This window comes from Kribbella sancticallisti (assembly GCF_039530625.1).
Taxonomy (GTDB): domain Bacteria; phylum Actinomycetota; class Actinomycetes; order Propionibacteriales; family Kribbellaceae; genus Kribbella; species Kribbella sancticallisti.
Map to the genome: position 1 here is coordinate 150,420 of NZ_BAAAOS010000049.1, position 88,036 is coordinate 238,455.

Genomic DNA, 88,036 nt, shown 5'->3' on the forward strand with positions numbered 1-88,036 from the left:
GATCGCGCCCTCGGGCGCCTCGGGCGGCGCCTCCAGCGGGATCACGCCGGGATGCTGCTGGTAGAGCTCGGCCGCGTGCTGGTTCGCCGCCGCGAGGATCTTGCTGCCGCAGCGACGGTTCACGCTCAGCACGTACCGCGTGGCCGGCGTCCCGTCGGCGTTCTTGAAGTGTTCGGGGAACTCGTCGAGGTTCGCCACCGAGGCGCCGCGCCAGCCGTAGATCGCCTGGCAGGGGTCGCCGACAGCGGTCACCGGATGTCCGTGCTCGCCGAACAGCGCGGTCAGCATCCGCCGCTGCGACACCGAGGTGTCCTGATACTCGTCGAGCAGCACGACCTTGTACCGCGACCGCTCGATCACCGGCACTTCGGGGCATTCCTCGGCCAGTCGCGCCCCAAGCGCCATCTGGTCGGCGAAGTCGACGACGCCCCGTTCGCCCTTGTAGGCCTGGTACTCCTCCACCAACTGCAGGATCTCGTTCCGCTTGAGCGCGGTCTCGGCGAGCTTCCTCACCTCGACGGTCTGCTTGCGCGCCGCGGCCACCTCAGCTCGTACGGCCTCGTCATGAGCCCGTACGTCGTCCGCCTGCAGCAGGTGGTCCGCCAGCTCACCGTCGAGCGAGAGCAAACTGTTCACGAGCGTCGGCACGTGGTGCGAGGCGAACCGGATCGGCCCGTTCGACCGCCGGACGACGCGGCCCGCGAGCTGGAACCGGGTGGCGTCGGCGAGGACCCGCACGTCGGGCTCGAGCCCGAGCCGCAACCCGTGCTCGGCGATCAACGTGCCGGCGAAGGCGTGGTACGTCGAGACGACCGGTTCGCCGGGCTCCTCGGGCTCCCAGTTCGGGACGTTGCTGCGCAGGTGGGCGGCGAGAATCGGGTGCTGGTCCTTCGGCAACGTGCTGCCGAGCACGCCAGCCTTGGTGAGGTCCTCGCGGATCCGCACGTCGAGCTCGTTGGCCGCCTTCTTCGTGAAGGTCAGCCCGAGCACCTCTTCCGGCTGCACCTGACCGGTGCAGATCAACCACACCACTCGCGCGGCCATCGCCGTCGTCTTACCCGAACCGGCTCCCGCCACGATCACCCCAGGCGCCAACGGAGCCGTGATCGCCTGCAACTGCTGATCGCTGAACGGAATCCCGAGCAGCTCGCACAGCTCAGCCGTCGACGTCAGTTGAGCCCGCATCAGACGATCTCCCGGCCTTCAGGCTGAATAGGGCACATGCCGCGGACGTCGCAGCGGTCGCAGCCGGAGTTGCGTTTCGCGATGAACTCCTCGGACCGAACCATCGCCTCGGCTTCCTCCACTGCTTCGTCCAGCCAGGTGCGGCCTTCCTCGTCCGGCTCCAGCGGCGCCTGCCCCTGCACCTTCGGGAGGCCGACGTCGTCATGGCGGAGCTGGACCAGCTCCGCGCCGCCGACCTGCGGGTCATCGCCGAGCTTCTTCATCTGCCGGGACGCGATCGCGCGCTGGTAGATCGCGAGCTGGACGTGCCGCTCCATCGACGGTTTCGTCGGCATGTTCCGGCCGGTCTTCAGGTCGATCACCCGGATCGCGCCGTCGCCGTCCTGCTCCAACCGGTCCATCCGGCCCTTGACGCGGACGCCGGGCTTGTCCTCGTCCGGCAGCAGCACGTCGAACTCGACCTCGGTGCCGAGCAGTGTCCGATCCGGCCGACCCTTGTGCCAGGCGACGAACCGGCGCAAGGCCTGCTCGGCCTCCACCCGCTCCCGGTCGGAGATCCACGACGACTCGAACTCAAGCTGCGTCCACACCTTGTCGAGCCAGCCGTTCAGTTCATCGGCGTCCGGCGGCAGCGTGCCTGTCGCGACCGCGTCCGCCAGCGTGTGCAGCACCATGCCGAACCCGATGGCCGACGTACTCGGGGCTTCTCCGCCGGCGCGACGCTGCAGGAACCAGCGCAGCGGGCAGTCCACGATCGTCGTCAGCGCGCTGCCCGACAACGGCACCGGCAGCTCCGGATTCGTCACCGGGACCTCGGACTTGGTCCGCTCGCGCACCCCCCACCACCGCTGCGGATCAGCGGTCGGGACCAGCGCGTACTCCCGGTCGTCCACAGCGTCCGCGAGCTGCGCCAACCGGTCGGCCGCGACCCGCTTCAACGCGGGCGACGACGCCGGATCGGCCAGCACACACCGCAGATCGGCGACCAGACCGGGCAGCGACAGCGGGCGGCGCGGCCGACCGGCGACCAGTTTCAAAGGAATGTCCAGCTCGGCCAGCAACCGTGACGGCTGATCCCCGTCAGCCTCCGGCGCCTGGACCGCGGTGACGATCAACCGCTCGCGCGCCCGGGTGATCGCCACATAGAAAAGGCGCCTCTCCTCTGCGAGCAACGCCCCTGCTGACAACGGCTCTATCAGGCCGTCCGGCCCGAGTCTGTCCGGCTCCAGCAGCGAACCTCGGCGCCGCAGGTCCGGCCACTGCCCCTCCTGCACACTCGCGACCACGACGAGCCGCCACTGCAGCCCCTTCGACCGGTGCGCGGTCATCAACTGCACGCCGGCCTCGCGGTACGTCGCGTCGAACCGGTTGTCGGCCGCGATGTCCAACTGCTCCAGCTCGCTGAGGAACGCGGACACGCCCTTGAACCCGACCTGTTCCTCGGCCCGGCTCGCCGCGTCGAACAACGCGCAGAGGGAGTCCAGGTCGCGGTTCGCCGCGCGAGCCACCTCACCGCCACTGTTCGCCTGGCCGCGGAGCCTGCGCAACCACGGCGACTCTGCCCACAGCGACCACATCACCTCGTCCGGCGCGGCTCCGGCCGTCACGATGTTCCTTGCCTTGAGCAACCTCTCGCCGAGCGCGACGAACCTCGCCTCCGCGGGAGACGCCTGCTCGTCGAGCAGCAGCGGGTTCATCAGGGCTTCGCGGAGCAACTCGTCCGACGATCGCGGCAGTCGCTGACCGCCCGCGGCCTCGCGATCGCGCTTCCGCAGTACGCGGGCGAGGCGGCGGAGCTGACCGGCGTCCATCGCACCCAACGGCGACAGCGCGAGCGCGCGCACGACGTCCACGGTCAGCGTCACGGGATCGGCGACTGCCCGCAGCGCCAGCAGCATCGGCCGCACCGCGGGCTCGCGGGACAGCGGCAGTTCGTCACCGGCGATGTCGACCGGAATCCCCGCGGCCGCGAGCGCGCGCCGGAACTGCGGGATCGAGCGGCTGCCGGAGCGGACCAGGACCGCCATCTCGTGCCAGCCGACACCGTCTTGCACGTGAGCCCGGCGGAGCAGGTCGGCGATATGTTCGAGCTCGGCACCGCTGGTGGAGTACAGGTTGGCCTCGACCTTGCCCGCGCCATACACGCAGGAACTGGCATCGGGGTTGCGGAATCGCTCGAACGTGTCGCGGTCGAGAGTTCCGGGCACGCCCAGGCGATTCACCACGTTCCGCGAGACGCGCTGCAGCGTCGTACCGAATCTGCGGGTGGTCGCGAGCGCGATCTGGGCCGCCTCGGCGCCGTCCGCGGTACGGAACTCGTCGGTGAAGCGGAGCAGACCGCGCACGTCGGCGCCGCGAAACGTGTAGATCGACTGGTCCGGGTCGCCGACCACGACGAGGTCGCGGCCGTCGCCGGCGATCGCCTGCAGCAGCTTGGTCTGGCCCGGGTCGGTGTCCTGGTACTCGTCGACGAAGACGACCTTGAACTCCTCGCGGAGCTTGGCCTGCACTTCGGGTTGCTGGGCCAGGATCACCGCGCGGTGGATCAGTTCGGAGTAGTCCAGCACCTGCTCGTGGTCGAGGATCTGCAGGTACTCCTCAAAGAAGTCGCCGACCGCGACCCACTCCGGGCGGCTGGCCGAATGCCCGATCGCGGACAGGTCCTCCGGGTCGAGACCGAGTTGCCGCGCCTTGCCGATCACGGCCTGCACCTCGTCGGTGAACCCACGCGTCTTGAGCGCCGGATGCAGGCTGCTCGGCCACGTGGTCATGCCGACCTCGCGACTCCCCGCCAGCGACTCGCTCAACCGCAGCGACTGCTCCGGCCCGGACGGCAACCGCAACGGTACGTCGAACGCGTCGGCCGGCGTGAACCTTCTGAGCAACGCATAGCAGAACGAGTGGAACGTCATCGACGGCATCACTCGGGTGGTCCGACCGAGCCGCGCGGTGATCCGGTCCCGAAGCTCGGTCGCCGCCTTCCGCCCGAACGTCAGCACCAGCACTTCGTCCGGGCTCAACCCGCGGTTGGCAACCCGATCGACAACGGCCTCGACCAATGTCGTCGTCTTCCCGGTCCCCGGCCCGGCCAGCACCAGCAACGGCCCGCCCGGATGATCCACCACCGCTTGCTGATCAGCATCCAGCACCGGCGCCTCGGCGACCCGGGCTTCCCGCCCATCACCGCGCACCAGCCGATACCGGGACCCTGCTCTGCTGACCACCGTCACATCCCATCAGACCCCACCGACATTCCCTCCCACCGGCCTAGTCCGCGTCGGGCTCCCAGCGGACTTCGCGGAGGTCTACCTTGCCGTTGGTCACGCGGACGCCGTCGCCGCGGAGGAGTTGGAGTTGGTCGTCGACGACCTCGTCCGCGGGCACGCCGCTGGCTCGGATGACGCGCCACCAGGGGACGCCGCCGCCGTACTCGCGCATGATGGCGCCCACCTGCCGCGGCCCGCCCTGGCCGACGTACGCGGCGATGTCTCCGTACGTCGCGACGCTGCCGGGCGGGATCGACTCGACGGCGAGCAGCACTGCCTCGACGTACTCCTCGCGATCCATGCGCCATACCGTAACCGGCCGCGCGGACAACCAATCGGAGAAGGGATCAGGCGAGTGGAGCGAGCGCCTTGGCCAGCGGCTCGACAGCTGACGGCGGGGAGGCCAGGGGCAGGTTCATGACGACCAGGTCCACGCCGGCTTCCCCGTACGCCGCGGCGGCGGCGACGGCCTGGTCCAGGGGTTGGTCCGGCTCGATGCGGACGTTCACCGAGCAGGTGATCTCGGCGGGGTCGCGGCCGACGTCCTCGCAGTGGTTGAGCAGAACTTGCTTGAGGGGCTTCCACTCCGCCGGGCTCGGCACGATCACGTTCCAGTGCTGGGCCCAGCGGGCGACGGCTCGCAGGGTGCGCTTGGGGCCTTTGCCGCCGATGGTGATCGGTGGGTGCGGGGTCTGGACCGCCTTCGGTTCGCAGTACGCGTCGGTGAGTTTCACGTACTGCCCGTCGAAGGTCGCGGACTTCTCGGTGAGCAGCGCGATCATCGCCTGGACGCCTTCGTCGAAGCGGTCGAAGCGCTCCTTCAGCGGCGGCAGGTCGATGCCGTACGCGTCGCACTCCATCTGGTTCCAGCCGGCGCCGATGCCGAGTTCGAGGCGGCCGCCGGAGATGACGTCGGTGGTCGCGGCCATGTTGGCCAGGACGGCGGGGTGGCGGTAGATCATGCCGGTGACCTGGCAGCCGACGCGGATCCGCTTCGTCGCCTGGGCCAGGGCCGCGAGCGACGTCCAGGCCTCGAGGTTCGGGCCGGCCATGTCGCCGCTGAGGGGGTAGAAGTGGTCCCAGTGCCAGGCGGACTCGAAGATCTCGAAGTCGTCGGCGGCGATCCAGACGTCGCGCAACTGCTGCCAGGTGGTGTGTTCGGGCCTGGTCTTGATCGCGAACCGCATTTTCCGCCGCCTCTCGGTAAAGGGTTTCCCCTGAGAAACTACCGCGCCAGTGTCGGTCAGCCCGGTAGGCGGGAACCACAGACGGGGGTGACCGAGGTGTCCGCCTGAATCGCCGTGATGAGCACGAAGATCTGGAAGATCACTCCGGCCACGGCTGTCGCGAACAGGATGAACGCGATCAACTGGCGGCTGTGGCCAAACCATCGCAACAGCAGGACCAGCGCGAGCAGGCCGACGAACAGCCCGATGCCGCCGAGCACGTAGGCCGTGGTCGGCAGTGGCATCGAGCCGTCACACGCGGCTCTGCGCCGGCGCACCAGTTCCGCCTGGGCGTTCAGGCAGGTCAGCGCGAGCACCACGCCGACCACCATCAGCCCGAAGACCAGCGCCTGCCGGCGTCGGCCGTCGAGCACGACGCGCCCCACCCCCGTACGCCGTCAGTCCAGACCGAGACGCGCCCGTACTTCGGGCCGGCGCAGCGGTGGCACGGTTTGCGGCGGGACGCGGCGCTCCGGCATCTCCTCCAGCAGCGCCTCGGTGATCTTGGCGACCTCGGCGGCGGCGCGCTCGATCGGGCCGCGGGTGGTCGCACTGAGCGAGCCCACGCCCGTCACCTTGCGCACGTACTGCAACGCCGCCGCGTAGATCTCCTCCGAGGTGGCCGCAGGCTCAAGTCCACGAAGAACGGTGATGTTTCTGCACATGCCAAGACAGTACGTCGCGCCGGGGACAGAAGACCCGGACTCTACGAGCTATTGACTTACCTAAGACCCTTAGGTTTTCCTCAGATCATGAGCACAACAGGCCTGGATCGCCGCTCGCGGCGCCGGCAGCAGACCATCGACGAGATCCTCGACGCCTCCATCGCGCTGATGGAGATCGAGGGGGTGGCCGCGCTGAGCCTGTCCGCGGTGGCCCGGAAGCTGGGGATGCAACCGCCGTCGCTCTACCAGTACTTCCCGTCGAAGATGGCGATCTACGACGCCCTCTTCCAGCGCGGCGCCGAGCAGATCCGCGACGCCCAGCGGGAGGCACGCAGTACGGCGACGACCGGGGACCAGCTCGAGCTGAGCGTCATCGGGGTCACCGCGTTCTGCCGGTGGTCGATGGAGAACCAGGTGCTCAGCCAGTTGCTCTTCTGGCGCACGGTCCCCGGCTTCGAGCCTTCGCCCGAGGCCTTCGCGCCGGCCCAGGAATCCATGGCGGACCTCCGGCAGCATCTCCAGTCAGCCGCCGACGCCGGCCAACTCCACCCCGACGCCGCGAGCGAGGAGGGCCTCGCCCTGTTCACCTCGATGACGGCGGGCCTGCTGTCCCAGCAGTTCGCGAACGAACCGAACGCAACCTTCGAGCAGGGCCGTTTCACGAGGCTGATGCCGGTCGTGCTCGAGATGTTCCACCAGCGCTACCGACCGACCAGGGGGAAGACATGACCATGACCGCCGTACCTGCCCGGGAGATCGCCCGGGCCGACCGTCCGACGACCCGGCTGCACCGCCAGGCGGAGCTGCGGGCCTGGCACGACCTGCTGGAGTCCCTGGACGGGACCGAGTGGAAGCGTCGTACGGTCTGCACCGAGTGGGACGTCGCCGACATCGTCGGGCACCTGTGCGGACAGGCCGAGGACGTGATCAGGCCGTGGTCCTTCCCGCTGCGGGACCGCCGCGCGAAGCGGGCGTACCCCGGTGTGGTGCTGCTCGACGCGCACATGCGCATCCAGGCCGACGACCACCGCGGTACGCCGCCCGCCGTACTGCGCGAGCGGTTCGACAAGCTGTGGGCCAGGGCGGACCGGACGATCGCGCGCAACCCGCGGTTCATCCGCAACTTCACGGTGAAGATCGAGGGCGTTCCCGGCTTCGAGGAGATTGACCTCGGTTACGTCCAGGACATCCTGCTGGCCCGCGACCTGTGGATGCATCGCGACGACGTCTGCCAGGCGCTGGGGCGCGACTTCGACCCGGGACCGTACGCCGAGGAGGTGATCGCGCAGGTGATGCTCGATGTGGTGGACGGGCCGTTCTGGCAGGGCACTCCGGTCGTGCTGGTCCTTACCGGGCGGGGAGGCGGCACCTACCGGCTCGGCGAGGGTGATCCGATCGCCACCGTGCGGATCGACGCGATGGCGTTCATGCGGACGCTGTCGGGTCGAGACGATCACCCGGTCGTCGAGCTGGTCGACGGGGACCCCGCGGGCCTCGAAGCGGTGACAACCTGCCGGATGGATTTCTGAGGCATCAACCCCGGCGCGGCGGTGGGGTCTTGCCGGGTGCCGTTGAATACAACAGCCCCGCGGCGTACCGGAGTACGGCGCGGGGCTGTTGCGGAACTCAGTAAGCGGGCTGCGACGGGTCGATCTGGTCGACCCACGCGACCACACCGCCGCCGACGTGCACGGCGTCGGAGAAGCCGGCGCCCTTGGCGATCGCGAGCACCTCGGCCGAGCGGACGCCGGACTTGCAGTGGAAGACCAGCTGCTTGTCCTGCGGGAGCTGCTCCAGCGCGACGCCGGTCTGGAAGTCGGCCTTCGGGATCAGCACCGAGCCCGGGATCCGGTTGATCTCGTACTCGTTGGGCTCGCGGACGTCGATCAGGACGAAGTCCTTCTCGCCGTTGTCCTTGAGCTTGATCCACTCGTTCAGCTGCTTCACCGAGATGGTGGAACCGGCCGCCGCGTCGGCGGCCTCCTCGGTGATCGCGCCGCAGAAGCTCTCGTAGTCGATCAGCTCGGTGACGGTCGGGTTCTCGCCGCAGATCGCGCAGTTCGGGTCCTTGCGGACCTTCAGCGCACGCCAGTTCAGGTCGAGCGCCTCGTAGATGTTCAGCCGGCCCAGCGACGGGTCGCCGATGCCGGTGAGCAGCTTGATCGACTCGGTCACCTGGGCGGCGCCGACCGAGGCGCAGAGCACGCCCAGCACGCCACCCTCGGCGCAGGACGGGACCATGCCGGGCGGCGGCGGCTCCGGGTAGAGGCAGCGGTAGCACGGGCCGTGCTCGGCCCAGAAGACGCTGACCTGGCCGTCGAAGCGGAAGATCGAGCCCCAGACGTACGGCTTGCCGAGCAGCACCGCGGCGTCGTTCACCAGGTACCGGGTGGCGAAGTTGTCGGTGCCGTCGACGATCAGGTCGTACTGCTCGAAGATCTCGAACACGTTGTCGTTGTCCAGCCGGGTCTCGTGCAGGACGACGTTCGTGTACGGGTTGGCCTCGAGGATGGACTCCTTGGCCGACTGGGCCTTGGACTTCCCGATGTCGGACTGGCCGTGGATGATCTGGCGCTGCAGGTTCGACTCGTCGACGGTGTCGAACTCGACGATGCCGAGGGTGCCGACGCCGGCCGCGGCCAGGTACAGCAGCGCGGGGCTGCCGAGGCCGCCGGCGCCGATGACCAGCACCTTGGCGTTCTTCAGCCGCTTCTGACCGGCCATCCCGACCTCGGGGATGATCAGGTGCCGCGAATACCGGCGGACCTCGTCGATCGTCAGCTCGTCGGCCGGTTCGACCAGCGGTGGCAGTGACACGTGGCGCTCCTCGTCAGCGGGAAAACTTGCGGGATCTCCGGGTTTCAACCATCTTTCCCTCCTCCATGTTCCCGCACCGCTCCAAGGTGAGGCGGGAAGGTCCGCATCCCGGGACGTTTGTCTCACCGCTGACCGCCGCCGGATGGCCGGCGCTGCTCCGGAGGGCAGCGCCGGGAGTGGTCAGTCGTTGTCGAGGATGGTGGCTCTGAGGGTGGTGGGGAGGGTGAAGAGGGCGCCCTCGGCCTCCTGGACTTCGGCGGTGAAGGTCTCGGTCGGCTCTTTCAGCTTGTCGTCCAGGACTTGGACTATTAGTTCGCCGGTGGTCTGGCCTGCGTCCACGTAGGCGTAGAAGTCGGTGATGGGCGGGGTGGAGGTGCCGTCGTCGTCGGCTGAGCGGTAGTCCTGGCCGAGGGTCGCGGTGCCGTCCTTGAGGTTGCCGGTGATCGAGACATACCGGTCACTGGCAGCGGACAGCTTGATGGGGAACTTGAGGAGCTTCGCGTTCTCCGACGCCTGGGCGGCGCCGATCGTCATCGTGGGGGTCGGGTCGTCGTCGACGACCACGCCGCGGCCGAAGGAATTCCCGAGCAGCGCTTGTTGCGGTACCGACAGCACCAGGCTGAAGTTGAGGTCGTAGCTGTCCCGAGTGTTCGCCTTGATCGGGACGGTGACCTTCTGCCGGGTCTGGCCGGGGCGGAAGACGAGCTTGCGGGCGATCTCCCCGACGACGCTGCCGAGGTCGCCGTTCGTCTCGGCGTACACGGTGACCGGCCGCGGGTTGGGCCGCGACATCGTCACCCAGAAGTCGACGTTCCGGGTGCCCGTGTCGCCTTCCCGCAGCTTCACGCTGGAGGCCGACAGGGACGGCAGCTTCGACGGCGCGGACTTGCCCAGGTCGGGCTTGGAGAACGCCAGATCGCTGACGAACACCGATCCTGTGGCGACCTTGTCGGTCCGCAGCTCTACCGCGCGGACATCCCGCAGATCGATCCCCTTCAGCGAACTGGTCGGGATCCGCACCGTGCGGAGCAAGCTCTTCGGCAGACCGCCCTCGTCGCTCCCGGGCAACCGGACGAGCGCGTCACCAACACTAGACGCCGGTACTGCGACCGCCCGCCCGCGCCCGTCGACCACCCGAACCGTCAGATCCGTCCTGGGCGCACCCGCCGGATCAGGCGCCGCGCGGAACGACAGAGCGGAGTACCGGCGGACGTCACGCTGGAGCGGGCTCAGGTTGACCCGCACGACTCCGTCCTTGCCGGTCCAGGTGAGCTTGGTGACGGCGGTGGTCGGCGTCTTGGCGGCGTACCAGGCCTCGACCCAGTGCGGCGACTTCGGGCGGTCCTCGCTCGTCACACACGTCGCGGAGCAAACGGTCGCCTTGACCTTGCCCGTGACAGCTCCCGCCGGCAGCGCCTGGTCGAAGCGGTTCAGGTCACGCCTCGCACCGGCCGGAGCCTGCGCAACCACCCGTACTACGGCTCGCCCGGCCGAGGTGGCCCGGCTGTTCGATCCGTCGAGCAGGGGAAGCAACGTCGTCTCGTGGCCGAGCTGGAGCCGGAAGAACCCCGCGATATAGGCGGTTCCGAACGCCTGCTGCTCCTCAGCGGTCAGCCGGCCCGCGTACTTCGCGCCGCACGGCGACTCCTTCTCCTCACCCCACCAGTCGTCGTTCGAGGGCGCCTCGGACTGGCCGGGGGTCCACTCGGTGTTGAAGAAGTTGTGGTTCGCGCCGAGCACGAGCACGGTGGATCGCGGCGCGGTGTCGCCGGCAACGGAGTACCTGGTGTCGTCGTAGAACTTCTGGCCCTGCAGGTCGGACACGTCGCCGTCGCAGTACGGGAGGATGACGCTCATCGCGACGCCGGGGACGGTCGCCCGGGCGAAGTCGGTCGGCGCCAGCGGCAGAACTGCCCGGATCCCGTACTTGCCACCGCGATCCGCGTTCAGCACGGCCGCGCGGGCGACGCCTTCGCCGCCGCGCGAGTGGCCCATCAGGCCGATGTTCTTCAGGTCCACCTTGCCGACGAACTTGGCACCGAACGGGCCGGTGCCGATGGTCGACCACTTCTTCCACAGGTCGAGGTGGTCGAGGATCAGCTCGGCGCGGGCCTGCGCACCGGAGTCGTTCACGTCGCTGTCCCAGCCGTTCACGGCGTTCGCGCTGATGGAGACGACTTGGTAGCCGTTGCCGGCGAGCGCCTTCGCCGGCCCGTCGTACCCGCGGAAGCTCGGCACCGGCTTCTCACTCTTGCCACAGGGCCACGGCAGATACGACGGGTTGTTCCCGTCGTCGCCGCCGTAGCAGACCTGGTGCCGGCCGTGGAGGAAGATCACCAGCGGTCGCGCGCCGACCGCCCCGCGAGGCGAGTAGACCTTGCCACGAATCTCGGACTTGTACCCGAGCCCGGGCAGGAAGACAGCTTCGTCGCCGAGGTTGTACTCCGTGGTCTCGACAGCGTATTTCCCGGCAGCGCCGGGATCGACTGCCAGCGGCGGTCCCTGCGGTGCCTTCAACCAGTCGGCATCGGTGACACCGCCGGCCAGGCTCTTGCCCTTCTTCGCGTTCTCCTTGCCCAGATCACCGGACCAGACCAACTTGACGTCCTTGGCCTTCAGCAGCGCCGGGTCAGGGCTGGTCAGCGTGACGCTCCGGCGGTCGGCCGACTGCTTCGCCGGCCCGACCGGTACGCCGTTCACCGCGATCAGCGGCAACGCGTCGCGCAGCGGCGCCGGCGTGGTCAAATCGAGAGTGACCCGATAGCCGTCGGCTACCGGTTCCACTCGCCAGTCCTTGCCTTTGACAACTGGCTGGTCAGGCGGTGCGGCCTGAGCCGCCGCCACCGGGCCGGCCGACGCTCCACCGAGCAGCGCGATCACCAGCCCCACACGTCCGAGTACCCGCACAGCGGTCCTTTCGTCAGCAGACAGATCATCCGTCTGACTCCGGTCGCGCGCGGATGGTTGTCGGGGGCCACGAAATCGCGCCAGGATCATCCCCAGGGATGACCTCGCCGCCGAGAGGGCCGACCCAGGTCGGTGTCGGAACCGGTGGATCCGGTGCTAGTGCTACCGCCCCGGGTGTCAGGAGATCAGTTGCCGGAAGGCCCGCTCGACCTCTTGCGGGTGTTCCATCTGCGCGACGTGGCCCGAGTTCGGCAGGTACAGCAACCGGGCGTCCGGGAAGGCGTCGTGTGCCTTGGTCCGGATCCGCGAGTCGACCAGCCGGTCCCTGCCGCCGTAGATCAGCAGGACGGGACAGGTGATCCTGGCGGCGTCGGCCCACAACGATCGGCGCGCCGGCGCCAGGTAGGAACGGATCAGGCTGCGCGCTCCCTCGACCGTCGCGTACGGCTGCCACTCGTCGTCGTCCCGCCGGCGCAACTCTGCCTCGTGGGCCTCGAGGACCTCCGGCGGAAGCGCCGTCGGATCGCCGTAGACCATCGAGATGGAGGTCTTCAGCCGGCGGTCGAACGGCAGCCGCCGCGACCGGTCCAGCACCACCTCACCCAGCCGGGGAGTCGCCAGCGTGAGGAACCACAGCGAGATGGCCGAAGCCCGTGGATGGGGCAGGGCCGGAGAGACCAGGGTGAGCGACCGCACCCGCTCCGGATGACGTGCCGCCAGGGTCACCGCGGCCGCGCCGCCCATCGAGTTGCCGAACAGGTGCACCGGCTCGTCGAACTCGCGATCCATCAGGTCTGAGAGCACGTCCGCCTGCTGAGTGATGCCACCCAGGCCACGCAGCGGCGGCGTACGGCCGAATCCGGGCAGGTCGGGCGCGAGGCCGCGGACCGTGTCGTTCAGCAGCAGTCCGAGAGTCGTCCAGTTCAGCGAGGACCCGCCGAGGCCGTGCACGAACAAGGCAGGCGGCAGGTGCTCGGCCGCACCCGGCACGTCCCTGACCAGCAGATCCACGCCCGCGACCGGCACCGTGCGCGCCGGCCATTCCTGCGCGCCCGACGCCGCCGAAGCACCGGTTGCCGGCCCGTAAGTGTCCACTGTGCGCTGTCCCGGAGGTTGTTCGAGTGATTTGCGGTTTCGAGGTGCGTGCCTGGGTGCCGGAAGCGCCGAAGAACCTCCGGAGCAGGGCACATAGTGCATGGTAGGACGCATGGCTGCTGCACCGAAGCAACTGACGACAGAGGTCGATGGGCAGACGATGAAGCTCACCAACCTCGGCAAGGTGCTGTATCCGCAGACCGGGTTCACCAAAGCAGAGGTGATCGACTACTACCTGCAAGTGGCGCCGCTGCTGCTGCCGCACCTGCAGGACCGGCCACTGACACGCAAACGCTGGCCGGACGGCACCGGAGCGGCCTACTTCTTCGAGAAGAACGCACCCCGCGGTACTCCGGACTGGGTTCGCACCGTGACTCTGCCTACTCCGGGCAGTTCCACTGGACGGGACGAAGCGGACTTCGTGATCGCCGACGACATCCCCACCGTCGTCTGGCTCGCCAACCTGGCCGCGCTGGAACTCCACATTCCGCAGTGGCGGATCGGGCTGTCCGACGAGGGCAAGAACCCGCAGGCCGATCTGATCGTCTTCGACCTGGACCCGGGCCCCGGAGCCACCATCGTGGAGTGCTGCGACGTGGCCCTGGCGCTGCGGGAACTGCTGAACCACTTCAACCTCGAAGGCTGGCCCAAGACCTCCGGCAACAAGGGCATGCACCTGTACGTCCCGATCGAGCCGGCTTCCTCGCGATCCACCAGCGCGTTCGCCAAGCAACTCGCCGAGCAACTCGCCGAGGCACTGCCGGAGAACGTGACCGCGAACATGACGAAGGCGCTCCGCCCGGGCAAGGTGTTCATCGACTGGAGCCAGAACGCCAGCGCCAAGACCACGCTGGCGCCGTACTCGCTGCGCGGTGCGGAGGAACCCCGCGTCTCGACCCCGATCGACTGGGACGAGGTGGCCGCCGCGACGGACGTGGCCGACCTGACGTTCCTGCCGGCCGACGTACTGGCGCGGATCGAGGAGTACGGGGACGTGTTGGAGGGCCTGTACGACGATCCGCAGCCGCTACCGTCATAACTGCCCCGACTATGGGTACCAGGCTCGGACGCCGCCTCCGCGAAAGGAGAGCTCCATGACCAGCAACTCCGACTACGAGTCCCCCGCCGTCGAGGTGCCCGACGAGGCACCCGAGGCCGACGTGCTGGAGCAATACCAGATGCCCTCTGGTCTGGAGCAGCAGCAGGACGAGGTGACCGAACCACCGGTCGAGGCGGACCCCGCCGACGTGGACGAGCAGCGCCGATCGATCGGCGAAGCGGACGACGACGACTACCGCTAGGTAGGATTCGGTTCAACTACCCGGGGGTCGTACGCCGCCGGGACCGCACCACCGAAGGAGCCGACGTGTCGACGACACCGGAGACTGCGCCCAAGCGCGGCAGCCGCCTGCCGCGTCTGGCCCGCCGCGCGCAACTGCTCGAGGCGGCTCAGGAAGTCTTCGTCGCGAACGGCTACCACGCCGCCGCGATGGACGATATCGCCGATCGCGCCGGCGTCTCCAAGCCCGTGCTCTACCAGCACTTCCCGGGCAAGCTGGAGCTCTACCTGGCCCTGCTGGACACCTCCTGCGACGCGATCGTGGCCTCGGTCCGGGACGCGCTGCGCTCCACCGAGGACAACAAGGAGCGCGTCGGCGCGACAATCCACGCCTTCTACGAGTACGTCGCGAACGCCCAGGGCGCGTTCCGGCTGGTCTTCGAGTCCGACCTGACCAACGAGCCCGCCGTCCGCGAGCGGGTCGACCGGGTCACGCACGCCTGCGCCGAGGCCTGTTCCGAGGTGATCAGCGCGGACGCGGGGCTGAACAAGGAACAGTCGATGGTGCTGGCCGTCAGCCTGGTCGGGATGGCGCAGGTGAGCGCCCGCTACTGGCTGGCCTCCGACAACCCCACCCTGGCGCAGGAGCAGGCCGCCGACCTGGTCGCCAGCCTGGCCTGGCGCGGCATCCGCGGCTTCCCCCGCACCGAGAGCTGACCCCTCCCCCGTACTACGTCCCACCGTGGCCGGAGCGCGCGCGTTCGCAGTACCGGAGGTTCTGCTCTGGGCGGACGGGTGAGAACCCGGGGGCCGCAGCGGATAGGCTCGAATCGGGTACCGGCGAGAGCCGCCGGTCGGAACGTGCCCGGGAGGGTTTCGTGGAGGTCAAGATCGGCGTACAGCACGCCAATCGCGAGTTGGTGCTCGAGAGCGAGCAGAGCCCCGAAGAGGTCGAGAAGGCCGTCGCGGACGCGCTCGGAGGCAAGTCCAATCTCTTGCAGCTGACGGACGAGAAGGGCCGCAAGGTGCTCGTCCCGGCCGACCGGCTGGCCTACGTGGAGATCGGCGAGGTCTCGATCCGCAAGGTCGGTTTCGGCGCCATCTAGCTGCCGGCTCAGCCAACTCCGGGCAGCTGTTCGGCAACAGTTGATTCCAGACACGTTTGGGTGTGACGGACGCCGGTAACCGGTCCCGTGCGGCGAGACAAAACGTCACACCGCGTGGGCGCGGTCGTCACAAGGAGGAACCAGCGTCATGGAAATTATCGGAGTGATCATTGCCGGCATCATCATCGGACTGCTCGGCAAGTTCGTGGCACCAGGCGACAGGGACAACATCCCTCTCTGGCTCACGGTGATCTGCGGTATCGGCGGCGTGCTGATCGGGTACTACCTGGCCGCCGCGCTGGGCGTCGAGGCCACCAGTGGCATCGACTGGGTGCGCTGGATCATCAGCATCATCGTCGCGGCCGTATTGGTGGTCATCGCCGCCATGGTCACCGGACGGTCGTCGAGGACCCGGTCCGTCTGACCTTCAGTTCACTGCCGAACCGGCCGTCACCCTCCGGGGGTGGCGGCCGGCTCGGTTTCTGCCTGGTGAACATCCGGCGGTCACGGCGAGTCGCGGCGCGGGCACGCGGCGGTGAGAGGACGATGAGGACCAGACCTGCCCGGCCGGTGGTCTGTTCGACGCTGGACACCAGAAGGTCAGGTCAGTCACCTTCTAGGAGGAACTGTGTACTGGGTCTGGATGATCATCGTCAGTCTCATCGCCGGAGTCATCTTCGGGCCGCTGGCCCGGCTGGTGCTTCCGGGCAAGCAGAACATCAGCCTCGGCTGGACCATCCTGGGCGGCGGCATCGGCGCCTTCATCGGTGGTCTGATCGCCTACTTCCTCGACGTGAAGGACACCGACGGGCCCGACTGGATCCAGTACCTGATCCAGATCGTCTGCGCCGCGGTCGTCGTCGCCGTCATCTCGGCGCGCAACAGCGGTAAAGCAAGAGTCTGAGCAGGACCACCGCCACAGCGGCCGCCACCCCAGCGGGGCAGGCGGCCGCTCTGCTTCTCAGGCTTGGGGCCTTTCAGGCCTGCAGACCGAGGGCGGTCATCCGGGCGGTGTGGGCCTCGGTCAACCGGGTGAACATCCGGCCGATCGCGGCCAGATCGAGGCCGGGGCGGTCGACGCTGCCGGCCAGCAGGGCGGCGAGCGGGTCGCGGTCGGCGGCGATCCGCTGGGCCTGGCTGAGGGCCTCGCCGACCAGGCGGCGTCCCCACAGCGCGAGCCGGCCACCCAGCTTCGGGTCCTCCTCGATCGCGGCCCGGACCCGGTCCACCACGAACTCGGCCTGGCCGGAGTCCGCGAACACCTCGAGCACCAGGGCCCGGGTGTCGGCGTCCACGTACGCGGCGACCTCGCGATAGAAGTCGTTCGCCAGTCCGTCGCCGACGTAGGCCTTGACCAGGCCCTCGAGCCAGTCGGCCGGCGCGGTGTGGTCGTGGAACGCGTCCAGCGGCGTGACGAACGGCTCCATCGCGTCCATCGGGTCCACCCCGAGCGACACCAGCCGGTCCCGCAACCGGACGAAATGGCCGAACTCGGTGGTCGCCAGCTGGGCCAGCTGAGCCTTGTCGTCGAGGGTCGGGGCGAGCTTGGCGTCCTCGGCGATCCGCTCGAACGCGGTCAGTTCGCCGTACGCCAGGACTCCCAGCAGATCCACCGCCGCGGCCCGGTAGGCGGGGTCGTCGAAGGCCGTCGTCTCACTCACGAACATCCTCGCTTCGCTGCGGTGTTCGCGAGGCTCCAAGTCGGACTGTTTTGTCTGATTCCCTCGCGATGCTCGGTCATGGAGCGCACACTATCGGGCCGGAGCGTGCGGGGGCGCCAAGCGCACGAAGCGGTCGTGGCGGGTATTCCCGCTACACTGGACGGTGTTTCGCCGGTGACGCGCCCAGATGGGCAGCTGGTGCGAGCCGCTTGCACAGTGTCCCGCGCCGTGAAAAGTAGGGCAGACAACGCCCACCCGGCCACTGTCGCAACTGTCCGTACAAGCATGTGAGAGGCGATCAGCCTGACCACCTTCCGAGAGCTCGGGGTCATGCCCGAGATCTGTGACGCGCTCGATCGCGTCAACATCGTCGAGCCCTTCCCGATCCAGGAGATGACGCTCCCCGTCGCGTTGATGGGGACCGACCTGATCGGCCAGGCCCGCACCGGTACCGGCAAGACCCTCGGGTTCGGTATCCCGCTGCTGCAGCGCACCATCTCCCCCGGCGAAGCCGACTACGAGGAGCTGGCCGCGCCCGGCAAGCCCCAAGCTCTGGTCGTCACCCCGACCCGCGAGCTGACCATCCAGGTCGCCAAGGACCTCACCACCGCCTCCACCGTGCGGTCCGTGCGGATCCTGACCATCTACGGCGGCGTCGCCTACGACCCGCAGCTCGACCAGCTCAAGGCCGGCGTCGACGTCGTCGTCGGTACTCCGGGCCGGCTGCTCGACCTGGCCAACCGCGGCGTGCTCGACCTGAGCCACATCAAGGTGCTGGTGCTCGACGAGGCCGACGAGATGCTCGACCTGGGCTTCCTGCCCGACGTCGAGCGGATCCTGCGCAAGACCCCCGAGCTGCGCCAGACGATGTTGTTCTCGGCAACGATGCCGTCGGCCGTGATCGGCCTGGCGCGCACCCACATGCGGCACCCGCTGAACATCCGGGCGGAGTCGCACGAGGACACCCAGATGGTGCCGACCACGGCCCAGTTCGTCTACCGGGCGCACGATCTGGACAAGCCCGAGGTGGTGGCCCGGATCCTGCAGGCCGACGACCGTGGCCGGGTGATGATCTTCTGCCGCACCAAGCGGGAGGCGTCCCGGCTCACCGACGACCTGATCGACCGCGGCTTCCAGGCCGCCGCGATCCACGGCGACCTGAACCAGCAGGCCCGGGAGCGGGCGCTGACAAGGTTCCGCGGCGACAAGATCGATGTGCTGATCTGCACCGACGTGGCCGCCCGCGGTATCGACGTCGAGGGCGTCACGCACGTCATCAACAACACCTGCCCCGAGGACGAGAAGGCCTACATCCACCGGATCGGCCGTACCGGTCGGGCCGGGGCGAGCGGGATCGCGGTCACCTTCGTCGACTGGCCGGACCTGGTCCGCTGGAAGACGATCAACAAGGCGCTCGACCTGCCCTACGACGAGCCGCAGGAGATCTACTCGACCTCCCCCGAGCTCTACCACGATCTCGGCATCCCGACCGAGGCCAAGGGCCGGATCAAGCCGGTCCGCGAGGTCGAGCGGCCGGCCCGGGACAGCAAGCCGCGGCGCGGCGACCGCGATCACGGGCGCGACGGCGGCCGTGATCATGGCCGTGAACACGCCCGTGATCGCGATCGCGAGCGGACGCACGACGAGGCGAAGGCCGAGGGTTCGGGCGACCGTCCGGCGCGGAAGCGGCCGAACCGCAACCGGCGGCGGTTGCGTTCCGGTCAGCCGGTCGAGGGCGAGCAGAAGTCCGAGGCGGACGTGACGGCGAAGACGGCGGTGCCGCCGACGGCGGAGTCGTCGACCCAGGCCGCGGAAGCTCCGGCCGCCGAGGTGACGACGGAGCGCAAGCCCCGCCAGCGCAACCGCCGCCGTCGTACGGCGGAGGCGGGCGCGGAGTCCGTCACCGCAGAGGCGAACGAGGAGTCGGTCAGCGCTCAGAGTGCCGCTCCGGCCGCGCCAGAGGCAGCAGCCGAGGTGACGACGGAGCGCAAGACGCGGACCCGTCGCCGCAGTACGGCGCAGGCTGTCGACGTGGAGGCCAGCGCTCCGGCAGTCGCCGAGCAGGCTCCTGCGGAGGAGGCGGCGCCGGCCAAGAAGGCGCCGGCTCGTAAGCGGGCCGCGAAGGAGGTTGCCGAGCAGCCGGTCGAGGCCGAGAAGGCGGAGACGCCGGCCAAGGCTGAGAAGCCGGCGAAGAAGACCGCTGCGAAGAAGGCGGCCAAGACTGCGCAGGCGGCGGAGAAGACCGCTGAGAAGCCGGCGAAGAAAGCGGCCGCCAAGAAGACCGCTGCCAAGAAGGCTGTCAAGACCGAGGAGGCGGCCGAATCCAAGCCTGCCAAGGTCAAGAAGGTTGCCGAGAAGCCGGTGAAGGCGGTCAAGAAGGCTGTCAGCGCGGTACTGCCGACCTTCACCTCACCGGAGTAGAGCAGTAGGTAGCCGTCGGGTTACCGTTCGGAGTTTCACGGAGGAGCGAGACCAGTTCGTCGCCCGTCCGTGCCTGAACGGTGACCGTCGGCCGCAACGCCCACCGCACCCCAGCCCGTCCTAACCACGACGACAACCATCGTGTGGGAGGAAGGGTGTGGCGATGACGAGGACGCGTATCTCGGCCGCGGCAGCAGGAGTATTCCTGGCCGCGGCCGTTCTGCTGTCCGGCTGCAGTGCCGGCGACGACAGCAGCGGTGCCAGCTCAAGCGACGCGGCGGCTCCGGAACAGGCCAACGGCGCGGGCACCGCCGGCTCGGGGAACAAGTCCGGTACGGACGGCAAGGCGGCGGCACCGGGGGCACCGCAACCGACCGTGACCCGGGCGATCATCAAGACCGGCTCCCTCACGATCGAGACCACCGACGACGTCAGTGCCCAACGGCAGAAGGCGATCGGGATCGTCGCCGGGCTCCGCGGCCAGGTGGCGTCCGAGGACACCGGCAGCAACGGTGAGGGCAAGATCACCCAGGCGAACCTGGTGCTGAAGGTCCCGACGGCGGCATACGAGACCGCGATCGAGCGGCTGTCCGGTCTTGGTACGCGAACCGCCATCCACCAGGAGTCGAGCGACGTGACCGAGCAGGTGGTCGACGTCGACAGCCGGATCGCCTCGCAGCGCGCCAGTCTCGAGCGGATGCGGACGTTGCTGACCAAGGCGACCACGATCGGCGAGATCGTCTCGGTGGAGACCGAACTGACCCGGCGCGAGGCGGATCTCGAATCCCTGCTGGCCAAGCAGAAGAACCTCTCGCTGCAGACCGAACTCGCGACGCTGAGCCTGACGATCGCCGAGAAGGGCAAGGCGCCGGACGCGCCGAAGGAGGACGACCGCGGCTTCCTGGCCGGCCTGCGCGGCGGCTGGGACGCCTTCACCGCGACGTTCTCCGCGCTCGCGACGGCGATCGGCGCGATGCTGCCGTTCCTGATCGTGATCGCGCTGATCGGCATCCCGCTGTGGAGGTTCCGGTCCCGCCTGCGTCGCCCGGCCACGCCTGCCGTGGCGACCGCCACACCAGCCGGTACTCCGCCGCTCCCGCAGCACCCGGACCAGCACTGAGCCGACGCCGGCTCGCCACCGATCTGGCGCGGGTCAGCCCCGCGCGAGGTTGGTGGCGAGTTGCCGGTAGGCGTTCGCGCCGGCGGAGCGGGGAGACGTGGTGAGGACGGTGTGGCCGATCGCGGGGGCCTCGGCGAACCGGATCGACTTCGGGATCGCCGGGGAGAGCACCGTCAGCGAGTAGGTGTCCGCGATCGTCTCGAGCACGGCCCGCGCGTGCGTAGTACGGCCGTCGTAGAGGGTCGGGAGGACACCGAGCACCTCCAGGCCGGGGTTGGTCAGGCGCTGGACGTCGTGGATGGTGTCCAGCAACTGGCCGACGCCGCGGTGCGCCAACGTCTCGCACTGCAAGGGAATCAGCACCTCCGACGCCGCCGACAGGCCGTTCACGGTCAACAGCCCGAGGGTCGGTGGGCAGTCGACAATGATCCAGTCGTACTCCGCCGCGACCGGCCGCAACGCAGTCCGTACGACGTGCTCCGGGTCGCTCTCGGCGGCCAGGCTGAGCTCCGCGGTGGCCAACTCGATCGTGGCCGGCAGCAGGTCGGCGCCTTCCTCGGAAGGCACGATGACGTCCCGCGCCTTCACCCCGCCGAGCAGGACCTGCTGGATCGACTTGTCCAGATCCTCGGGATCGATGCCAACCGAGAAGGTCAGGCAGGCCTGCGGATCCAGGTCGACCAGCAGCACCCGGTGGCCGAGCTCAACCAGGGCAGCGCCCAGTGAGGCCACCGTGGTCGTCTTGGCCACGCCGCCCTTCTGGTTCGCTACCGCAAGTGTGCGAGGCACCCCGTCATTGTGCCGTATCGCGGAATGGCGAGCCCGCCGGGGCGATCCGCTAGTTCAAGTATCGTTGAGCTTTCAGGCACCGGGCGATCTCCGTCAGTGGTTGACTTCAAGGATGCTTTAAGTCTCAGCATGGTCGCCATGTCATCTGAGAAGGCGGTTGACCAGTTGCCGGGCAGGGCCGGACGTCGGGAGTGGGTGGGACTCGCGGTCCTGGCTCTTCCGACGATTCTGCTGGGGCTCGACATGACAGTGCTGCACCTGGCCGCACCGATCCTCAGTGCCGATCTGGCCCCGAGCAGCTCGCAACTGCTCTGGATCGTCGACGTGTACGGATTCGCCGTGGCGGGCCTCCTGATCACCATGGGCACGGTCGGCGACCGGATCGGGCGTCGCCGGCTGCTGATGATCGGCGCGGCCGGGTTCGCGGTCGCCTCGGTGCTGGCCGCCTTCGCCACCAGCCCGGAACTGCTGATCGCCGCCCGCGCGCTGCTCGGGCTGGCCGGCGCCACCTTGATGCCGTCGACGTTGTCGCTGATCAGCAACATGTTCCGCGACCCGAAGCAGCGGCAGTTCGCGATCGCCGTCTGGATGACGAACTTCATGATCGGCGGGATGGCCGGGCCCTTGATCGGCGGCGTGCTGCTCGAGCACTTCTGGTGGGGCTCGGTGTTCCTGATCGGGGTGCCGCCACTGCTGATCCTGCTGGCGGCCGCCCCCGTACTGCTGCCCGAGTTCGGCAACCCGGGAGCCGGCCGGATCGACCTGACCAGCGTCGTACTGTCGACCGGTGCGATCGTGGCGGTCGTCTACGGCCTGAAGGAGACCGCGAAGGACGGCCCGCACCTCACCCCGATCGCCGTGATGGTCATCGGCCTGGTCGCGGGGTACACCTTCGTCCGCAGGCAACTGGGCCTCGCCGAACCCCTGCTCGACCTCCGGCTGTTCCGCCTGGCGGGATTCAGCGTCTCGCTCGGTGCACAGACCTTCGGCCTGTTCGTGCTGGCCGCGATGCAGTTCCTCACCGTGCAGTACTTCCAGCTGGTGCTGGGCATGACCCCGCTCGAAGCCGGGCTTTGGATGCTTCCGACGATGGTCACCGGCATCATCGGGACATTGGGCGCGCCGCTGGTCCTGCGCTGGCTCAGAGCCGGTACTGCGATGACCGCCGGCTTCCTGGTCGCCATCCCGGGCCTGGCGCTGATGGCCTTGTCCGGCCGCCTGCAGGTGGTGATCGGGCTGGCGATCGTCGGTATCGGCATACAGGTGGTCCTGGCTCTTACCTACGACCTGGTGGTCGGCAGTGCTCCGCCGGAGCGGGCCGGAGTGGCGTCTGGCATGGGTGAGACCGGCACAGAGCTGGGAATGGCTTTAGGGGTCGCGGTAGCAGGCAGTCTGGTGACAGCGATCTACCGGAGCCAGGTGACGGAGGAGACCCTGCCCCAGGGCATCCCCAGCGCTGCCAGGGACACGCTGGGAAGCGCAGTCGCCGTCGCTGAGCAGCTACCGGCTCCACTGGCCCGGGAGGTTCTCGAACTGACTCGCGGCGCGTACACGGACGGAGTACAGGCTGCGGTTCTGGTCAGTGCGGGGATCCTGGCTGTGCTGGCTGTGGCGACCGCCACCCTGTTGCGGAGGCCGAGGCGGGCCGGAGTACCCGATACCTTGGACTCGTGAGTACGCCGCGCACGCTGACGCTGCCCGACGGGGTCTCCCCCGCCACCCTCGAGACCGACCGTGGCACCTTCGCCACCTTGCGGGCCCAGCCCGACATCGGTACGCCGCTGGGGACCGTGCTCCTGGTCCCGGGCTGGACCGGCAGCAAGGAGGACTTCACGCCGCTGGTGGATCACCTGGCTCGCTACGGGTGGATCGCCGTGGCGGTGGACCAGCGCGGCCAGTACGAGACCCCCGGCCCGGCCGAGCCCTCGGCGTACACGCTGGCCGAGCTCGGCGCCGACGTGGTGGCCATGAGCAAGGCGCTCGGCGGCTACAGCCAGTTGGTCGGGCACTCGTTCGGCGGGCTGGTCGCGCGGGAGGCCGTGCTGATCGACCCGAGTGTGTTCTCCACCATCACTCTGATGTGCTCCGGCCCGGGCGCCTTCAGCGACGAGGCGAAGCGGCAAGGGCTGCAGATGCTCGCCTTCGGCCTGGACAACCTGCCGATCGAGCAGGTGTACGACCTGAAGCTGGAGCACGACAGCAAGGGACCGCAGTACGTCGCTCCGGCCGAGGACATCGCCGCGTTCCTGCGCAAGCGCTTCACCGGGAACGTGCCGGCCGGCCTGGCCGCGATCACCCGGCGGCTGATGGACTCCGACGACCGGACCGAGCAGTTGGCCAAGTCCGGGGTCCGGGCCCAGGTCATGTACGGCGAGACCGACGACGGCTGGCCGCTCCCGATCCAGGACGCGATGGCCGACACCCTCGGCGTGCGCCCGCAGATGATCGCCGACGCCGGCCACTCCCCCGCGATCGACCAGCCCGCTGCCACCGCCCGCATGCTGGTCGACTTCTTCCACGACCGCTGAGGCCCTGAAGATCCCGAGCTGAGCCGAAGGTGACGCGCCGGGCAGCCCATGAGCTGCCCGGCGCGTCTCGGAAGGCCGGCCTGGTGCAACAGGCCCGGCGATGGTTCAGGGACGCAGTGCCGAGAGGGCCGGCCACTCCGCCGCGACGGCGAAGCGGTCGTGCCACTTCGGTGCCGCGGCGAAGCCCGTACCGGTGGACTTCCCCACGAACACATCGACCGCGTCGCCGCGGGTGAAGGTGACGACGACGGTCCCGCCGGTGCAGGTGACCACGTCGTCGCGGCCGTCACCGTCGACGTCGCCGGTCATCGGAACTCGTTGCCGATCGCAAAGAAATCGTGCCACGTGAGGCTGTCTCCCACGAACGAGGTGCCGTTGGACTTCGCAACATACACATCGGCGAGGTCACCCGGGTGAAGGTCACCACGTCGTCCTTGCCGTCGCCATCGACGTCGGACTTCGTGCCCCGCTTGACGATCGCGCCCACCGCACCGCTGGTGGTCCCGGCGTTGCCGGCGGCATCGAGGGGCACCACCCGGTAGAAAGTTGCCGACCACCTCGGACAGCCTGGTGCAGGAACGCCGGTACCGAGGTGGTCCCGACCAGCGTCGCCGCGGCCGAGCCGTCCACGTGAACCCGTTCGTCACCTCCCGCTGCCGCTGAGCTCAACGCGCAGGGTGACTGGGGAGGGTTGCACCCCTGGATGGGGGTGAGATCCTCCCCGAATCTGGTCGTCTTGCCGGCCTTGGACAGCGCGGTGAAGTACGCCAATTGGCCGAACGTGCCGGCCGATCGGAGCAGTGACGGGTGTCAGCGGAGCGGCTTGACCTTTGGGCGCAGGGTGAGCTTGTCGAGGCCGATCGGGACGAGGGCGGCGCGGACCTTCTCGTCGAGGACGAGCAAGCTCACGGTGAAACCGTCGTCGCTCAGGCCCGGACCGCCAGAGCCCGACAGGCCCAACTGCTGGTCGAACACCGGAGTCAGCGCGGCCTGGAGTTGGTCCACGTCGGTGCGGCTGAAGCGCGCCCGGACCACGCACAGGTTGCCCTCGTAGACCTTCGCGATCTCCCGGCGGAACTCGTCGAGGTCACCGTGCGCGACACCGATCCTCACCACCACGGGCGCGTTACGGCTTCGCCCCTTCGGGTAGAGCACCGCAGGCCCGGTCACCTGGTTCGCCCGGGCGTCGAGCCACTTGATCATCGTCTGACTGCCGATGTTGCTCGGCTTGGACTGCCAGCCACCGGCCGGCGCGGCGCAGGGCACCGGCTCCTCGACGTACGGGTCCGGCTTCGAAGTCGGCATCGGGCCCTGCTCCTGGACCGTGATGGTGCGGTTGGACCAGACGCCCACCAGGTGGGCGGTTCCGCTCCGTACGCCCTTGGTGGTTGTCGGATTGCTGAGCTTGTCCAGGTCCAGCCCGACCAGCTTCACCGCGAAGGAGGCGGGGCACGACGGGGCCGGTTCCTTGCCGGGCGGATAGCCGATCGCGGTCTGGGCCAGGTCGGCGCAGAGGACCGGGTCCTTGCCCGGCACCGCGATCACCACGCCGTCGGCCGTCACCTTGTCGCCGTTGCGGACCAAGAGGTCTTCGGCCTTGCCGCTGTCGGTCCCCGGCGTGGCGTCCGTGGTCGCGGCGCTGGCGGGGCTCACCGGCGGGGCGACCGCCGGCTCCTTCGCGTCGGGGAGCAGGACGAGACCCGCCGCGATGGCGGCGACGCTCGCGGCCGCAAGTACCGGGACCCAGCGGCGCGGCCTTTTCGACTGGACGATGCGGTCGAGATCCGGTTCGGGCGCCGACGGCTGGCCCGCGCGCCACTGGGCGCCGGCCTTCGCCAGCAGGTCGTCGACCTTGTCGGTCGGGTTCATTCGCGGACCTCCAGCAGGGAGCGCAGGCGGGCCCGCGCGTCGGAAAGAGTCGATTTGACGGTGCCTTCGGAGCAACCCATCACGGCGGCGGTGTCGGCCACCGACAGATCGGCGAAGTAGTAGCAGTCCACGGCGAGCCGCTGCCGCGCCGAGAGTTCGCCGAGCGCCTGGTCCACGTCCACCAGCGCGTCGACGTCCGGCCGCGCCTCGACCGCGTCGTGATCCCCCAGCTCCGCGACCGGCCGCAGCTTCCGCACCGCCTTGCGCGCCTGGTCCGCGGTGATCGCGAGCAACCACGCCGACGGCGTACCACGCGACCCGTCGTACTGGCCGCGCTTCAGCCAGGCCCGCGCGAGTGCCTCCTGGACCACGTCATCCCGATCGGCCCCGACCGCCAGCCGAGCAGCCAACCGCGCCATCGCCGGCAGATGCGGCCGCACCCACTCGACGAACCCCACCCCATCCCCAGGCGGAGCCTTCACGGGCGTCGGCTCATCGGTCATCGTCGCCATACCTTGTCTACCCCGAAACCCCCGCTCCGGTTGGCCCTCTCCCGCAACTCAACGAACCCCACGCCGCCAAGTCACACCCCAACACCCTCCCAGACTTATCCACAGATCTCCTTCACCCACCCCACAGCCCACCTCCACCTCCCTACGGTTGAACCACCAACCCCCAGGGAGCCCCCATGCCACCGCCCGGCTTAGCCCACCTACCTGAGCCCAAGGACCTCCACGCCCAGCTCAACTCCGGGCGGCCCCTGGACTGGGGCGACCCGGTCCCCACGAAGGACGAGATCGCCGCCGAGTTCGGCCCCGATGCCACCAGACGCAGTCTGACCCTGCTTGCTCGCGCTTCCGAGATCGAACAACAGGTCACGGACGACGTGGTGTCAACGGTCGGGCCTGGCGCCGTGGCCTACCAGCTGGAGAACCGGCTCAAGTCTCCCCATTCGCTCGCCCGGAAGCTGCAGAACCGCGAGGGCAGCAACTTCGACGCCCAGCCGCTCGAGGACTTGATCCGGTACACCATCGTGGCACCGGACCCGGATGACATCGTCAAGACGGCTTCGGCAGCCTGCGACTCCCTGATGGCGAAGGGTTGGACGATGGAGTCTGCGCATCACTCCTACGTCGACGACAGCCGGTACAAGGGACTGCATCTGTTCCTGGAAATCCATGGGGAGAGGGTGGAGTTGCAGCTCCACTCCCGAGAGTCCATCGACGTCAAGACACGGACGACCCCGCTCTACCTCATCGAGCGCGATCGCCAACAACCCAAGAGCAGCCGCGACACCGCACGCCAGGAATGCATCGCGCTGTCAGACCAGATGAGGCAGCCCGCGGGCATCGACGACCTCGCCGTACTGGGCGGGGTTGCCGTGAGCACCAGACGTTACGGTAAGGGGCGCCAGCAGCCGAAGCCGCGCGGGGAGGTTGCCCAGGCAGCGCAACCTCAGGCGGCTCCGCGGCAACGATTGAATGCCATCTACAAGGACGGGATCTCCCAATGACGCGGCTCTTTCTGGTGACACAAGGCGAGCGGAAGATCTGGGTGGCGGCCTTGATCGATGAGGATATCTGGACCTATGTCGGCAACACCGGCAAGTTCCACCGCAACGACGGGGTGCGGCACGACTACTTCATGCTCAACGAAGCGGAGTACTCCGAGATCGGCATCACCGAAGCCCGCCGACTGATCGGCAGCGGCGTCGGGCTGGTCGACGAGCACCAGATCCCCGCCTCCCTCCAGAAGTGGCGAGAGGACCCCGGGGCCATGGACCCCGACATCGTCTTCGCCTCCCTCGCCGCCGACCTCGACTGATCGAATTGCCTCAACTGTTGCCGATTCCTGAGGGTGGGGTGGCGTAGAGCTTGGCGATGATGGATTCGATGGTGGGTTCGGTGACGGAGAGGTCTACGAGGGGGTAGTCGGCGGCTATTTGGGCTACGAGTGGGGCGGCGCTGGTGGTGGTGGGGAAGGTCAGGTGTTGGCGGGGGCCGTCGATCTTGGTGACGGTGGTGCCGGGGATGGTGATGGGTGGGTGGGAGGTGGCCAGGTCGACGATGAGGGTGCGCGGCGCTGACTGGCTGGCGCGGAGTCCTTCCAGGGTGCCGTCGTAGACCTGGTGGCCGTGGTCTATGACCATGACTCGGGAACACAGAGCCTCGATGTCGTCCAGGTCGTGAGTCGTCAGGATGACGGTGATCTGGCGTTCCTTGTTCACCTGGGCGAGGAATGCGCGGAGGCGGGCCTTGCTGATGATGTCGAGGCCGATGGTGGGTTCGTCCAGGTAGACGATCTCGGGGTCGTGGAGCAGGGCGGCCGCGATGTCGCCGCGCATGCGCTGGCCCAGGGACAAAGCCCGGACCGGTACGTCGAGCAGATCACCCAGGTCCAGCAGTTCCACGAAGGTGGCCAGGTTCTCGCGGTGGCGCGCACGCGGTACGCCGTACAGCTTCTGCAGTACTGCGAACGAGTCCTTCAGCGGCAGGTCCCACCACAACGTGGTGCGCTGCCCGAAGACCACCCCGATCCGCTTGGCGAGCTTGAGGCGGTTCCGCGACGGGTCCACCCCGGCCACCCGGATCGCGCCGGACGTCGGCACCAGGATCCCGGTCAGCATCTTGATCGTGGTGGACTTGCCCGCGCCGTTCGGGCCGATGTAGCCCATCACCTCGCCGGGCTCGACGCTGAAGGTGAGGTCGTCCACCGCGCGCACCTCCCGCCGGGTACGCCGCCAGCCGGTGCGGCGGGACACGGTGAAGGCGCGGGACACGTTCTGCAGTTCGATCACGCTCATCGGTTCAACTCCCTGTACTGCGGTAGCGACGGAGACCGCCTCGCCAGGCCAGCGACGCCAGCGCGACCATGACGGCGGCGACGGCGGGGGCCAGCAGGCCGATCCAGGACGGCAGTCCGAGTGGGGCGGGTTTGCCCAGCACGTAGAGCACCGGGTAGTAGTTCACGAAGGCCAGCGGAACGACGAAGGTGACAGCGCGGACGATGTCCTTGCCGAAGATGGTCAGCGGGTACTGCGTCAACTGCTGCCCGCCGTAGGTGAACGAGTTGGCCAGTTCGGCCGAGTCGACCGAGATGAACTGGAACGCGGCGCCGAGCACGAAGATCGTCGCGAAGATGATCGAGCCGGTGATCATCGACAGCACCAGGATCGTGCCCTTGGCCACCGTCCAGTCCAGCTCGAGCTTGCCCAGGGCAAGGATCAGGACGAACCCGGCCTGCAGCGGACGGCCGAGCCGGCGCAGCGCGAAGTTGTCCGCCACCGCCTGGATGAAGGCCGGCGCCGGCCGGATCAGCCAGACGTCGAGCTCGCCGGTCCGGATCCGCTGCCCGACCCGCTCGACGGAGCCGGTGGCCAGGTCTGCCAGTCCGAGCGTCATCGACGCCGTGCCGTAGAGCAGCGCCATCTCGGCCAGGCTGAAGCCGCCGAAGGACTCGATGTGGCTGAACATCAGCAGCACCGCGATGAAGTCGAAGCCGGTGACCAGCGCGGTGCCCAGCAGCGTCAGCGCGAACGACAGCGGGTAGGCCAGCGAGGACCGCACCCACATCGTCACCAGCAATCGGTACTGTCCCGGCCAGGCCATTGCGCTCCGCGCCCATGGGGGAAACGAAGGCGAGGAATCAGCCACCGGCGATCACCACCTTCCGGGTCGCGAAGTACGTTGTCAGTTGCCCGATCAACACCAGCACGGCGATCCAGAAGAGCTGGAACGCCAGGGCCGAGCCGACCCCACCAGGGTTCCGTCCCAGCCACACGTCGATCGGCACCTGCAGGGTCGCCGCCCATGGAGTCGCCCGAGCGACCTCGCCGATCCAGCCGGGGAACACCACCAGCGGCAGGATCGCGCCGGAGAAGAACAGCGACAGCACCAGCCCGAGGCTCTCCACCCCGCGGGAGTCGGTGATCCAGAACCCGGACAGCGCGATCAGATACCGGATCCCGAAGCTCACCATGATCCCGAACGACACCGCGACGGCGACCGCGAGCCACTGCGCCGCCGACGACGGGAAGTTCAGGTCGAACACCAAGGCCCCGACCAGCAGCGGAGCGCCACCGCGGGCTAGCAACTGGAAGGCCGCCCGCCCGGCGTCGACCGAGAGCCACCAGAGCATCAAGTGGGTCGGCCGGTACAGGTCGACGGCGATCTCGCCGCTCCGGACCCGCTCGCCCAGCTCGATCGTGGTGGTCGCGCCGAAGATCCCGACCGGCATCAGCAGCCCTTGCTGCAGCCAGACGAACGTGAGCGCATCGGACACGTCGTACCCGCCGAGCCCGGGCCGGGAGCCCCACAGCGTCAGATAGACGCCGCAGAAGATGAAGCCGAACACCGTGTTGGTGAAGGCCCCGGACAAGGTGGCGATCCGGTACGTCGAGAACCGGCGGAACGAACGCACCGCGATCGCCCAGTACACGCCCACCGCAACCTCCTTCGCGCACTCGGGAAGCGGTGTCCGAAAGCCCTCCGCCGAGTCGTGGCGCACGCAGAACTACCCCCGATCCGTCAGGACCGGGGGGTTCGGACACCACTGTGGCGGCACGCCGAAGGTGCCGTTGTCAAGGGAAGGAGACGGACAGTACGCCGGTCAGCGGCCGGGCGTCAACCCAGATCAGACCTCAGCTGATCTCGGCCTCCAGCACCCGAGCGAGCAACGTCGCGAACTGCCCCGGGTGACTCGCATACCCGTTGTGGCCGCCCGGGAAGCTGACCACCGGCCAGCCGATGTGCTCCGACAGCACCGCCACCGGCCGGGCCGGCAGGTGATTCGCCGCCTCCCGCCCAGCCGCCGGAACCACCTTGTCCGCCAACTGACGCAGCGCCTCGAGATCCGGCTGATACCGGGTGAACGGCAACAACTTGTGCGCGAAGTACGTGCCCAGGTTGGCCTCGGTCCGGTCCAGCAATTCCCGGTACTCCGGGCGCAGGTCCTCAGGCGCGGGCAGATCGTCCTCATCCAGTCCGGTGCCACCGAGGTAGAGCAGCTGGGCCATCTGCGCACCCTCCCGGTGGAACGTGTCGTGCACGTCCTGGAAGAACGCCCGGGACGTCTCGGCGTCCGGCAGCACCTCGACACACGGCGGCTCGTGCGCGACGAGCATCCGGACCCGCTCCGGGTACCTCCTGATCAGCTCGAGCCCGGTGATCGCGCCGGTCCCGGTGCCGAACACGAAGGCCGGCTCGTCCGCCGACAGCAGATCAATCAAAGCCAGCGCATCCCCCACCGAAGCATCCACCTGCCCACCAGCCGGCTCCCCACCGGCCGGCACCCCGGAGTACGGACTCCTCGAATTCCCCCGCGGGTCATAGGCCACGACCCTGTACTCCGCCCCGAGCTCCCCGACGATCCCGTCGAAGGCACCGGAGTCACTCTCGCCATCGGCGATCAGCAACACCATCGGCCCACCACCGGTGACCTCGTAGTGCAACATGCCCCCGGGCACAGCCAGTTGATCGATCGTCCTGACAGTCATAGGTCACCCTCCAGATCTCGGTGACCCAAGACTCACCTCCCCCACTGGCACCCCACGCACATCCCGCTGAGACGGCGGTGTCAGCCCGCTTCGGCCTCGGCTTCGGCGATGGGGGCGGGGAGGCCGTCGGTTTCATCAAGGCCGGACCACGGCGAGCGGGGTGGGGCTGCTCGGCGGCCTTCGGGGCAGATGCGGACGAATTCGCACCAGCCGCAGCGTGCGCCGGGTTCGGGTGGGAAGGCCGCGTCGGCTTCGGCCGGGGTGAGGCCGTCGTACCAGCGGGATTCGGCGGCCGAGGCGTCGTCGGCGATGGATTCGGCGCGGTGCTGGTGTTCCGCGAGCGAGGCGTCGTCGTGGTCGGCGGCCGCGATGGTGTTCGTGGGGAGGTGGTGCAGCTCGACCCGGGTGCACGGGCGGTGCAGGACGCGCCGCGCGCCGAGCACGTACAGGGCCATGGCGAGCGAGGACGAGGCGTCCGCGCTGGTCAGTGGGCGCCGGCCGGTCTTGTAGTCGACGATCACGAGCTCGGTGCCGCCGCTGCCATCCCGCGCCGGGCGCTCGTCGATCCGGTCGACACGCCCGCGCAGGCTGGCCCGGGCGGTGGTGAAGACGACGGTGCGCTCGACGCCGCGCGGTTCGAAGTACGGGTCGATGTCGTGCAGGTAGTTGGTCAGCATCTCGACCGAGCGCTCGCGCCACTTCACCGACTGCTGCTCGTCACGGAAGCCCTCGTGCCGCCAGCTCGCCCGCAGCTTGCCGACCGCCGCAGCCGTCGTACGCCGCGACGCGGGCCAGCGCCAGAACTCCGCCAGGGACTCGTGCACGACAGCACCGACCGTGTTGTGCGCCCAAGGCGGTCCCTTCTGCGGCCGGGGCGTCTCCAGGTAGGTGTAGCGGTACCGGCGCTTGCAGTCCGCGAAGTTGAGGAGCTTCGTCGGCGTCGCCACGAACAGCTTCTCCGGCATCCCGGGCAGCATGTCGTCCAACTCAGCCCGCCTTGATCAGTTCTCTCGAATGAAGGCCGTCACCGCGTCGGCCACCAACTGCACCGCGATCGCGCTCAGCAGCAGACCGGCGATCCGGGTGACCAAGAGGACGCCGTTCTCCCCCAGCACCCGCATGATCAGGCCGGAGAAGCGCAGCGTCAGCCACATCACCAGGTGGATCAGTACGATGCCGACCGAGATGGCGACCACGTCCGGCAGGGATCCGTCCGCCCGCTGCACGAACACCATCGTGGCGACGATCGCGCCCGGCCCGGCGAGCAGCGGAGTACCGAGCGGGACGAAGGCGATGTTCACGTTCTTCGTCTGGACCGGGTCCTCGGCCGTGTCGGTCAGCAACTGCAACGCGATCAGCAGGAGCAGCAGGCCGCCCGCGCCCTGCAGCGCGGGCAGGGTGATCCCGAGGTGGCTCAGGATCTGCTGGCCGAAGGCGGCGAACACGACGATCACGCCGAACGCGACCAGCACCGCCTGCCAGGCGGCCTTCTTCCGTACTGCGCGGGACTGGCCGGCCGTCAGCGAGATGAACACCGGCACGGTGCCCGGCGGGTCCATGATCACGAACAGCGTGACGAAGACCGAGCTGAGCAGCGACAGGTTGATGACGTCGTTCACGGCAGGTAGGCCTCTGGCACGGTCGCGGAACTGGCGGCCGCGTTCACCTTGGCGACCTCGAGGAGTCGCTGGAACTGCTCCGGCTCGGTGCTGTTCACCCCGAGCTCGTGATCGATCTTGCCGATCCCGTGGTGGTCGCTGGAGCCGGTGTAGATGATGTCGAGATCCCGCGCGATCCGGCGCAGCGCAGTACGGGACTCGGGTGAGTGGTCCTGGTGGTCGACCTCGATGCCGGCCAGGCCGTGCTCGGTGACCAGTTGGCCGATCCGCTCCGCGGTCATCACCTTGTGGCTGGAGCGGCCCCACGGGTGCGCGATCACCGGTACGCCGCCGGCCGCGCGGACGATGTCGATCGCCCGGCCCGGCTCGATCGCGTAGTGCGAGACATGCCCGGGGCGGCCGTCGGCCAGGAACCGGTCGAACGCCTCGCCGCGGGTGGCGACCGTGCCGTTGGCGACCAGCGCGTCCGCGACGTGCGGGCGGCCTACGGACGGCGTACCGGTCGCCTGGGCGAGGACCTCGTCGACGGTCAGGGCGACGCCCATGCCGTTCAGCCGGGCCACGATCGACGGGATCCGGTCGGTGCGGCCGTCACGCACGGTCGCCAGCTCGGTGGCCAGCGGCTGGTACGACGGATCCGGAAGGTAGCCGAGCAGGTGCACGCTGATGCCGTTCAGCTTGCAGGAGATCTCGATCCCCGGCACGAAGCCGATCCCGAGCTCCTCGGCGGCCCGCCGACCTTCGCCCCAGCCGTCGGCCGTGTCGTGATCGGTGAGCGCGATCACGTCCAGGCCGTCCCGCTTCGCGTGTGCGATCAGGACGTCGACCGGGTCGGTGCCGTCCGAGCGGTTCGAATGGGTGTGCAGGTCGATGCGCACGGGTGATCGGGGTCCCTTCTCTGGACAACTGTCAGCGCTGATGCTATCGGTGTCCGCCCCCGGGACCCTTATGGTTCTCCCCATGGATGCGGACCGCGTCGACTGCGTAGGCGCCCTCGTGTACGACGGGGAGCACCGGCTGCTGGTGGTTCAACGGGCCAACGAGCCGGGCCGCGGGCTGTGGTCGCTGCCGGGTGGAAGGGTCGAACCGGGCGAGGACGATCCGACCGCGGTCGCGCGGGAGGTCGCCGAGGAGACCGGGCTGCGGGTCGAGGTCGGGGAGTTCGTCGGCGAGGTCGAGCGGGACGCGCCGAACGGCAAGCTGTACGTGATCCGCGACTACCGCGCGGAGCCGGTCGGCGGGGCGCTCGTGGCCGGCGACGACGCCTCGGATGCGCGGTTCGTCAACCGTGAGGAGTTCGACAACCTCCCCACCGCCACTTTGCTGGCCTCCACTCTCGCCCAGTGGAACGCGTTGCCGGGATAATGGGTCGAGCGTTGGCGGGTGGGTGGCGGAGACTGCGGGGATGGACGACGCTGAGTTGGTCCGAGCGATCGAGGGCAACGCCGCTGAGCTGCTGATGCGGATGGGCGCGGCCGGCGGCGGTGGGCAGCGAGACGACGGCGGGGTGCGGTGGACGATCGGTGGGTCACCGATCGACTATCACAACGCGGTGGTCGGGGCCTCGCTGGACGACGACTCCGTTGACCGGGTGATCGCGGAATCCCTGCGGGAGCTGAGAGATCGCGGGGTGCCGGGTTGTTGGCATGTCGGCCCGTCGATGCGACCGCTGGATCTCGGCAAGCGGCTGGTGGCCGCCGGTTTCACGCAGGCCGGCGCCGAGCCGGGCATGGCGGTCGAACTGAGCCTGTTGACCGGAACTGCCGTCGAAGGGCTGCGGGTCGTCAGGGTCGGCAGTGACGAAGATCTTGCTGTGTGGGTGCAAACCCTGGGCCGAGGATTCGGCGAAGGGGTCAAGGAAGCCGAGTGGGTAGGCGAGGTCTACCAACGCCTCGGACTGGCAGATCCGTGGCGGCACTACCTCGGTTGGCTGGGCGACGAGCCGGTCGCGACGGCATCGATCTACCTCGGCGCCGGAGTTGCCGGGGTGTACTTCGTGATGACTGTTCCCGAGGCCAGGCGCCGTGGGATCGGGGGTGCGATCACGCTCGCCGCACTGCGGGAGGCGCAGGACTCCGGCGTTCGGTACGGCGTACTGGGGTCGTCGCCGGCGGGGCGGTCGGTCTATGCCGGGCTCGGGTTCCGGGAGTGCTGCGCGATCGAACTCTACGAGTGGTCAGGCGTTCCACTGGTGGACGGCGGGTGAGCCTCGATCCCAGCCGAGGATCGAGACGGTGGCCGTGTTCAGGACGAAGTGGCGACCCTCGGTGACGTCCAGTTCCAGCCAGCGGGCGGTCAGGCCGCGCAACGCGTGGGAGTGACCGAAGACCAGGACGTCGCCGTCGACCGCGGCGATCCGGGCGGTGACCCGGTCCAGCCGGGTCGAGACCTGGGCGGCGGTTTCGCCGTTGGGTACGGGGTTGTCCCAGACCGTCCAGCCGGGCACGGTCTCGCGGATCTCCGCGGTGGTGATGCCCTCGTAGTCGCCATAGTTCCACTCGACCAGATCGTCGTCGACCACGGCGTCCGGGAAGTCGGCCAGGTCGGCCGTACGCCGGGCCCGCTGCCGCGGACTCGTCAGCACGAGGTCGAACTGGTGCCCCGCGAGTCGCTCCTTCAACGACGCCGCGATCCGCTCCCCCTCCTCCGTCAGCGGCAGGTCCGTCGTGGACGTGTGCCGTCCCGACTTGCTCCACTCGGTCTCGCCGTGCCGGACCAGCCAGAGCCGGTCCGTTCGTTCACCTGGCTGCGCGTGTGTGGTCACGGGACTCATCGTCGCAGATCGGCCGTTCGGAACACGTGAGGTCTTGACCGATCGGTCCGGACAGGGCAGGGTCGAAACTGTAAGCGCTTCCACTTTCGCCGGAGAGGACCGCACGATGCCATCCGGACCGACCAGCAGGCCGGCGACGATCTACGACGTCGCGGCGCTGGCGAAGCTGTCGATCGCGACGGTTTCGCGTGTCCTGCAAGGGACCGGGCCGGTGTCGGCGAAGGCGCGGGCGCGAGTGGACCAGGCGGCGCACGAGTTGAACTACGTGCCGCTGCGAGCAGCCCGGAGCCTCGCGGTGCAACGGCACGAGGCGCACGGGCTGGTGCTGCCCGACCTGGCCGGACCGTTCTACGGCGATCTGTTGATGGGGTACGAGCGCTGGGCGGGCGAGCACGGGCAGAGCGTGATCCTGACCGTCACGCACGGCAATCCGGATCCGCAGCGGAGTCTGCGTGACCTGGCCGGACGGGTCGACGGAATCGTTGTGCATGGCAACGCACTCGGCCTGCCGGCGGTCCAGGACCTGCGCCGGGCGAACGTGCCGATCGTGCTGGTCGCCCATCCGCCGGTGACCGGTTGTGACTCGGTCCGGAGCGAGAGCGCCGCGAGCGCGGAGCAGTTGACCTCGCGACTGCTCGACCACGGGCGGGAGAACCTGCTCTTCGTCGGCGACCCCGCCAGTTCGTACGACGTGTCCGAGCGGTACGCCGGTTTCTCGGCGGCGTTGCGGGCGCACGGCAGGTCCGTGCCGGAGCCGGAACGGGTGCCGCTCACCGAGGACGCCGGCGCGACCTTCGCCAAGAAGTTGCTAGCAGCAACCGCTGTGGAAAGGCCGGACGGGTTGGTCTGTGCCAACGACGAGTTGGCGCTGGCTCTGCTCAGGAGCCTGGCGGCGGGTGGCATCGCGGTGCCTGAGGACATCGTCGTGACCGGGTGGGACGACGTGATGGCGGCGCGGTACGTGTCGCCGGGGCTGACCACCGTGCGGCAGCCGATGGCGGAGCTCGGCCGGCTGGCCGCCCAAAGACTGCACGAGCGCATCACCGGGGAACGGACCCGGGCGCGGAACGACGTACTGGCGACACAGCTTGTGCTGCGGGACAGCTGCGGCACGGGACCGGGGGAAGCACGGACAGCACCACCAACCGGTTGAGGAGAAAGCGATGTATACCCAGAACATGCGGCGCCGACTGGTGATCGGCGGCGCGGCCCTGACCGCGACGGCGCTCGCGCTGACCGGTTGCGGCCGCTCCGAGGACACCCCCGAATCGGCGCCCCAGGCAACCACCAGCATCGGCGACGGCCCCGCCACCGGCGAACTCACCGTGTGGGCGATGGGCACCGAGGGCGAGAACCTGCCCAAGCTGACCAAGTCGTTCGAGCAGGCCAACCCGGGCGTCAAGGTGAAGGTCACGCCGATCCCGTGGGACGCGGCGCACAACAAGTTCACCACCGCGATCACCGCCCAGTCGCTGCCCGACGCCGCGATGGTCGGCACCACCTGGATGGGTGAGTTCGCCGACCTCGGCGCGCTCGACCCGACCCCGGCCGGGATCGACACGTCCGGCTTCTTCGAGGGCGCGAACGAGACCACCAAGGTGGGCGAGACGAGCTACGGCGTCCCCTGGTACGTCGAGACGCGGCTGGTCTTCTACCGCAAGGACCTGGCCGCGAAGGCCGGGATCACCACGCCGCCGACCGACTGGGACGGCCTGAAGGCGATGGCGAAGGCGATGCAGGAGAAGGCCGGAGCGAAGTACGGGATCAACCTGCAGCCGGGTGGCTCGGGCTCCTGGCAGACGGTGATGCCGTTCGCGTGGTCCGCCGGCGCGGAGATCACCGGTGAGGACCAGAAGGAGTTCACCTTCGACACCCCGGAGATGCAGGAGGGGCTGAAATACTACCAGAGCTTCTTCACCGAGAAGCTGGCCGGCATCGACCTGCCGCCGAACCAGACCGAGGCGCAGTTCGTCAGCGGCCAGGTGCCGATGTTCATCTCCGGGCCGTGGATGGCCGGGTCGATCGCGAAGCTCGGCGGCGACAAGATCAAGCCGAACATCGGCGTCTTCCAGTTGCCCAAGAACAAGACCGCGACCTCGTTCGTCGGCGGCAGCAACTTCGTCGTGTTCAAGAACGGCAAGAACAAGGACTCCGCCTGGAAGCTGGTCAAGTGGCTGTCCGACGCCAAGACGCAGGCCGAGTGGTTCAAGCTGTCCACCGACCTGCCCGCGGTGAAGAGCGCGTGGGAGGACCCGAGCATCTCCTCCGACCCGCTGCTGCCGGTGTTCGGCAAGCAGTTGGAGGACGCCAAGGCGCCGCCGGCGATCGTGAACTGGGAGCAGGTCGCGACCGCGTTCGACGCCGAGGTGGAGAAGATGGCCAAGGCCGGCCAGTCCCCCGCCGACACGGCGAAGGCGATCCAGACCAAGGCCGCCTCGATCGGGACCGGTAGCTGATCGACGATGTCCTCCGCCACTTTGCAGGAGCCCCCTGCCCGCACTCGGCCGGCCGGCCGGCCGCCACGCCGCGGCCGCGGCGCGCTCAACCACCAGACCGCGGCCGCGTGGATCCTCGTCCTTCCGTTCGTCGTACTGTTCCTGGCCTTCACCGCCGGGCCGGTGCTCGGCTCGCTCGGGATGAGCTTCACCGACATGAGGCAGCGTGACCTGCGCACACCGTTCTCGGTGGAGGGCGTCGGGTTCGAGAACTACGCGAAGGCGCTGTCGGACGAGACGTTCCGCAAGGCCGCGCTCAACACGGCGTACTTCGTCATCGTCGGCGTGCCGCTGACTCTGGTCGTCGCGCTGGGAGCCGCGGTGCTGCTGGACCGGGGCGTGAAGAAGGTCGCCGGGCTCTTCAAGGTCGGCTACTACCTGCCGGTGGTGACCTCGATCGTCGCGATCGCGGTGATCTGGCGGTTCGTGCTGGCCCCGGAGGCCGGGCTGCTGAACACGGTGCTGGGCTGGTTCGGCGTCGACGGGCCGAACTGGCTGGCGTCGAAGACCTGGGCGATGCCGTCGCTGATCGCGATGGCGGTGTGGCGCAACTTCGGCTCCGCGATGATCATCTTCCTGGCCGGACTGCAGGGCATCCCGCAGTCCGTCGAGGAGGCCGGTCAACTCGACGGCGCCGGTGCCTGGCAGCGGTTCCGGTACCTGATCCTGCCGTTGCTGCGGCCGACGATCCTGTTCACCAGCGTGACCACCGGAATCGGTTACCTGCAGTTCTTCGAGGAACCGTTCGTGATGACCCAGGGCGGTCCGCTGAACAGCACGATCTCGGTGTCGATGTACACCTACCAGCAGTTCGGCTTCGGCAACTACGGCCTGGCCACCTCGATGAGCTACCTGCTGTTCGTCGTCATCGCCGTGATCACCTTCATCCAGTTCCGACTGCTGCGGGAGAAGTGATGCGCCGCACCTGGTGGGTCTATCTGATCGCCGTCCTCGGCCTGGTCGCGGTGGCAGCGCCGTTCGTCTGGATGCTGCTGGGCAGCTTCAAGACGCAGGGCGAACTGCTCCGGGTGCCGCCGACCTGGTTGCCCGAGGCACCGACGACGGAGAACTACGACGCCCTGTTCAACAAGGCGAACTTCCCGCGCTACTTCCTCAACTCGACGGTGGTGGCGCTGGTCGTGACGGCCGGCAACCTGCTGTTCTGCTCGATGATCGGCTACGCGCTGGCCAAGCTCCGCTTCCGCGGCCGGAACGCGTTGTTCGTGCTGGTGATGGCGACGCTGATGGTGCCGGGCATGGTCACCTTCGTGCCGCTGTTCGTCCTGGTCACCAACGCGGGCCTCGCGAACAGCTATCCCGGCCTGATCCTGCCGTTCCTGGTCTCGCCGTTCGGCGTCTTCCTGATGCGGCAGTTCTTCTCGGGGCTGCCGGACGACCTGATGGACGCCGGCCGGGTGGACGGGACCAGCGAGCTCGGCCTCTTCGCCCGGATCATGCTGCCGCTGACCAGGCCCGCCCTGGCCACGCTCGGCATCCTCACCTTCCTCGGGTCGTGGAACAACTTCCTCTGGCCGCTGGTGATCGCCCAGACCGAGGAGAAGTACACCCTTCCCGTCGCCCTGGCGCTGTACTCGACCGGACAGAACGCGCAGAACTTCGGCCTGCTGATGGCCGGCGCGGTCGTGGTCGTCCTACCGGTGCTGGTGATGTTCCTGGCCTTCCAGCGCCACGTCACCAAGGGCATCGCGATCACCGGACTCAAATAATCCCTACTTGGAGGCTCAGATGACCGCCAACATCAGCCGACGCACGTTATTAGCGGCAACAGGCACTGCCGCCCTCGCCGGTTCCGCCGGCCTCACCACCAGCTCGTACGCCGGTACGCACGGTGCGAGTGGCCCCGCCGCCGACCCGGGCGCCCTCCTCCGCGGCGGGTGGCATCCCAGCCGCGCCGAACGCGCCCTGGTCGGCCGCTGGGCCCGGGACACCTGGCGCAGCCTGGTCGCGATGACGGACGAGCGGACCGGCCTGCCCGCCGACAACATCGGCGAATCCGTCACGAACCCGGTGCGCAGCGGGTACACGTCGCCGACCAACATCGGCGGCTACCTGTGGAGCACCGTCGTCGCCCGCCGGCTCGGCATCATCTCCCCGCAGGAGTCGCTGCGGCGGATCACCCAGACGCTGACCACCATGACGAAGGTCGATCACCACGACCCGAGCGGCATGTACTTCAACTGGTACGACGAGGCCACCGGCGAGGTCCTCCGGGTCGACCCTGACGGCACCAAGGCGATCACGCCGTTCGTGTCCAGCGTGGACAACGGCTGGTTCGCGGCCGCGCTGATGGTGGTCCGCAACGCCGAGCCGCGAGCTCGCCGGCTGGCGGACTCGCTGCTGAGCAAGATGAACTTCGCCTACTACTACAACCCCGACGCGCGACCCGGCCTCGGGGCGGGGCTGATGCGGGGTGGCTTCTTCGAGACGCCGCCGCCGGACGAGGAGACCGACAAGGGCAACCACGTCGGTACCGGCCCGGACGTGTACTACCGCAAGTTCCACTACGACACCTGCAACACCGAGGCCCGGATCGCGCCGTACATCGGCATCGCCCGCGGACAGGTCCCGCCGGAGCAGTACTTCGCCACCTACCGGACCTTCCCGGACTCGTGCGACTGGTCCTGGGTGGAGCAGCGGCCGGTCGGCGTACACCGGACGTACCTGGGAATCGACGTGTTCGAGGGCACCTACTCCTACCGCGGGATGCGATTGGTGCCGTCCTGGGGCGGTGACATGTTCGAGTCGCTGATGCCGGACCTGTTCGTGCCGGAGTCGAGCTGGGCGCCGCGCAGCTGGGGGATCAACCACCCGCTCACCGTGCGGGCGCACATCGAGCACGGGCTCGACGACGCGAAGTACGGGTACTGGGGCTTCTCCCCCGCGTCGAACCCGCGCGGTGGGTACTCCGTGTACGGCGTGGACGCGATCGGCATGGACCCGGGTGGCTACCCCTCCGATCTGGAGGCGACCAACTACGACAAGGGCTTCGACGGATGCCGCGAGGGGACGAACCCCAACCCGACGTACGGGGACGGGGTGGTCACGCCGCACGCCGCGTTCCTCGCCATGCAGTACGCGCCGGGTCAGGCGATCGAGAACCTGGCGCGGATCGAGTCGACCCTGCACGCGTACGGCGGCGGCGGGTTCTTCGACTCCGTCGCGGTGAAGTCCGGGCTGATCGCCCGGCGCTACCTGTCACTGGACCAGGCGATGGTGATGGGTGCCATCGGCAACGTCTTCGGCGGCGACGTGATCCGGCGCAACTTCAGCGTCGGCGACGTCGCCCGGCGGGTCCGCCCGTTGATCGCGATGGAGCAGTTCTCTTCCGGCCTCGAGTGATTCTGGAGTTCCGATCCATGCAGCAGAGCGACGCGAAAACCGACTGGGACGAGCGGATCTCGGTCCGCAGCGACGAGTCCCGGGAGCTGGAGTTCCCAGACCTGGATCCGCCGGAGGAGGTGACGGCCGTCGGCGGGGTCGGCCAGGTCACCATCGACTGGTCGCCGGTGCCGGGCGCGGTCGGTTACGTGATCCTGCGGGGTGAGGACGACGCGTCGCTCGCGCCGGTGGACCACCACAGCGGAGACATCCTGTCGGTTCCGTCGCCGCCGTACGTCGACACCACCTGTACTCCGGGGACGGGGTACAGGTACGCGGTGGCGAGCGTGCCCGAGGTGACTGTTCACGGTCGGCCGGGTGCGTCGGTGGGTGCTGTTCCGCTGGTCGGGGACGGCGACCCGCCGGTCGTGCGGCTGTCGGTGGATTCCGTTGCCGAGGGCACGGAGTTGGCGAAGCCGTGGGTGTCGATGATCGGGAGTGAACGGCTCAGCCAGCTGCTCTGCAAGGACCGCAGTGGTGGTCGGGAGATCGGTGTTGAGCTCGAGCAGGCGTTGCGGCGGATGCACGACGAGATCGGTGTGCGGACCGTGCGGGCACATGCGATCTTCCATGACGACACCCGGGTCTACACCGAGGCCGATGGCGAGCCCGCCTACGACTTCGCGGTGGTGGACGCGATGTACGACAAGTTGCTCGGGATCGGGCTGCGGCCGGTGGTCGAGCTCGGGTTCATGCCGCGGGATCTGGCGTCGGATCCGAGCAAGACCGTGTTCGAGTACGGCGCGATCATCTCGCCGCCGAAGTCGTGGGAGCGGTGGGGTGCGCTGGTCGAACGGCTGGTGTCGCACCTGGTCGAGCGGTACGGGCTGGACGAGGTGCTGGGCTGGGACTTCGAGGTGTGGAACGAGGCCAACCTCGAGGTCTTCTGGTCCGGCACGAAGGCCGAATGGATGCAGTTGTACGACGTGACCGCCGCCGCGGTGAAGTCCGTGGATGCCCGGCTCGCCGTCGGCGGTCCTTCCTCGGCGGCGGCGGGGTGGGTCGACGATTTGCTCGCGCATGCGGCGTCGGTGGGGTCGCCGGTCGACTTCGTGACCACGCATACCTATGGCAGCCCGCCGCTCGACGTACAGGCTTCGCTGGATCGGCATGGGTTCGGTGACGCGCGGATCATGTGGACCGAGTGGGGCGTGACGCCGACCCACTTCAACCCGATCAACGACTCGGTGTTCTCCGCGGTGTTCCTGCTGCGGGGGATGAAGTCGGCGGCGGGGCGGGTGGACGCGCTGGCGTACTGGGTTGCTTCTGATCACTTCGAGGAGCTTGGCCGGCCGCCTCGGTTCTTGCATGGTGGCTTCGGTTTGCAGACCGTCGGCGGGCTTCCGAAGCCGCGCTTCCACGCGATGTCGCTGCTGAGCCGGCTCGGGCCGGTCGAGTTGCCGGTCTCGTGGGATGGAGACGGCGGTGGGAGTTTGATCGAGGCGTGGGCTTCCCGTGACCGCGATCGCGTTTCTGTGCTGCTCTGGAATCTGACTCTCGATCAGTCCAAGGCCGCTGGGTCGGCAGACCTGACCCGTACCATCAAGCTCTCGCTGCCCGGCGTCGACCCGACCTGGAAGGCGACCGCCACCTGGCTGGCTCCGGGCCTCGGCTCCGGCGACGTGGTGGCGGAGGCAGCCGAACTAGGCGTCGGCGACTGGCCGACCGACGACCAATGGGTAGATCTCGCCGAACGCAGCAAGCTGAAGACCACCGCCGTGCCGTCGGAAGCCGGCGAGGTCACCATCACCCTGCAGATGCCGTCCGCAGTCCTCCTCGAATGGCGCCCACCAACCACCTGATCATCCGCCAACCTCCGGGGGCAGCGCCTCTGGAGGTTGTCTGTTGGATTGAACGGTGCTGCCTGGCTGGGCACGCGAGCTCGCAGAAGTTGTTGGCGTGTTAGTCGACTGGTGGGCGGCTGGTGTGGGGTCGGCCTGCTGGTGTGGGGTCAGTCGACGGGTGTCGGGCGGCCGGGGTGGTCGCCGCCTCGGGCGTCGAGGTAGGACTGTTTCGGGACCATCACCTTGCGTTTGAAGAGGCAGACGACGGTGCCGTCCTGTTTGTAGCCCTTGGTTTCGACGTGGACGACGCCTCGGTCGTCCTTCGACTTCGACTCCCACTTGTCCAGCACCGTGGTCTCGCCGTAGATCGTGTCGCCGTGGAACGTCGGCGCGATGTGGCGCAGGGACTCGATCTCCAGGTTCGCGATCGCCTTGCCGCTCACGTCGGGGACCGACATGCCGAGCAGGATCGAGTAGATGTAGTTGCCAACTACAACATTTTTGCCGAACTGGGTGGTCTGCTCTGCGTAGTTCGCGTCCAGGTGCAGCGGATGGTGGTTCATGGTGAGCAGGCAGAACAGGTGATCGTCGGACTCGGTCACCGTCTTGCCAGGCCAGTGCTTGTAGACCGCGCCGACCTCGAACTCCTCATAGCTACGCCCGAACTGCATCCCTGCTCCTTCCGTCACCGCCCATGGTTACCCGAAAGTAGTCCCCGGGGCAGCCCCGACGCACGTGGCCTTCCTCTCACCGCGACCGCCGACCGAACGGCCCGATCTGGAAGCAGTGACCACCGGGCACTGCCGCGGCCGGTCCACCCCGGCAGGGCCCGCGTCACCTTCAGGTGAGCGATCCGTAAGCCGATGCTGCTTTCCTGGTCATCTGGGGCCGATGTGCCCGGAGTTCGGACTCCGGGCCGGGGGAAGGACAGCATGCTGCGGATTCATTTCAGTGCCGAGGACCTTGCGCGAACCACGCTGTCAGCGGAGCCGGATCCGCTCTGGGAGGTACTGCTCAGCCTGCACATGCTGCAGGTCGAGGACGGTCCGTTGCAGTATGGCGCCTGGCGGCAGCGGATGCGTCGCAGACTGCCCCGGGAGACGGTGGGTCCGCTGGCAGCGCTGGCTCCGCCGGTGGGCTACTCCCCCGACTTCCTCACTCCGCTCACCCGGTCCGGCGAGTTCGGCGACGCCGTGGACGAGATGCTGTCGGCGCCACGTCAGCGGGTCCGGCGAGACCTCTCCAGGCTCTCCACCCGGCGGACCGCGGCGAACTGGGTGCGGCAACTCGCGGAGGCACGGCCCGAGACCCTGCACCGGCTCGGCCACTCCGTCCGCGTCTACCACCGATCCGCGCTGGCGCCGTACTGGCCGTCGCTGCGGTCGGCGGTGCAGGCGGATCACCGGACCCGCATGCGAGACCTCACCAACGGCGGGGTGGCTGCGATGCTGGCCGGCATCCACCCGCAAGCGCGCTGGGGGCGGGACCAGGTGCTGGAGATCTCCTCGTTCCCGGACGATGACATGCACCTGGACGGCCGCGGCCTGCGCTTGCAGCCGTCGTACTTCTGCTGGGAGAACCCGACCAAGCTGATGGACGACGCACTGCCGCCGGTGCTGGTCTTCCCGATCAAGCGGGCAGCCGGACTACTGCATGCGGATCGGACCGCCGGCAGCACCCAGGAACACCTGGCCGCACTACTCGGACGGACCCGGGCAACCGTACTTGCGTTGACCGTCAACGGCTGTACTACGACCCAGTTGGCCGGCGCCTGCAAGGTCACCCTGGCGACGGCGAGCCACCAGACCGCAGTACTGCGGGACGCTCGGCTGATCGTGTCGCGGCGACAGGGGAAGTCCGTGATCCACCGCGCGACTCAACTGGGCCACGCTCTGTTGGAAGGTGGCGACCCTTGGTCAGGGGACACTAACCTGCATGAGTCCCGCGTTCCGTCTCCTAGGGCCGATAGCGGTCCTTGAAGAGGGACTGGAGATCCCGATCGGGGCTCCTCGCCTGCGGACCCTGCTGGCCGCCCTGCTGGTCAACGCGAACCAGACCGTCACGTTCTCGGAGTTGGTCCTCTGGCTGTGGGGTGGTGAGCCACCGGCTCAGCCGCAGCGTGCTCTGCACACGGCCATGTCACGGCTGCGAGCCGTGCTCGGCCCGAACGCCGGTCTGCACACCGTCACCGGCGGCTACCGGCTGGACGTGGAGGACGAGCAGTTGGACCTCCGTCAGTTCCGGGTGCTTGCGGCCGCAGGCACCATCGAGGACCTGACGGCGGCTCTGAAGCTCTGGGAGGGCGAGGCGCTGACGGGTGCGCTGGACTACCCCGTCGTACGGGATCAGCGGGAGGTCCTGCAGGAGGAGTGGATCCGGGTCACGGAGCAGTTGATCGACGCCCGGCTGGCCCTGCGGGAGCACGCCGAACTGGTCCCGGAGCTGACCGCCCTCACCAAGCAGTACCCGTTGCGGGAGCGGTTCTGGGCCCAGCTGATGCTCGCTCTGAACAACTCGGCCCGGCAGGCTGACGCACTGGCGGCGTACCACGAGTTGACCGCCCTGCTGCGGGAGGAGCTGGGGATCGACCCCGGCGAGGAGATCCGTCGCGTCCACCTGGCCGTCCTGGCCGGAACGAACGATGGTCCTCCGGCTGCGTCTGCACCGCGTCAGTGGCAGGTGCACCGCCAGCTCCCGATGGACATCGGGGACTTCGTCGGCCGGCAGGACGAGGTCGACGCCATCGTGGTCCGGCTGACCAGTCCAGCGGCTGTGCCAGTGGTCACCATCAGCGGTCCACCCGGTGCCGGGAAGACTGCCCTGGCTGTGCGCGTGGCCCACCGGCTTCGGAACAGATACCCCGATGGCCAGTGGTACGTCCGGCTGGACGGCGCTGGTGACTCCGAGCGGGACCCCCTGGAAGTCCTGCGCTTGCTGCTCGAACTGGCTGGAGCAGAAGCACTCGCGGGTGATGCTGACACGCTCTCTGCCCGACTGCGCTCGCTTCTGGCTGACAAGCAGGTCTTGATCCTGCTGGACGATGCCAAGGACTCGCAGCAGGTACGGCCGTTGTTGCCGGGCTCGCGGAACAGCGCAGTACTGGTGACAAGCCGGAACGAGCTAGCCGGCTTGAGCGTGCTGGACAGCGCGTTGGGCACCACGGTCGCAGTACTGGAGTTGGGTGAGGCCGTCGAGCTCCTGCGAGCGGTAGTCGGTGCAAAGCGGGTCGATCGGGAGCCGCAGGCGGCAGAGGAACTTGCGAGGTTGTGCGGCTGTCTACCGCTCGCCCTGCGGATCGCCGCCAGCCACCTGGCCCTCCGCACGGACGACTCGATCGCCGTGTACTCCGAACAACTCCGCGGCAGCAACAGGTTGCTCGCACTCTCAGTGGTCGGGGAACCCGATGCGGCTGTCGAGGGAGCCTTCGCCCGTTCGTACGACGCGCTGCTCCCCGCGTCGAGGCGGTTGTTCGCCTTGCTGGGTCTCGTGCCCGGGCCGGACGTGACAGTGCCGCTGGTAGCCGCGCTGCTCGGCACAGTCGACCGTGAAGCCGCGCAGTTGCTCGAGAGCCTGGTCAACGCCAACCTGGTCGTTCGCCAAGCCGACCGGTACCGCATGCACGACCTCATCCGCCTGTACGCCGAACAGCGGGCTGAGGTGGAGCCAGACACCGAGGCGGCCTGGCAGCGCCTCTGCGACTGGTACCTGTCGACGGCTGACGCGGCAGCGCGGTTCGATTACCTCCTCCCGGTGCGACTGACTCCGCAACAGGGAGCGGGGGTCTTCAGCACAGCGGCTGAGGGCCACGCCTGGCTGGAACAGGAGGAGGCCGGACTGGTCGCCCTGATCAAGCGGGCCTCCGAACGAGGGCCGGCCAAGATCGCCTGGCAACTGGCAGACGTTCTGAAGCACTACCTGACGGTCAACCACCGAGTCGATCCCTGGCGGGCGATCGTCCTGGCCGGACTGGCGGCAGCGAGGTCGACAAACGACCTCGGCGGCCAGGGAGCGATGCTGCACAGCCTCGGCGCCCTGCAGTTCATCAGCGGCGACAACTCGGCCGCCATCAGCTCGGCAAGCCAGGCCGCGGACCTCTATGCCCGGGCAGGCTTCGGCCTCGGCTATGCGGCTCTGCTCTGCAATATCGGGATGGCTCTGGACGACCAGGGAGAGTCCCCGAAGGCCGCCGAACTGCTGGAGCGCGGCATCGCCGGTCTGCGCGAGTTCGACCGGCCCGGAGCCCTGGTCAACGCGTTGAACAGCCTGAGCAACGTCGAGTGCAACCTCGGCAACTTGGACGCGGCCCTTGCCGCCGCGGACGAAGCTGCCGCGACCGCACCCGACACCCGTACCAGGACGGTGGCTCTCTTCAATCGCGGCGTGGCCAACCGCCTCCTCGGCAACCTGACGCAAGCGGAGACAGACCTCAGTGAGGCCGCTCATGCCGAGGACGAGTCACTGCCGCTGCAGTACGAGGCGGCCATGCTCTATGCGGACCTGGGCTATCTGGAAGAAGCCGAGAGCTGGGCAAGGCGGGCGTTGACCCGCAGCCACGGCAACGGCCAGCCGTGGCACGAGGCCGCCGCCCTGAACGCTCTGGGCACCATCTGCAGCCTGCGGGGCCACTGGAACGACGCCGCGCGCTACCACCAGGCAGCCGGCGGCATCGCCCGGAGCAACGGCCACCGGGCCACTGTCGCCGATTCGGTGCTGGGCCTGGCGGAGGCGGACCTGGGCAGAGGGCAGCCGGAACGCGCCGCGGAGTTGGCCAAGCAGGCGGTGCTGTCCGCTCGCCGGCTCGGCCACCGCGTTCTCGTCTGCCGTGCTCTCCTGCTGCTCGCCGCGGTCGAACCGGCCGCCGGACATGCCACCGAGGCGGCGGCGATCCAGGCCGAGACCGGCTACCACCCCGGCAGCCGGGGCACTAGTTCGACTGCTCCGGCAGGCGAGGGGCCACCTCACCCTTGAGGGCCAGCTTGGCCAGGTGGTTGCGCGCCTCTTCGGCCAGCTTGAAGTCGCACAGCACGTCGTACGTCGTCGCCACCACCGCGGTGCGCGAGGTGAAGTCGCGGCGGCCGCCGAGCTGGGCGTAGCCGATCGCGCCGAACGCCATCCCGAACAGCGCACCCAGCACCACACCGGTGATCAGGGCGGCCAGCCAACCGCCGTCAGTGGTGAACAGGCCGAGCAGCACGCCCACGAACAGGCCGAACCAGGCACCGCTGGCCAGGCCGGCGGTGAGAGCCCGCCCCCAGGTCAGCCGGCCGGTGATCTTCTCCACCTGGCGAAGGTTGTTGCCGACGATGGTGGTGTGCTCGACCGGGAACTTCTCGTCCGAGAGGTAGTCGACCGCTCGCTGCGCCTCCCGGTAGGTGTCGTAGGTCCCGATCGTCAGGCCGGTCGGCCGGGGGTCTATCGAACCCATGCCCTGCGTGGTCATCGTCGTTCCTCTCCGCTTGCTTCCAACTCCATCATTGCCGACGGCTGGTGACGGCACCTTGATAGCCTCGCGGTGATGACCGGCTGGAAGTGGGACATGAGCGCGACACGCCGGGTCGGACGTGTCTTCGCCAGGCGTTCCGCGGGCGGCCCGGAGCCGCTCGACCTGGTCGGCAGCGGCAAGCTCGAGGGCGCCCTGGTCGACTGGGCGTTCTACCGCGACGGCCGCCGGCAGTCGAAGGTCGGCTCGTACGTCGACGCCCTGATCCGGGCCCGGCGCGGCGACGGATTCGTCTGGATCGGCCTGTTCGAGCCCAACGAGCACCAGCTGACCGTGATCGGCGCGGAGTTCGGCCTGCACGCCCTGGCACTGGAGGACGCCACCGAGGCGCACCAGCGGCCGAAGCTGGAGCGCTACGAGGACACCCTGTTCGCAGTACTGAAGACTGTGCGGTACGTCCCGCACGGCGACCTGACCGCCACCAGCGAGGTGGTGGAGTCCGGCGAGGTGATGGTCTTCTGCGGGCCCGGGTTCGTCATCACCGTGCGGCATGGGGAGCACGGCGAGCTGGCCGGGCTGCGCCAGCGGCTCGAGGGCGAGCCCATGAGGCTCGCGGCCGGGCCGGGCGGAGTACTGCATGCCATCGCGGACCAGGTGGTGGACAGCTACCTGGCCGTGGCCGACGCGGTTCAGTCCGACATCGACCAGATCGAGATCGAGATGTTCAGCCCGCGCGGCTGGCGCAACATCGAGCGGGTCTACCAGCTCAAGCGCGAGGTGCTGGAACTGAAGCGGGCGGTCGCGCCGCTGGCCGGGCCGATGCGGGCGCTGTCGACGCTGCGGCACCCGCTGATCGGCGACGAGACCAGGAACTACTTCCGCGACGTCGACGACCACCTGCTCCGGGTGAAGGAACAAGTGGTCTCCTTCGACGAGTTGCTCAGCTCGATCCTGCAGGCCGGGCTGGCCCAGGTGCAGGTGTCGGAGAACGAGGACATGCGCCGGATCTCCTCCTGGGTCGCCATCCTCGCGGTGCCGACGATGATCGCCGGGGTCTACGGGATGAACTTCGACAACATGCCCGAGCTGCACTGGAAGTACGGCTACTTCATGGTGCTCGGGCTGATCGCGACGGTGTGCTTCGGGCTCTACCGGTTGTTCAAGCGCAATCACTGGCTCTGAAAACCCGTGGTCATTTTCTGACCCCGCTACCGCTTCAGCCGTGAGTTGGCAACCTTTTGCCATGGCCGCCACTGCCCTGCCGCGGCGTGACTCCAACGGTTGTGTGGCCCCGGAAGCACCTGATTCAATGCGACCATCGCGTTCGGTCAGCACTCCGCCACGATCTGCGACCGACGGCATACGGGGGATGCCGAGACGATCGGTTCCTGGGAGGGCTCTGTGCTACGCATTCATTTCACCCCACGTGACCTGGCGCGCATCACCGTCTCGACCCAGCCCGCACCGCTGTGGGAGATCCTGCTCAGCCTGCACATGCTGCAGCACCAGGACGGCCGGCTCGTCTTCGAGGACTGGCGCCGCCAGGTCCGCACCCGCGTCGCGCCCGACCAGATGCGGCTGCTGCTCGAGCTCAGCCCGGCGAGGGGCTACTCCCCCGACTTCCTCACCCCGGCCGAGTCCCCTCCGGACTTCGAGAGTGCGCTGGAGCTGATGTTGTCGACGCCGCGGCAGCAGATCCGCGATCAGCTCGCCCTGCTGAGCAAGTACCGGCCGGCCTCGCCGTGGACCCGCGAACTCGCCCGGGGCGAAGGCGACTCGCTGCGCAAGCTCGGCCGAGCCGTCCGGACGTACCACGACGCCGCGATCGCGCCGTACTGGAAATCCATCGGGACGCACGTGTCGGCCGACCACGCCCATCGCGGCGAGGCGCTGGCCTGCCACGGGGTCGACCGGCTGCTGTCGACGCTGCACCCGCGGGTCCGGTGGGCGGCTCCGGTCCTGCAGGTGCTCGACATGAACGACCGCGACCTCTACCTGGACGGCCGCGGCATCGAACTGCAGCCGTCCGCGTTCTGCTGGCAGGTGCCGACCAAGCTCCGCGACCCCGAACTGAAGCCCATCCTGGTCTACCCGATCCACCACGCTCCGGGCATCCTGCGCCAGTCGTCGGCGGAGACAGCTGACTCGACCGGCGCACTCGGCTCGCTGCTCGGCGCGACCCGTGCCGCCGCGCTGGAAGCCGCGGCAACCGGCTGTACGACGACCGAACTCGCCAAGCACTGCAAGATCTCCCCCGCGGCGGCCAGCCATCAGGCGACGGTTCTCCGCGAGGCCGGGCTGATCACCACTCGGAGAGCCGGCGCCTCGGTCCGCCACGAGATCACCCAGCTCGGTATCTGGCTCCTGTCCGGCCATGGCTCCGGCGGCCACCGCCAGTCACCCCGGCAGAAGTCCGTGGGTCAGAGCTTGTAGTCCTCCAGCAGCCGGCGGCCGATGATCATCCGCTGGATGTCAGCCGTACCCTCGCCGATCAGCAGCATCGGCGCCTCGCGGTAGAGCCGCTCGATCTCGTACTCCTTCGAGAACCCGTAGCCGCCGTGGATCCGGAACGAGTCCTCGACCACCTGCGAGCAGTATTCGCTGGCCAGGTACTTCGCGACGCCGGCCTCGAAGTCGTTGCGGGAGCCGGCGTCCTTCTTGCGCGCCGCCTTCACCATCAGCTCGTGCGCGGCCTCGACCTTGACCGCCATGTCGGCCAGCCGGAACAGCACCGCCTGGTGCTCGGCGATCTTCTTGCCGAACGTCTCCCGCTGCTGGGCGTAGGAGATGCCGAGCTCGAACGCGCGCCGGGCGACGCCGCAGCCGCGCGCGGCCACGTTCACCCGGCCGACCTCGACGCCGTCCATCATCTGGTAGAAACCCTTGCCCGGTACGCCGCCGAGGATCTGGTCCGCGCCGATCCGGTAGCCGTCGAAGATCAACTCGGTGGTGTCGACGCCCTTGTAGCCCATCTTCTCGATCTTGCCCGGCACGGTCAGGCCCTTGTCGACCTCACCGAAACCCGGCTCCTTCTCGACCAGGAAGGTGGTCATGTTCTTGTAGACCGAGTCGCTGCCCTCGTCGGTCTTCACCAGCACCGCGACCAGGTTCGACGAGCCGCCGTTGGTCAGCCACATCTTCTGGCCGTTGATCGCGTAGGTGTCCACCCCATCGGCCGACTCGGTCTTGACGGCCTTGGTCTTGATCGCGGCGACGTCGGAACCGCAGCCGGGCTCGGACATCGAGAAGGCACCGCGGACGTCGCCGGTCGCCATCCGCGGCAGGTACTTCCGCTTCTGCTCGTCGGTGCCGTGCTGCAGCAGCATGTACGCGACGATGAAGTGCGTGTTGATGATGCCGGACACGCTCATCCAGCCGCGGGCGATCTCCTCGACACAGAGCGCATAGGTCAGCAGCGACTCACCGAGACCGCCGTACTCCTCGGGGATCATCAGGCCGAACAGACCGAGCTCCTTGAGCCCCTCGACGATCTGCCTGGGGTACTCGTCCTTGTGCTCCAGTTCGGTGGCGACCGGGAGGATCTCCGACTCGACGAAGGCGCGCACCGTCTTCAGGATCTCCTCCTGGATATCGGTGAGTCCCTCGGTCTGCTGCAACCTGCTCATCTGCGGCTCTCCTTCTCGTCACGCGACGTCTACCGGCGAGTATCGCGGCTCCCAGCATCGCGGGACCATCCCGGCACCCGCTGTGACACCGGCCACCCCTACGCCGTCGCGTGCCTCACGCCCGTACTGCGCCGCGCCGGGTCCGGGCGGCGCGGCAGGCGCTGCGGGTCACTCGCCGGAGTTCCTGTCGCCGTCGCCATCACCGTCGCCGTTCCCGTCGCCAGTCCCGTCGCTCGGCATGGTGCGGCCGATGCTGGCGAAGAGAGCGGCGATCTGCGGAGTCGCCTGCCACCGCCCCTCCCGCTGCGCCTCGACCAGTCGCCGCCGGGCATCCCGGAACTTGTCGACCGCCTGCTCGGTGTTGCCTTCGGCCAGCGCCTTCGCGGCCTGGTCGAGTTCCTTCGCCGCCTCCCGCGCGGTCCGGGCGCCGCGCCCCTCCTGGTTCTCCCGCAGCAACTTGGCCAGCGCCCGAAGGGCCTCGGGACTCGCCGTCTTGGGCGCCTTCGACGGGGTGGCCTTGGGTGTCGGCTTCTTGGACGGCGTCTTGGAGGGCGTCGGAGTCGCCTTCGGCTTGGTCACGGGCTTCACGCTCGCCGACGGCGTGGTCGAGGGCACGCCACCCGCATCGGCTGTCGGCTCGGACACGCCTTCCCTGAGCAGAGCCGCAATCACCACCCCAGCCAACGCAACCCCCACGGCGACAATCGCCTTCGCAAACGGGAAGCCCCGCTTCGGCTCGGCTTCCCCACGCTCAGGCTCCCGCTCGTCGAACGCTCCGGCGGGCAGGATCGATTCGGCCTGCCCAAAGCCCGCGCCGCGGCCATCGGCCGCCCCGCCGTCTACCGGGTGGCCGGACGCGGAGGCCGCGCCTGCGCCGGCCGCGAGGGCGGCCGCGTCGCTCGGGCCGTCCACCTCACCCCACCCGCCAGCCGAACCGGGGGCGCCGGGAAGGAACGGGAGTACGCGGGTGCCTTCGTCTGCTGCAGGCGCGGTTTGGTTGAGGAAGTGGACGACTGCGGCTGCCGAGGACGGGCGGGCCGCGGGGTTCTTGGCTAGTAGGCCCATGACGAGGTCGGCGAGGCCGGGGCTCACGTCCGGGCGGCGTACGACGACTGGTGCGGGCTCCACCTCTAGGTGCTGGCGTAGTACGCCTTCCACGTCGTCGGCTACGAAGGGCGGCCTGCCGGTGAGTAGTTCGTAGAGCACGCAGCCCAGGGAGTACCAGTCGCTGGCGGGGGTCGCTGTCTCGCCGCGGACCTGCTCAGGGGCGACGTACGACGCAGTACCGAGTAGCACCGCGCTGCCGGGTCCTTCGAGACCGGCGGCCTGGGCGATGCCGAAGTCGGTGATCTTGAGCGTGCCGTCGGGTGCCAGGAGCAGGTTGCCCGGCTTCACATCCCGGTGCACGATCCCGGCCGCGTGTGCCGCGTCCAGCGCGCGTGCACCCTGCAGGGCGAGATCCCCGACGAACTTGTCACCCGGGAGCCCCTTGCTACGGAGCAGTTGGGCCAGGTCGGGCCCGTTCACCAGTTCCATCACCAGGAAGACCTGGCCGCCCGCCGTACCGACGTCGTACGTCGCGACCACGTTCGGGTGGGTCAGCCGGGCCGCCGCCCGGGCCTCGGTGCGGAACCGCTCGGCGGCGTCCATCGGGTCGCCCTCCAGCCGGCGCAGCAACTTCACCGCGACCAGCCGGGCGAGGACCTGATCCTCCGCCTGCCACACCTCGCCCGCGCCGCCGTGCCCCAACGGGGACAGCAACCGGTAGCGCCCTGCGAGTACCTCGCCGTTCACTCCAACACCCCACAACGCCTCATCAGCAGCCCGATCGCCGCCCTACCTTAGGCGGACCCGCCGCACAGAGCGAGTGGACGGCATCATCTTCAGCAAAGCTTTGAGCCTAGCGCGGTGCCCGGAACCACTCGGAGTACTAGGTTGAACGCATGAAGCGATCATTCAGGTCAACCGCCGCCCTGGTCACGGCCACCCTGTTCGCCGCGACACTCACCAGCACCACCGTGGCCGCCACGCCCGCGGGAACGACAGGTCACCGACCCCCGACCGTGCGCTGCGAGTTCACCCCGACCCCGGAGAACCCCGCGGCCAAGCCGGTCACGATCCCGTCCGCGATCGCGCTCGCCAAGGGCAAGGTCGACGTGTACTTCGTGACGAACTTCGGCCCGTTCGTGGTCCGGATGGACCGCGCCAACGCCCCGTGCGGCGTGTCCAACTTCGTCCACCTGACCAAGTCCCGGTTCTACGACCACACCCAGTGCTTCCGGCTGACGAACACCACCCGCCTGGGCGTCCTGCGATGCGGGGACATCTACCGCCAGGAGGAGGGTGGCCCGGGCTACAAGTTCCCCGACGAGGTCACCGGCAAGGAGACCTACCCCCGCGGAACTGTTGCCATGGGCAACCAGGGACCGGGGACGAACGGCAGTGAGTTCTTCGTCGTGCACTCGTTCGCCAACATCCCGCCGAACTACACGATCCTCGGCCAGGTGATCTACGGGATGAGCACCTTCGACCGGATGGTCAAGGCCGGCATCGCCGACCCGGACCAGGACGGCCCGCCGGTCCGCCCCATCCGCCTGCTGAAGGTCTTCACCCTCGGCTGACCTGAAGACAACCTCCGGGAGGCACTGCCCCGGAGGTTGTCTTTTGTGCTGTCAGTCCTCGGGCTTCCAGACATTGGTGCGCGGCATCCCGGCCGCGCGGCCCTTGGCGGAGATGACGAGGGCCATCTTGCGGCTGGCCTCGTCGATCATCTCGTCGCCGAGCATCACCGCGCCCCGGGCGCCGCCGGCGGCCGAGGTGTAGTGGTCGTAGGCGTCGAGGATGTTCTCAGCGTGGTCGTAGTCCTCCTGGCGCGGGGAGTAGACCTCGTTGGCGGCGGCGATCTGGTCCGGGTGGAGGACCCACTTGCCGTCGAAGCCGAGGGCGGCGGAGCGACCGGCCACCCGGCGGAAGCCGTCGACCTCCTTGATCTGCAGGTACGGGCCGTCGATGGCCTGCTTCCCGTGGGCGCGGGCCGCCATCAGGATCTGCATCAGGATGTAGTGGTAGGCGTCGCCGACGTCGTAGCCCGGCGGCTGCTCCCCCACCACCAGCGACTTCATGTTGATCGACGCCATGAAGTCGGCCGGGCCGAAGATGATCGTCTCGACCCGCGGCGACGCCTGGGCGATCGCGTTCACGTTGGTCAGACCGAGGGCGTTCTCGATCTGTGCCTCGATCCCGAGCCGGCCGAGTTCCAGTCCGTGCACCTTCTCCAACTGGGTCAGCAGCAGGTCGAGGGCGATCACCTGCTCGGCGGTCTCGACCTTCGGCAGCATGATGCAGTCGAGGTTGGCGCCGGCGCCGGAGACGACCTCGATCACGTCTGCGTAGGTCCACTCGGTGGTCCAGTCGTTCACCCGGACCACCCGGGTCTTCGACCCCCAGCCGCCTTCGTTGAGGGCGGCGACGATGTTCTTGCGCGCGTCCACCTTGGCGATCGGCGCGACCGAGTCCTCCAGGTCGAGGAACACCTGGTCGGCGTCCAGGCCCTTGGCCTTCTCCAGGAAACGTGGGTTGGATCCCGGGGTGGCCAGGCAGGAACGCCTGCTCCGGAACGCCTTGCCGGTGGTCGTCTCGTCAGCCATCGCCGCATCCTCTTGGCTCGGTTACCCGTCGGTCACTCGCAGCGTACGGCGAAATCCCCGCCCGGGGCCCGGTGACATCGCTCACCTCCACCGTCGTTGTGGCCCTCCTCACCGTCCGGCACGGCTGTGGGACGCTGGGAGAGTGACGACTGACGAGGCTGTTGCGGAGATCGCCGGGGTGATGAAGAAGGCCGGGCTGGTCTGGCTCTCCTGGGATAACCGGCGCCCTGCTCCCGCGTGGTTCGCCGCTGTCGACGGCGCGTACGTCGTACTGGCTGATCGTGCGGGTAGTGCCGAGCAGCCGTTGCCCGGGCTGGTCGACGCAGGCGCGGTCGAGGTCGTAGTACCGGCTAAGCCGGCCACCAACCGCTTGGCCAGTTGGTCAGCCGCAGTACGGCGGCTGGAGCCCGGCAGCGACGAGTGGACGACAGCAGCCCAAGTACTGCGTACCGAGCGGCTGAACGCGGCCGGACTCGACAGCCAACTGGACCGCTGGCAATCAGAGGCCGACCTGCTCGTGCTGGAGCCCACTGGCGAGATCACCGAAGCCCTCGGCCGGTACGACGGCAGCTCCCGGCTGGAGACTCCTTCGGGAAGCCCGGCCACCACCCGGGGCAAGCGGCCGATCACCCTGCACCGGCGCTCCAAGCGCAGGCCCAAGCTGACCTGAGCCATGTCCTAGACCGTCGGAATCCCCCCGGGGCACTAGCCTTCGAGTTATGAGCGGACCTCCTTCGCGCGTCTACGTGGCTCGGCTGGCTGGTCTCCCCGTGTACGACCCGAACGGGGACCAGGTCGGCAAGGTCCGTGACGTCGTGGTCATGCTCAGGCAGGGGACCCAGCCACCCCGGGTGCTCGGCCTGGTGGTCGAGGTGTTCACCAGGCGGCGGATCTTCCTGCCGATGACCCGGGTCACCTCGGTCGACGCCGGTCATGTGATCACCACCGGTCTGGTGAACATGCGGCGGTTCGAGCAGCGGCCGACCGAAGTACTGGTGATCGGTGAACTGCTGGACCGGACCGTCACGATCCTCGAGACCGAGACCCAGGCCGTGGTGTTCGACCTGGCGATGGAGCAGTGGCGGACCCGGGACTGGGTGCTGTCGAAGGTGGCCGTCACCGAGGGCGCCAAGCGGTTCCGGCGCCGGGGGCAGTCGCACGTCCTGGACTGGACGGACGTCAGCGGCTTCGCGCAGAGCGAGGAAGGCCAGGGGGCGACCCACATCCTGGCCGCGTTCGAGTCGATGAAGCCCGCCGACCTGGCCGGGGTGATGCACGAACTGTCGCCGAAGCGGCGCAAGGAGATCGCGGCGGCGCTGGACGACGAGCGGCTCGCGGACGTCCTGGAGGAACTGCCCGAGGACGACCAGGTCGAGATCCTGGCCGGGCTGGACACCGAGCGGGCCGCGGACGTGCTCGAGGAGATGTCGCCCGACGACGCCGCCGACCTGATCGCCGAACTGCCGACCGAGACCGCCGAGCGGCTGCTGACGTTGATGGCGCCCGACGAGGCCGAGGACGTCCGCCGGCTGCTGACCTACGAGGAGCGGACGGCGGGCGGCCTGATGACGTCGGAGCCGGTGATCCTGCCGGCCGACGCCACCGTCGCCGACGCGCTGGCCCATGTCCGCAACGCCGAACTGAGCCCGGCGCTGGCCGCGATGATCTACGTCTGCCGGCCGCCGCTGGAGACTCCGACCGGACGGTTCATCGGGATCGGCCACATCCAGCGGCTGCTGCGCGAACCACCGTCGGCGCTCGTCTCCGGCGTACTCGACACCGATCTGGACGGGCTCCGGCCGGACGACAGCCTGCATGCCGTGAGCAAGTACCTCGCGACCTACAACCTGGTGGCGGCTCCCGTCCTGGACGACGAGGGCCGACTGCTCGGAGCGGTCACCGTCGACGACGTGCTCGACCATCTGCTCCCCCACGACTGGCGCCAACCCGATCAGCAGGAGGTGGACGGCCATGCCCCGTGACGACCGCGGTACCGACGAGCGCCGGTTGACCCGGCAGGCCGCCGCCCGGCTGGACATCCCGCGGGAACTGCGCCGCACGATCGTCCGCCGCCGCGCGTACGACGCCGACGCGTTCGGGCGGCTCTCGGAGCGGATCGCGCGGTTCCTCGGCACCGGGCAGTTCCTGGTCTACATGACCGGCACGATCATCTTCTGGGTCAGCTGGAACATCTTCGCGCCGGAGCACCTGCGCTGGGACACCTACCCGTTCATCTTCTTGACCCTGGCACTGAGCCTGCAGGCGTCGTACGCCGCGCCGCTGATCCTGCTCGCGCAGAACCGGCAGGAGGCGCGCGACCGGGTCCAGTACGAACGCGACCGCGACGTCGACGCCCGCGCCCGCGCCGACATGGAGTTCCTGGCCCGCGAGATGGCCGCGCTCCGGATGTCCGTCGGCGAGGTCGCCACCCGCGACTTCCTCCGCTCCGAACTCCGCTCCCTGCTCGCCGACCTCGAACTGAAGGACCGCGAGGACGACCGGGTCTGAAGTAAGGGTTACCTTCCCGGGCGCATGTCACAGTGGACTGCGGTCGGGGGGTTCTGGATGAGCACGTAGCCTGGTGGCATGGCCCCCACTGCTGACCAGGTGACTGCCGCGCTCGGCGGCGTGATCGACCCTGAGATCAAGAAGCCGATCACCGAACTCGGGATGGTCGAATCCGTCGTCGTGCGGACCGACGGGGTGGTCGCGGTCAAGATCCTGCTGACCGTCGCCGGCTGTCCGATGAAGGACACGCTGCGGCGTGACACCACCGCGGCCGTGAGCGCACTCGACGGCGTCACCGGCGTCGAGATCGAACTGGGCGTGATGTCGACCGAGCAGCGGGCGGCGTTGCAGACCCAGTTGCGCGGTGGCGTGGCCGAGAAGGAGATCCCGTTCTCCCGGGCCGACTCGCTGACCAAGGTGTTCGCGATCGCCTCCGGCAAGGGCGGCGTGGGCAAGTCCTCGGTGACGGTGAACCTGGCCGTCGCGATGGCCGCGAAGGGCCTGTCGGTCGGCGTCCTGGACGCCGACATCTACGGCCACTCGATCCCGGCCATGTTCGGCGTCGCCGACGAGCGGCCGACCGCCGTGGACGACATGATCATGCCGGTGCCCGCGCACGGCGTGAAGGTGATCTCGATCGGCATGCTGAAGCCCAAGCGCGACCAGGTGGTCGCCTGGCGCGGCCCGATCCTGGACCGGGCGCTGGTGCAGATGCTGGCCGACGTCTACTGGGGCGACCTCGACGTGCTGCTGCTCGACCTGCCGCCCGGCACCGGCGACATCGCGATCTCGGTCGGCCAGCGGCTGACCAGCGCCGAGGTGATCGTCGTGACCACGCCGCAGGAGGCCGCGGCGGAGGTGGCCGAGCGGGCCGGCACGATGGCGCAGATGGTCCACCAGCGGGTGGCCGGCGTGATCGAGAACATGTCCTTCCTGCCCTGCCCGCACTGCGGCCCGGAGCACCGGATCGAGATCTTCGGCTCGGGCGGCGGCAAGCGGGTGGCCGACACCCTGTCCCAGCGGCTGGGCTACGACATCCCCCTGCTCGGCGAGGTTCCGCTGGACGAGCGGCTGCGCAGCGGTGGCGACACCGGTCAGCCGCTGTCGCTGGCCGACCCGGACACTCCGGCGGCGCAGGTGCTCGGCCAGATCGCCGAGCGCCTCGGCGGCAAGCCGCGCGGTCTGCTCGGCCGGCAGCTCGGGTTGTCCCCGGTCGGCCGCTGATCCTGTTGACTGGGGCGGGTGCCCTTCCCTGCTGAGACACCCGTCCTGACCGACGGCGTGGTGACGCTCCGCGCGCCCCGCCCTGAGGACGTCCCTGGCGCGATCGAGCGCTACACGTCCGAGGCCACCTCGTACGACGCCGACGACGCGCGCAGGTGGATCACGTACGGCATCAGCGAAGCGTGGTCGACCGGCGCCCAACTGGTCTTCGTCATCGACTACCAAGGCCGGTACGCCGGAACCGTCGGGCTGCGGCCGGATCCATTGGGCAACGCGAGTGTGCACTTCGGGCTCTCGCCCTGGGCTCGGGGCCACGGGGTGGCAGCACGGGCGGTGCGGCTGGCGCTCGAGTTCGGTTTCTCCACCTGTGGGTTCTTCGTGATCCATTGGTGGGCCGGCGTGGGCAACTGGGGGTCTCGCCGGGTCGCCTGGGCCACCGGCTTTCACCTCGGGCCGACGATTCCCGCGCTGGCGGAGACCGGCGGGCGGCGTACGGACGCGTGGACCGGGTGGATCGGGCCGGGTGATCCGCGAAGAGCGCGCGAGCCATGGTTCGTGAACCCGGTGCTCGAAACCACACGGCTGCGGCTGCGGACCTGGCGCGACGACGAGGTGGACCGCATCACCACGGCCCGGACGAACCAGGCGACGGCGCACTTCCTGCCGTTCATCCCGCAACCCTTCAGCGCGGAGGACGCCCGCTTCTGGCTGAAGGACATGGCCGAGCAGGCGGCCGCCGGGCGCCGGTTCAACTGGTGCCTCGCGGACCTCGAGACAGACCTTGCCCTGGGCAACATCACGTTGTTCAACCTGCAGAACGGCGAGGGCGAACTCGGCTACTGGGCCCACCCCGACGCCCAGGGTCGCGGCTTGATGGCGGAGGCGATCCGCCTGCTCTCGCACTGGTTCTTCACCGACTTCGGCGGCCGCCGCCTGATCATCCGCACGGCCGCCTCCAACGCCGCAGCACGCCGGGTCGCCGAGTCGGCCGGCTTCACCCACGTCGGTTCCGAACGCCAAGCCTTCCCCTTGGGCACCGGCCAACCCGATGACCGGGTCACCTACGACCTGTTGGCCGCGGACGCCGGTCAGTTGTAGGCGTCCGCCTGGATCCGGTACAGCGCGGCGTACTGGCCGTCGCGGGCCATCAGGTCCTCGTGGCTGCCGCACTCGACCATCCGGGAGCCGTCGAGCACGACGATCAGGTCGGCCATCCGAACGGTGGAGAACCGGTGCGAGACCAGCACCGTGATGCGGCCGTCGGCGTTGTCGCGGGCTGATTCGGCATACCGCTCGAACAGTTCGTGCTCTGTCTCCGCATCGAGGGCGGCGGTCGGTTCGTCCAGAACCAGCAGTAGTGGGCGGTCCCGCATGAAACCGCGGGCCAGCGCCAGCTTCTGCCACTGGCCGAAACTGACTTCGGCGCCGTCTGGCCAGGTCGGCCCGAGTTGGGTGTCCAATCCGGACGGGAGCCGGTCGACGACGTCCTCCGCGCCGGCCCGTCGCACGGCTGTCGAGACCGCCGGCTCGTCGTCGTAGCGCGGGAGGTCGCCGACCCCGATGCTGTGCTGGGCCTGGAACTCGAATCTGAAGAAGTCCTGGAACGCCCCCGCGAGCCGGGCCCGCCACTTGTCGGTCCGGATCCGGTCCAAGGGACGGCCGTCGACCAGAACGCGCCCGGAGGTCGGCTCGTACATCTTGGCCAGCAGCTTCACCAGCGTGGATTTCCCGGCACCGTTCTCGCCGACGATCGCGATCACCCGGCCTGCGGGAAGGTGCAGCGAGACGTCCTCGAGCACCAACCGGTCGGTCCCCGGGTAGGCGAAGGACAAGTGATCCAGCCGGATGCCGTCGTCCAGCCGATCCGGCACCTCGGCATCCGCTTTCGCGGTGAATGCGGCGGCGTACTCCTCCAGCCAGACCAGCCGCCTGGACCCGTCGAGCCAGATGCCGCGCAGGAAGCCGATCTCACCCACGGTCGCCCCGACGTACGCCGACAGCCGGGCGCCTGCCGCCAGCATCAGCAACACGTCCCCCACCGAGCCGTCGAGGCCGGCCGCGACCAGGACCACCGCACCGACGTACGCGCCGCCGAATACGGCCCAGGCGGCAGCGTGCCAGGCGGCGCTGCCCCAGCGCACAGCGGCGATCGGGCGATACCAGCCCTCCCACTCGGTCCGGCGTCGGCTGACCAGGTCCGGGCCGATCCCGGTCACCCGCACCTCCTTGCCAGCCGAGGCGGTCGTCGCGGTGCGGAAGAGATGCTCCGCCAACCTGCTGTACGCCGCGTGGCGCTCCTCCGTGACCCGCTCGATCCCCGGGCGCCAGGCCGAGGTCACCACGGTCGGCAGGGCGAACAGGACCAGCAGCGCGAGTAGCGGGTGGATGGAGACCAGCAGGGCGATCGTCACGCCAAGCCGGAGGATCCACCCGCAGGTCGAGAACAGCGACATGTACATGTGGTCGAGCACGAACACCTGCTTGCGCAGTACCGACAGGCGGTCGAGGTAGTCGCGGCGCTCGTGATGCTCGATGGTCGCAACGGACGCCTGCAGGGTGGCGACGTGGGCCTCGAGGGCGATGGTCACGCGGTCCCGGAACCGGCGCGAGACCCGGGCGCTCACCGTACGAAGCAACCAGGTGGCGGTCACCGAGGCCGCCATCCCGGCGGTGGCCAGGATGACCTTCGCGCGATCCTCGTCCAGCAGGCCGTCCGCGAGGATCTTGAGCCACAACGCGAGCAGGGCGTCGGGAATGGCGGCCAGCAGCGTCATTGCGAAGGCGAACACCAGCAACCCGGGCTCGTGCTGATACCCGAGCTTGCAGAGTCGCCACATGGCCGGCAGCGCGGGCGGCATGATGTCGGGCTCGCGCGGCGGCGCCTCGTCCGGCTCGCGGCGCTTAGAGGACGTCATAGCTCACCCCTTCCTCGTCGGTTTCCGCGGTGAACCGTCTGGCCTGCAGCTCGAACATGGTCCGGTAGCGACCGCCGAGCGCCATCAACTCGTCGTGGCTGCCGAGCTCGATCACCCGCCCCTGCTCGAGGACACAGATCCGGTCGGCATGCCGAACCGTCGAGAACCGGTGCGAGATCAGGATCGTGGTCACTCCGCGCGTCGCGGCGAGGATCCGGTCGAACACCTTCGCCTCGCCCCGGACGTCGAGTTGGGCCGTCGGCTCGTCGAGTAGGACCAGGCGCGCGCCCCGCCGTACTGAACACAGTGCCCGCGCCAGCGCGACCCGCTGCCACTGCCCGCCGGAAAGATCGGTACCCCGGTCGTAGCCCCGGGCCAGCGGGGTATCCAGCTCGGCGAGCTCGTCCGCACCCGCGTCCCGCAACGCGGCGAGAATGTCCTCATCCGGCGCACCGGCCGGCGCGACGTTGTCCCGCAGCGGTAGCTCGAAGCGGATGAAGTCCTGAAAGACGGCCGTCACCTGCTCGCGCCAGGCCGGTACGGACAGGTCGCGCAGGTCCTTGCCGTCGATCTCGATCGAGCCGCTGCCGGGGTCGTACAGGCGGCACAGCAGCTTGGCCAGCGTCGTCTTGCCGGCGCCGTTGCGGCCGACCACCGCCAGCGAAGTACCGGCTGGGATCGTCAGGTCGAGGCCGTCGAACACCTTCTCGGCTGCGCCGGGGTAGGCGAAGGAAAGGTTGCGGATGCGGATGTCACCGGGCGCCGCGGCGACGGGTGACGGGTTGATGCTGAGCGCTCCGGCTGGTGCCATCGCCGCGCGCAAGCGCAGCACTGCCGCGACTGGCGCGGAGGCGCCGTCCAGCGACCAGTTCAGTCCGCCGAACGCGATCATGGCGACGCCGATGGCCAGTTGCGCGTTGGTGATCAGGGCGTCCAGACCGATTCGCTGGTCCAGGGCTGCGGCGGCCAGCGCCCAGAAGACGATCCCGTTCGCAACGGCGACGATCAGCAGGCTCCCGGCCAGCGGCCGCTCCCGCAACCGGGTCGCCTCGTACTGCAGGCTGAACAGCCGGCGCCGCCGCTCGGTGAACTGCTGCACCGCCCAGTCGGCCAGCCCGAACATCCGCAACTCCTTCGCCGGCTCGGGATCGACCGCCAACTGGTAGGAGTAGGCCGCGTTCCGCTGGGCCGATCGCACCTCGTCGGTATTGCGATCGCGCCAGACGCCGCTCTCCCGCAGCAGCCAGTGCGTGGATCCCCAGGCCACGAGCAGCAGGATCGGAGCCCACCAAGTGAAGCCGAAAAGCACCACAGCGCAGGTGATCCCACCGAAGAGCTCCACCAGACTGCCGGCGATGAAGTCGACGTTCATGTACATCGGGGGTCCCGTCTGGCCGCGGTCGAACTCGCGCGCGACCTCCAGGTCCTCACCCAGCGCGGCGTCCTCGAGGTGGCCGATGCCGGGTGGCTCGACACAGGCCTCGGCGAGTTCGTCGTTGAGCCAGGCGGCGACCAGGCTGCCGAGGTTCGAACTGACGGCCTGGTGGATCGGCATCAGGACCTGCAGCAGCACGAACGTGACGCCGACGCCGGTCAGGGGTCCGGCCAGGTCATCACCGCGCTGGACGGTCCCGACCAGATTGCCCATCGCGAGCGCGAAGAGGGCGGGCAGGACGCCGCGGACGATCAGCAGCGACCACCAGAGCGCTGCCAGCGGCGCGCTCGCGCGCGGCAGCACGGTGAAGAACTGCCACTCTGGACGGCTGCGCAGGCGGGCGATCATGCCGACAGCGTGACAGAACCTTCCGACGGTTTTCTTGACGATTTGCCGGAACGCGGCGGGTCAGCAGCGCCTGGAGGTCAGGTGGCCTCGGGGTCGAAGGGGGCGCGGACGCCGGCCGGAAGGCGTTGCGGCGTGGCGTCCATCGAGGAGACCGGCTTGTCGTCGAAGTCGTCGTCGAGGTCGTCCAGCAGGTGCTTGCGGACGAAGCTGCGGGGGTTGAGGTCGCGGACGTCGAGGTCGGCGAACTCCGGGCCCAGTTCGTTGCGCAGGTCGTTCTGTGCGTTGCTCACCATCGTCCGGACCTGCCGCAGCAGCCGGCCGGCGGTGCGGACGAACTCGGGCAACCGGTCGGGGCCGAAGAGGAGCACGGCGATGACGATGATCACCCCCAGCTCGAGCGGCCCGATGCCGAACATGACCCCACCCCTCCCAGCTGATGCTGCCGAACCCGTATCCGATCGCCGCGGACAGCGTAGCCCGCGCCTGGTCAACCCGGTTGCCGGGTCGACCTCCTCAGCAGGCCGGCGTCAGCCGGCCTGTCCAGCCCGCCTGCGTCGGCCGGCCTGTGTCGGCCGCCCTGCGTCGGCCGGCCTGTGTCGGCCCGCCGTCTTGTCAGCCCGTCTGGGCGCCCAGCGTCACGTTCGCCTGGCGTGGCTTGCCCGAGCGCTCGAAGTCGAGCTTCACGCTCTCGCCCGGCCGGTGCGTCCGGATCGCCACGATCAGCGCCTCGGCGCTGCCCACCGGCTGGCTGTTGATCTTGGTGATCACGTCACCGGTCCGCAGCCCGGCCCGCTGGGCGGGCGAACCAGGCGTCACCTCGCTGACCCGCGCGGCGCCCTCGAACTGCATGTCGACCTGAGCGCCGATCACCGGGTACGACGCCTTGCCGGACGCGATCAACTGCTGCGCGGTCCGCCGGGCCTGGTCGATCGGGATCGCGAACCCCAGCCCGATGTTGCCGCTGCTGCCCTCCGGCGCGCCACGGACGGTGGCGATCGCGGAGTTGACCCCGATCACCCGGGCGTTCATGTCGACCAGCGGGCCACCGGAGTTGCCCGGGTTGATCGCCGCGTCGGTCTGCAGCGCGTTGATGTACGAGATCTCGGTGGGGCTGTCCTGGTCGCCCGCGATCACCGGGCGGTCCTTGGCCGAGATGATCCCCGAGGTGACGGTCCCGGCCAGGCCGAGCGGCGAGCCGATCGCCACCACGTCCTGCCCCACCACCGCGGCCGCGGCCGCGAACTGCACCGACGGCGCCTCCAGCCCGGCCACCTGCACGACGGCCAGGTCGTACGCCGGTGAGCGGCCGACCAGGCGGGCCGTGGAGGTCTTGCCCTGCTGGGTCACCACCTGGATCGAGCCACCGGCGGCGGCGCCCGCGACGACGTGGTTGTTGGTCAGGATGTGGCCGGCGCTGTCGATCACGAAGCCGGAGCCGGTCGCGGCGGAGTTGTTCGAGCCCTCCACCTTCAACTGGACGACGCTCGGCAGCAGCGTGTTCGCGACGGCCGAGACCGAGCCGCTGCGGATCTTCGGGTCGGTGCCGACGCCGATCGCCGGTCCGTTCGACTCGTCGACCGATCCGTTGTTGCGGTCGAGCGCGACGATCAGGCCCGCGGTACCGCCGCCGGCGACCAGGGCGACGACCAGCGCGACGATGGCGGTGATCGCGTACACCCGGCCGTTCTTCGGCGGCGGGGACCCCGTGTAGGCCCGGGCCTGCTGGTTGTGCCAGTCCAGCGGCGGCGGAGGCGTGTAGGTCGGCTGGTACGTCGGCCAGGCCTGCCCCTGGTACACCGGGCGGAACGGCTCCTGAGCCTCCGGCCGGCCGAAGCTGCGCTGGGTGGTGGAACGCCCCGGTGTGGACTGCCGGTACGGCTGGTTGCTGCCGGGTTGAGGAATCGGCGAGGCCCCCGCGCCGGCCGAAGGCGGTGTCAGAGCAGAAACAGCAGGCGAGTCACCGGCCTGCGGCCCGGGCGCCGCCCAGGGTGCGGCGGGCGTGGTGGGCGTATCGGGCTCCGGGGGAACGACCGGGCCCGCGATCGGCCGCTCGGTGGGCAGCTCGGTGGTGGGCTCGATCAGTTCGCGGGTGGGTTCCGGATCCGCTGGATCTCGCGGTGTCCGGACTGTCGGCTCGGCGTCATCCCAGCTCACGGTGTCCGCCTCACGTCGTCGTCGTCTCGTGGTCGGGAGGTCCCTGGCCCGGGTTCTGGCAGGTACTCCCGCAATCGATTATCCCAGCTTGTGGGAGAGCGCACTCACCGGAGTGAGCCACGAGGCTATTTTGGCCAGTCCGGTGCCCATCCGCTGGACGGCCGTCACCTTCGGCGGCGGCACGTGCGGGAACGCCGCGACCACCTTCGCCAGTACGTCGTACGGCAGATCGCCGACGAGGGTGTAGACGATCCCGCCGGACGACCAGACGACGTACGACGGCATCCCGTAGCGCTGGTAGATCTTGGCGCCCTCGGGCGTGCTGGTGGCCGTGTACCCGGCGACGGCCGCCGGGTCGAGCTCGCCGCGCTGCTCGAAGAGGGAGACGTTAAACAGCCCGTCGGAGTACGAGAACTGCAGGGACTTCGTGGCGCTGTCCTGGTGCACGTCGTAGAGCTGCAGCGAGCCCGGCAGTGCCGCGGAGCAGGTCCAGCCCTGGTCGCGCAGGCGGTCGACGTTGCTCATCCCGACCGCCTCCACCCCACCCGGAGCCATCGGCGGCAGGTGTCCGAGGAACTCCGTGTCCTCGATGTCCAGCTCGGTGAACACAGTCGCCCGGACCATCGTCTTGCCGTCCTCGCTGAACAACTGCCGCTGCAGCAGCAACCCCGTCGCCTGGTCGATCCAGAACCGGCCCGCCAGCGTCCGGTCGCCGCGAAGCGCCTCGACCACGACCGCGGCCCGCCCGATCGTGTCGGTGCAGCATTTGTAGACGAGCTCGTACGTCGCCGCCAGCAGCGCGAGCGGTCCGCCGTCGACGGTCGGGCCGATCGCGTGGTTCCCCCGCTGCACGAACGCCTTGGCGCCGGGCGACGAGGCCGGGCCGACCACGCTGATCTCGGACCCCTGGGACGCGGCGTGGACGATGTCGAGCATCGCCGAACTGGCGCCCTGCGGTCCCCAAGAGGTGATGATCTGGGTGCCGTGGAACGAGACGCGGTCGGGTGCGGCCGCGGCGCGCTCCAGCCAGCTCACCGCGGTCGGGGAATCCTCACGCTGACCACTGGGTGGTGGCGCGGCTACTGCGGGCAGGGGCAGGCCGAAGCCGATCAGCGCGGTGCCGACCAGTACGGCGAGCCGAGACAGGCTCACTGGTCAGCGCCCCGTCAGAGCCACCGGCTGCAGCGTCGGGCTCAGCCCGGCGTAGCCAGCCCCGTTGAAGGAGTTCATCAGCGCCACCGGGTCCGCGAACGGAGCCCCGTTGGTCGTGGCCGCGTGGTCGGCCGAGAAGCTCGCCACCGGCGGCTGCAGCGCGGGCGGCTGCTCCGTCCGCGCCGGGTCGCCCAGGACGAACGCAGTACCGAGCAGGGAGGCCACGGCCGCGGCAGAGCCGGCCGCACCCAGTACTCCGGTACGCCGGCGCGAGCGGGTGGTCCGTGAGCCGGGCCGGGTCGCGTCCGTCCGGGAAGCGGGGAACGCGGACCGCTGCGGGAACAGCGAGACGGCCGGCGTGACCACCGGACGCACCTCCTCGCGCGGCTCGGTCGAGAACGACGGCACGCCCATCAGGCGCTGCATCAGGTCCAGCGACGGCTCCGGGTCCGGCGTGGCGGCCAGGCGGGTCTTCAGGCGCCGCTGAGCGTCCACCTCGGAGCGACAGCTGTCGCAGATGACCAGGTGACCCAGGACCTTGTCCCGGGAGTCGTGGTCCAGCTCACCGTCGACAACAGCGCTGAGCTTGTCCAAGGGATGTTGCACCGTCACCGGTTGTCACCTCCGGCAAGGAAGGGCCCGTCCGCGGGCGGGCCACTGACACGGGTCTGGCCGGAGCGCGGCGCGCGGTGCTCGAGGTGCTTGCGCAGCATCGAGCGGCCGCGGTGGATCCGGCTGCGCACTGTGCCGAGCTTCACGTCCAGCACGTCGGCGATCTCGTCGTACGTCATGCCCTCGATGTCGCAGAGCACCACGGCCGCCCGGAAGTCCTCCGGCAGCGCGTCCAGCGCGTACTGCACATCGTGGTCGAACAGATCGTGGTCCAGCTTCTCCGCCGGGCCGGAGCCCTTCGCGGGCAACCGGTCGTGCGCGTCCTCGGGCAGCCCGTCGAAACGGATCCGCTGCCGGCGGCGGGCGCCGTCCAGGAAGAGGTTGGTGGTGATCCGGTAGAGCCAGCCCTCGAAGGTGCCCGGGGTATAGGACGACAGCGACCGGAAGACCCGGACGAAGACCTCCTGGGTCAGGTCCTCGGCGTCGTGCTTGTTCCCGGTCAGGCGGTAGGCCAGCCGGTACACGCGGGCCGAGTGGGCCCGGACGATCTCGTCCCAGGACGGCAGCGCCTCGAGCTCCGGCTGCACCTGCGGGGTACTGGGAGCGGGCACCACGGAGGTGTCGACCGGCTTCACGACAACGCCTCCCTGGGTCCTCTCGGCAACGAGTGAGAACACCATGGTGCCGCGTTCACCGTCCTCTGCGCACGTCGGGGACACCCGGGTTCGACCCTGAGATGCCAGTACGACGAGACAACGGCCTCCGCTTCCGGGAAGTTCCCCGGCTCGATCGGTGCTCTCGTAGTACAAGACGCGCCGGCGGCCATTTCGGTTGAACGCTACTTCTCTTCGATCACGGCAATGGGATCTCCGTCACGGACGACCTCGCCCTCCGAGACCTTCATCTCGGTGATCGTGCCGGCCACCTCGGCCAGCACCGGGATCTCCATCTTCATCGACTCCAGGATGACGAGGGTGTCCTCCGGCCCCACCGTGTCCCCGGCCTTGGCGGTGACCTTCTGGACGTTCGCCACCAGCTCTGCCACGACGGTGTGACTCACGTGCGCTCCTCTGCTCCCGGGTCCTCGCCGTCGATCCTAGGCCCCGCCCGCAGCGGAGCGGCGGGCCCGGTGGGAGGCGACCCGGGTGCGGCCGGCGCAGGTCGGCGTACAGAACCGGCGTGGACGGCGTTCGGCCGGGTTCACGAAGACCCGCTCGCAGTCCGACGCGGCGCAGGTGCCGATCGCCTCGAACCCGTGCGCGGCGGCGAACCCGGCCAGGCCCAGCGCAGTACCGGCAGCCAGCCAGTCCGCCCAGGTCGCTTCCGGCCTCGCCACATGCAGATGCCACGGTGACCCGTCGTGATCCGACAAATAGGGCCGTACTGCGTACTCCGCGAGCAGGTCGTTCAAGATCCCCGCGGCCTCGGCCGGCGCCGTGTGGAAGACCGGGCGGATCCGCTCCCGGACGGCCTTCACCTGGGCCAGGTCAGCCTCGTCCACGGTCGCGGTCGGCTCGCCGTGCTCGAGCAGGAACTCCCGGAGCGCTTCCTGAGAGGTCAGCTTCTCCGGGTCGAGGGACTTGGTGTTCACCAGGTCCACTGCCAGCCGGATCATCCGGTCGGGCGTCTTCAGGGTCTCCACGGGACCTCCTCCCACTCTCCGGCTTTCCAGTGGCGGCATCGTAACGGCTTTGTTAGCGTAACGCGTAACTAGCTAATATGCGTTACAGGAGGTTGCATGCTCGCCCGCTACCTCGTCGCCGCGACACTTGCGCGGGTCGGGGACGAGATGGTCGCCTTCACGCTCGTCCTGCTGGTTTTGGAGCGCACGGACAGCCCAGCCCTGGCAGGCCTCACCGGAGCTTCCTACGCCCTCCCAGCGGTCGTCACAGGCCCTCTGCTGGGCGCCTGGCTCGATCGCACCCGCTACCGCCGGACAGCGCTGGCGATCAACCAGGCGGTGCTCGGCGGAGTGATGCTCACGATGCTGGCTGTGGTCGGCCACACGGCCCACTGGGTCACGCCAGCCCTCGCAGCCATCGCTGGTACGACGCTGCCATTGGTCAGCGGCGGGTTCACCAGCATGTTGCCGAGCCTGGTCCCTCAGTCGTTGCTGCCGCGGGCCAACTCGCTAGAGGCCGCTAGCTTCGGTGCTGCCACCATCACCGGGCCTGCCGCGGCCGCGACGATCACTGCGGCTGTCTCCGTCGAGGCCGCTGTCGTAGTCATCACTGTCGCCGCATGCCTGAGCATCCTGGCCATCGGTCGACTGCCTGCCCTGTCGCCAGCCATTCGGGACCACGAACCTTTCCTGAGCTCGGTAGTCGCCGGCCTGGCCCATCTGGTCCGGACGCCTCGCCTGCGGGCCTCCACGGTCAGCACAACGGCCCTCATGGGGATGAGCGGCGTCCTGCTGATCACCCTGCCGCTCCACATGGCCTCGCTCGGTGCACCCAAGGCTGCGGCCGGATATCTGTGGACAGCTCTGGAGATCGGCAGCGTCACCACAGCGCTGCTGCTGGGCCGTCTACAGACCCGCTGGCGGCCGGAGTACGTGGTGATGGTGGCCGTCGCCGCGTACGGCCTGGCGATCAGCACGTGGCCGCTCGCCAGCAGCCTGGCTGTGCTGCTGGTACTTGCGGCCGCTACCGGCCTGCTCGAAGGCCCCATGCTCCCCGCGATGTTCGCGGCGCGGCAGCAGTACTCCCCAGACGCTCTACAGGGTCGCGTCAGCACCACAGCAGCGAGTCTCCGAGTCGGCGCAGCCGCCCTCGGCCAAGCAACCGGAGGCCTCCTGGTACCGATAGTCGGTACACACGCCGCTCTGCTGATAGTGGCCGGTGGCCTGGTCGTGGCGTCTGGGCTTGGTTTTGTCTCCAGCTACTCACCAAAGGCGGTTTCACATGCGAAAGCTGGCTAAGGCTTGGGCCGAGGGATGGGCGATCTCTCGGGGAACGCCTTCCCCTGTAGAGGTTCCAGAGGGCTACCGCATCGACGTTGGGCTGCCGAACCACGTCACCCGCTACGTCCTCCCTGCACACGCTCCAGCACTAGCAGCCCGACTCACGGAGCCTGGGACCTGGCTGAAGGTCTGCGCGGAGGGGCTCGACTTGGATGAGCGGTGGCAGGTGGAGCCGGCTGAGTACCTGATGAGCACGCGCCTGACTGCGGAGGCACTCGTAAGCCCACCCGACCATGAGGTATCGGTCACGACCAGAGGTGCGCTTATCGAGGTTGCAGTTACCAACCAGGGCCAGATGGCAGCGCGAGGGCAGGCCGCACTCGCCGGAAAGTATGCAGTGATTGACCAGGTGATCACTGAGCCGGCTTATCGCCGTCGCGGGCTAGGTACGACCGTCATGCAGGCGCTGGCTCAGGCAGCAACCAGCCGCGGCGCTGCGACCGGAGTACTGGTCGCTACTGCGGATGGTCGAGCGCTCTACAGCCGGCTGGGGTGGAGGCTGGCGTCGCCTGTCACGGCTGCCTGGCTAGGAGTTGTAGATCATCAGCAGTAGCGCCTGATTGTCGCCGTCCAGGCCTTCGTAGAGGTGTGGTTGCGCGGCCTGGTGGTGGATCGAGTCGCCGGCGCCGAGGTCGACCGGGGCATCCGCCGGGCCTGCCTTCACTCGGCCGCGGGTGACCACAAGGCACTCCTGGACGCCGGGCAGGTGGGCCTCCGACAACTGCCGCGCCTGGTCGACTTCGAGTTCGTAGACCTCCACGCTGCCGCGCACGTTCAGCCTGTGCAGAAGGCGGGCATGCACTGAGTCCCCGTCGACCCAAGGGCCTTCCTCCGCGCGGACCACCGTCACCGGCTCCGGCTCGTCCTCCAGCAACGCGCCTAGCGGCACCTCTAGGGCGGCGGCCAGCGCCCAGAGGGTGCTGAGGGTCGGATTGCCCTCCCCCAGCTCGAGCGCGTGCAGCGTGGTCTTGCCGATCCCCGCGGCGGCGGCGAGATCCGCCAGCGACATCTGCCGCTCCTGACGGCGGTGGCGCAGATTGCTCCCGACTGTCCCCGAGATCGTCACGCCGGCCACTATAGCGGTACGATCGTTCCGTTTACTGATACGAACCGTTCGCTGAACCGGAGGACCACCGATGTCCGTCTCGCGTCTCGCACACATCCCCGGCATCGGCGTGGACAAGGTCGGCGACGCCGCGGACGCCGCCCACGATCCCCGGTTCCTGCGGCTGGAGAACCTGGACACCGATCTGGCGCCGCCGGAGATCGCCCGCCGGGTCACCCTGGCGGAAGTGGAGCGCGACGACGCGAACAGCTATCTGCCGTTCCAGGGACACCTGTCACTGCGGCAGGCGGCCGCGGAGCACGTCGGCGCCCTGTCCGGCCGGCAGTACGATCCGCGCAGCCAGTGCGTCAGTGTCGCCGGCGGGCTGAACGGGATCCTCAACGTGCTGCTGGCGACCGTGGAGCCGGGGCAAGAGGTCGTCATCTGCGATCCGATCTACGCCGGCCTGGTCAATCGGATCCGGCTGGCCGGTGGCGTCCCGCGGCACGTGCGGTGCACTCCCACCGACCGAGGGTGGCGCACCGATCCCGACGAACTGGCCGCGGCGATCGGGCCGAACACCGCCGCCGTGCTGCTGATGGGGCCCGCGATGCCGACTGGCGCAGTACTGGGGGTGGAGCACTTCGACGCGATCGCGGACGCAGTACAGCGGTACGGCGTGTGGGTGATCTACGACGCGGCGATGGAGCGGATCCGGTTCGACGGGAAGCCGGTGGCTCATCCGGCCGCCCATCCTGGGCTCGAGGCGCGGACGATCACGGTCGGGTCGGCGTCCAAGGAGTTGCGGATGATCGGCTGGCGGGTCGGATGGGTGGTCGGGCCCGAGGCGATCATGAGCGATGTCGGGTTGGTCGGGATGACCAACGTCGTCTGCCAGGTGGGCATCGCGCAGCGAGCCGTCGCTGCTGCCTTGAGCGACCCGGGCGCCGCTGAGGATGTCGCTGCCGCCACCAGGATCTGGCAGCAGCGTTGCGACACCATCTTGGCGGCGTTGGACGGCTATCCCTGCATCCGGCCGGACGGCGGATGGTCATTGCTGATCGACACGGTCAGCATGGGTCTCACGCCTGCTGAAGCCTCTCAGCGCTTGTTCGACCGCGCTCAGGTGGCCGCGACGCCGATGAACGGCTGGGGACCGACAGGCGAGCGCTATCTCCGGCTTGTGTTCGCCAACGAGCCCGTAGAGCGCCTCGGCGATTTGAAGAGCCGGTTCGACGCCGCCTTCGCCTGACGACGGCTCAGCCCGACGGCGCCGGACCGGGCGCGTCAGTCGAGGATGACCGAGCGGCTGAGGCTCCGAGGCTGGTCCGGGTCGAGGCCGAGGGAGAGGGCCTTCGCGACCGCTACCCGCTGGGCCACCACCATTGAGGCCATCGGGTCGAGGTCGGAGTGGTGGACGATCGTCGCGCCGGTGGCGGCCACGTCGTCGAGCAGACCCGCCGGCGGCTCGCCGAAAATCCAGACCCCGCGGCCGGGCTGCGCGATCGCGATCGGGCCGTGCCTGTAGTCCATCGCCGGGTACGCCTCGGTCCACGCCGACGCCGCCTCGCGCTGCTTCAGTCCGGCCTCGTGCGCCAGGCCCACGGTCCACCGCGTCCCGACATACGTGACCTGCTCCAGCTTCGCCAACTCGTCCACGTCGACCGTGAGCGCCCGCTCGGCGTCGGCCGCGGCCTGCGCGAGGTCCTCCCCCAGCGACGCCCGCAACAACGCCAGCGTCGTGGTCGCGAACCTGGTCTGTACTACGGACTGCTCGTCGGCGAAGTCGAGCATGATCGTGTGGTCGGCCAGGTCCACGATCGGGGAACCAGGTGTCGCCGTGATCGCGATCGTCGGCAACTCGGTGTCGCGGATCAGGTCGAGCACCTCGGTCGTCGTACCGGAGCGGCTGATCACCACCACCGCGTCGTACTGCCGGCCGGCCGGGAACTCCGAGCCCGCGAACGCGTCGGTCTCGCCCTGGCCGAGGTCCTCGCGCAGGGCGGCGTACGCCATCGCCATGAACCAGGAGGTGCCGCAGCCGACGGCGGCAACCCGTTGACCGGATTGGGGCAATGCGCCACCGTACTGCGCGAAACCGGCTGAGACCTGCCGCCAAAGATCTGGCTGAGTGGCGATCTCAGTGCTCACGAATGGCGTGTCGGTCATGTCGTCTCCGGAGATGTAATGGTCGAAACTGCTCGAACGTGATCGAATAGCGCCAACCGGCAGCCGGACGGCTGACCGATTGTGTGAAGGAGGAGCCCCGGGTGAAGCGTTATGAACGGCTGAACACGTTGCTCGAGTCGCTCGCCGAGAAGGGTGCGATCGATGTCGACGAGCTCGCCGAGCAGTTGCACGTGTCCGCGGCGACGATCCGCCGCGACCTCGACCACCTGGGAAAACAGCAACTTCTGACCCGTACCCGCGGTGGCGCCGTCGCCAACGCGGTGTCGTACGACCTGCCGCTGCGCTACAAGACTGCGCGTTTCGCATCGGAGAAGCAGCGGATCGCGCAAGCCGCCGCCACCCTGGTCCGTCGCGGCATGGTGATCGGGATGAACGGCGGCACCACGATCTCGGAGGTGGCGCGCACGCTGGCGACCCGGCCGGAACTGTCGGCCGAGCACGGTGAGCCCGCCTTCACCCTCGTCACCAACGCGCTGAACATCGCCAACGAACTGATCGTCCGGCCGCACGTCAAGATGGTGCTCACCGGCGGCGTCGCCCGGCCGCAGTCCTACGAGATGATCGGCCCGCTGTCGCACCGGATCCTGGCCGACCTGTCCCTGGACATCGCCTTCATCGGCGTCGACGGGATCGACGAGACCGGCGCCACCGCCCACCACGAGGGCGAGGCCAACATCAACCAGTTGATCGTCAGCCGGGCCGCCAAGGTGGTCGTGGTGGCCGACTCCAGCAAGCTCGGCCAGCGCGCCTTCGCCCGGATCTGCGAGCTGAGCGAGATCGACACCCTCGTCACCGACGCCCAGGCCGACGAGTCCCAACTGGCCGTCTTCAAGGAAGCCGGCATCGACGTCATCCGGTCCTGACATCGCGCGCACCTCCTTCAAAGGGTGTTTCCTGTCGGGTCAGGTCGATCATATCTGCTCAACGGCCGAAGTTACGAGCAAGAGTGCGCAATCTCAGCGCGGGAGACGCTGTCAGAGGCACGGGTGGCGCTAGGCTTCGCTGAGATGAGTAGCGCAGCGGCATCGATCAGGGAGGGCATCATCGCCACGGGCATCGACCCCACGTCCTGGGCTTACGCCGAGGACTACACCGGTGAGGACGAGGTCGTCACCGGGGCCCGGGCGAGCGCGGAGGACAGTGGGATCTCCGCGATCGGGCCCGGCGCGGCCTCCGCGCTGAGCATGCTGGCCGCGGCGGTGGGCGCGAAGGCGGTCGTCGAGATCGGCACCGGCACCGGCGTGTCCGGCCTGGCCCTGCTCCGCGGCATGCGCGCCGACGGCACCCTCACCACGGTCGACATCGACGCTGAGAACCAGCGCCTGGCCCGCAAGACCTTCCTCGACGCCGGCGTCCCCTCGAACCGGTTCCGCCTGATCGCCGGCTCGGCTCTGGACGTGGTCACCCGGCTCACCGACGGCCACTACGACCTGGTCTTCTGCGACGCCGACAAGCGCGAGTACACGGCGTACCTTCACGAGGCGCTCCGCCTCCTCCGCCCGGGCGGCGTCGTCGCCTTCGACAACGCCCTCCACGGCGGCCGCGTCGCCGAGCCGTCCCAGCGCGACCCCGACACCACCGCCGTCCGCGATCTGATCCGCGCCATCCGCGAAGACGACAACCTCGTCTCCGCCCTCCTCCCGGTCGGCGACGGCCTCCTGGCCGCCGTCAAACGCCCGAAGGTCTGAACCCCTGCCTCCGTCACTCAATGCGAGCGCGGCTTGCAGAAAGTAAGACGGTTGGTGACCGACCTTCGCCCGCAAGGCGGCAGCGGAAGTTGGTGATGCCCGAGGGACCGGCCGAGCGGTCCGCTGGCGGCGGAGCCCGCCGCTCAGCCCTCGAGAACCGCAGCAAGCCGGGTGATGGCCGTGGTCACCGCGGCGGGGTGGGTGGCGTAGCAGAGGCGGAACCAGCCGGGTTCTGCGGTGTGAAAAGAGGTGCCTGGGGTGAGGTTGAGCTTTGCCTCGGTGAAGATGCGAGCGGGCTCGGGCTCGAAGGTGCGGAGGTCGAGGTAGAGGAACAGGCCTGCCTGGGCTGGGAGGTAGGGGATGCCTGCCGCGGTCAGGGCTGTGGTGGTGAGGTCGTACGCCGCCAGCAGGCGGGTGCGGGCGGTCTTGAGGGAAGAGTCGACCCAGGGCTCGTCTGAGATGAGGTCCCGGAGCAGGACCTGGGTGTCGCTGGAGGGGGTTGCCAGGCGGGCCTGGGACTGGGCTGCGGCTCGGATGTCGGGGTTGCGGGTGTGGAGGACGCCCACCTTGTAGCCGCTCAGGGCGAAATCCTTGGCGAAGCCCCAGATGAGGTGGATCCGGTCTGACGGGGCGAGTTGGCCGCAACTGAAGAACTCGCCGTGGTGGACGGAGAGTGCGTAGATCTCGTCCACGATGAGGTGCAGCCCATGCTTCAGGGTGACCTCGGCGATCGCCCGCAGAGTCTGTTCGTCGTACAGGTGGCCGAGGGGGTTGCTCGGGGACAGGAGGGCTACCGCTCGCACCGGTACGTCGGCCTGGAGGATCGCTTGCTCGACAGCCTCGGCGGTCAGGGCGAACCCGTTGGCCGGATCGAGTGGCGCGGGGATGATCACCGCTCGCGTTCGTCCGGTGAGCGCGCCGTCCACGCCAGAGAAGTACGGAGCCGGTACGACGATGCCGTCGCCTGGTTCGCACAGGGCGAAGGCCAGCACCTCGAGGGCGACTCCCGCGCCGGCCAGCACGACCAGGTCGTCCGGGTCGACCTCCGTCTGGAAGACACGGCGAGCCAGGAACGCGGCGAGCGCAGTACGGAGAGATGGGGAGCCGGCGAGTTCCTGGTAGTGCGTGTCCGCGGCCGTGATCGAACGTGGTGCGGTCAGTCGTGGTTCGAGCAGGTCGAAGAGCAGGTGGTTCTCCGCAGTACCGAGGTTGATGTAGCCCGACGGGTTGTCCAGCGACCAGGGATCCTCGGCCATCGCCTCGAAGACATTCACCCAGAGAACCTGGTCAGCTCGGCGGTCACCAGATGCCACGTATCGGTCTGCGGATCGATCACCTCGTAGTGCCCCACACCCTCCGCCCGCACGAACCGGGCGGTCGGATGCGCGGACACATAGGACTCGGAGATCGTGATCGGCACTCGCTTGTCGGCCGTCCCGTGCACGATCACCACCGGCCTGATCGGCGCCGGCAGATGAACCGGGTCGAGATCGTTGCGCACCCCACTGCCGATGAAGTCCTGGACCGCGCCCTTGTCCAGCCCGAGCCGATCCGCCGTCAGCAGGTCGGCAACGGGGGCCAGGGCAACGGTCCCCCGCAGCCGGACCGGGTTGATCGTTGCCGCCGCCCACAAAGCCAACTGGCCGCCGGCGGAGTGGCCGGCCAGCACGAACCCGGCGTGCAGGTCCATCAACTCCGGCAACGCGTCCAGCGCGGTCCGGATGTCACTCGTGGTCAGATCGGGCTCACCGGGCGCCCGCCGGTACTCGATCGATGCCACCGGCCACCCTTCGTCGGCCAGCGCCTCACCGAGCGGCCGGGCGTGGATCCGGTCGTACTCCGGGCGCCAGAATCCGCCGTGGATGAAGACGATCGCCGGCCGGTACTCCTTCGCGTGCCAGACGTCGATCACCTGGTCCTCGTGGTCGCCGTACCGGAGCAGCTCGTCCGGCTCACGGGCCTCGCGGGACAGGACAGCGCGGTTCTCACTCATCTGACCTCCCTAGAAAACGCAGGGCGTTGTCAGACAGCAGCTTCGCGCGTTGAGCGGCTGAGAGCCAGTCCGCCCGCCGGACCACCTCCCCCACGGGACGCTCACCAAGCGGGTACGGATAGTCACTCCCGACCATCACCCGGTCCTCGCCGAGCGTGTCCACCAGCAATCGCAAGGCGGGTTGCTCGAAGACCACGGTGTCGACGGAGAACCTGTTCAGGTAGTGGCTCGGCGGATGCTCCGACTTCCCCCGTACCACGTCGCCGCGGCGCTGCCAGGCGTTCTCCACCCGGCCCAGCCAGAAGGCGAAACTCCCACCCCCATGGGCGAAACAGATCCGCAACGACTCGGGCAGTTCGTCGAAGGCGCCGCCGAGAATCATCGCCAGCAGCGAGAGGTGCGTCTCCGCGGGCATCCCGGTCAGCCAGCGGGCCATCCAGCGATCCAGCCGCGGCCCACCCGGCATGTCCCACGGATGCACCAGGACCGGCGCTCCGGCCTCGGCGCAGTGTTTGAGGAAGGCAACGATCCCGGCGTCGTCGAGATCCTTGTCGCCGACGTGGTTGCCGATCTCCACGCCGACGTGGCCGGCGGCGAGGCAGCGATCCAGCTCCGCGCAGGCGGCGTCGGGGTCCTGCAGCGGGACCTGGCAGAACGGGACCAGCCTGTTGTCCCCGGCCAGTGTTTCCAGGGTCAGGTCGTTGAAGATGCGCGCTACCTTGACAGCCTGGCCGGCCGGCCGGTCGTAGGCGAAGAACACCGGCGTGGGTGAGACCACCTGCAGGTCGATGCCGTCAGCATCCATGTCCTGGCGGCGAACGGCGGGATCCCAGGCCTGCGCGCCGACCGGGCGGAACTCGGTCTCGCCGACCATGATCATCGCGGCCCGCTCGGAGTCGATCCGCAACCACGGCCAGCCGTCCCCACCGCAGGCCTGGCCCAGGTCGGGCCAGCCCTTCGGCACCAGATGCGTGTGAACGTCGACGCTCCGCGCCGTCACGCGGCCCCCGGCTCTGCGCTGTCCAAGGTCATCAGGCCTTGCCGGGATGGACCGTGCCGCAGTTCGGGCAGGTGCGGGCATCCTCGCTGTCGTAGAAGGCCTTGAAGACCGGTGGGAGGTCCGCCACGATGTCGTTCACCTGCAGTTCCACCTCGTGCACGATGCCGTTGCAGTTGGCGCAGTACCAGCGGAACTTCTCCAGCGTGCCCTGCTCCCGGACTCGCTCGATCACCAGGCCGATCGAGTCCGCGTCGCGCTGCGGCGAGTGCGGCATGTTCCGCGGCAGCACCCACATCTCACCCTCGTTGATGTCCACCCGGGCCGGGCCGTCGTCGGTCATCACGTCGACGTGCATGGTGCCCTTGATCTGGTAGAAGAACTCCTCGTACGGATCGACGTGGAAGTCGTTGCGCTGGTTCGGCCCGCCGACCACCATGGTGATGAAGTCGTCCCCGGTCGGGAACATCTGCTTGTTGCCCACCGGTGGCTTCAGCAGGTGCTTGTTCTGCTCGATCCACTCGGGGAAGTTCGTCGACTCCAGGTTTGTCATCACGTCACCTCTCCAGTCTCGTGCGGGCTGGGTTGTCTTGCTGGAACGGCCGCAACGCCCTGAATCTCGATCAACAGTTGAGGATGCGGAAGTTGGTGTACTGCGACCGTCGTGCGCGCCGGGCCGGTTTCGTCGAAGAACTCGCCGTAGACCTCGTTGTAGCCGCCGAAGTCGTTCATCGACACCAGGTACGTCGTCACACTGACCAGGTCCTCGAGCCCCGCGCCGACCGCTTCCAAAATGTCCCGGATGTTCTCCAGCACCGCCCGGGTCTGCTCGCGGATGTCGAGCGTCGTCGTGCCGAGGTCATCGACGGAAGCGCCCGCGATCGTGTTGTCCGGCAGCCGGCTCGACGTCCCCGACACGTACGCGAACCCATTGGCCACCTTCACATGCGGGAACCGGCCGCGCGGTTTCGCCTTGCCCTCGACGACCCTCGCATCGGTCATGACAGCTCCACGCAGACGTTGGTGAGCTCGGAGTAGAAGTGCAGCGAGTGGGTGCCGCCTTCGCGACCGATGCCGGACAGCTTGGTGCCGCCGAACGGGGTGCGCAGGTCGCGGAGGAACCAGGTGTTGACCCAGACGATGCCGACCTCCAGCGCCGCGCCGGCTCGATGGGCCCGGCCGACGTCACGGGTCCAGACGGTGGCCGCGAGCCCGTACTGGCTGTCGTTCGCCAGCGCGAAGGCCTCCTCCTCGGAGTCGAAGGGGGCGATGTGGCAGATCGGGCCGAAGATCTCCTCGGTGTTCGTCCGGGCGTCCGCGGCCAGGCCGGTGATCACCGTCGGTTGCACGTAGCAACCACCGTCGCGGGCGTCGCCGAACGACGGTACGCCGCCGCCGGCGAGGAAGGTGGCGCCCTCGGAACGCGCCAGTTCGTAGTACGAGAGGACCTTGTCGCGGTGCTGCGGTGAGATCAGCGGCATGTTCATGGTGGCTTCGTCGGAGGGCCAGCCGAAGGTGAGTTCGTTCGCGCGGGCGGCGAGGCGGGAGCTGAACTCGTCGAAGATCGAGCGGTGGACGTAGAGGCGTTCGGTGCACAGGCAGACCTGGCCGCCGTTGGTGAAGACCGAGCGGACCGATCCCTCGACCGCGGCGTCCAGGTCCGCGTCGGCGAAGACCAGGCCGGCGTTCTTGCCGCCGAGCTCGAACGACACCGACTTCACCCCGTCGGCAGCCACCTTGCCGATCGCGCTGCCGGTCGCCGACTCGCCGGTGAAGGTGATCGCGTCGACGCCCGGGTGCTTGGTGAGGAACTCCCCCGCCGACGACGGGCCGAAGCCGTGCACGAGGTTGAAGACCCCGTCCGGTACGCCGGCCGCGGCCATCACCTCGGCGAGAACCGTCGCCGAGGAAGGGGTTTCCTCCGAGGGCTTCACCACCACAGTGTTGCCGCAGGCAAGCGCCGGCGCCACCTTCCAGGTCAGCAGCAGCAACGGCAGGTTCCAGGGCACGATGATGGCGACGACGCCGACGGGCTTGCGGACCGCGTAGTTCAGCGCGCGGCGGCCGTCGGCGAGGGTGGTCGCGTAGGACTCGGTCGAGGCGGTGGTCGCGAAGTCCGCGAAGGATCGGAAGTTGGCCGCGCCGCGGGGGATGTCGAGCGTCCGGGCCTGGCTGATCGACTTCCCGGTGTCGCCGACCTCGGCCGCCACCAGGTCGTCGAACCGCCGCTCCAGTTCGTCAGCCACTCGCCGGAGCACCACTGCGCGCTCCTGCTCGCTCATCCTTCCCCAAGGGCCTTTCAGCGCCGCTTGGGCTGCCCGGACGGCCGCATCCACGGTGTCGGCATCCGCTTCACAGACGTCGAAGATCTTCTCCCCTGTTACGGGGCTGAGCTTGGCGAAGGTCGAACCACCTTCGACGAACTTCCCGTCGACGAAGTTGCGCAGTAGGCCGGCGTCGCTGGGCTCACCAGTCAGAAGCTCGGGCCGCCAAAGACTCGTCATCGCCGCCGCCTCGTCTCGCGGCGGCAGGCCGCCGCATCGGTGCGGAGGAAGGCGGAGGCGGGGCAGGGCCGCCCCGACCCAGTCATCGCCGCCGCCTTGCGGCGCGGGTGATGGAGCCGATTGCGGCGGCTGCGGCGAGGGTTGCGGCGGCCAGGTACTGGTGCTGGCGGTGGACGCGGTCGCGGACTTCGGCGTACGGGGTGGTGGTGAAGGAGACGAGTTCGTAGCGGGAGACGTAGCGGCCGGGCAGCCAGCGTTCGAGGGTGTGTTCGACGCGCTTGCCGAGGCGGAAGACCGGGGAGGCGACCTTGTCGCGCATCTCGACGAAGTTGGCCAGCGCCATCTCCGCGATCGCCTCCGTGTTCTCCCGACGGCGGTGCTCGAAGAGAGGCAGGGCGCGAGCCCAGGAACCACCCGTGTCGGCGAGGCAGCGGTCCAGTTCGACCACGTCCTCGAAGGCGCAGTTCGCCCCCTGGCCGTAGAACGGGACGATCGCGTGCGCGGCGTCGCCGATCAGCGCGGTCCGCCCGTGCGCCTGCCACGGCTGCGTGTGCACGGTCCCGAGCACGCCTACCGGGTTGTAGAGATAGTCGTCCACCAAGGACGGTGCCAGCGGCAACAAGTCGGGATAGTGCTCGCGGAAGTGCGCCTCGATCGAGTCCTTGTTGCTCAACGCGTCGAAACTCCCGGCCGGCCAGAACAGCGTGCAGGTGAACGACCGGTCCGGATTCGGCAGCGCGATCATCATCGACGTCCCGCGCGGCCAGATGTGCAACGCCCCGGGATCCAGCGCGAACTCCCCGTCGACCGCCGGGATGCTCAGCTCCTTGTAGCCGTAGTCGAGGAAGTCGACCTGCTCGCCGACAGCGCCCTCAACCAGCAACTGCCCCCGTACTGCGGACCCGGCGCCGTCAGCACCCAGTACGACGTCGGCGTGCGCCTCCACCTTCCCCGCAGGCGTCTCGAAGATCATCTTCCCCGCCTGGGAATCCAGCTCCAGCAGCCGATGCTCGAACAACACCTCCACCCCGTCCAGCGCCGAGGCGGCATCGAGCAGCGCGTTGTTGAGCGCGCCGCGGCTGATCGAGTTGATCGCCCGGTCCCCGCTCGCGCTGTACTGCTGGAAGTCCAGCGGTCCCTCGACCGGGTGAATCATCCGGCCCTTCATCGGCAGGGCGTCCGCCATCACCTGGTCGACCAGCCCGATCCGCCGCAACGCGTCCAGCCCGCGCTCGGAGATCGCCAGGTTGATCGACCGCCCGCGCTCGGGCTGCCCCAGCCGGGGATCCGGCCGGCGCTCGTACAGGGTGACCGACAGCCCGCGCCGCGCCAGATAGCACCCCAGCAGACTGCCCGCGAGGCCCGCACCGACGATGGCTACACGTTCACTCATTCATTCTCCGGAACTACCTCGGCCAGCGCCTGAACAGCACGCCAGCAGTCGTGGTACTGCGAATAGAGCGGGACCGGCGCGAGCCGGAGTACGTCGGGTTCGCGTGCGTCGGCGATCACCCCGAACTCGTAGCGGAGGACCTTCGCCAGCTCCCCCGCAGTACGGGCGCCGCCGATTCGCAGCGAGAGCTGGGCTCCCCGCCTGGCGGGGTCGGAGGGAGTGATCAGCTGCAACGGCCGCGCCGGCGTGATCTCGGCCAGCAGGCGCTCCAGGTACGCCGTCAGCTGGACGCTGCGCTCGCGGAGCACCCCGATGCCGACCTTGTCGAACAGCTCCAGCGACGTCCGCACCGGGCTCATCGAGAAGATCGGCGGGTTCGACACCTGCCAGGCGTCCGCTGTGGCGGGTGGACGGGATTCCGGCGCCATCTCGAACCGGCTGGTGGCGTCCGTGCTCCACCAGCCCTCGAAGCGCTGCAGATCCTCGCCCAGGTGCCGCTCATGCACGAACGCCCCCGCGAGTGCGCCCGGCCCGGAGTTGAGGTACTTGTACGAGCACCAGGCGGCGAAGTCCACGTCCCAGTCGTGCAGCGACAACGGCACGTTCCCGGCGGCGTGCGCGAGATCCCAGCCGACGACCGCACCGGCCGCGTGACCGGCCGCGGTGATCGCCGGGATGTCCATCAGCTCGCCGGTGAGGTAGTTCACCCCGCCGAGCAGGACCAGCGCCACGTCTGGAGCGAGTTGCTCGACCACGTCGGCAGTACGCAGTACGTCTTCGCCGGGCCGGGGTTTCAACCTGACCACGGCCTCCGCCGGCGAGAACCCGTGGAACCGCGCCTGGGACCGGACCGCATAGCTGTCCGACGGGAAGGCGGAATCCTCGATGACGATCCGGAACCGCTCGGCCGTCGGCCGGTAGAACGACACCATCAGCAGGTGCAGGTTGACCGTCAGGGAGTTCATCACCACGGTCTCGCTCGGCAACGCCCCGATCAGGCGGGACGCGGGGCCGGTGAGCAGTTCGTGGTACGGCAACCACGGCCGGGTGGCGTCCAGATGCCCTTCGACGCCGAGCGCGGCCCACGAGTCGAGGTCTTCCAGCAGTTCGACGCGGGTCGCCTTCGGCCTCAGCCCGAGCGAGTTGCCGGCGAAGTACGCGACCTCCGGGTAGGAGCCGCCGTCCGCCGGCGGGATGTCGAACAGGTCCCGGTGACCCGGGTCGCCCGCATCCAGCTTCAGCGCCTCGGCCTCGGTCACGGTCACGGGCCCGGTCACGGCTCGATGACCGTACCCTTCCCGATCGCCGTCACGCCGCCCTTGCTGACGGTGAAGCCCCGCTCGCGGTCCAGATCCGGGTCGACGCCGATCTTCACCCCGTCGGGCACCACGATGTTCTTGTCCAGGATCACGTTCTTCAGCACCGCGTTGGCGCCGATCTTGCAGTTGTCCATGATCACCGAGCGCTCGATCGTCGCCCCGGAACTGACGATCACGTTGGCGCCGAGCACCGAGTGGTCCACGCAGGCCCCGGTGATGATGGAGCCGGAGCAGACGATCGTCTCGCCGACGGTCGCGTCGTCGGTGAACTTCGCTCCCGGCAACTGCGGGTGCGAGGTGAAGATCGGCCAGTCGGAGTTGTAGAGGTTGAACACCGGCTGGATCGAGACCAGGTCCATGTGCGCCTCGTGGTAGGAGTCCAGCGAGCCGACGTCGCGCCAGTACGAGCGATCCCGGTCGAGCGCACCGGGTACGTCGTTGTCCTTGAAGTCGTAGACCCCGGCCTTGCCCTCGGCAACCAGCATCGGGACGATGTCGCCGCCCATGTCGTGCCGGGACGCCGGGTTGGCCGCGTCCTTGCGCAGCGCCTCCACCAGCACGTCCGCGCTGAAGACGTAGTTGCCCATCGAGGCGAAGGTCTCGTCCGGCGAGTCCGGCAGCCCGGGCGGATCGGCCGGCTTCTCCAGGAAGTCGGCGATCGTGTGCCCGTCGTCGGCGGTCTTGATCACGCCGAACTCCGACGCCTCGGCCCGCGGTACCCGGATGCCGGCCACGGTGACGCCGTTGCCGCGCTCGATGTGGTCGGCGACCATCTGCGAGGCGTCCATCCGGTACACGTGGTCGGCGCCGAACACCACGATGATGTCGGGTTCGTAGTCGTCGAGCAGGTTCATCGACTGGTAGATCGCGTCGGCGCTGCCCTGGTACCACTGGGGCCCGAGCCGCTGCTGGGCCGGGACGCAGGTGACGAAGTTGCCCAGCAGGGTCGACATCCGCCACGTGATCGTGACGTGCCGGTCCAGCGAGTGCGACTTGTACTGCGTCAGCACGCACAGGTTGCGGTAGCCCGCGTTGACCAGGTTGGACAGCACGAAGTCGATCAGACGATAACTGCCGCCGAACGGCACGGCCGGTTTGGCCCGGTCCGCCGTCAGCGGCATCAGCCGCTTTCCCTCGCCGCCGGCCAGCACGATTCCGAGAACTCTGGGTGCCTTCGCCATGTCCGCACCTTAGCTTCGTCCGGCCCTTCGCAATAGACGGTTGCGAGTGTCGCCACACTGGAGCCATGCCAATCCTCCTCGAGCCGACGGTCGCCGTTCATCGCTCCTTCCTTGAAGCCTGGGATGAGTTGGGGGCCGACGAGGAGCGCTGGATGGGCGGGCGGGGGCTGATCGAGGAGTGGACCCGGGAGGAACTGGAGGATCCCGGGGAGTTCGCCCGGCTGATCGAGTCGATCGCGGCCGAGGCTCGGCCCGAGACCGAGTTGCCGCCGGATCTCGTCCACCAGACCGTGCTCTGGTTCGTCGAGGGCGACCAGTGGCTCGGCCGGCTGGCCATCCGGCACCACCTCACCCCGCCGCTGCTGGAACTCGGCGGCCACATCGGGTACGTCGTACGGCCGTCCGCCCGGGGCAGGGGGTACGCCACCCAGATGCTGACCCAGTCGCTCCCCGTCGCCGCCCGGCTCGGCATCGACCCGGCCCTGCTGACCTGCGACACCGACAACGAGCCGTCCCGCAAAGTGATCGAGGCGGCCGGCGGCGAACTCGAGGACGAACGGCACGGAAAGCTGCGTTTCTGGGTGCCCACCCACGTGCACTGATGACCTATGGTCGGGGGATGAAGATCGCGATCCTGACGCGTGAGTTCCCACCGGACGTGTACGGCGGGGCGGGGGTGCACGTGGACTTCCTGGTCCGCGAACTGCGCCGGAAGCTCGACGTCGACGTGCACTGCATGGGCGAACCCAGGCTCGGCGCGACCGCGCACTCCGAGGACGACCCGCGGCTGCCGTCCGCGAACGCGGCCCTGCGGATCCTGTCCACCGATCTGACCATGACCGCGGCCGTGGGCGACTCCGAGCTCGTCCACTCGCACACCTGGTACGCGAACATGGCGGGCCACTGGGCGAAGCTCCTGTACGGCGTACCGCACGTGGTGACGGCACACTCGCTGGAGCCCCGGCGGCCGTGGAAGGCGGAGCAACTGGGCGGCGGCTACCGGCTGTCCAGCTGGGCCGAGCAGACGGCGTACGAGGCGGCGGACGCGGTGGTCGCGGTCAGCCGCGGCATGCGCGACGACGTACTCGACTGCTACCCCACGATCGACCCCGCCAAGGTGCACGTGATCTCGAACGGCATCGACGCCGAGTTCTACCACCCGGACCCCGGGACCCACGTGCTGGAGCGGCTCGGTGTGGACCTGAGCCGGCCGTACGTGACGTTCGTCGGCCGGATCACCCGGCAGAAGGGCGTCCCCCACCTGCTCCGCGCCGGCCTGCGACTGGACCCGTCGGTGCAGCTGGTCCTGCTCGCGGGTGCCGCCGACACGGTCGACCTGAAGGCGGAGACCGACGCACTGATCGACGAGCTGAAGGCTGCCCGTGACGGTGTCTTCGTCGTTTCGGAGATGCTCCCGCGTGAGGAGGTCCGGCAGGTCCTCACTCACGCACTCGCCTTCTGCTGCCCGTCGGTCTACGAACCTCTCGGCATCGTGAACCTGGAAGCGATGGCGTGCGAGACGGCCGTCGTTGCCAGCGCGGTCGGCGGCATCCCCGAGGTCGTCGACGACGGCGTCACCGGCACGCTCGTCTCCTACGACGAGACCGACATCCCAACCTTCGAACGCCAACTGGCCGAAGGCATCAACGACCTCGTCGCCAACCCCTCCAAAGCCGAAGCCATGGGCAAGGCCGGCCGCGCCCGAGCCGTCTCCGAATTCGGCTGGGACGCGGTCGCGGACCGTACGGTCGCCCTCTACCGATCTCTGGTGGAATCGAAGCCCCAGGGGTAATTCACAGCCGCCGCCGTCCGGTCCGAGGTCCCAGCCCAGGCTTCGCTGAACCTCCATGGATGCTTCATATACACGGTGAACAGGTCACGCAGCCGACTATTGAAGCTCTGTCGAATTGTTCTCAGATTGCGAAATTCTGACAACAATTCCCGCCCTCCGAGCATCAAGGACTACGTAAGCGGTTGAGCCCTGATCTCGTTCGTCCGGGGCCAGACCGGATCTGTTCGCCGATCGGTCGGCACCCGTCTCTCCTGGCCGAGCGATCTTGTGAGGGGCGTGAAGACAACACGTGGATCGGAACACAGGCAAGCGCCGAGACGACCAGCCGGCGCGCCCGGGCAGCGCACCGGCCACCCGGGACGGGATGCCGCCGCGGCTCGACGCACCCGTCCGGCTGCTGGTGGGTCCGGCCA

The 88,036-nt window shown here is 68.9% G+C and carries 86 protein-coding genes (1 of these 86 running past the window's edge); 39 read left to right on the forward strand and 47 right to left on the reverse strand.

The genetic code is table 11. The features are described from left to right. The 6 genes in view from ABD255_RS32070 to ABD255_RS32095 are tightly spaced (at most 56 nt apart) and all read right to left on the reverse strand, a layout consistent with a single transcriptional unit that may run on beyond the window. Positions 1–1,185: the start of an ATP-dependent helicase gene (locus tag ABD255_RS32070; protein ID WP_344220541.1), read on the reverse strand. Its footprint begins 2,034 nt before the window's first position; the window shows 1,185 of its 3,219 coding nt (coding positions 1–1,185); the start codon lies at positions 1,183–1,185; its stop codon lies beyond the left edge, outside the window. After that, positions 1,185–4,409 (reverse strand): ATP-dependent helicase, encoded by a 3,225-nt coding sequence (locus ABD255_RS32075; protein WP_344220543.1) that lies wholly within the window; start codon positions 4,407–4,409, stop codon positions 1,185–1,187. Before ABD255_RS32075 ends, ABD255_RS32070 begins: the two co-directional genes overlap by 1 nt. A 43-nt stretch (positions 4,410–4,452) precedes the next feature. Beyond that, a complete protein-coding gene (locus tag ABD255_RS32080; protein ID WP_344220544.1) occupies positions 4,453–4,752 on the reverse strand; it encodes an MGMT family protein in 300 nt (99 codons plus the stop codon). 46 nt (positions 4,753–4,798) lie between these two features. Then, complete coding sequence (locus tag ABD255_RS32085) at positions 4,799–5,638, reverse strand: LLM class F420-dependent oxidoreductase (protein ID WP_344220545.1); 840 nt, start codon at positions 5,636–5,638, stop codon at positions 4,799–4,801. A 56-nt stretch (positions 5,639–5,694) separates the two neighbouring features. Continuing rightward, positions 5,695–6,063 carry a hypothetical protein gene (locus ABD255_RS32090; RefSeq protein ID WP_344220546.1) on the reverse strand — a complete coding sequence of 123 codons (369 nt, stop codon included), beginning with the start codon at positions 6,061–6,063 and terminating at the stop codon, positions 5,695–5,697. 12 nt (positions 6,064–6,075) lie between these two features. Continuing rightward, positions 6,076–6,342 (reverse strand): DUF2277 domain-containing protein, encoded by a 267-nt coding sequence (locus tag ABD255_RS32095; protein ID WP_020385754.1) that lies wholly within the window; start codon positions 6,340–6,342, stop codon positions 6,076–6,078. Between the two features lie 87 nt (positions 6,343–6,429). Between ABD255_RS32095 and ABD255_RS32100 the strand changes: the two genes are divergently transcribed. After that, a complete protein-coding gene (locus tag ABD255_RS32100) occupies positions 6,430–7,071 on the forward strand; it encodes a TetR/AcrR family transcriptional regulator (RefSeq protein WP_344220547.1) in 642 nt (213 codons plus the stop codon). A gap of 2 nt (positions 7,072–7,073) precedes the next feature. Next, positions 7,074–7,871: a maleylpyruvate isomerase family mycothiol-dependent enzyme gene (locus ABD255_RS32105; protein WP_344220548.1), complete on the forward strand. Its 798-nt coding sequence runs from the start codon at positions 7,074–7,076 to the stop codon at positions 7,869–7,871. A 97-nt stretch (positions 7,872–7,968) separates the two neighbouring features. Here the strand turns inward: ABD255_RS32105 and moeZ are convergent, their stop codons facing one another. The 3 genes from moeZ to ABD255_RS32120 all read right to left on the reverse strand — a co-directional run bounded on the left by moeZ (position 7,969) and on the right by ABD255_RS32120 (position 13,161). After that, positions 7,969–9,159 (reverse strand): adenylyltransferase/sulfurtransferase MoeZ, encoded by a 1,191-nt coding sequence (gene moeZ / locus ABD255_RS32110; protein WP_344220549.1) that lies wholly within the window; start codon positions 9,157–9,159, stop codon positions 7,969–7,971. 180 nt (positions 9,160–9,339) lie between these two features. Continuing rightward, positions 9,340–12,066 (reverse strand): Calx-beta domain-containing protein, encoded by a 2,727-nt coding sequence (locus tag ABD255_RS32115; protein WP_344220550.1) that lies wholly within the window; start codon positions 12,064–12,066, stop codon positions 9,340–9,342. Between the two features lie 177 nt (positions 12,067–12,243). Further along, complete coding sequence (locus tag ABD255_RS32120) at positions 12,244–13,161, reverse strand: alpha/beta fold hydrolase (protein ID WP_344220551.1); 918 nt, start codon at positions 13,159–13,161, stop codon at positions 12,244–12,246. Between the two features lie 112 nt (positions 13,162–13,273). On the opposite strand from ABD255_RS32120, the gene ligD reads away from it, so the two are divergent. The 6 genes from ligD (at position 13,274) to ABD255_RS32150 (ending at position 16,450) form a co-directional block, all read left to right on the forward strand. Further along, complete coding sequence (gene ligD / locus ABD255_RS32125) at positions 13,274–14,200, forward strand: non-homologous end-joining DNA ligase (protein WP_344220552.1); 927 nt, start codon at positions 13,274–13,276, stop codon at positions 14,198–14,200. 55 nt (positions 14,201–14,255) lie between these two features. After that, positions 14,256–14,462: a hypothetical protein gene (locus tag ABD255_RS32130; RefSeq protein ID WP_344220553.1), complete on the forward strand. Its 207-nt coding sequence runs from the start codon at positions 14,256–14,258 to the stop codon at positions 14,460–14,462. 65 nt (positions 14,463–14,527) lie between these two features. Continuing rightward, the gene (locus ABD255_RS32135) at positions 14,528–15,157 is read left to right on the forward strand and encodes a TetR/AcrR family transcriptional regulator (protein ID WP_344220554.1); all 630 of its coding nucleotides are present in this window, start codon (positions 14,528–14,530) and stop codon (positions 15,155–15,157) included. 161 nt (positions 15,158–15,318) lie between these two features. Then, a complete protein-coding gene (locus ABD255_RS32140) occupies positions 15,319–15,546 on the forward strand; it encodes a DUF3107 domain-containing protein (RefSeq protein WP_270136913.1) in 228 nt (75 codons plus the stop codon). 148 nt (positions 15,547–15,694) lie between these two features. After that, entirely contained in the window at positions 15,695–15,970 is a 276-nt protein-coding gene (locus tag ABD255_RS32145; protein WP_344220555.1) for a GlsB/YeaQ/YmgE family stress response membrane protein, read from the forward strand. A gap of 219 nt (positions 15,971–16,189) precedes the next feature. Further along, positions 16,190–16,450 (forward strand): GlsB/YeaQ/YmgE family stress response membrane protein, encoded by a 261-nt coding sequence (locus ABD255_RS32150; RefSeq protein ID WP_344220556.1) that lies wholly within the window; start codon positions 16,190–16,192, stop codon positions 16,448–16,450. 73 nt (positions 16,451–16,523) lie between these two features. Here the strand turns inward: ABD255_RS32150 and ABD255_RS32155 are convergent, their stop codons facing one another. Beyond that, complete coding sequence (locus ABD255_RS32155) at positions 16,524–17,213, reverse strand: ferritin-like fold-containing protein (RefSeq protein WP_344220557.1); 690 nt, start codon at positions 17,211–17,213, stop codon at positions 16,524–16,526. 324 nt (positions 17,214–17,537) lie between these two features. On the opposite strand from ABD255_RS32155, the gene ABD255_RS32160 reads away from it, so the two are divergent. Further along, positions 17,538–19,628: a DEAD/DEAH box helicase gene (locus tag ABD255_RS32160; RefSeq protein WP_344220558.1), complete on the forward strand. Its 2,091-nt coding sequence runs from the start codon at positions 17,538–17,540 to the stop codon at positions 19,626–19,628. A gap of 163 nt (positions 19,629–19,791) precedes the next feature. Continuing rightward, positions 19,792–20,748 (forward strand): DUF4349 domain-containing protein, encoded by a 957-nt coding sequence (locus ABD255_RS32165; RefSeq protein ID WP_344220559.1) that lies wholly within the window; start codon positions 19,792–19,794, stop codon positions 20,746–20,748. 33 nt (positions 20,749–20,781) lie between these two features. On the opposite strand, the gene ABD255_RS32170 is transcribed toward ABD255_RS32165, so the two are convergent. Beyond that, positions 20,782–21,537, reverse strand: coding sequence for a ParA family protein (locus ABD255_RS32170; protein WP_344220560.1), 756 nt, complete (start codon positions 21,535–21,537; stop codon positions 20,782–20,784). Between the two features lie 138 nt (positions 21,538–21,675). Between ABD255_RS32170 and ABD255_RS32175 the strand changes: the two genes are divergently transcribed. Both ABD255_RS32175 and ABD255_RS32180 read left to right on the forward strand, forming a co-directional pair. Beyond that, the gene (locus tag ABD255_RS32175; protein ID WP_344220562.1) at positions 21,676–23,211 is read left to right on the forward strand and encodes an MFS transporter; all 1,536 of its coding nucleotides are present in this window, start codon (positions 21,676–21,678) and stop codon (positions 23,209–23,211) included. Beyond that, entirely contained in the window at positions 23,208–24,065 is an 858-nt protein-coding gene (locus tag ABD255_RS32180) for an alpha/beta fold hydrolase (protein ID WP_344220563.1), read from the forward strand. Before ABD255_RS32175 ends, ABD255_RS32180 begins: the two co-directional genes overlap by 4 nt. A gap of 105 nt (positions 24,066–24,170) precedes the next feature. Here the strand turns inward: ABD255_RS32180 and ABD255_RS32185 are convergent, their stop codons facing one another. The 3 genes from ABD255_RS32185 to ABD255_RS32195 form a co-directional block, all read right to left on the reverse strand. Next, positions 24,171–24,374: a hypothetical protein gene (locus tag ABD255_RS32185; RefSeq protein WP_344220564.1), complete on the reverse strand. Its 204-nt coding sequence runs from the start codon at positions 24,372–24,374 to the stop codon at positions 24,171–24,173. A 501-nt stretch (positions 24,375–24,875) separates the two neighbouring features. Next, the gene (locus tag ABD255_RS32190) at positions 24,876–25,934 is read right to left on the reverse strand and encodes a hypothetical protein (RefSeq protein ID WP_344220565.1); all 1,059 of its coding nucleotides are present in this window, start codon (positions 25,932–25,934) and stop codon (positions 24,876–24,878) included. Beyond that, positions 25,931–26,437: an RNA polymerase sigma factor gene (locus ABD255_RS32195; RefSeq protein WP_344220566.1), complete on the reverse strand. Its 507-nt coding sequence runs from the start codon at positions 26,435–26,437 to the stop codon at positions 25,931–25,933. Before ABD255_RS32195 ends, ABD255_RS32190 begins: the two co-directional genes overlap by 4 nt. A 185-nt stretch (positions 26,438–26,622) precedes the next feature. Here ABD255_RS32195 and ABD255_RS32200 point away from each other — a divergent pair, with 185 nt between their 5' ends. Continuing rightward, positions 26,623–27,447: a hypothetical protein gene (locus tag ABD255_RS32200; RefSeq protein WP_344220568.1), complete on the forward strand. Its 825-nt coding sequence runs from the start codon at positions 26,623–26,625 to the stop codon at positions 27,445–27,447. After that, positions 27,444–27,758, forward strand: a complete 315-nt coding sequence (locus ABD255_RS32205; RefSeq protein ID WP_344220569.1) for a hypothetical protein — start codon at positions 27,444–27,446, stop codon at positions 27,756–27,758. Before ABD255_RS32200 ends, ABD255_RS32205 begins: the two co-directional genes overlap by 4 nt. 10 nt (positions 27,759–27,768) lie before the next feature. Here ABD255_RS32205 and ABD255_RS32210 read toward each other — a convergent pair whose 3' ends face one another. The 7 genes from ABD255_RS32210 to ABD255_RS32240 form a co-directional block, all read right to left on the reverse strand. Then, the gene (locus ABD255_RS32210; protein WP_344220570.1) at positions 27,769–28,737 is read right to left on the reverse strand and encodes an ABC transporter ATP-binding protein; all 969 of its coding nucleotides are present in this window, start codon (positions 28,735–28,737) and stop codon (positions 27,769–27,771) included. A gap of 4 nt (positions 28,738–28,741) precedes the next feature. Next, complete coding sequence (locus ABD255_RS32215; RefSeq protein WP_344220571.1) at positions 28,742–29,542, reverse strand: ABC transporter permease; 801 nt, start codon at positions 29,540–29,542, stop codon at positions 28,742–28,744. A gap of 37 nt (positions 29,543–29,579) precedes the next feature. Next, entirely contained in the window at positions 29,580–30,377 is a 798-nt protein-coding gene (locus ABD255_RS32220) for an ABC transporter permease (protein WP_344220572.1), read from the reverse strand. A gap of 196 nt (positions 30,378–30,573) precedes the next feature. Beyond that, positions 30,574–31,428, reverse strand: a complete 855-nt coding sequence (locus ABD255_RS32225) for an alpha/beta fold hydrolase (protein ID WP_344220573.1) — start codon at positions 31,426–31,428, stop codon at positions 30,574–30,576. 80 nt (positions 31,429–31,508) lie between these two features. Then, positions 31,509–32,405: a RecB family exonuclease gene (locus ABD255_RS32230; RefSeq protein ID WP_344220625.1), complete on the reverse strand. Its 897-nt coding sequence runs from the start codon at positions 32,403–32,405 to the stop codon at positions 31,509–31,511. 24 nt (positions 32,406–32,429) lie between these two features. Further along, complete coding sequence (locus tag ABD255_RS32235; protein WP_344220574.1) at positions 32,430–33,047, reverse strand: MarC family protein; 618 nt, start codon at positions 33,045–33,047, stop codon at positions 32,430–32,432. Further along, complete coding sequence (locus ABD255_RS32240; RefSeq protein WP_344220575.1) at positions 33,044–33,925, reverse strand: PHP domain-containing protein; 882 nt, start codon at positions 33,923–33,925, stop codon at positions 33,044–33,046. Before ABD255_RS32240 ends, ABD255_RS32235 begins: the two co-directional genes overlap by 4 nt. Before the next feature lie 82 nt (positions 33,926–34,007). Between ABD255_RS32240 and ABD255_RS32245 the strand changes: the two genes are divergently transcribed. Together ABD255_RS32245 and ABD255_RS32250 are read left to right on the forward strand one after the other, a co-directional pair. Further along, on the forward strand, positions 34,008–34,412 hold the full coding sequence (locus tag ABD255_RS32245) for an NUDIX hydrolase (RefSeq protein ID WP_344220576.1): 405 nt from the start codon (positions 34,008–34,010) through the stop codon (positions 34,410–34,412). Positions 34,413–34,452: 40 nt separating this feature from the next. After that, entirely contained in the window at positions 34,453–35,253 is an 801-nt protein-coding gene (locus ABD255_RS32250; protein ID WP_344220577.1) for a GNAT family N-acetyltransferase, read from the forward strand. On the opposite strand, the gene ABD255_RS32255 is transcribed toward ABD255_RS32250, so the two are convergent. After that, a complete protein-coding gene (locus tag ABD255_RS32255; protein WP_344220578.1) occupies positions 35,224–35,811 on the reverse strand; it encodes a histidine phosphatase family protein in 588 nt (195 codons plus the stop codon). The two genes, ABD255_RS32250 and ABD255_RS32255, sit on opposite strands and share 30 nt — an antisense overlap. Positions 35,812–35,926: 115 nt before the next feature. Between ABD255_RS32255 and ABD255_RS32260 the strand changes: the two genes are divergently transcribed. The 6 genes from ABD255_RS32260 to ABD255_RS32285 are packed head-to-tail and all read left to right on the forward strand — an operon-like array spanning position 35,927 to position 43,516. Beyond that, the gene (locus tag ABD255_RS32260; protein WP_344220579.1) at positions 35,927–36,973 is read left to right on the forward strand and encodes a LacI family DNA-binding transcriptional regulator; all 1,047 of its coding nucleotides are present in this window, start codon (positions 35,927–35,929) and stop codon (positions 36,971–36,973) included. 10 nt (positions 36,974–36,983) lie between these two features. Continuing rightward, the gene (locus ABD255_RS32265) at positions 36,984–38,276 is read left to right on the forward strand and encodes a sugar ABC transporter substrate-binding protein (protein WP_344220580.1); all 1,293 of its coding nucleotides are present in this window, start codon (positions 36,984–36,986) and stop codon (positions 38,274–38,276) included. Positions 38,277–38,282: 6 nt separating this feature from the next. Beyond that, positions 38,283–39,230, forward strand: a complete 948-nt coding sequence (locus ABD255_RS32270; protein ID WP_344220581.1) for a carbohydrate ABC transporter permease — start codon at positions 38,283–38,285, stop codon at positions 39,228–39,230. Then, entirely contained in the window at positions 39,230–40,042 is an 813-nt protein-coding gene (locus tag ABD255_RS32275; RefSeq protein ID WP_344220582.1) for a carbohydrate ABC transporter permease, read from the forward strand. Before ABD255_RS32270 ends, ABD255_RS32275 begins: the two co-directional genes overlap by 1 nt. 19 nt (positions 40,043–40,061) lie before the next feature. Next, entirely contained in the window at positions 40,062–41,675 is a 1,614-nt protein-coding gene (locus ABD255_RS32280; RefSeq protein ID WP_344220583.1) for a glucoamylase family protein, read from the forward strand. A 17-nt stretch (positions 41,676–41,692) separates the two neighbouring features. Further along, positions 41,693–43,516: a GH39 family glycosyl hydrolase gene (locus tag ABD255_RS32285; protein ID WP_344220584.1), complete on the forward strand. Its 1,824-nt coding sequence runs from the start codon at positions 41,693–41,695 to the stop codon at positions 43,514–43,516. 149 nt (positions 43,517–43,665) lie between these two features. Here the strand turns inward: ABD255_RS32285 and ABD255_RS32290 are convergent, their stop codons facing one another. Beyond that, complete coding sequence (locus tag ABD255_RS32290) at positions 43,666–44,169, reverse strand: MaoC family dehydratase (protein ID WP_344220585.1); 504 nt, start codon at positions 44,167–44,169, stop codon at positions 43,666–43,668. A 261-nt stretch (positions 44,170–44,430) separates the two neighbouring features. On the opposite strand from ABD255_RS32290, the gene ABD255_RS32295 reads away from it, so the two are divergent. Both ABD255_RS32295 and ABD255_RS32300 read left to right on the forward strand, forming a co-directional pair. After that, complete coding sequence (locus ABD255_RS32295) at positions 44,431–45,477, forward strand: ArsR/SmtB family transcription factor (protein WP_344220586.1); 1,047 nt, start codon at positions 44,431–44,433, stop codon at positions 45,475–45,477. Further along, positions 45,434–48,466, forward strand: coding sequence for an AfsR/SARP family transcriptional regulator (locus ABD255_RS32300; RefSeq protein WP_344220587.1), 3,033 nt, complete (start codon positions 45,434–45,436; stop codon positions 48,464–48,466). Before ABD255_RS32295 ends, ABD255_RS32300 begins: the two co-directional genes overlap by 44 nt. On the opposite strand, the gene ABD255_RS32305 is transcribed toward ABD255_RS32300, so the two are convergent. Continuing rightward, positions 48,423–48,938, reverse strand: coding sequence for a YflT domain-containing protein (locus ABD255_RS32305; protein ID WP_344220588.1), 516 nt, complete (start codon positions 48,936–48,938; stop codon positions 48,423–48,425). The genes ABD255_RS32300 and ABD255_RS32305 overlap by 44 nt on opposite strands. Positions 48,939–49,013: 75 nt before the next feature. Between ABD255_RS32305 and ABD255_RS32310 the strand changes: the two genes are divergently transcribed. Both ABD255_RS32310 and ABD255_RS32315 read left to right on the forward strand, forming a co-directional pair. Then, positions 49,014–50,120 (forward strand): magnesium and cobalt transport protein CorA, encoded by a 1,107-nt coding sequence (locus tag ABD255_RS32310; protein ID WP_344220589.1) that lies wholly within the window; start codon positions 49,014–49,016, stop codon positions 50,118–50,120. Positions 50,121–50,339: 219 nt separating this feature from the next. Continuing rightward, positions 50,340–51,371: a helix-turn-helix domain-containing protein gene (locus ABD255_RS32315; protein ID WP_344220590.1), complete on the forward strand. Its 1,032-nt coding sequence runs from the start codon at positions 50,340–50,342 to the stop codon at positions 51,369–51,371. On the opposite strand, the gene ABD255_RS32320 is transcribed toward ABD255_RS32315, so the two are convergent. Continuing rightward, the gene (locus ABD255_RS32320) at positions 51,359–52,564 is read right to left on the reverse strand and encodes an acyl-CoA dehydrogenase family protein (RefSeq protein WP_344220591.1); all 1,206 of its coding nucleotides are present in this window, start codon (positions 52,562–52,564) and stop codon (positions 51,359–51,361) included. The two genes, ABD255_RS32315 and ABD255_RS32320, sit on opposite strands and share 13 nt — an antisense overlap. Positions 52,565–52,732: 168 nt before the next feature. Beyond that, positions 52,733–54,358 carry a serine/threonine-protein kinase gene (locus ABD255_RS32325; protein WP_344220592.1) on the reverse strand — a complete coding sequence of 542 codons (1,626 nt, stop codon included), beginning with the start codon at positions 54,356–54,358 and terminating at the stop codon, positions 52,733–52,735. Between the two features lie 149 nt (positions 54,359–54,507). On the opposite strand from ABD255_RS32325, the gene ABD255_RS32330 reads away from it, so the two are divergent. Then, positions 54,508–55,185, forward strand: coding sequence for a peptidylprolyl isomerase (locus ABD255_RS32330; protein ID WP_344220593.1), 678 nt, complete (start codon positions 54,508–54,510; stop codon positions 55,183–55,185). A 51-nt stretch (positions 55,186–55,236) separates the two neighbouring features. On the opposite strand, the gene ABD255_RS32335 is transcribed toward ABD255_RS32330, so the two are convergent. After that, positions 55,237–56,211: an HpcH/HpaI aldolase/citrate lyase family protein gene (locus ABD255_RS32335; RefSeq protein WP_344220594.1), complete on the reverse strand. Its 975-nt coding sequence runs from the start codon at positions 56,209–56,211 to the stop codon at positions 55,237–55,239. Between the two features lie 142 nt (positions 56,212–56,353). Here ABD255_RS32335 and ABD255_RS32340 point away from each other — a divergent pair, with 142 nt between their 5' ends. From ABD255_RS32340 to ABD255_RS32360, 5 genes are all read left to right on the forward strand, one after another. After that, positions 56,354–56,881: a hypothetical protein gene (locus ABD255_RS32340; protein ID WP_344220595.1), complete on the forward strand. Its 528-nt coding sequence runs from the start codon at positions 56,354–56,356 to the stop codon at positions 56,879–56,881. A 49-nt stretch (positions 56,882–56,930) separates the two neighbouring features. Further along, positions 56,931–58,193: a magnesium transporter MgtE N-terminal domain-containing protein gene (locus ABD255_RS32345; RefSeq protein WP_344220596.1), complete on the forward strand. Its 1,263-nt coding sequence runs from the start codon at positions 56,931–56,933 to the stop codon at positions 58,191–58,193. Further along, on the forward strand, positions 58,183–58,719 hold the full coding sequence (locus ABD255_RS32350) for a DUF1003 domain-containing protein (RefSeq protein ID WP_344220597.1): 537 nt from the start codon (positions 58,183–58,185) through the stop codon (positions 58,717–58,719). The genes ABD255_RS32345 and ABD255_RS32350 overlap by 11 nt, the downstream gene beginning before the upstream one ends. Before the next feature lie 78 nt (positions 58,720–58,797). After that, positions 58,798–59,943, forward strand: a complete 1,146-nt coding sequence (locus tag ABD255_RS32355; RefSeq protein WP_344220598.1) for an Mrp/NBP35 family ATP-binding protein — start codon at positions 58,798–58,800, stop codon at positions 59,941–59,943. A gap of 18 nt (positions 59,944–59,961) precedes the next feature. After that, positions 59,962–61,041 carry a GNAT family N-acetyltransferase gene (locus ABD255_RS32360; RefSeq protein WP_344220599.1) on the forward strand — a complete coding sequence of 360 codons (1,080 nt, stop codon included), beginning with the start codon at positions 59,962–59,964 and terminating at the stop codon, positions 61,039–61,041. Here ABD255_RS32360 and ABD255_RS32365 read toward each other — a convergent pair. From ABD255_RS32365 to ABD255_RS32405, 9 genes are all read right to left on the reverse strand, one after another. Then, positions 61,032–62,858 (reverse strand): ABC transporter ATP-binding protein, encoded by a 1,827-nt coding sequence (locus ABD255_RS32365; RefSeq protein WP_344220600.1) that lies wholly within the window; start codon positions 62,856–62,858, stop codon positions 61,032–61,034. The two genes, ABD255_RS32360 and ABD255_RS32365, sit on opposite strands and share 10 nt — an antisense overlap. Further along, positions 62,845–64,641, reverse strand: coding sequence for an ABC transporter ATP-binding protein (locus tag ABD255_RS32370; protein ID WP_344220601.1), 1,797 nt, complete (start codon positions 64,639–64,641; stop codon positions 62,845–62,847). The genes ABD255_RS32365 and ABD255_RS32370 overlap by 14 nt, the downstream gene beginning before the upstream one ends. A gap of 77 nt (positions 64,642–64,718) precedes the next feature. Next, positions 64,719–65,057, reverse strand: a complete 339-nt coding sequence (locus ABD255_RS32375; protein ID WP_344220602.1) for a sec-independent translocase — start codon at positions 65,055–65,057, stop codon at positions 64,719–64,721. 196 nt (positions 65,058–65,253) lie between these two features. Further along, positions 65,254–66,795, reverse strand: coding sequence for a S1C family serine protease (locus ABD255_RS32380; protein ID WP_344220603.1), 1,542 nt, complete (start codon positions 66,793–66,795; stop codon positions 65,254–65,256). Between the two features lie 78 nt (positions 66,796–66,873). Beyond that, positions 66,874–67,947, reverse strand: a complete 1,074-nt coding sequence (locus tag ABD255_RS32385) for a transcriptional regulator (protein WP_344220604.1) — start codon at positions 67,945–67,947, stop codon at positions 66,874–66,876. Between the two features lie 3 nt (positions 67,948–67,950). Further along, on the reverse strand, positions 67,951–68,559 hold the full coding sequence (locus ABD255_RS32390) for an anti-sigma factor family protein (protein ID WP_344220605.1): 609 nt from the start codon (positions 68,557–68,559) through the stop codon (positions 67,951–67,953). Then, positions 68,556–69,239, reverse strand: a complete 684-nt coding sequence (gene sigE / locus ABD255_RS32395) for an RNA polymerase sigma factor SigE (protein ID WP_344220606.1) — start codon at positions 69,237–69,239, stop codon at positions 68,556–68,558. Before sigE ends, ABD255_RS32390 begins: the two co-directional genes overlap by 4 nt. A 158-nt stretch (positions 69,240–69,397) precedes the next feature. Then, positions 69,398–69,619 carry a biotin/lipoyl-binding carrier protein gene (locus tag ABD255_RS32400; protein ID WP_112244158.1) on the reverse strand — a complete coding sequence of 74 codons (222 nt, stop codon included), beginning with the start codon at positions 69,617–69,619 and terminating at the stop codon, positions 69,398–69,400. A gap of 36 nt (positions 69,620–69,655) precedes the next feature. Then, complete coding sequence (locus ABD255_RS32405) at positions 69,656–70,201, reverse strand: CGNR zinc finger domain-containing protein (RefSeq protein ID WP_344220607.1); 546 nt, start codon at positions 70,199–70,201, stop codon at positions 69,656–69,658. Between the two features lie 96 nt (positions 70,202–70,297). On the opposite strand from ABD255_RS32405, the gene ABD255_RS32410 reads away from it, so the two are divergent. Beyond that, on the forward strand, positions 70,298–71,479 hold the full coding sequence (locus ABD255_RS32410; RefSeq protein ID WP_344220608.1) for an MFS transporter: 1,182 nt from the start codon (positions 70,298–70,300) through the stop codon (positions 71,477–71,479). Between the two features lie 337 nt (positions 71,480–71,816). After that, on the forward strand, positions 71,817–72,074 hold the full coding sequence (locus ABD255_RS43895) for a GNAT family N-acetyltransferase (RefSeq protein ID WP_486336051.1): 258 nt from the start codon (positions 71,817–71,819) through the stop codon (positions 72,072–72,074). Here the strand turns inward: ABD255_RS43895 and ABD255_RS32415 are convergent. Beyond that, complete coding sequence (locus ABD255_RS32415) at positions 72,048–72,587, reverse strand: helix-turn-helix domain-containing protein (RefSeq protein ID WP_344220609.1); 540 nt, start codon at positions 72,585–72,587, stop codon at positions 72,048–72,050. The genes ABD255_RS43895 and ABD255_RS32415 overlap by 27 nt on opposite strands. A 70-nt stretch (positions 72,588–72,657) precedes the next feature. On the opposite strand from ABD255_RS32415, the gene ABD255_RS32420 reads away from it, so the two are divergent. Beyond that, positions 72,658–73,818 carry a pyridoxal phosphate-dependent aminotransferase gene (locus ABD255_RS32420; protein ID WP_344220610.1) on the forward strand — a complete coding sequence of 387 codons (1,161 nt, stop codon included), beginning with the start codon at positions 72,658–72,660 and terminating at the stop codon, positions 73,816–73,818. 35 nt (positions 73,819–73,853) lie between these two features. On the opposite strand, the gene ABD255_RS32425 is transcribed toward ABD255_RS32420, so the two are convergent. Beyond that, a complete protein-coding gene (locus ABD255_RS32425) occupies positions 73,854–74,735 on the reverse strand; it encodes an SIS domain-containing protein (protein WP_344220611.1) in 882 nt (293 codons plus the stop codon). A 101-nt stretch (positions 74,736–74,836) separates the two neighbouring features. On the opposite strand from ABD255_RS32425, the gene ABD255_RS32430 reads away from it, so the two are divergent. Continuing rightward, positions 74,837–75,619 (forward strand): DeoR/GlpR family DNA-binding transcription regulator, encoded by a 783-nt coding sequence (locus tag ABD255_RS32430; RefSeq protein ID WP_112244167.1) that lies wholly within the window; start codon positions 74,837–74,839, stop codon positions 75,617–75,619. A gap of 144 nt (positions 75,620–75,763) precedes the next feature. After that, a complete protein-coding gene (locus tag ABD255_RS32435; protein ID WP_344220612.1) occupies positions 75,764–76,444 on the forward strand; it encodes an O-methyltransferase in 681 nt (226 codons plus the stop codon). A 143-nt stretch (positions 76,445–76,587) separates the two neighbouring features. Here the strand turns inward: ABD255_RS32435 and ABD255_RS32440 are convergent, their stop codons facing one another. From ABD255_RS32440 to glgC, 9 genes are all read right to left on the reverse strand, one after another. After that, positions 76,588–77,718 carry an aminotransferase class I/II-fold pyridoxal phosphate-dependent enzyme gene (locus ABD255_RS32440; RefSeq protein WP_344220613.1) on the reverse strand — a complete coding sequence of 377 codons (1,131 nt, stop codon included), beginning with the start codon at positions 77,716–77,718 and terminating at the stop codon, positions 76,588–76,590. Beyond that, a complete protein-coding gene (locus ABD255_RS32445) occupies positions 77,715–78,437 on the reverse strand; it encodes an alpha/beta hydrolase family protein (RefSeq protein WP_344220614.1) in 723 nt (240 codons plus the stop codon). The genes ABD255_RS32440 and ABD255_RS32445 overlap by 4 nt, the downstream gene beginning before the upstream one ends. Continuing rightward, complete coding sequence (locus tag ABD255_RS32450; protein WP_344220615.1) at positions 78,430–79,437, reverse strand: amidohydrolase family protein; 1,008 nt, start codon at positions 79,435–79,437, stop codon at positions 78,430–78,432. Before ABD255_RS32450 ends, ABD255_RS32445 begins: the two co-directional genes overlap by 8 nt. A gap of 31 nt (positions 79,438–79,468) precedes the next feature. Next, positions 79,469–79,987 carry a 3-hydroxyanthranilate 3,4-dioxygenase gene (locus tag ABD255_RS32455; RefSeq protein ID WP_344220616.1) on the reverse strand — a complete coding sequence of 173 codons (519 nt, stop codon included), beginning with the start codon at positions 79,985–79,987 and terminating at the stop codon, positions 79,469–79,471. Beyond that, the gene (locus ABD255_RS32460; protein ID WP_344220617.1) at positions 79,987–80,436 is read right to left on the reverse strand and encodes a RidA family protein; all 450 of its coding nucleotides are present in this window, start codon (positions 80,434–80,436) and stop codon (positions 79,987–79,989) included. Before ABD255_RS32460 ends, ABD255_RS32455 begins: the two co-directional genes overlap by 1 nt. Then, positions 80,433–81,938 carry a 2-hydroxymuconic semialdehyde dehydrogenase gene (locus ABD255_RS32465; protein ID WP_344220618.1) on the reverse strand — a complete coding sequence of 502 codons (1,506 nt, stop codon included), beginning with the start codon at positions 81,936–81,938 and terminating at the stop codon, positions 80,433–80,435. The genes ABD255_RS32460 and ABD255_RS32465 overlap by 4 nt, the downstream gene beginning before the upstream one ends. Before the next feature lie 82 nt (positions 81,939–82,020). Further along, positions 82,021–83,331 (reverse strand): FAD-dependent oxidoreductase, encoded by a 1,311-nt coding sequence (locus tag ABD255_RS32470; protein ID WP_344220619.1) that lies wholly within the window; start codon positions 83,329–83,331, stop codon positions 82,021–82,023. Continuing rightward, the gene (kynU, locus tag ABD255_RS32475; RefSeq protein ID WP_344220620.1) at positions 83,328–84,608 is read right to left on the reverse strand and encodes a kynureninase; all 1,281 of its coding nucleotides are present in this window, start codon (positions 84,606–84,608) and stop codon (positions 83,328–83,330) included. Before kynU ends, ABD255_RS32470 begins: the two co-directional genes overlap by 4 nt. After that, positions 84,605–85,831, reverse strand: a complete 1,227-nt coding sequence (gene glgC / locus ABD255_RS32480) for a glucose-1-phosphate adenylyltransferase (RefSeq protein WP_344220621.1) — start codon at positions 85,829–85,831, stop codon at positions 84,605–84,607. Before glgC ends, kynU begins: the two co-directional genes overlap by 4 nt. 65 nt (positions 85,832–85,896) lie before the next feature. On the opposite strand from glgC, the gene ABD255_RS32485 reads away from it, so the two are divergent. Together ABD255_RS32485 and glgA are read left to right on the forward strand one after the other, a co-directional pair. After that, positions 85,897–86,433: a GNAT family N-acetyltransferase gene (locus ABD255_RS32485; protein ID WP_344220622.1), complete on the forward strand. Its 537-nt coding sequence runs from the start codon at positions 85,897–85,899 to the stop codon at positions 86,431–86,433. Between the two features lie 17 nt (positions 86,434–86,450). Continuing rightward, positions 86,451–87,623 carry a glycogen synthase gene (glgA, locus tag ABD255_RS32490; protein ID WP_344220623.1) on the forward strand — a complete coding sequence of 391 codons (1,173 nt, stop codon included), beginning with the start codon at positions 86,451–86,453 and terminating at the stop codon, positions 87,621–87,623. Positions 87,624–88,036 lie beyond the last annotated feature (413 nt).

Bases quoted from the DNA above. Each gene is read 5' to 3' on its own strand.
- ABD255_RS32080 (WP_344220544.1), bottom strand. From the start codon at position 4,752: ATGGATCGCGAGGAGTACGTCGAGGCAGTGCTGCTCGCCGTCGAGTCG.
- ABD255_RS32085 (WP_344220545.1), bottom strand. From the start codon at position 5,638: ATGCGGTTCGCGATCAAGACCAGGCCCGAACACACCACCTGGCAGCAG.
- ABD255_RS32095 (WP_020385754.1), bottom strand. From the start codon at position 6,342: ATGTGCAGAAACATCACCGTTCTTCGTGGACTTGAGCCTGCGGCCACC.
- ABD255_RS32100 (WP_344220547.1), top strand. From the start codon at position 6,430: ATGAGCACAACAGGCCTGGATCGCCGCTCGCGGCGCCGGCAGCAGACC.
- ABD255_RS32105 (WP_344220548.1), top strand. From the start codon at position 7,074: ATGACCGCCGTACCTGCCCGGGAGATCGCCCGGGCCGACCGTCCGACG.
- ligD (WP_344220552.1), top strand. From the start codon at position 13,274: ATGGCTGCTGCACCGAAGCAACTGACGACAGAGGTCGATGGGCAGACG.
- ABD255_RS32130 (WP_344220553.1), top strand. From the start codon at position 14,256: ATGACCAGCAACTCCGACTACGAGTCCCCCGCCGTCGAGGTGCCCGAC.
- ABD255_RS32145 (WP_344220555.1), top strand. From the start codon at position 15,695: ATGGAAATTATCGGAGTGATCATTGCCGGCATCATCATCGGACTGCTC.
- ABD255_RS32150 (WP_344220556.1), top strand. From the start codon at position 16,190: ATGATCATCGTCAGTCTCATCGCCGGAGTCATCTTCGGGCCGCTGGCC.
- ABD255_RS32155 (WP_344220557.1), bottom strand. From the start codon at position 17,213: ATGTTCGTGAGTGAGACGACGGCCTTCGACGACCCCGCCTACCGGGCC.
- ABD255_RS32160 (WP_344220558.1), top strand. From the start codon at position 17,538: ATGCCCGAGATCTGTGACGCGCTCGATCGCGTCAACATCGTCGAGCCC.
- ABD255_RS32165 (WP_344220559.1), top strand. From the start codon at position 19,792: ATGACGAGGACGCGTATCTCGGCCGCGGCAGCAGGAGTATTCCTGGCC.
- ABD255_RS32175 (WP_344220562.1), top strand. From the start codon at position 21,676: ATGTCATCTGAGAAGGCGGTTGACCAGTTGCCGGGCAGGGCCGGACGT.
- ABD255_RS32185 (WP_344220564.1), bottom strand. From the start codon at position 24,374: ATGACCGGCGACGTCGACGGTGACGGCCGCGACGACGTGGTCACCTGC.
- ABD255_RS32190 (WP_344220565.1), bottom strand. From the start codon at position 25,934: ATGAACCCGACCGACAAGGTCGACGACCTGCTGGCGAAGGCCGGCGCC.
- ABD255_RS32195 (WP_344220566.1), bottom strand. From the start codon at position 26,437: ATGACCGATGAGCCGACGCCCGTGAAGGCTCCGCCTGGGGATGGGGTG.
- ABD255_RS32200 (WP_344220568.1), top strand. From the start codon at position 26,623: ATGCCACCGCCCGGCTTAGCCCACCTACCTGAGCCCAAGGACCTCCAC.
- ABD255_RS32205 (WP_344220569.1), top strand. From the start codon at position 27,444: ATGACGCGGCTCTTTCTGGTGACACAAGGCGAGCGGAAGATCTGGGTG.
- ABD255_RS32210 (WP_344220570.1), bottom strand. From the start codon at position 28,737: ATGAGCGTGATCGAACTGCAGAACGTGTCCCGCGCCTTCACCGTGTCC.
- ABD255_RS32215 (WP_344220571.1), bottom strand. From the start codon at position 29,542: ATGGCCTGGCCGGGACAGTACCGATTGCTGGTGACGATGTGGGTGCGG.
- ABD255_RS32225 (WP_344220573.1), bottom strand. From the start codon at position 31,428: ATGACTGTCAGGACGATCGATCAACTGGCTGTGCCCGGGGGCATGTTG.
- ABD255_RS32230 (WP_344220625.1), bottom strand. From the start codon at position 32,405: ATGCTGCCCGGGATGCCGGAGAAGCTGTTCGTGGCGACGCCGACGAAG.
- ABD255_RS32245 (WP_344220576.1), top strand. From the start codon at position 34,008: ATGGATGCGGACCGCGTCGACTGCGTAGGCGCCCTCGTGTACGACGGG.
- ABD255_RS32250 (WP_344220577.1), top strand. From the start codon at position 34,453: ATGGACGACGCTGAGTTGGTCCGAGCGATCGAGGGCAACGCCGCTGAG.
- ABD255_RS32260 (WP_344220579.1), top strand. From the start codon at position 35,927: ATGCCATCCGGACCGACCAGCAGGCCGGCGACGATCTACGACGTCGCG.
- ABD255_RS32265 (WP_344220580.1), top strand. From the start codon at position 36,984: ATGTATACCCAGAACATGCGGCGCCGACTGGTGATCGGCGGCGCGGCC.
- ABD255_RS32270 (WP_344220581.1), top strand. From the start codon at position 38,283: ATGTCCTCCGCCACTTTGCAGGAGCCCCCTGCCCGCACTCGGCCGGCC.
- ABD255_RS32275 (WP_344220582.1), top strand. From the start codon at position 39,230: ATGCGCCGCACCTGGTGGGTCTATCTGATCGCCGTCCTCGGCCTGGTC.
- ABD255_RS32280 (WP_344220583.1), top strand. From the start codon at position 40,062: ATGACCGCCAACATCAGCCGACGCACGTTATTAGCGGCAACAGGCACT.
- ABD255_RS32285 (WP_344220584.1), top strand. From the start codon at position 41,693: ATGCAGCAGAGCGACGCGAAAACCGACTGGGACGAGCGGATCTCGGTC.
- ABD255_RS32290 (WP_344220585.1), bottom strand. From the start codon at position 44,169: ATGCAGTTCGGGCGTAGCTATGAGGAGTTCGAGGTCGGCGCGGTCTAC.
- ABD255_RS32295 (WP_344220586.1), top strand. From the start codon at position 44,431: ATGCTGCGGATTCATTTCAGTGCCGAGGACCTTGCGCGAACCACGCTG.
- ABD255_RS32300 (WP_344220587.1), top strand. From the start codon at position 45,434: ATGAGTCCCGCGTTCCGTCTCCTAGGGCCGATAGCGGTCCTTGAAGAG.
- ABD255_RS32305 (WP_344220588.1), bottom strand. From the start codon at position 48,938: ATGACCACGCAGGGCATGGGTTCGATAGACCCCCGGCCGACCGGCCTG.
- ABD255_RS32310 (WP_344220589.1), top strand. From the start codon at position 49,014: ATGACCGGCTGGAAGTGGGACATGAGCGCGACACGCCGGGTCGGACGT.
- ABD255_RS32320 (WP_344220591.1), bottom strand. From the start codon at position 52,564: ATGAGCAGGTTGCAGCAGACCGAGGGACTCACCGATATCCAGGAGGAG.
- ABD255_RS32330 (WP_344220593.1), top strand. From the start codon at position 54,508: ATGAAGCGATCATTCAGGTCAACCGCCGCCCTGGTCACGGCCACCCTG.
- ABD255_RS32335 (WP_344220594.1), bottom strand. From the start codon at position 56,211: ATGGCTGACGAGACGACCACCGGCAAGGCGTTCCGGAGCAGGCGTTCC.
- ABD255_RS32345 (WP_344220596.1), top strand. From the start codon at position 56,931: ATGAGCGGACCTCCTTCGCGCGTCTACGTGGCTCGGCTGGCTGGTCTC.
- ABD255_RS32350 (WP_344220597.1), top strand. From the start codon at position 58,183: ATGCCCCGTGACGACCGCGGTACCGACGAGCGCCGGTTGACCCGGCAG.
- ABD255_RS32355 (WP_344220598.1), top strand. From the start codon at position 58,798: ATGGCCCCCACTGCTGACCAGGTGACTGCCGCGCTCGGCGGCGTGATC.
- ABD255_RS32365 (WP_344220600.1), bottom strand. From the start codon at position 62,858: ATGACGTCCTCTAAGCGCCGCGAGCCGGACGAGGCGCCGCCGCGCGAG.
- ABD255_RS32370 (WP_344220601.1), bottom strand. From the start codon at position 64,641: ATGATCGCCCGCCTGCGCAGCCGTCCAGAGTGGCAGTTCTTCACCGTG.
- ABD255_RS32375 (WP_344220602.1), bottom strand. From the start codon at position 65,057: ATGTTCGGCATCGGGCCGCTCGAGCTGGGGGTGATCATCGTCATCGCC.
- sigE (WP_344220606.1), bottom strand. From the start codon at position 69,239: ATGGTGTTCTCACTCGTTGCCGAGAGGACCCAGGGAGGCGTTGTCGTG.
- ABD255_RS32410 (WP_344220608.1), top strand. From the start codon at position 70,298: ATGCTCGCCCGCTACCTCGTCGCCGCGACACTTGCGCGGGTCGGGGAC.
- ABD255_RS43895 (WP_486336051.1), top strand. From the start codon at position 71,817: ATGGCAGCGCGAGGGCAGGCCGCACTCGCCGGAAAGTATGCAGTGATT.
- ABD255_RS32420 (WP_344220610.1), top strand. From the start codon at position 72,658: ATGTCCGTCTCGCGTCTCGCACACATCCCCGGCATCGGCGTGGACAAG.
- ABD255_RS32425 (WP_344220611.1), bottom strand. From the start codon at position 74,735: ATGACCGACACGCCATTCGTGAGCACTGAGATCGCCACTCAGCCAGAT.
- ABD255_RS32435 (WP_344220612.1), top strand. From the start codon at position 75,764: ATGAGTAGCGCAGCGGCATCGATCAGGGAGGGCATCATCGCCACGGGC.
- ABD255_RS32445 (WP_344220614.1), bottom strand. From the start codon at position 78,437: ATGAGTGAGAACCGCGCTGTCCTGTCCCGCGAGGCCCGTGAGCCGGAC.
- ABD255_RS32455 (WP_344220616.1), bottom strand. From the start codon at position 79,987: ATGACAAACCTGGAGTCGACGAACTTCCCCGAGTGGATCGAGCAGAAC.
- ABD255_RS32460 (WP_344220617.1), bottom strand. From the start codon at position 80,436: ATGACCGATGCGAGGGTCGTCGAGGGCAAGGCGAAACCGCGCGGCCGG.
- ABD255_RS32465 (WP_344220618.1), bottom strand. From the start codon at position 81,938: ATGACGAGTCTTTGGCGGCCCGAGCTTCTGACTGGTGAGCCCAGCGAC.
- ABD255_RS32470 (WP_344220619.1), bottom strand. From the start codon at position 83,331: ATGAGTGAACGTGTAGCCATCGTCGGTGCGGGCCTCGCGGGCAGTCTG.
- glgC (WP_344220621.1), bottom strand. From the start codon at position 85,831: ATGGCGAAGGCACCCAGAGTTCTCGGAATCGTGCTGGCCGGCGGCGAG.
- ABD255_RS32485 (WP_344220622.1), top strand. From the start codon at position 85,897: ATGCCAATCCTCCTCGAGCCGACGGTCGCCGTTCATCGCTCCTTCCTT.
- glgA (WP_344220623.1), top strand. From the start codon at position 86,451: ATGAAGATCGCGATCCTGACGCGTGAGTTCCCACCGGACGTGTACGGC.